Origin of the sequence: Mesorhizobium sp. M0011, assembly GCF_040324155.1 — a bacterium.
GTDB lineage: Bacteria > Pseudomonadota > Alphaproteobacteria > Rhizobiales > Rhizobiaceae > Mesorhizobium.
This window is the reverse complement of record NZ_JAMYVQ010000003.1, coordinates 1-110,016: the sequence shown is the minus strand read 5'-3', so window position 1 is coordinate 110,016 and position 110,016 is coordinate 1. Positions and strand designations below refer to the sequence as shown.

116 protein-coding genes, 1 tRNA gene and 4 pseudogenes (1 of these 121 only partly in view) are annotated in these 110,016 nt (G+C 63.8%); 65 read left to right on the top strand and 56 right to left on the bottom strand.

The genetic code is table 11. The annotated features are described in order from the left end of the window. Window positions 1-389 carry the end of an acyltransferase family protein gene (locus tag NKK51_RS04540; protein ID WP_352551459.1) on the top strand. 763 nt of this gene lie to the left of the window's left edge, so 389 of the gene's 1,152 nt are visible here — the last part of the coding sequence; its start codon lies off the left edge, out of view; the stop codon is at window positions 387-389. Here NKK51_RS04540 and NKK51_RS04535 read toward each other — a convergent pair. The 5 genes from NKK51_RS04535 to NKK51_RS04515 all read right to left on the bottom strand — a co-directional run bounded on the left by NKK51_RS04535 (window position 376) and on the right by NKK51_RS04515 (window position 6,690). Beyond that, the gene (locus NKK51_RS04535; RefSeq protein WP_352551457.1) at window positions 376-2,355 is read right to left on the bottom strand and encodes a glycoside hydrolase family 127 protein; all 1,980 of its coding nucleotides are present in this window, start codon (window positions 2,353-2,355) and stop codon (window positions 376-378) included. The genes NKK51_RS04540 and NKK51_RS04535 overlap by 14 nt on opposite strands. Before the next feature lie 23 nt (window positions 2,356-2,378). Continuing rightward, on the bottom strand, window positions 2,379-3,236 hold the full coding sequence (locus tag NKK51_RS04530) for a carbohydrate ABC transporter permease (RefSeq protein ID WP_127326524.1): 858 nt from the start codon (window positions 3,234-3,236) through the stop codon (window positions 2,379-2,381). Further along, on the bottom strand, window positions 3,236-4,159 hold the full coding sequence (locus NKK51_RS04525; RefSeq protein ID WP_352551455.1) for a carbohydrate ABC transporter permease: 924 nt from the start codon (window positions 4,157-4,159) through the stop codon (window positions 3,236-3,238). The genes NKK51_RS04530 and NKK51_RS04525 overlap by 1 nt, the downstream gene beginning before the upstream one ends. 176 nt (window positions 4,160-4,335) lie before the next feature. Continuing rightward, complete coding sequence (locus tag NKK51_RS04520; protein WP_352551453.1) at window positions 4,336-5,583, bottom strand: ABC transporter substrate-binding protein; 1,248 nt, start codon at window positions 5,581-5,583, stop codon at window positions 4,336-4,338. Between the two features lie 63 nt (window positions 5,584-5,646). Further along, window positions 5,647-6,690 carry a LacI family DNA-binding transcriptional regulator gene (locus NKK51_RS04515; protein ID WP_352551451.1) on the bottom strand — a complete coding sequence of 348 codons (1,044 nt, stop codon included), beginning with the start codon at window positions 6,688-6,690 and terminating at the stop codon, window positions 5,647-5,649. A 422-nt stretch (window positions 6,691-7,112) separates the two neighbouring features. Between NKK51_RS04515 and NKK51_RS04510 the strand changes: the two genes are divergently transcribed. From NKK51_RS04510 to NKK51_RS04500, 3 genes are all read left to right on the top strand, one after another. Beyond that, window positions 7,113-7,188, top strand: a tRNA-Cys gene (locus NKK51_RS04510). Window positions 7,189-7,376: 188 nt separating this feature from the next. Then, entirely contained in the window at window positions 7,377-7,580 is a 204-nt protein-coding gene (locus tag NKK51_RS04505) for a hypothetical protein (RefSeq protein WP_352551450.1), read from the top strand. A 5-nt stretch (window positions 7,581-7,585) separates the two neighbouring features. After that, on the top strand, window positions 7,586-7,777 hold the full coding sequence (locus tag NKK51_RS04500) for a hypothetical protein (RefSeq protein WP_023809342.1): 192 nt from the start codon (window positions 7,586-7,588) through the stop codon (window positions 7,775-7,777). 28 nt (window positions 7,778-7,805) lie between these two features. Here NKK51_RS04500 and NKK51_RS04495 read toward each other — a convergent pair whose 3' ends face one another. Both NKK51_RS04495 and NKK51_RS04490 read right to left on the bottom strand, forming a co-directional pair. Continuing rightward, window positions 7,806-8,072, bottom strand: a complete 267-nt coding sequence (locus NKK51_RS04495; protein WP_023809341.1) for a DUF1488 family protein — start codon at window positions 8,070-8,072, stop codon at window positions 7,806-7,808. Next, the gene (locus NKK51_RS04490) at window positions 8,069-8,317 is read right to left on the bottom strand and encodes a hypothetical protein (protein ID WP_023760015.1); all 249 of its coding nucleotides are present in this window, start codon (window positions 8,315-8,317) and stop codon (window positions 8,069-8,071) included. The genes NKK51_RS04495 and NKK51_RS04490 overlap by 4 nt, the downstream gene beginning before the upstream one ends. A 251-nt stretch (window positions 8,318-8,568) precedes the next feature. Here NKK51_RS04490 and NKK51_RS04485 point away from each other — a divergent pair, with 251 nt between their 5' ends. From NKK51_RS04485 to msrC, 3 genes and pseudogenes are all read left to right on the top strand, one after another. Then, window positions 8,569-8,925: a co-chaperone GroES gene (locus tag NKK51_RS04485; protein WP_352551448.1), complete on the top strand. Its 357-nt coding sequence runs from the start codon at window positions 8,569-8,571 to the stop codon at window positions 8,923-8,925. A 33-nt stretch (window positions 8,926-8,958) separates the two neighbouring features. Then, entirely contained in the window at window positions 8,959-10,584 is a 1,626-nt protein-coding gene (groL, locus tag NKK51_RS04480; RefSeq protein WP_023809339.1) for a chaperonin GroEL, read from the top strand. A gap of 261 nt (window positions 10,585-10,845) precedes the next feature. Next, a pseudogene (gene msrC, locus NKK51_RS04475) lies at window positions 10,846-11,340 on the top strand (free L-methionine (R)-S-oxide reductase MsrC); the annotation flags it as partial. 15 nt (window positions 11,341-11,355) lie between these two features. Here msrC and NKK51_RS04470 read toward each other — a convergent pair. The 3 genes and pseudogenes from NKK51_RS04470 to NKK51_RS04460 form a co-directional block, all read right to left on the bottom strand. Further along, window positions 11,356-12,411 (bottom strand): YeiH family protein, encoded by a 1,056-nt coding sequence (locus NKK51_RS04470; protein ID WP_023809336.1) that lies wholly within the window; start codon window positions 12,409-12,411, stop codon window positions 11,356-11,358. Between the two features lie 139 nt (window positions 12,412-12,550). Next, window positions 12,551-12,928, bottom strand: a complete 378-nt coding sequence (locus NKK51_RS04465; RefSeq protein WP_023809335.1) for an ester cyclase — start codon at window positions 12,926-12,928, stop codon at window positions 12,551-12,553. 380 nt (window positions 12,929-13,308) lie between these two features. Beyond that, window positions 13,309-13,425: pseudogene (locus NKK51_RS04460) on the bottom strand (cation transporter); the annotation flags it as partial. A gap of 196 nt (window positions 13,426-13,621) precedes the next feature. Here NKK51_RS04460 and NKK51_RS04455 point away from each other — a divergent pair. The 14 genes from NKK51_RS04455 to NKK51_RS04390 all read left to right on the top strand — a co-directional run bounded on the left by NKK51_RS04455 (window position 13,622) and on the right by NKK51_RS04390 (window position 24,347). After that, entirely contained in the window at window positions 13,622-14,101 is a 480-nt protein-coding gene (locus tag NKK51_RS04455) for a GNAT family N-acetyltransferase (protein WP_352551446.1), read from the top strand. A gap of 15 nt (window positions 14,102-14,116) precedes the next feature. Next, a complete protein-coding gene (locus NKK51_RS04450; RefSeq protein ID WP_023809332.1) occupies window positions 14,117-14,500 on the top strand; it encodes an ACT domain-containing protein in 384 nt (127 codons plus the stop codon). A 159-nt stretch (window positions 14,501-14,659) separates the two neighbouring features. Then, a complete protein-coding gene (locus NKK51_RS04445) occupies window positions 14,660-16,093 on the top strand; it encodes an aldehyde dehydrogenase family protein (protein ID WP_352551444.1) in 1,434 nt (477 codons plus the stop codon). Window positions 16,094-16,238: 145 nt separating this feature from the next. Continuing rightward, a complete protein-coding gene (locus tag NKK51_RS04440) occupies window positions 16,239-16,661 on the top strand; it encodes an antitoxin Xre/MbcA/ParS toxin-binding domain-containing protein (RefSeq protein ID WP_352551442.1) in 423 nt (140 codons plus the stop codon). Continuing rightward, complete coding sequence (locus tag NKK51_RS04435; protein ID WP_352551441.1) at window positions 16,655-17,356, top strand: RES family NAD+ phosphorylase; 702 nt, start codon at window positions 16,655-16,657, stop codon at window positions 17,354-17,356. The genes NKK51_RS04440 and NKK51_RS04435 overlap by 7 nt, the downstream gene beginning before the upstream one ends. A 70-nt stretch (window positions 17,357-17,426) precedes the next feature. Continuing rightward, complete coding sequence (locus NKK51_RS04430; RefSeq protein WP_352551439.1) at window positions 17,427-17,759, top strand: ArsR/SmtB family transcription factor; 333 nt, start codon at window positions 17,427-17,429, stop codon at window positions 17,757-17,759. 11 nt (window positions 17,760-17,770) lie between these two features. Beyond that, entirely contained in the window at window positions 17,771-18,280 is a 510-nt protein-coding gene (locus NKK51_RS04425) for an arsenate reductase ArsC (RefSeq protein ID WP_352551437.1), read from the top strand. Between the two features lie 15 nt (window positions 18,281-18,295). Then, window positions 18,296-19,405, top strand: a complete 1,110-nt coding sequence (gene arsB / locus NKK51_RS04420; RefSeq protein WP_502902442.1) for an ACR3 family arsenite efflux transporter — start codon at window positions 18,296-18,298, stop codon at window positions 19,403-19,405. Further along, window positions 19,402-19,824 carry an arsenate reductase (glutaredoxin) gene (arsC, locus tag NKK51_RS04415; protein WP_352551435.1) on the top strand — a complete coding sequence of 141 codons (423 nt, stop codon included), beginning with the start codon at window positions 19,402-19,404 and terminating at the stop codon, window positions 19,822-19,824. The genes arsB and arsC overlap by 4 nt, the downstream gene beginning before the upstream one ends. Continuing rightward, window positions 19,817-20,551 (top strand): arsenical resistance protein ArsH, encoded by a 735-nt coding sequence (arsH, locus tag NKK51_RS04410; RefSeq protein WP_352551432.1) that lies wholly within the window; start codon window positions 19,817-19,819, stop codon window positions 20,549-20,551. Before arsC ends, arsH begins: the two co-directional genes overlap by 8 nt. Window positions 20,552-20,615: 64 nt before the next feature. After that, the gene (locus NKK51_RS04405; protein WP_352551431.1) at window positions 20,616-20,936 is read left to right on the top strand and encodes an ArsR/SmtB family transcription factor; all 321 of its coding nucleotides are present in this window, start codon (window positions 20,616-20,618) and stop codon (window positions 20,934-20,936) included. 44 nt (window positions 20,937-20,980) lie between these two features. Beyond that, window positions 20,981-22,408 (top strand): NAD(P)-binding domain-containing protein, encoded by a 1,428-nt coding sequence (locus NKK51_RS04400; RefSeq protein WP_352551429.1) that lies wholly within the window; start codon window positions 20,981-20,983, stop codon window positions 22,406-22,408. After that, window positions 22,401-23,630: an arsenite efflux MFS transporter ArsK gene (arsK, locus tag NKK51_RS04395; RefSeq protein ID WP_352551427.1), complete on the top strand. Its 1,230-nt coding sequence runs from the start codon at window positions 22,401-22,403 to the stop codon at window positions 23,628-23,630. Before NKK51_RS04400 ends, arsK begins: the two co-directional genes overlap by 8 nt. Before the next feature lie 204 nt (window positions 23,631-23,834). Further along, window positions 23,835-24,347 carry a hypothetical protein gene (locus NKK51_RS04390; RefSeq protein WP_352551425.1) on the top strand — a complete coding sequence of 171 codons (513 nt, stop codon included), beginning with the start codon at window positions 23,835-23,837 and terminating at the stop codon, window positions 24,345-24,347. A gap of 9 nt (window positions 24,348-24,356) precedes the next feature. Here NKK51_RS04390 and NKK51_RS04385 read toward each other — a convergent pair whose 3' ends face one another. The 7 genes from NKK51_RS04385 to NKK51_RS04355 form a co-directional block, all read right to left on the bottom strand. Next, window positions 24,357-25,115 (bottom strand): amino acid ABC transporter ATP-binding protein, encoded by a 759-nt coding sequence (locus tag NKK51_RS04385; RefSeq protein ID WP_023813258.1) that lies wholly within the window; start codon window positions 25,113-25,115, stop codon window positions 24,357-24,359. Window positions 25,116-25,141: 26 nt separating this feature from the next. After that, entirely contained in the window at window positions 25,142-25,816 is a 675-nt protein-coding gene (locus tag NKK51_RS04380) for an amino acid ABC transporter permease (protein ID WP_023813259.1), read from the bottom strand. Next, window positions 25,813-26,484: an amino acid ABC transporter permease gene (locus NKK51_RS04375; protein WP_023813260.1), complete on the bottom strand. Its 672-nt coding sequence runs from the start codon at window positions 26,482-26,484 to the stop codon at window positions 25,813-25,815. The genes NKK51_RS04380 and NKK51_RS04375 overlap by 4 nt, the downstream gene beginning before the upstream one ends. 105 nt (window positions 26,485-26,589) lie before the next feature. Next, window positions 26,590-27,378, bottom strand: coding sequence for an ABC transporter substrate-binding protein (locus tag NKK51_RS04370; protein ID WP_023813261.1), 789 nt, complete (start codon window positions 27,376-27,378; stop codon window positions 26,590-26,592). Window positions 27,379-27,487: 109 nt separating this feature from the next. Next, window positions 27,488-28,651, bottom strand: a complete 1,164-nt coding sequence (locus tag NKK51_RS04365; RefSeq protein WP_352551422.1) for a saccharopine dehydrogenase family protein — start codon at window positions 28,649-28,651, stop codon at window positions 27,488-27,490. After that, a complete protein-coding gene (locus NKK51_RS04360) occupies window positions 28,648-29,148 on the bottom strand; it encodes an Lrp/AsnC family transcriptional regulator (protein ID WP_023813263.1) in 501 nt (166 codons plus the stop codon). The genes NKK51_RS04365 and NKK51_RS04360 overlap by 4 nt, the downstream gene beginning before the upstream one ends. A gap of 132 nt (window positions 29,149-29,280) precedes the next feature. Further along, complete coding sequence (locus NKK51_RS04355; RefSeq protein WP_352551420.1) at window positions 29,281-30,144, bottom strand: LysR substrate-binding domain-containing protein; 864 nt, start codon at window positions 30,142-30,144, stop codon at window positions 29,281-29,283. A gap of 138 nt (window positions 30,145-30,282) precedes the next feature. On the opposite strand from NKK51_RS04355, the gene NKK51_RS04350 reads away from it, so the two are divergent. Both NKK51_RS04350 and NKK51_RS04345 read left to right on the top strand, forming a co-directional pair. Then, window positions 30,283-30,489, top strand: coding sequence for a hypothetical protein (locus tag NKK51_RS04350; RefSeq protein WP_023813266.1), 207 nt, complete (start codon window positions 30,283-30,285; stop codon window positions 30,487-30,489). A gap of 21 nt (window positions 30,490-30,510) precedes the next feature. After that, window positions 30,511-31,260 (top strand): sulfite exporter TauE/SafE family protein, encoded by a 750-nt coding sequence (locus NKK51_RS04345; RefSeq protein ID WP_023813267.1) that lies wholly within the window; start codon window positions 30,511-30,513, stop codon window positions 31,258-31,260. Window positions 31,261-31,274: 14 nt separating this feature from the next. Here NKK51_RS04345 and NKK51_RS04340 read toward each other — a convergent pair whose 3' ends face one another. The 3 genes from NKK51_RS04340 to NKK51_RS04330 all read right to left on the bottom strand — a co-directional run bounded on the left by NKK51_RS04340 (window position 31,275) and on the right by NKK51_RS04330 (window position 32,622). After that, window positions 31,275-31,793 (bottom strand): acetyltransferase, encoded by a 519-nt coding sequence (locus NKK51_RS04340; protein ID WP_023813268.1) that lies wholly within the window; start codon window positions 31,791-31,793, stop codon window positions 31,275-31,277. Further along, entirely contained in the window at window positions 31,790-32,065 is a 276-nt protein-coding gene (locus NKK51_RS04335) for a type II toxin-antitoxin system TacA family antitoxin (protein ID WP_023813269.1), read from the bottom strand. Before NKK51_RS04335 ends, NKK51_RS04340 begins: the two co-directional genes overlap by 4 nt. Window positions 32,066-32,172: 107 nt before the next feature. Further along, window positions 32,173-32,622, bottom strand: a complete 450-nt coding sequence (locus tag NKK51_RS04330) for a universal stress protein (protein ID WP_023813270.1) — start codon at window positions 32,620-32,622, stop codon at window positions 32,173-32,175. A gap of 207 nt (window positions 32,623-32,829) precedes the next feature. On the opposite strand from NKK51_RS04330, the gene NKK51_RS04325 reads away from it, so the two are divergent. After that, window positions 32,830-33,411: a histidine phosphatase family protein gene (locus NKK51_RS04325; protein WP_128305600.1), complete on the top strand. Its 582-nt coding sequence runs from the start codon at window positions 32,830-32,832 to the stop codon at window positions 33,409-33,411. Window positions 33,412-33,441: 30 nt separating this feature from the next. On the opposite strand, the gene NKK51_RS04320 is transcribed toward NKK51_RS04325, so the two are convergent. Both NKK51_RS04320 and NKK51_RS04315 read right to left on the bottom strand, forming a co-directional pair. Then, window positions 33,442-33,843: a VOC family protein gene (locus tag NKK51_RS04320; protein WP_127296300.1), complete on the bottom strand. Its 402-nt coding sequence runs from the start codon at window positions 33,841-33,843 to the stop codon at window positions 33,442-33,444. A 127-nt stretch (window positions 33,844-33,970) separates the two neighbouring features. Continuing rightward, window positions 33,971-34,723, bottom strand: a complete 753-nt coding sequence (locus NKK51_RS04315; protein ID WP_031213612.1) for a pseudouridine synthase — start codon at window positions 34,721-34,723, stop codon at window positions 33,971-33,973. Between the two features lie 161 nt (window positions 34,724-34,884). On the opposite strand from NKK51_RS04315, the gene NKK51_RS04310 reads away from it, so the two are divergent. Then, the gene (locus NKK51_RS04310) at window positions 34,885-35,337 is read left to right on the top strand and encodes an SRPBCC family protein (protein ID WP_128305611.1); all 453 of its coding nucleotides are present in this window, start codon (window positions 34,885-34,887) and stop codon (window positions 35,335-35,337) included. A 37-nt stretch (window positions 35,338-35,374) separates the two neighbouring features. Here the strand turns inward: NKK51_RS04310 and NKK51_RS04305 are convergent, their stop codons facing one another. Continuing rightward, window positions 35,375-36,208 (bottom strand): helix-turn-helix transcriptional regulator, encoded by an 834-nt coding sequence (locus NKK51_RS04305; protein WP_164893074.1) that lies wholly within the window; start codon window positions 36,206-36,208, stop codon window positions 35,375-35,377. 92 nt (window positions 36,209-36,300) lie between these two features. Between NKK51_RS04305 and NKK51_RS04300 the strand changes: the two genes are divergently transcribed. Next, complete coding sequence (locus NKK51_RS04300; RefSeq protein ID WP_352551416.1) at window positions 36,301-37,191, top strand: SDR family oxidoreductase; 891 nt, start codon at window positions 36,301-36,303, stop codon at window positions 37,189-37,191. A gap of 90 nt (window positions 37,192-37,281) precedes the next feature. Here the strand turns inward: NKK51_RS04300 and NKK51_RS04295 are convergent, their stop codons facing one another. Next, a complete protein-coding gene (locus tag NKK51_RS04295; protein WP_352551414.1) occupies window positions 37,282-37,980 on the bottom strand; it encodes a RibD family protein in 699 nt (232 codons plus the stop codon). A gap of 344 nt (window positions 37,981-38,324) precedes the next feature. Here NKK51_RS04295 and NKK51_RS04290 point away from each other — a divergent pair, with 344 nt between their 5' ends. From NKK51_RS04290 to NKK51_RS04275, 4 genes are all read left to right on the top strand, one after another. Next, the gene (locus NKK51_RS04290; RefSeq protein ID WP_013530574.1) at window positions 38,325-39,272 is read left to right on the top strand and encodes a substrate-binding domain-containing protein; all 948 of its coding nucleotides are present in this window, start codon (window positions 38,325-38,327) and stop codon (window positions 39,270-39,272) included. Window positions 39,273-39,519: 247 nt separating this feature from the next. Then, window positions 39,520-41,082 carry a sugar ABC transporter ATP-binding protein gene (locus NKK51_RS04285; protein ID WP_352551411.1) on the top strand — a complete coding sequence of 521 codons (1,563 nt, stop codon included), beginning with the start codon at window positions 39,520-39,522 and terminating at the stop codon, window positions 41,080-41,082. Continuing rightward, window positions 41,079-42,095 carry an ABC transporter permease gene (locus NKK51_RS04280; protein ID WP_027035281.1) on the top strand — a complete coding sequence of 339 codons (1,017 nt, stop codon included), beginning with the start codon at window positions 41,079-41,081 and terminating at the stop codon, window positions 42,093-42,095. Before NKK51_RS04285 ends, NKK51_RS04280 begins: the two co-directional genes overlap by 4 nt. A 286-nt stretch (window positions 42,096-42,381) precedes the next feature. Beyond that, the gene (locus tag NKK51_RS04275; RefSeq protein ID WP_352551409.1) at window positions 42,382-42,726 is read left to right on the top strand and encodes a hypothetical protein; all 345 of its coding nucleotides are present in this window, start codon (window positions 42,382-42,384) and stop codon (window positions 42,724-42,726) included. Between the two features lie 36 nt (window positions 42,727-42,762). Here the strand turns inward: NKK51_RS04275 and NKK51_RS04270 are convergent, their stop codons facing one another. Both NKK51_RS04270 and NKK51_RS04265 read right to left on the bottom strand, forming a co-directional pair. Further along, window positions 42,763-42,972, bottom strand: a complete 210-nt coding sequence (locus NKK51_RS04270) for a hypothetical protein (protein WP_352551407.1) — start codon at window positions 42,970-42,972, stop codon at window positions 42,763-42,765. Continuing rightward, window positions 42,969-43,337 carry a hypothetical protein gene (locus tag NKK51_RS04265; protein ID WP_023813287.1) on the bottom strand — a complete coding sequence of 123 codons (369 nt, stop codon included), beginning with the start codon at window positions 43,335-43,337 and terminating at the stop codon, window positions 42,969-42,971. The genes NKK51_RS04270 and NKK51_RS04265 overlap by 4 nt, the downstream gene beginning before the upstream one ends. Before the next feature lie 189 nt (window positions 43,338-43,526). Here NKK51_RS04265 and NKK51_RS04260 point away from each other — a divergent pair, with 189 nt between their 5' ends. Then, window positions 43,527-43,829 carry a hypothetical protein gene (locus NKK51_RS04260; protein WP_031213614.1) on the top strand — a complete coding sequence of 101 codons (303 nt, stop codon included), beginning with the start codon at window positions 43,527-43,529 and terminating at the stop codon, window positions 43,827-43,829. 241 nt (window positions 43,830-44,070) lie between these two features. On the opposite strand, the gene NKK51_RS04255 is transcribed toward NKK51_RS04260, so the two are convergent. Then, window positions 44,071-44,775 (bottom strand): XRE family transcriptional regulator, encoded by a 705-nt coding sequence (locus tag NKK51_RS04255; protein WP_023813289.1) that lies wholly within the window; start codon window positions 44,773-44,775, stop codon window positions 44,071-44,073. 593 nt (window positions 44,776-45,368) lie between these two features. On the opposite strand from NKK51_RS04255, the gene NKK51_RS04250 reads away from it, so the two are divergent. Then, entirely contained in the window at window positions 45,369-46,019 is a 651-nt protein-coding gene (locus NKK51_RS04250) for a GcrA cell cycle regulator (RefSeq protein ID WP_352551405.1), read from the top strand. A gap of 249 nt (window positions 46,020-46,268) precedes the next feature. Here NKK51_RS04250 and NKK51_RS04245 read toward each other — a convergent pair whose 3' ends face one another. Both NKK51_RS04245 and NKK51_RS04240 read right to left on the bottom strand, forming a co-directional pair. Beyond that, window positions 46,269-46,577, bottom strand: a complete 309-nt coding sequence (locus NKK51_RS04245) for a DUF982 domain-containing protein (protein WP_023813292.1) — start codon at window positions 46,575-46,577, stop codon at window positions 46,269-46,271. 108 nt (window positions 46,578-46,685) lie between these two features. Next, entirely contained in the window at window positions 46,686-46,967 is a 282-nt protein-coding gene (locus tag NKK51_RS04240) for a DUF982 domain-containing protein (protein WP_352551403.1), read from the bottom strand. A gap of 262 nt (window positions 46,968-47,229) precedes the next feature. Here NKK51_RS04240 and NKK51_RS04235 point away from each other — a divergent pair, with 262 nt between their 5' ends. Both NKK51_RS04235 and NKK51_RS04230 read left to right on the top strand, forming a co-directional pair. After that, window positions 47,230-47,808 carry a DUF6456 domain-containing protein gene (locus NKK51_RS04235; RefSeq protein WP_352551401.1) on the top strand — a complete coding sequence of 193 codons (579 nt, stop codon included), beginning with the start codon at window positions 47,230-47,232 and terminating at the stop codon, window positions 47,806-47,808. A 26-nt stretch (window positions 47,809-47,834) separates the two neighbouring features. Further along, complete coding sequence (locus NKK51_RS04230; protein ID WP_023813295.1) at window positions 47,835-48,770, top strand: HNH endonuclease; 936 nt, start codon at window positions 47,835-47,837, stop codon at window positions 48,768-48,770. A 72-nt stretch (window positions 48,771-48,842) separates the two neighbouring features. Here the strand turns inward: NKK51_RS04230 and NKK51_RS04225 are convergent, their stop codons facing one another. The 3 genes from NKK51_RS04225 to NKK51_RS04215 all read right to left on the bottom strand — a co-directional run bounded on the left by NKK51_RS04225 (window position 48,843) and on the right by NKK51_RS04215 (window position 52,327). Next, on the bottom strand, window positions 48,843-50,867 hold the full coding sequence (locus NKK51_RS04225) for an acyltransferase family protein (RefSeq protein ID WP_352551399.1): 2,025 nt from the start codon (window positions 50,865-50,867) through the stop codon (window positions 48,843-48,845). Window positions 50,868-51,111: 244 nt separating this feature from the next. Beyond that, window positions 51,112-51,417 carry a hypothetical protein gene (locus NKK51_RS04220; RefSeq protein WP_023813297.1) on the bottom strand — a complete coding sequence of 102 codons (306 nt, stop codon included), beginning with the start codon at window positions 51,415-51,417 and terminating at the stop codon, window positions 51,112-51,114. 163 nt (window positions 51,418-51,580) lie between these two features. Then, window positions 51,581-52,327, bottom strand: a complete 747-nt coding sequence (locus NKK51_RS04215) for a helix-turn-helix domain-containing protein (RefSeq protein ID WP_352551397.1) — start codon at window positions 52,325-52,327, stop codon at window positions 51,581-51,583. Window positions 52,328-52,556: 229 nt separating this feature from the next. On the opposite strand from NKK51_RS04215, the gene NKK51_RS04210 reads away from it, so the two are divergent. After that, entirely contained in the window at window positions 52,557-52,841 is a 285-nt protein-coding gene (locus NKK51_RS04210; protein ID WP_352551395.1) for a hypothetical protein, read from the top strand. Here NKK51_RS04210 and NKK51_RS04205 read toward each other — a convergent pair whose 3' ends face one another. The 5 genes from NKK51_RS04205 to NKK51_RS04185 form a co-directional block, all read right to left on the bottom strand. Further along, window positions 52,842-53,567, bottom strand: a complete 726-nt coding sequence (locus NKK51_RS04205) for a Crp/Fnr family transcriptional regulator (RefSeq protein ID WP_352551393.1) — start codon at window positions 53,565-53,567, stop codon at window positions 52,842-52,844. A 940-nt stretch (window positions 53,568-54,507) separates the two neighbouring features. Further along, window positions 54,508-54,624, bottom strand: a complete 117-nt coding sequence (locus tag NKK51_RS04200) for a putative RiPP precursor (RefSeq protein WP_352551391.1) — start codon at window positions 54,622-54,624, stop codon at window positions 54,508-54,510. 103 nt (window positions 54,625-54,727) lie between these two features. After that, window positions 54,728-55,759 carry a hydroxyacid dehydrogenase gene (locus NKK51_RS04195; RefSeq protein WP_352551389.1) on the bottom strand — a complete coding sequence of 344 codons (1,032 nt, stop codon included), beginning with the start codon at window positions 55,757-55,759 and terminating at the stop codon, window positions 54,728-54,730. Window positions 55,760-56,006: 247 nt separating this feature from the next. Continuing rightward, the gene (locus NKK51_RS04190) at window positions 56,007-57,191 is read right to left on the bottom strand and encodes an FAD-dependent oxidoreductase (protein WP_128305550.1); all 1,185 of its coding nucleotides are present in this window, start codon (window positions 57,189-57,191) and stop codon (window positions 56,007-56,009) included. Window positions 57,192-57,308: 117 nt separating this feature from the next. Then, window positions 57,309-58,805, bottom strand: a complete 1,497-nt coding sequence (locus tag NKK51_RS04185) for a glucosamine inositolphosphorylceramide transferase family protein (protein ID WP_352551387.1) — start codon at window positions 58,803-58,805, stop codon at window positions 57,309-57,311. Between the two features lie 249 nt (window positions 58,806-59,054). On the opposite strand from NKK51_RS04185, the gene NKK51_RS04180 reads away from it, so the two are divergent. Then, a complete protein-coding gene (locus NKK51_RS04180; protein WP_352551385.1) occupies window positions 59,055-61,157 on the top strand; it encodes a GumC family protein in 2,103 nt (700 codons plus the stop codon). 1 nt (window position 61,158) lies between these two features. Then, window positions 61,159-62,490 (top strand): VpsF family polysaccharide biosynthesis protein, encoded by a 1,332-nt coding sequence (locus NKK51_RS04175; protein ID WP_352551383.1) that lies wholly within the window; start codon window positions 61,159-61,161, stop codon window positions 62,488-62,490. Here NKK51_RS04175 and NKK51_RS04170 read toward each other — a convergent pair. Together NKK51_RS04170 and NKK51_RS04165 are read right to left on the bottom strand one after the other, a co-directional pair. Next, entirely contained in the window at window positions 62,453-63,715 is a 1,263-nt protein-coding gene (locus NKK51_RS04170; protein ID WP_352551381.1) for a glycoside hydrolase family 5 protein, read from the bottom strand. The two genes, NKK51_RS04175 and NKK51_RS04170, sit on opposite strands and share 38 nt — an antisense overlap. After that, window positions 63,712-64,881, bottom strand: coding sequence for a DUF1972 domain-containing protein (locus NKK51_RS04165; protein WP_352551379.1), 1,170 nt, complete (start codon window positions 64,879-64,881; stop codon window positions 63,712-63,714). Before NKK51_RS04165 ends, NKK51_RS04170 begins: the two co-directional genes overlap by 4 nt. Window positions 64,882-65,236: 355 nt before the next feature. On the opposite strand from NKK51_RS04165, the gene NKK51_RS04160 reads away from it, so the two are divergent. The 12 genes from NKK51_RS04160 (at window position 65,237) to NKK51_RS04105 (ending at window position 79,726) form a co-directional block, all read left to right on the top strand. Continuing rightward, the gene (locus NKK51_RS04160) at window positions 65,237-66,406 is read left to right on the top strand and encodes a glycosyltransferase (protein ID WP_023813311.1); all 1,170 of its coding nucleotides are present in this window, start codon (window positions 65,237-65,239) and stop codon (window positions 66,404-66,406) included. Further along, a complete protein-coding gene (locus tag NKK51_RS04155; protein WP_352551377.1) occupies window positions 66,403-67,710 on the top strand; it encodes an MATE family efflux transporter in 1,308 nt (435 codons plus the stop codon). Before NKK51_RS04160 ends, NKK51_RS04155 begins: the two co-directional genes overlap by 4 nt. Before the next feature lie 8 nt (window positions 67,711-67,718). Then, window positions 67,719-68,948: a GNAT family N-acetyltransferase gene (locus tag NKK51_RS04150; protein WP_352551375.1), complete on the top strand. Its 1,230-nt coding sequence runs from the start codon at window positions 67,719-67,721 to the stop codon at window positions 68,946-68,948. Window positions 68,949-68,960: 12 nt separating this feature from the next. Next, the gene (locus NKK51_RS04145) at window positions 68,961-70,184 is read left to right on the top strand and encodes a GNAT family N-acetyltransferase (RefSeq protein WP_352551373.1); all 1,224 of its coding nucleotides are present in this window, start codon (window positions 68,961-68,963) and stop codon (window positions 70,182-70,184) included. Window positions 70,185-70,341: 157 nt separating this feature from the next. Further along, complete coding sequence (locus NKK51_RS04140) at window positions 70,342-71,457, top strand: glycosyltransferase family 9 protein (protein WP_352551372.1); 1,116 nt, start codon at window positions 70,342-70,344, stop codon at window positions 71,455-71,457. A 243-nt stretch (window positions 71,458-71,700) separates the two neighbouring features. Beyond that, a complete protein-coding gene (locus tag NKK51_RS04135) occupies window positions 71,701-71,925 on the top strand; it encodes a hypothetical protein (protein WP_023813316.1) in 225 nt (74 codons plus the stop codon). Window positions 71,926-71,970: 45 nt separating this feature from the next. Then, window positions 71,971-74,454, top strand: a complete 2,484-nt coding sequence (gene ligD, locus NKK51_RS04130; RefSeq protein WP_352551370.1) for a DNA ligase D — start codon at window positions 71,971-71,973, stop codon at window positions 74,452-74,454. Between the two features lie 237 nt (window positions 74,455-74,691). Further along, entirely contained in the window at window positions 74,692-75,597 is a 906-nt protein-coding gene (ku, locus tag NKK51_RS04125) for a non-homologous end joining protein Ku (RefSeq protein WP_024501732.1), read from the top strand. Continuing rightward, on the top strand, window positions 75,594-76,709 hold the full coding sequence (locus NKK51_RS04120) for a tetratricopeptide repeat protein (RefSeq protein WP_352551368.1): 1,116 nt from the start codon (window positions 75,594-75,596) through the stop codon (window positions 76,707-76,709). Before ku ends, NKK51_RS04120 begins: the two co-directional genes overlap by 4 nt. A gap of 209 nt (window positions 76,710-76,918) precedes the next feature. After that, window positions 76,919-77,563 carry an alpha/beta hydrolase family protein gene (locus NKK51_RS04115; RefSeq protein WP_352551366.1) on the top strand — a complete coding sequence of 215 codons (645 nt, stop codon included), beginning with the start codon at window positions 76,919-76,921 and terminating at the stop codon, window positions 77,561-77,563. A 4-nt stretch (window positions 77,564-77,567) separates the two neighbouring features. Further along, window positions 77,568-78,338 (top strand): exodeoxyribonuclease III, encoded by a 771-nt coding sequence (locus NKK51_RS04110; RefSeq protein ID WP_352551364.1) that lies wholly within the window; start codon window positions 77,568-77,570, stop codon window positions 78,336-78,338. Between the two features lie 191 nt (window positions 78,339-78,529). After that, the gene (locus NKK51_RS04105; RefSeq protein ID WP_352551362.1) at window positions 78,530-79,726 is read left to right on the top strand and encodes a hypothetical protein; all 1,197 of its coding nucleotides are present in this window, start codon (window positions 78,530-78,532) and stop codon (window positions 79,724-79,726) included. Between the two features lie 34 nt (window positions 79,727-79,760). Here the strand turns inward: NKK51_RS04105 and NKK51_RS04100 are convergent, their stop codons facing one another. Continuing rightward, on the bottom strand, window positions 79,761-79,856 hold the full coding sequence (locus NKK51_RS04100) for a hypothetical protein (protein WP_023813324.1): 96 nt from the start codon (window positions 79,854-79,856) through the stop codon (window positions 79,761-79,763). A gap of 144 nt (window positions 79,857-80,000) precedes the next feature. Between NKK51_RS04100 and NKK51_RS04095 the strand changes: the two genes are divergently transcribed. Together NKK51_RS04095 and NKK51_RS04090 are read left to right on the top strand one after the other, a co-directional pair. After that, complete coding sequence (locus NKK51_RS04095; protein ID WP_245486366.1) at window positions 80,001-80,180, top strand: WD40 repeat domain-containing protein; 180 nt, start codon at window positions 80,001-80,003, stop codon at window positions 80,178-80,180. A 6-nt stretch (window positions 80,181-80,186) separates the two neighbouring features. Beyond that, entirely contained in the window at window positions 80,187-80,738 is a 552-nt protein-coding gene (locus NKK51_RS04090) for an isochorismatase family protein (protein ID WP_352551360.1), read from the top strand. Window positions 80,739-81,037: 299 nt separating this feature from the next. Here NKK51_RS04090 and NKK51_RS04085 read toward each other — a convergent pair whose 3' ends face one another. Together NKK51_RS04085 and NKK51_RS04080 are read right to left on the bottom strand one after the other, a co-directional pair. Beyond that, window positions 81,038-81,250 carry a hypothetical protein gene (locus tag NKK51_RS04085; protein ID WP_352551657.1) on the bottom strand — a complete coding sequence of 71 codons (213 nt, stop codon included), beginning with the start codon at window positions 81,248-81,250 and terminating at the stop codon, window positions 81,038-81,040. 70 nt (window positions 81,251-81,320) lie between these two features. After that, complete coding sequence (locus tag NKK51_RS04080) at window positions 81,321-81,620, bottom strand: DUF1236 domain-containing protein (protein WP_031213630.1); 300 nt, start codon at window positions 81,618-81,620, stop codon at window positions 81,321-81,323. 1,132 nt (window positions 81,621-82,752) lie between these two features. On the opposite strand from NKK51_RS04080, the gene NKK51_RS04075 reads away from it, so the two are divergent. Continuing rightward, entirely contained in the window at window positions 82,753-82,932 is a 180-nt protein-coding gene (locus NKK51_RS04075) for a hypothetical protein (RefSeq protein WP_352551358.1), read from the top strand. 473 nt (window positions 82,933-83,405) lie between these two features. Here NKK51_RS04075 and NKK51_RS04070 read toward each other — a convergent pair whose 3' ends face one another. Continuing rightward, on the bottom strand, window positions 83,406-83,693 hold the full coding sequence (locus NKK51_RS04070; RefSeq protein ID WP_127296256.1) for a hypothetical protein: 288 nt from the start codon (window positions 83,691-83,693) through the stop codon (window positions 83,406-83,408). 15 nt (window positions 83,694-83,708) lie between these two features. Between NKK51_RS04070 and NKK51_RS04065 the strand changes: the two genes are divergently transcribed. The 3 genes from NKK51_RS04065 (at window position 83,709) to NKK51_RS04055 (ending at window position 85,144) form a co-directional block, all read left to right on the top strand. Continuing rightward, complete coding sequence (locus tag NKK51_RS04065; RefSeq protein ID WP_352551356.1) at window positions 83,709-83,924, top strand: hypothetical protein; 216 nt, start codon at window positions 83,709-83,711, stop codon at window positions 83,922-83,924. Between the two features lie 105 nt (window positions 83,925-84,029). Continuing rightward, window positions 84,030-84,248: an exopolysaccharide production repressor protein gene (locus NKK51_RS04060; RefSeq protein WP_352551354.1), complete on the top strand. Its 219-nt coding sequence runs from the start codon at window positions 84,030-84,032 to the stop codon at window positions 84,246-84,248. Window positions 84,249-84,841: 593 nt separating this feature from the next. Further along, on the top strand, window positions 84,842-85,144 hold the full coding sequence (locus NKK51_RS04055) for a DUF1236 domain-containing protein (protein ID WP_352551353.1): 303 nt from the start codon (window positions 84,842-84,844) through the stop codon (window positions 85,142-85,144). Between the two features lie 86 nt (window positions 85,145-85,230). Here the strand turns inward: NKK51_RS04055 and yghU are convergent, their stop codons facing one another. After that, complete coding sequence (gene yghU / locus NKK51_RS04050) at window positions 85,231-86,097, bottom strand: glutathione-dependent disulfide-bond oxidoreductase (protein ID WP_352551351.1); 867 nt, start codon at window positions 86,095-86,097, stop codon at window positions 85,231-85,233. A gap of 195 nt (window positions 86,098-86,292) precedes the next feature. On the opposite strand from yghU, the gene NKK51_RS04045 reads away from it, so the two are divergent. Further along, on the top strand, window positions 86,293-87,198 hold the full coding sequence (locus NKK51_RS04045) for a S1C family serine protease (protein ID WP_013530631.1): 906 nt from the start codon (window positions 86,293-86,295) through the stop codon (window positions 87,196-87,198). A gap of 16 nt (window positions 87,199-87,214) precedes the next feature. Then, window positions 87,215-88,187, top strand: a pseudogene (locus NKK51_RS04040) (LysR family transcriptional regulator). 16 nt (window positions 88,188-88,203) lie between these two features. Here NKK51_RS04040 and NKK51_RS04035 read toward each other — a convergent pair. Further along, a complete protein-coding gene (locus NKK51_RS04035; RefSeq protein WP_352551349.1) occupies window positions 88,204-88,932 on the bottom strand; it encodes an SDR family oxidoreductase in 729 nt (242 codons plus the stop codon). Between the two features lie 112 nt (window positions 88,933-89,044). Beyond that, the gene (locus NKK51_RS04030) at window positions 89,045-89,656 is read right to left on the bottom strand and encodes a hypothetical protein (RefSeq protein ID WP_352551347.1); all 612 of its coding nucleotides are present in this window, start codon (window positions 89,654-89,656) and stop codon (window positions 89,045-89,047) included. A gap of 250 nt (window positions 89,657-89,906) precedes the next feature. Between NKK51_RS04030 and NKK51_RS04025 the strand changes: the two are divergent. Then, a pseudogene (locus NKK51_RS04025) lies at window positions 89,907-90,505 on the top strand (YdeI/OmpD-associated family protein). Between the two features lie 255 nt (window positions 90,506-90,760). After that, entirely contained in the window at window positions 90,761-91,894 is a 1,134-nt protein-coding gene (locus tag NKK51_RS04020) for a transporter substrate-binding domain-containing protein (RefSeq protein ID WP_352551345.1), read from the top strand. 92 nt (window positions 91,895-91,986) lie between these two features. Here the strand turns inward: NKK51_RS04020 and NKK51_RS04015 are convergent, their stop codons facing one another. Continuing rightward, complete coding sequence (locus NKK51_RS04015) at window positions 91,987-92,298, bottom strand: hypothetical protein (RefSeq protein WP_352551343.1); 312 nt, start codon at window positions 92,296-92,298, stop codon at window positions 91,987-91,989. 368 nt (window positions 92,299-92,666) lie between these two features. Between NKK51_RS04015 and NKK51_RS04010 the strand changes: the two genes are divergently transcribed. Next, window positions 92,667-94,289, top strand: coding sequence for an ABC-F family ATP-binding cassette domain-containing protein (locus tag NKK51_RS04010; protein WP_013530640.1), 1,623 nt, complete (start codon window positions 92,667-92,669; stop codon window positions 94,287-94,289). 4 nt (window positions 94,290-94,293) lie between these two features. Here NKK51_RS04010 and NKK51_RS04005 read toward each other — a convergent pair whose 3' ends face one another. After that, on the bottom strand, window positions 94,294-94,734 hold the full coding sequence (locus NKK51_RS04005; protein WP_023813342.1) for a lipid-binding SYLF domain-containing protein: 441 nt from the start codon (window positions 94,732-94,734) through the stop codon (window positions 94,294-94,296). Window positions 94,735-94,986: 252 nt separating this feature from the next. Here NKK51_RS04005 and NKK51_RS04000 point away from each other — a divergent pair, with 252 nt between their 5' ends. Further along, window positions 94,987-95,343, top strand: a complete 357-nt coding sequence (locus NKK51_RS04000) for a hypothetical protein (protein WP_352551341.1) — start codon at window positions 94,987-94,989, stop codon at window positions 95,341-95,343. Between the two features lie 120 nt (window positions 95,344-95,463). On the opposite strand, the gene NKK51_RS03995 is transcribed toward NKK51_RS04000, so the two are convergent. The 6 genes from NKK51_RS03995 to NKK51_RS03970 all read right to left on the bottom strand — a co-directional run bounded on the left by NKK51_RS03995 (window position 95,464) and on the right by NKK51_RS03970 (window position 106,133). Then, on the bottom strand, window positions 95,464-99,993 hold the full coding sequence (locus tag NKK51_RS03995) for an autotransporter outer membrane beta-barrel domain-containing protein (RefSeq protein WP_352551339.1): 4,530 nt from the start codon (window positions 99,991-99,993) through the stop codon (window positions 95,464-95,466). A gap of 1,021 nt (window positions 99,994-101,014) precedes the next feature. Further along, complete coding sequence (locus NKK51_RS03990; RefSeq protein WP_027035223.1) at window positions 101,015-101,260, bottom strand: MoaD/ThiS family protein; 246 nt, start codon at window positions 101,258-101,260, stop codon at window positions 101,015-101,017. 64 nt (window positions 101,261-101,324) lie between these two features. Then, window positions 101,325-103,586 carry a xanthine dehydrogenase family protein molybdopterin-binding subunit gene (locus NKK51_RS03985; protein WP_352551337.1) on the bottom strand — a complete coding sequence of 754 codons (2,262 nt, stop codon included), beginning with the start codon at window positions 103,584-103,586 and terminating at the stop codon, window positions 101,325-101,327. A 1-nt stretch (window position 103,587) separates the two neighbouring features. Then, on the bottom strand, window positions 103,588-104,064 hold the full coding sequence (locus NKK51_RS03980; protein WP_352551335.1) for a (2Fe-2S)-binding protein: 477 nt from the start codon (window positions 104,062-104,064) through the stop codon (window positions 103,588-103,590). After that, entirely contained in the window at window positions 104,064-104,924 is an 861-nt protein-coding gene (locus NKK51_RS03975) for an FAD binding domain-containing protein (protein ID WP_352551333.1), read from the bottom strand. Before NKK51_RS03975 ends, NKK51_RS03980 begins: the two co-directional genes overlap by 1 nt. Before the next feature lie 204 nt (window positions 104,925-105,128). Beyond that, on the bottom strand, window positions 105,129-106,133 hold the full coding sequence (locus tag NKK51_RS03970; RefSeq protein WP_023813350.1) for a GlxA family transcriptional regulator: 1,005 nt from the start codon (window positions 106,131-106,133) through the stop codon (window positions 105,129-105,131). Window positions 106,134-106,217: 84 nt separating this feature from the next. Here NKK51_RS03970 and NKK51_RS03965 point away from each other — a divergent pair, with 84 nt between their 5' ends. Continuing rightward, window positions 106,218-106,394, top strand: a complete 177-nt coding sequence (locus NKK51_RS03965; RefSeq protein WP_023813351.1) for a hypothetical protein — start codon at window positions 106,218-106,220, stop codon at window positions 106,392-106,394. Between the two features lie 75 nt (window positions 106,395-106,469). Next, window positions 106,470-107,702 carry a flavin-dependent oxidoreductase gene (locus NKK51_RS03960; protein WP_352551330.1) on the top strand — a complete coding sequence of 411 codons (1,233 nt, stop codon included), beginning with the start codon at window positions 106,470-106,472 and terminating at the stop codon, window positions 107,700-107,702. 23 nt (window positions 107,703-107,725) lie between these two features. On the opposite strand, the gene NKK51_RS03955 is transcribed toward NKK51_RS03960, so the two are convergent. Beyond that, window positions 107,726-108,619 (bottom strand): LysR family transcriptional regulator, encoded by an 894-nt coding sequence (locus NKK51_RS03955; protein ID WP_352551329.1) that lies wholly within the window; start codon window positions 108,617-108,619, stop codon window positions 107,726-107,728. Window positions 108,620-108,720: 101 nt separating this feature from the next. Here NKK51_RS03955 and NKK51_RS03950 point away from each other — a divergent pair, with 101 nt between their 5' ends. After that, complete coding sequence (locus NKK51_RS03950; RefSeq protein WP_352551327.1) at window positions 108,721-109,479, top strand: SDR family oxidoreductase; 759 nt, start codon at window positions 108,721-108,723, stop codon at window positions 109,477-109,479. A 54-nt stretch (window positions 109,480-109,533) separates the two neighbouring features. Then, entirely contained in the window at window positions 109,534-109,746 is a 213-nt protein-coding gene (locus NKK51_RS03945) for a tautomerase family protein (protein ID WP_023813355.1), read from the top strand. Window positions 109,747-109,804: 58 nt separating this feature from the next. Here the strand turns inward: NKK51_RS03945 and NKK51_RS03940 are convergent. Further along, window positions 109,805-110,016, bottom strand: a 212-nt coding sequence (locus tag NKK51_RS03940) for a transposase (RefSeq protein ID WP_352551325.1), incomplete at its 5' end; no start/stop codon positions are given.

Sequence of the window (110,016 nt, the reverse complement as noted above, 5' to 3'; positions counted from 1 at the left end):
TGGAGGCGGCAGCCTATTCATTCGGCATCGCCTACTACGACACGAGCTTTTCGAAAAAGCGAACAAGCCCGCCGTTCAGGATACTGGAGAAGGCGGGGGCCTACAGCTATTCGATCTATCTTCTGCACCTGTTCTTCGTCATGCAATTGGCGGCGTTCATAGACACGAATGTCATGAGCATCAGCAATTTCTACGTCGCATGCCTCTGGTCCGCATTGTGCTTCGTGGCGACGATCCCGATCGGCTATCTCAGCTACACCTGCGTCGAGGCGCCATTCCTGCGCCTGCGTCTGCGCTATATGGACCAAAAGCCCGAAACTGCGGCATCGACCGCGGCTGAGCTTGGATCGGTCATTGCCCATAGACCGACCTCGTTCAGCCGTCCCTGAGCCACACCAGCATTTCGCCGGGCTCGCGGTTGTCCCAGGCGAAATAGGGAATGGCGGTCAGGCGCGTCTCGGCGGTGGTCGGCGGCTCGGGCCTGTAGAGCCCGTCCTGCCAGCCGTCGGGGACATCGGCAAGTGCCGCGGTCGACAGCGTCACCACGCCGCCGAGAAGTTCCGGCCGCTGCTGCGCTTCGATGGTGGCCGTTCGCGGCAGCGTCAGGCGATGCGGCTGGCTGTCATTGTCTGATGCCTCGACGCAATAAATCAGCGGACCGCGCGACAGCGCGACGCGGCCCGCATCCTGGCGCACCTGCGGGTTGGCATAGAGCCGCTCGATCGGCATTTCGAGATCGAGCCGGACATTGTCGCCCTTTTTCCATGTCCGCTTGATCGCGGCGTAGCCGTCGCTGGTGATTTCAGCCAGCTTGATGGCTTCGCGGTTCACCTTCAACTGGGCACTGGCGCTCCAGGCGGGAATGCGCAGGTGCAAGGTGAATTCGACCGGCGCCTGCGGTTCGAGCGCGATCTCGACGGCGCCGTCCCAGGGATACCTGCTCGTCTGCGTCAGACTGACCGGGACGCCCGATATGTCGAAACGGGCGGTCGAGTCGCCATAGAGGTGGATGGCCAACGCATCGTCGGCCAGGCTGTAGAAATAGCTGCCGATCGAGGCGACCATGCGCCCGATATTGGGTGGGCAGCACGGGCAGCGGTGCCATTTCCACCTGTTGTGCTTGCCCCGGCTTTCCAATGGATTCTCGTAGAAAAACAGCGAGCCGTCGAGCGACAGGCCCGAGATCGAACCGTTGTAGAGGGCGCGTTCCATCATGTCGGCGTAGCGCGCGTTCGGCCCCATGCCAAGCATGCGGCTGGCCCAGAACACCAGGCCCACCGCTGCACAGGTCTCGGCATAGGCGCTCTCGTTGGGCAGGTCGTAGTCGCTGGTGAACCCCTCATTGTGCGCCGATGGTCCCAGTCCGCCAGTGATATAGAGGCTCTTGGTGGTGAGATCGTCCCACAGAAGGTCGAGTGCCGACCGCAGCGTGTCGTCGCCATATTCAGTGGCGATGTCGGCCATGCCCGAATAGAGGTACATCGCTCTGACCGCATGGCCGACGACCTTGTGCTGTTCGCGCACCGGGATGTGCGACTGGCTGTATTCATAGGTCTTGAAATGATAGGCCTTCGGGTCGGCGCCGCGGGCGCGGGCCTCCTCGTCGAAATAATGTGGCTGCTGCCCGCGCTGGTCGATGAAGTATTTGGCCAGCTCCATGTATTTCCGCTCGCCGGTCACCCGCGCCAGCTTGACCAGTGCCAGCTCGATCTCCTCATGACCGCAATAGCCCTTCTTCTTGCCGGGCTCGGGGCCGAGCACGGACGCGATATGATCTGCATAGCGGCACATGATATCGAGCAGCTTGCGTTTTCCCGTCGCCTGGTAGTAGGCGACCGCGCCTTCGATCAGGTGGCCGGCGCAATAGAGTTCGTGGCAGTCGCGCAGATTGGTCCAGCGCTTGCCGGGCTGGATGCGCTGATACCAGCTCGAGAGATAGCCGTCCTCCTGCTGCAGCTTGCCATACATGTCGATGACGGCATCGATCTTCTTCTCCAGTTCGGGGTTCTTGCGCCGGTAAAGCGAATAGGCCGCGGTCTCGATCGTCTTGCCGAGATCGGAATCCCAGAACATCTGCGTGGTCACCGTCGATCCGGTGAATTCCGCGCCCTGGCGATCGGCTTCGTCGGGAGAGGGCGAGTGAAAGGGGATGACTATGCCGGGCGAGGGGCGGTCCGGATCGATCTGCTCCAGCATGCGGGCCTCGACGCAGCGCTCGTAGAGGATGTCGGCGGTGCGTGTGGCGACAGCGTCGGCGCGGTCGCCCCAGAAGCCGTGCACGTCGACCTGCGGCACCGGCAGCGGGCGGAAGGCGAGCTTCGGTTTTCCGGTTTTTGCGGATGGCGATGCGGTCATGAAACTTACTCCATTCGGTCTGTCTATTTGACGGCCCCGGCCATCAGGCCGCGGATGTAGAAGCGCTGCAGCGCCAGGAACAGGATCAGGCACGGCACCATCATCACGGTGACGCCAGCCTGCACCGCGCCCCAGTCGATGGCGCCGAAGCGGCCCGACTGCAGTGCGGTCATCATCACCGGCAGCGTGAACTTGGATTGGTCGGTCATCAGCACGAGGGCGGCGAGGAATTCGTTCCAGGCGCCGAGGAAGGCAAACAGGGCGATGGTGACGACGCCCGGCCAGACCAGCGGCAGCATCACCTTCAAAAGCATTGTGAGATTGCTGGCACCGTCCATGCGGGCGGCCTCCTCGATTTCGCGCGGCACGGCGTCGAAGGCGTTGCGCATCATGAAGATCGAGAACGGCAGTTGCAGCGTCACATAGACGCCGACCAGGCCGGTCAGGGTGTTGTGCAGGCCAAGCTTGGTCAGCACCAGGAAGATCGGCGTCAGGATCGACTGGAACGGGATCATGATCGTCGACAGGATGAGGATAAAGAACAGGTCCTTGAACGGAAACCGGAACCGCGAAAAGCCGTAGCCGGCCAGCACGCTGACGGCGACCGAGAGCACGACGGTCATCACCGAGACATAGATGCTGTTTTGCGCCGAAGCCCACAGCCCGTCGCCGAAGCTGTTGAGCGTGGCATAGTTCTCCAGCGAGAACCCCGACGTCGGCCAGGGAGGCAGCGGCGGCAGGCGTGCTTCGGCCGCCGGCTTGAACGCCGACAGCACCGCCCAAACAATCGGCGCGGCAAACAGCACCGAGGCGACGATGCCGGTCGAATGCTCTGCGACGCGGCTCAGGAGCCGGCGGCTACGGGAGGCGGCCTGCGCCATCAGTCGAGACCCTCCGGCTTGCGCAACAACCATAGCTGGACGAGGCTGAGCGCCACCAGGATAACCAGCAGCACCATGGAAAGTGCCGCGCCATAGCCGAGCTTGAACGACACGAAGGACTGGTTGAAGATCCAGTAGACCGCCGTCAGCGTCTGGTTGCGCGGGCCGCCGCGCAGGATGATGTAGAATTGGTCGAAGGCGAGGATCGAGCCGGCGACCGACAGGATCAGCGCCAGTGCCAGCGTGCGGCGCATCAGCGGCAGGGTGATCGCCCTGAACCGGGCGAACGGCCCGGCACCGTCGATGACGGCCGCCTCCTGCAGATCCTGCGGGATCGATTGCAGGCCGGCCATCAGGATGATCATGGTGAAGCCGGCGACCTTCCAGACGACCATGGCGATGATCGACCAGAAGGCTGGCTGGAAGGTGGCCAAGAGGTTGAATTTCCTATCGATCAGGCCAAGGTCGTAGGCGGCCGGGCTGAACAGGCCGGAATCGACGTTCAAGAGCCATGACCAGAGCAGGCTGGCCGAGGCGAAGCCGACAACCGCCGGCATGAAGAACATGGTGCGGTAGAGATTGGTCAGCGGCCGCGGCCTTTCGACGAACAGCGCCAGCGGAAACGCCACCACGAAGATCGCGATGGTGACGATCACCGTGTAGTAGGCGGTGAAGCGCAGCGCGTTCCAGAACCTGGTATCGCGCAGGATGGCGACATAGTTGCCGAGGCCGATATAGCTGTGCTCGCCCATCAGCGGCCAGTTGTGCAGTGACATCCACGCCGTCATGCCAAGCGGGATGAGGAAGAAAACGACGACAAGCGCGACGGCCGGCGCGACATAGAGCAGGCCGATCCACTGCCGGCGGCTGGCGCGTTTGCGGGCGCTGGGCGGCGCTGTGGTTGCTGCTGTGATGATAGCCATGGCTGCTCTTCCGCTAGCGCTGCGTCCCCCTCCCCTCGAGGGGAGGGTCCGGCCGTAGGCCGGGGGTGGGGTCCTCCGCGGAGCGCGCCGACCAAAAAGGAACGTCGAGCACTGCCGAGGCGACCCCACCCGGACCTGCGGTCCGACCTCCCCTCGAGGGGGAGGTGGGGTTGGCGCTACTTCTGCGGCGCCTGGTCGATGATCGACTGCATCGTCTCCTGCGCATTGGCGATGGCGCCATCGACATCGTCGCCGAAGAAGACCTCGTTGATCATCTGCGTCCACGGCCCGTTGGCGGAGTTGATCAGGTCGTTGAACACCACCGAATAGGGCGTCTTGCCCTTGGCCATGGCCTCGGCGGCGATCTGGTAGCGCGGATCGAGATCCTTCAGCGCTTCCTTGGCGATGTCGCCGCGCACCGGCAGGCTGCCGTATTTGGCAAGGATCGTCTGGCCTTCGAGCGAATAGGCGAAGTCGAGGAATTCCTTCACCACGGGCAGTTTCGTGGTGCCCTTGGTGACGACGAAATTGTCGCCGCCGGCAAAGGACGACCAGCCGCTGTCCTTGCCCGGCAGGAAGGTGACGCCGTAGTCGATATCGGGATACTGGGTGTTGAGCGCGCCGATGGCGAAGGCGCCGGACGGCGAGATGCCGATATTGCCGGCGGCAAATGCCGCAAAGAAGTTGGCGCCGGTATCGGTCTGCGCGCCCGCCGGCACCAGATCCTTCTTGACCATCGAGCGGTAGAGATCGATGGCGCCGCGCAGCTGCGGGCTGTCCAGCGTCGCCTTCGAGCCGTCTTCGCTCAGGATGTCGCCGCCCGACGCCCAGATCAGGGGTGTGAAAGTGAAGATGTTGCAGCCGCCGCAATTGCCGGAGAAGTAGAAGCCCTTGATGTTGCCGCCGAGCGCGTTGACCTTCTCGGCATCGGCCGCGATCTCGGCCCAGTTGGCCGGACCTTTTTCGGGGTCGAGGCCGGCCTGCTTGAACAGCTTCTTGTTCCAGATCAGCACCGAGGCGTCGGCGGAGAAGGGCAGGCCATAGATGTGATCCTTGTAGGTGCCGGTCTTCACATGCGCCGGCGACAGGCTCGAGAAATAGGGCAGGGACTTGGCCCAGTCGGTGATGTCCTCCAATTGGCCGGCTGCGGCGAAGGACGGCGTGTAGATCAGGTCGAGCGACAGGGCGTCGGGCGCCGTGCCGCCGGCGGCCGCGGCACCGTATTTCGGGATGATCTCGGCATTGGGAATGATGTCGAGCTTGACCTGGTTGGTGTGCGCCTTGTTGTAGGCATCGACGATCCTCGGCATGAAATTCGAGCCGTCGGCGCGCACCCAAATGTTGGCCGTCTCGGCGGCGGCAGTGCCGAGACCGCCACCCAAAACGGCAGCGGCCAGAGTCAGTTTGGCAATCAGGTTCCTCATGTTCTCCTCCTCCAAGGTTGGCCGCGGTCCGCGGCTCGGCGCCGATTGCGCGGCGCTTCGTTTTCAGCCACCCGGCGGATGGCCGCATGACTGCCGCACCACCAGCCGGCACGGCAGTTTTCGAATGCCTGGCGCGGCGGGCTTGCCGCCGACCAGCGAAAGCAGGGTCAACCCGGCCTCGCGCCCGAGCGCGACCAGGTTCATGTCGACAGAGGTCAGCGGCGGGCGCGTCGCCTCGGCCACGATCTCCCAATTGTCGAAACCGATGACGCCGACATCACTGGGGACGTCGAGCCCGCGTTCGCGCAGAGCATCGATGACGCCGCGCGCGATCTGGTCGTTGCCGCAGAAGACCGCGTCCGACCTTTCGCTTTTGCCGTCGAACAGTTGCGCAACCGCCTGGTGACCCCAGGCTTCCGACCAGGAGCCGAGCAGCGGCTCGCTGACCGTCAGGCCGTTTTCGACGAGCACGTCGCGGTAAGCCTGGACGCGCGCGTGCACCACGGCAAAGCTCGCCGGCCCGGTGACGTGGGCGATGCGCTTGCGGCCCAGCCGGCAGAAATGCTCGACGGCCAGCCGGGCGCCGCCAACATCGTCCGAGACGAAAGCGACGGCGTCGGGATCTGGCTGCGTGAAGGCATAGATCACCGGGACGCGCAGATTGGAGAGGTCGACGGGCAGATGGCGATCGATGCGCTTGCCGGTAGCGATGATGCCGTCCACGCGCTTGTCGAGCATGGCGTCGACATGCATCTGGCCCAGCCGCGGATCCTCCTCGACATTGCACAGGAACACCGAGACGCCATTGTCGACCAGCGCGTCCGAAATGCCCGACATCAGCGGCAGCGAGAAGCGGCCATAGGTATCGTTGGTGAGCAGGCCGACGGTGAAGCTGCGGCGCCGGAGCAGGCTTTGCGCCAGGCTGTTGGGCCGGAAGCCGAGCCGCCGGGCGGTCTCGCGAATGCGTTCGCGCGTCTCGGCTGTCATCCGGCCCTGGCTGTTGAGCGCCTTGGATGCGGTGGCGACGCTGACTCCGGCCTGGGCGGCCACGTCACGCAAGGTGACTGGCTTGGAAAAGACCGGAACAGGCAGATCGTCCGATGGCATCGCGCCGAGATCCTTGGTTGGGAAAAGGTTTTCTCTTACCGAGCCGGGTAAGGCCCGGCAGGTGGCCGAGCCCGACGACGATTGTTTGGGAAAACCTTTTCTCAGATGAAGCTAAGCCAGATCGAATCGCTGTTCAAGGGGAAAGTTGGTTGGCCTCCGCTCCTCTCCTCCGAAATGCAACGCGGGGTAAAAGCAGCCTCGGAAGCGCGTAGCTCAGGGGAAGAACGTCAGTCGCAGTGCTGGAGGCCCTCGGTCGAGACGGGGCGGGCTGCCGCTTGGGGCGTGAAGGATCTCAACTCTGCGCCGGAAGCGAGACCCGGCAAGGTTGGCTGGCGAACGCTCTGAAGCTCGACCCCGAAAATTCTGAACAATCCCTCGGGATTAACCTTTCCGTAAATATTTGGCCGCTACTTCACAGCCATGGCCTCGTGGCGGAGCGGCTACGCTGGAGACGGCAAATCTCTGAAGCCTCGGTTCGATCCCGAGGCGAGGCCTCCAAATTTGGCGTCCCAATCTGCCCCGGGCGCAGTCAGTTCCCACGAATAGATTGTGTGTTGCGAAGGCAGTACGGACTGGCCGTCAAAGCAGTCCTGTCTTGAATTTGGCATGCAGGCGCTCGCGAAAAAGTGCTATGGAAGGGGCGCGAGCGTTCTTGCTTCGCTTTTCCCTGACATTCGAGGCCTTTCGTGCGTGAACCGTCGCTGCTGCCCGTCTTTGGAAAACTTGGCCTCAAGGCCCCTGTCGCCTTGGCGGCGGCACCGGTCTCGTCGGCAGGTGTGCCGCACCTGCGGAAGCTTCTGGCCGTGCGTGGCGGCATGATGCTGAAACTGTCGGTCGTCGCCTGGACGGTGCTGATCCTGGGCGCCGTGTTTTTCACGATGCAAGGCTGACCGCCATGGCCAACCGCTACACGCTGCGCATGGAGCTTCCCCAGAGCTGGAGCATCATCGATGTCTTCACCGGCCAGCCTGCGGTTGTCCGGCAAAAGGTGATGGTCGGGATGGGGCCGCGCGAGGCCGAGGACATGGTCGTGCAGATGAATGTCCGCGACGTCAGACGCCGCGAAAGGGCCGAGCGCAAGACCTGATCGCGGTCAGCGCCAACTCGCCGCCATTTCAGCCGAAATCGGCCGCCGTCAGCACATACATGCTCTTGCGGGTGCGGTCATAGGCCTTCGACGCCACCTCGCGGATGGCGCTGCTCTCGGTGTCGAATGTCTGGAGATAACCGGCTTCGTCGGCAGCTGTGCCCGGCCGCATCTTGGCCATGGCGTCGGCAGCGACGGAAAACGAGATCTGGAACATGCCGTCATGGCCAACGAAACGAATGCGCTGGCCCGCTTCGTCATAGCTGCGGCTGCGGTTGGGAAAGGTGAGGCTCATGTCTTGGCCTCCGTGGCTTTCTTGGTCACCCGCTTCTTCTTCGGCGTCGGATTGAGGGCCTCGGCGACACGATCGGCCTCTTCCTTGGCCAGCCGAAGCTCCCTCAGCCTTGCCGTCTTGATTTCCCTGGCTCTTGCCTCGGACATATATTCGGCGGTCGCCTTGTTTTTCTCCGCTGTCTTCTTCTGCTTGTCGACAAAGCGGGCTTCAGCTTTTTCCATGATCGTCTGATTGCCTTCGGCCATCGAAGAAATCTCCCTTGTGCCTGAAATCGTGAAAGTGAACTTGTCCGATAAATAGGCACTCGATCGGCAAAATTCAATCTTTTGAATTATTTGACATTCTGCGGATAACACGAAACGGCCAGCTGAAATAATACTTTTGAATATTTTAATGTGGTCCGCGAATAATTTTTGGCACTCCTATCTATCGAGTGCCAACGCGTCTATAGAGGAGGGGCGTGGCCGCCTGTGCCGGCCCCAGAAAGAAAGTTCCCATGAAATTTCGGCCACTCCACGACCGCGTCGTCATTCGTCGCGCCGAAGGCGATATCAAATCCAAGGGCGGGATCATCATCCCCGACACTGCCAAGGAAAAGCCGCAGGAGGGCGAAGTCATCGCCGTCGGGCCTGGCGCACGCGACGAAAACGGCGCGCTTGTTCCGCTCGACGTCAAGGCCGGCGACTTCATCCTGTTCGGCAAATGGTCGGGCACCGAGGTCAAGATCGACGGCGAGGACCTTCTGATCATGAAGGAAGCCGACATCATGGGCGTCATCGACAAGAGCGAGACTGGCATTATCGACAAGGGCGCTGCAACCGACAAGACCGTGGCCGCCAAGAAAGCTGCCTGACCTCATTTTCTCCGAACGAACTGGATAAAAATCATGTCTGCCAAGGAAATCAAATTCTCCACCGACGCGCGCGACCGCATGCTGCGCGGCGTCGAGATCCTCACCAATGCGGTGAAGGTCACGCTCGGCCCTAAGGGCCGCAATGTCATCATCGACAAGGCCTATGGCGCGCCGCGCATCACCAAGGACGGCGTCACCGTCGCCAAGGAAATCGAGCTTGCCGACAAGTTCGAGAACATGGGCGCCCAGATGGTGCGCGAAGTGGCCTCGAAGACCAACGACCTCGCCGGTGACGGCACCACCACCGCCACGGTGCTGGCCGCCTCGATCCTGCGCGAAGGCGCCAAGCTGGTCGCCGCCGGCATGAATCCCATGGATCTGAAGCGCGGCATCGACCAGGCGGTTTCCGCCGTGGTCAAGGAAATCCAGGCGCGCGCCAAGAAGGTCAAGTCGTCGGCCGAGATCGCACAGGTCGGCACCATCGCCGCCAATGGCGATGCCAGCGTCGGCGAGATGATCGCCAAGGCGATGGACAAGGTCGGCAATGACGGCGTCATCACCGTCGAGGAAGCCAAGACCGCAGAGACCGAACTCGATGTCGTCGAAGGCATGCAGTTCGACCGCGGCTATCTCTCGCCCTATTTCGTCACCAATGCCGACAAGATGCGCGTCGAGCTGGAAGAGCCCTACATCCTTATCCACGAGAAGAAGCTCGGCAATCTGCAGGCGATGCTGCCGATCCTCGAAGCGGTGGTGCAGAGCGGCAGGCCGCTGCTGATCATCTCCGAGGACGTCGAGGGCGAGGCTCTGGCGACGCTGGTCGTCAACAAGCTGCGCGGCGGCCTCAAGGTCGCGGCCGTCAAGGCGCCGGGCTTCGGCGATCGCCGCAAGGCGATGCTGGAAGACATCGCCGTGCTGACATCAGGCCAGATGATCTCCGAGGACCTCGGCATCAAGCTTGAAAACGTCACCATCGAGATGCTCGGCCGCGCCAAGCGTGTGCTGATCGAGAAAGACACCACCACGATCATCGACGGTGCCGGCACCAAGGCGACGATCCAGGCGCGCGTCGCCCAGATCAAGGGCCAGATCGAGGAGACGACCTCCGACTACGACAAGGAGAAGCTGCAGGAGCGGCTGGCCAAGCTCGCCGGCGGGGTAGCCGTCATCCGCGTCGGCGGCGTCACCGAGTCGGAAGTCAAGGAAAAGAAGGACCGCATCGACGATGCGCTGAACGCCACCCGCGCGGCGGTCGAGGAAGGCATCGTGCCCGGCGGCGGCGTGGCTCTGCTGCGTGCCCGCTCGGTGCTTGGCGGCCTGACCGGCGCCAATGCCGATGTCACGGCCGGCATCACGATCGTGCTGCGGGCGCTCGAAGCGCCGATCCGCCAGATAGCCGAGAATTCCGGCGTCGAGGGCTCCATCGTCGTCGGCAAGCTCACCGACAGCAAGGACCACAATCAGGGTTTTGACGCCCAGAACGAGGTCTATGTTGACATGATCAAGGCAGGCATCGTCGATCCGGCGAAAGTGGTGCGCACCGCACTGCAGGATGCCGGTTCGATCGCGGCCCTTTTGATCACCGCCGAAGCGATGATCACCGACATCCCGCCGAAAGACGCTGCCCCGGCGGGCGGCGGTGGCATGGGCGGCTACTAAAACGCAGGACTTGTCCGATCTGTTTGAGATGTGAATGGCGGCCCCCGATCGGGGCCGTCATGATTCTCAAGACGATCCATCGCAAAGTTTACGCATGGCTGCCTTGCCGTCCGGCCCAGCGCCGGGCGGCACCCCTGATCTTGCGGCTTTCGGAGGGGACGCAATCCACGCTAGACTGTCCAGGCGGCCCTTGGTCGCGGAGCTCGCCCGACTTTGGCAAGCGATCGGACGAACCGCCATCCCCTATACGGAGACACGTTCATGTTTGCGGCTAAGGCCATCGACACCTCAGACAAGGCCGCGTTCTACCGCGACCTCGCCACTCAGCTTAAGGCGCTGCTCGACGGCGAGCGCGATTCGATCGCCAATGCGGCCAACACCGCAGCACTCATCTTCCAGATGGTGCCGGACCTCAACTGGGCCGGGTTCTATTTCCTGCAATCGGACGAGGAAATGGTGCTCGGGCCGTTCCAGGGCAAGCCGGCCTGTGTGCGCATCGCCGTCGGCAAAGGCGTGTGCGGAACGGCGGTCGAACTCGGCACCTCGATGCTGATCAAGGACGTGCATGATTTTCCCGGCCACATCGCCTGCGATGCCGACTCGCGCTCGGAACTGGTGGTGCTGCTCGAGGACGATGAAGGCGTCTTCGGCGTGCTCGATCTCGACAGCCCGCTGCCCGGCCGCTTCGACAAGGCCGACCAGGCCGGCATCGAGACGCTGGCGGCGATCTATGCCGCGGCGAGTTCGTTCGAGGACTATGCCCGGTTTAGACTAGGCGAATTTCACCAGCAGCAGGCTGAAGCAGCCGATGAACAGGAAGGCCGAGAAGGCGAGCGCCAAGGGGCGCAGGCCGCGTGAGCGCAACTGCGAGATGTCGGCCTGCAGGCCCATGGCGGCCAGCCCCATGGTCAGCATGATGGTGGTGGCGAGCGCCATTGCCGATTTCACCTCGGCCGGCACGGTGACGAGGCTGTTCAGCGCCACGATGGCGACGAAGGCGGCGACGAACCACGGCATGGGCGGCCGCGCCGCCACCTCACTGCTGCTCCTGCGGCGCGCCATCAGGCCGAGCGCGACGACCATCGGCGCCAGCATGGCGACGCGGGTCAGCTTGGCGACGGTGGCGATCTCGCCGGACTGGGTGCCGTTCTGGAAGCCGGCGCCGATGACTTGCGCCACTTCATGGATCGAGGCGCCTGCCCACAGGCCGAAAGCGTGCTGGTCGAGGCCGAGCATGGGCGCCATGAGCGGGAAGCCGAGCATGGCGACGGTGCCGAACAAGGTGATCGAGGCGACGGCGTAGGTGACGTCCTCGTCGCGCGCATCGGTGACGATGTTGGTGGCGACGATAGCCGAGGCGCCGCAGATCGAGGTGCCGGCGGCGATCAGCTGCGCCAGCTTGGCGTCGACGCCGATCAGCCGACCGAGCGTGATGGTGAAAACGAAGGTGGCACCAAGCGTGGCCGCGACAATGCCGACGCCGCCGGCGCCGATCGAGACGACTTGGCCGAGCGTCAGCTGGAAGCCGAGCAGCACGATGGCGAAGCGCAACAGGCGCTTTTGCGAGAATGCGATACCGGCTTTGGCGTGCACCGGTGTGCCGAGCACGTTGGAGTGGATCATGCCGGCAACGACGGCCAGGATCATCGGGCTGAACAAGGCGACGCCGGAGACATTGCGGGCCGAGAAGGCAACAGCCGTGATCATCGTGACAAGGACGACGCCGGGGACGATGCCATTCCAGTTGAGGGATTTCCGCCTTGGTGTCAGATCAGCAGGAAAAGCGCTTTTCGGAATATCGTTCGCGAAGTGGGAAACGGAAGACAATGCAATGCTCCAGGCGAGTACGCGGGGAGAATGTCATTCCTCAAATAATCTTTCCAACGAATTATTTTCGTCATAATGATCGGTTTTTACGAACGATCGGTGGGGCATTGGCTGTGCGTCATCTTCTGGCCGACCTGGATTAAAGCTGCGCTTCGATCGCCGCCTTGTCGATCACCGACCAGACGTTCCTGATTGTGTCGTCGAGGAATTCATAGAAGACGTTCTCACTGAAGGAGATCTTCCGGCCGTTGATGGGCAGGCCGAAGAAGGTTCCCTTCGGCGTGCAGTTGAACTGGAGCCGGCTGGCTATGAACGGCGGTTCGGCGATTTGCAGTTGGATGTCGAAATAGAGGTCTGGGATCTCCCGAAAATCGCGCTCCAGCATTTCGCGGTACCCCGCCAGCCTGACGCGGTCGCCATTGTAGTGGACCTCGTCATGGACGAAGCGATGCAGATTTTGCCAATCCTGATTGTTGAGGCAGGCGATGTAGCCTCGATAGAGGTCGGTAACGGTCACGGCGATGGCTCCGGTGCTTGGTCTGGGTCGAGCAAAAAGATAGAACGACTGCGGGTGCAGTCCAGATGCGACATCGCCTGCCGGCGCGCCGCCTAGAACATGCCGCGGTCGTTGCTCCGCTGGTCGTCGTCCACCAGATGCGGCTGATAGATTCCCGTCCGCGCCGTCCGTCGCCAAGGCCGGGCCGGGTCCGCCGGATTTGTGTGGATATCGGCGACGGCGATGGAGGGTGTTCCATTGGCCGGGCATTGCGCCGCCACCGGCCGCCGGGGGCAACGATTCCCGAAGGCGCGGTCAGGCTGTGTTGCGCGGGGAGGGAGAAACTGGCCCAGTAATTGTTGCTTGCCGCGCGTCCCTGCATCTCGACGGCGGCGGCGGTGATTGTCGGATGCGTCCTCCAGAAAATCGATGCTGTCCGCGAACAGCGATGCCGATCCGATCCAGACGGCTACGGCAAACTCGATCCCGAAATAGGCCAGGTTCAGGATGGCAACCATCCGCACCCTTGTTCAGCGTTCCGGTCATATTTTGTCCATCGATCAATTGCCGTTTATCGCAAGGCCCGCAGCGATTCAGTGCGGAGCGGCAGACTGATTGCGCGACGACAAAGACCGGCAGGATAGATCCGGTTCGTTCGTTTCCAGCCCCGCCCGCGACACCGCCGGCGGGGTTTTTCATATCTGGAGCACTTTGATGACCAACAATTCTTCTATCCGGCTTCGGCCGGCCGAGCCCGCTGACGCCGCCGCGATCCGGGATATCGTTCGCGCCGCCTATGCCAAATGGGTGCCGGTGATCGGCCGCGAGCCGCTGCCTATGCGCGCCGACTACGACAAGGCTGTTGCCGAGGATCCGTTCGATCTCGCCGTCGAGGATGGCGGCATTGTCGGGATGATTGAAACCATCCTGGCCGCAGATCACCTCTGGATCGAGAATGTCTGCGTGGCACCGGATGCGCAGGGGAGAGGGATTGGCCGGCTGTTGCTGGAGCTGGCCGAGCGCAAGGCAATCGAAGCAGGACGTGCCGAGCTTCGCCTGCTGACCAATGGCGCCTTCGAGGCGAATGTGTCGCTCTACAAGAGGCAGGGCTATGTCATCGATCGGGAAGAGCCGTTCATGGGCGGCATGACGGTCTATATGAGCAAGAGGCTCGCGGGATTACCGGCAATCTGACGAAGGAGTTCGATAATGGCTGCCAGGGTCAGGCTTAAGCAACTCCTAGGGCTTTACGCGGTTTCCCGGCTGGAGGCGGGCGAGATCATTCCCGGTTGGGCGGACGGGCCAGGCTTCGTCAGCATCACAAGGACTGACGACGAGCTTTCGATCGTTTGCTTGCAGGACCGCGTGCCGCATGCCGTCAAGCAGGATATCGACTGGGTGGCCTTCAAACTCGAGGGCCCGTTTGCCTTCGATGAAACCGGTATCGTGCTGTCGGTTATCAGGCCGTTGTCGGAAAACGGGTTGGGCATCTTCCTGGTGTCCACTTTCGATGGTGACCATCTGTTGGTGAAAGCGACGGATCAGGCCGCCGCGAGGCGGTTTCTGGTCGAGGCCGGGCATATCTTGCTGTAGTCCATCCCCACCACTACTCGCTGGCCCAACCGCTCTGGCTCAATCACTGCCGCACTGGCTCAACGACTTCGGGGGTTGCGTTTGACAGCGGCGTTTGTGCATCGTTATCTCCAGCCAGATATGACGGCCCGGCGCGGCCATGCGGCCAAGGAGAAAACCATGTCACACAATCTGCAATTCTATATCGAAGGCGCGTGGGTCGATCCTGTTGTGCCCAATACATTGGACGTCATCGATCCCTCGAATGAGGACGCCTTTGCGCAGATTTCGCTCGGCTCCAAGGCCGATGTCGACAAGGCGGTGGCTGCCGCCAAGCGCGCCTTCAACAGCTTTGGTTTTACAGAGGTTGGTGAGCGGCTCGACCTGCTGAACCGCATCATCGCGGTCTACAAGAAGCGCAGTGGCGATCTTGCCGTCGCTGTGTCACGCGAGATGGGCGCGCCGCGCCAGATGGCGTTGGACAGCCAGGTCGGCATTGGGCTGGCGCATCTGACCAAAATGGCCGAGACGCTGAAGACTTTCGAATTCCGCCACGTCAAGGGCAACCATCTGGTGGTCAAGGAGCCGATCGGCGTCGTCGGGCTGATCACGCCGTGGAACTGGCCGCTCAACCAGATCACCTGCAAGGTCGGTCCGGCGCTGGCCGCCGGCTGCACGATGGTGCTGAAGCCCTCCGAGATCGCGCCGCTCGACGCCATCATCTTCGCCGAAATCCTGGACGAGGCCGGCGTGCCGAAGGGCGTCTTCAACCTCGTCAATGGCGACGGTCCCGGCGTCGGCCAGGCGCTGTCCAGCCATCCCGACATCGACATGATGTCGTTCACCGGTTCAACCCGTGCCGGTATCCTGGTGGCCAAGGCCGCCGCCGACACCGTCAAGCGCGTGCACCAGGAGCTTGGCGGCAAGTCTGCCAACATCCTGTTCGGGGATGTCGACCTCGCAAGCGCCGTCAGCAAGGGCGTCGCCGGCTGCTTCAGCAACAGTGGCCAGTCCTGCAACGCACCGACGCGCATGTTCGTGCCGCGCGACCGCCATGACGAGGCGGCCGGCTATGCCAAGGCGGCCGCGGAAAAGTTCACCGTCGGCCCCGCCGACGCAGCCGGCACCAAGCTCGGCCCGGTCGTCAGCCAGGTCCAGTTCGACAAGATCCAGGACCTGATCCAGGCAGGCATCGACGAGGGTGCGACGCTGGTTGCCGGCGGCCCCGGCCGTCCGGCCGAACTCAACCGCGGCTATTATGTCAGGCCGACGGTGTTCGCCGACGTCACCCACGACATGCGCATCGCGCGCGAGGAGATCTTTGGGCCGGTGCTGGCGATCATGCCCTACGACAGCGTCGACGAGGTGGTCGAGACCGCCAACGCCACCGTCTATGGCCTTGCCTCCTACATCCAGGCCAAGGACATGAAGAAGGCGCGCGAAGTCGCGGCGCGCATGCGCACCGGCAATGTCTACATCAACTATCCCCAGTGGGACGCCGGCCTGCCGTTCGGTGGCTACAAGCAGTCGGGCAATGGCCGCGAATATGCCGAATACGGGCTCGAGGATTTCCTCGAGATCAAATGCATCGCGGGCTATGAGGCGGCGGAATAGGCACGTCACAGTGTGATGCAATGAAGGGCGCGCCCTGCGGTGTGGGCCGCGCCCTTTTCATTTGCAGCCAAGCCTTGCCACTTCCCGCACTCTTGCCAATTGGCAAACTCATGCTATATATCTGCCAATCAGCAAGGCGAGCGTAATGCAGCTTCAGTCCATAATCACCACGCCGGCCACGTTCGGAGCCGCTATCTCGGATGAAGAAGCGGGCGCTCTGGCGCGCACCACGGTCAATCTGTTCAAGGCCTGGAACCTCACCGACCTGGAGGCCTGCATCCTGCTCGGCGGCATGTCGGCGCGGACCTGGGCGCGTTGGAAGACTGGGGCGAAGGAAGGCGGCGTCGGCAGGATCGACCGCGATCTGCGCACCCGCATGGCGCATCTGATGGGCATCCACAAGGGCCTGCGCTATCTGTTCACGGAGCCGGCGCGCGGCTACGCCTGGATCCGCAAGCCCAATGCCACCTTCGGCGGCCAGTCGGCGCTCGACCTGATGTTGCGCGGCGAAATCTCCGATCTCTCGGCGATGCGCGAATGGCTCGATGCGGAGCGTGGTGCATGGTGAGTGGGCTTGCGGTCCGGCGCGGCGTCCATTGGCACCAGACGTTCCGCATCATCCGCTCTATCCACCCGCCGATCGACCTGTTCGAGGACATTGCCGATCCGCGCGACTGGGAGGCGCTTGCTGCCGTCGAGGCGAAGACAAACCCGCGCATAAGGTTCGAGATCGGCGATCTCGGCAAGGTTTCGGCCGCAAGGCGGGTTTCCGGCCCCGGCGCCAGCTTCGTGATGGCGCCTTTCGTGCACTGTTCGACGCTGCGGCCAGGCCGCTTCTCGGATGGCAGCTACGGCATCTACTATGCCGGCGACAGCGAGGACGTCGCGCTCGCCGAGACCATCCACCACCATCAGAAATTCATGCGTGCCACCAATGAGGGGCCGGGCTGGACGGCTGACTTTCGTGTGCTGATCGGCGGCGTCGACCGCGACCTTGATGATGTCAACGCCGTGCCCGGCGTGCTCGACCCGGACGACTATTCCGCCTCGCAGGCGGAAGGGCGGGCGCTGCGGGCAGCAGGCAGCGACGGGCTGGTGTGGAACAGCGTGCGCATGCCGGGCGGCGGCTGCATCGGCATCTTCTGGCCCGATGTCATTACCATTCCAGTGCAGGGTCGCCACTACAGCTACCACTGGGACGGCGCCCGTGTGGACTTCGTGCGCCAGCACGATACGGGAAAGGTGCTGGCCGTCACATCATAGCGGCGGAAAGGCTTTACAGATGGCGGGGAAGTCGATATGCAGGTATCCATAAATCCAAGGATTCAGATATATGGATAAGAAGGACACTTTGAACGCGCTGGCCGCACTTGGCCAGGAGACGCGGCTGGATGTCTTCCGGCTGCTCGTGCGTGCCGGCCCGGAAGGCATTCCGGCGGGCGAGATCGCAACGAGGCTCGACACGGTCCAGAACACCATGTCGGCGCATCTGAAGGTGCTCGCCCATGCCGGGCTGGTTCGCCCCGAACGCGAGGGAAGGATCGTGCGCTACGTCGCCGACATGACCGGCTTGCGCGACCTGCTGGCGTATCTGATGGAAGATTGCTGCAACGGCGCGCCGGAACTGTGTCAGCCAGTTATCCAGGCCGTGACCTGCAAATGTTGAGAGAGGAAGCCATGGGTGATCAAATCTATAATGTCTTGTTTCTCTGCACGGGGAATTCGGCCCGATCGATCCTCGCAGAAGCAATCCTGAACCGTGTCGGGGCCGGCAAGTTCAAGGCATTTTCAGCTGGATCGCAGCCGAAGGGTGAGGTTCATCCTTTCGCGCTCCAGCTTTTGAAGACCTTGAACTACGACACGTCTTTTGCTCGCTCGAAGAGCTGGGAAGAATTCGCGGCTCCCGGCGCGCCGGAGATGAACTTCGTCTTCACCGTCTGTGACAACGCCGCCAATGAATCCTGCCCGATCTGGCCGGGCCAGCCCATGACGGCACATTGGGGCATTCCCGATCCCGCTGCCATGGAAGGCACCGACGCCGAAAAACATCTCGCCTTCGCCGAAGCCTACCGCATGCTTAACAACCGCGTCTCGATCTTCGTCAGCCTGCCCATGAACATGGTCGACAAGCTCGCACTACAGAAGCGCCTGGACGAGATCGGCCGCAACCTGCCGAAGGCCGGCTGAACCAAGGACCCCATCATGACCGATCACGCTCTGAACGCGGACAATGCGGCGCGGCCCGGCATCGGCTTCGTCGAAAAATATCTAACCGTATGGGTGGCGCTATGCATCGTCGCAGGCATCACGCTTGGCCACCTATTGCCGGGCGTGTTCGGCGCCATCGCGTCGGCCGAGATCGCCAGGGTCAACATTCCTGTCGCCGTGCTGATCTGGCTGATGATCGTGCCGATGCTTTTGCGCGTCGATTTCGCCTCGCTGGCCAGGGTCGGTACCTACTGGCGCGGCATCGGCGTGACGCTGTTCATCAATTGGGCGGTGAAGCCGTTCTCGATGGCGCTGCTGGGCTGGCTCTTCATCGGCTGGCTGTTCCGGCCGTGGCTGCCGGCCGCGCAGATCGATTCCTACATAGCCGGGCTGATCATCCTTGCCGCGGCGCCCTGCACGGCGATGGTGTTCGTCTGGTCGAACCTGACGCGCGGCGAGCCGAATTTCACGCTGTCGCAGGTGGCGCTCAACGATGCGATCATGATCGTCGCTTTCGCGCCCATCGTCGGCCTGCTGCTCGGCCTGTCGGCGATCACCGTGCCATGGGGCACGCTGATGCTGTCGGTCGCACTCTACATCGTCGCGCCGGTGATCGTCGCGCAGGTGGTTCGTGGCCGGCTGCTGGTAGCGAGGGGACAGGCCGGGCTCGATGCCCTGCTTGCCACGCTGCAGCCCTTGTCGCTGATTGCCTTGCTGGCGACGCTGGTGCTGCTGTTCGGCTTCCAGGGCGAGCAGATCATCGCACAGCCGTTGGTGATCGTGCTGCTGGCGGTGCCGATCCTGATCCAGGTCTATTTCAACTCCGGTCTTGCCTATCTGCTTAACCGCCTCAGCGGCGAACGGCACTGCGTGGCTGGACCATCGGCGCTGATCGGCGCGTCGAACTTCTTCGAGCTGGCGGTGGCCGCAGCGATCGCGCTGTTCGGGCTGAATTCCGGCGCGGCCCTTGCCACCGTGGTCGGCGTTCTCATCGAGGTTCCGGTTATGCTCTCGGTGGTGTGGATCGTGAACCGCAGCAAGGGTTGGTACGAAGAGGGCGGCGCCGTGCGCAACACCATGTCCAACGAGAGGGCAGCACAATGACCGTCACCATCTACCACAATCCTGACTGCGGCACGTCGCGAAACACGCTGGCCATCATCCGGCAGTCGGGCGAGGAGCCGGAGGTGATCGAGTATCTGAAGACACCGCCGTCGCGTGAGAGGCTGGTCGAACTGATCGCCGGGATGGGCAAGAAACCACGCGACTTGCTGCGCGAAAAGGGCACGCCTTACGCGGAACTCGACCTGGGCAATCCCAAGTGGACCGACGACGAGATCCTTGATTTCATGATGGCGCATCCGATCCTGATCAATCGGCCGATCGTGGTCACGCGTCTCGGCGTCGTTCTCGCGCGACCTTCGGAAGCGGTTCTCGACATCCTGCCCAACCCCAATATCGGGCCGTTCGTTAAGGAGGACGGCGAAGTCGTCGTCGACACCGAGGACAAGCGCATTGGCTGAGCAGAACCACGTTGCCGATGACGCGCTGCCGAACGTCGACGAAGAGCAGTTTCGACCAATCGATATGCAGGTTCTGCTGGACACGCCCAGGTCCATTCACAAGCCCCGCGTGCTGATGCTCTACGGATCGCTGCGGGAGCGGTCCTATTCCCGCCTCGTCACCGAGGAGGCCGCGCGGATCCTTCGCCGTTTCGGCGCCGAGGTTCGCATCTTCAATCCTTCGGGCCTGCCGCTGCCGGATTCGACGTCCGCCGACCATCCCAAGGTCGGGGAATTGCGGGACCTGTCCATCTGGTCGGAGGCCCAGGTATGGTGCTCTCCGGAACGGCACGGTTCCATGACGGGGGTGATGAAGGCGCAGATTGACTGGCTGCCGCTGTCGATGGGCGGAGTACGACCGACGCAGGGCAGGACGCTCGCCGTCATGCAGGTCTCCGGCGGCTCCCAGAGTTTTAACGCCGTCAACCAGCTCCGCATCCTTGGCCGCTGGATGCGAATGGTCACCATCCCCAACCAATCGCCGGTCGCCAAGGCTTTCGCCGAGTTCGACGAAGCCGGCCGCATGAAGCCGTCATCGTATTACAACCGGATCGTCGACGTGATGGAGGAGCTGATGAAGTTCACCCTGCTCCTGCGCGACCGCTCCAACTACCTGACGGACCGCTATTCCGAGCGGGTCGAGAGTGCGGAAGAGGTCGCCAAGCGGGTCAACCAGCGGTCGATCTGACGCTATTTCGACAATAGTCGAATTATTATTGACCTTGGTTCATAGGTCGGATATGGTTATTTCCATGAAACTCGAAAAAGCAGCCGCCCAGCTTGAAGCGCTCGGCAATCCGACGCGGCTTCAGCTCTATCGCATCCTGGTGCGCGCCGGTGAGGACGGGCTTGCCGTCGGCAGCGTCCAGGGCAAGCTCGACATTCCGTCATCGACGCTGTCGCATCACCTCAAACGGCTGGTCGACACCGGGCTTGTCACGCAGGAGCGGCAAGCGACGACGCTGATCTGCCGCGCCAACTATCCCGGCATGAATGCGCTGATCGGCTATCTCGCCGACGAGTGCTGCGCCGACGCCGTCTGCGCGCCCGCCGTCGGCAAAGCGCTGGCTTGATTTTTTTGCACTTATAATTCGAACATACCGGAAGGATCGAACCTATGGACATGATGACAAACCTTCCCGTCGCGGTGATCGGCGCCGGCCCGGTCGGGCTGGCAGCCGCGGCGCATCTGGTCGAGCGCGGCATTCGTCCGCTGATCCTGGAGCGCGGCGAAAGCGTGGGTGCGGCGCTGCTCGATTGGGGCCATGTGCGGGTGTTTTCGCCATGGAAATACAACATCGATGCGGCGGCGCGGGCGCTGCTCGACCGCTCCGGCTGGACGGCGCCGGACAGCCAGGGCCTGCCGACCGGCGGCGAGATCGTGCGCGATTATCTGGCGCCGCTTGGCCGGCTTCCCGCGATGGCCGCCAATTTGAAGCTCGGCGCCGAGGTCACCGCGATCACCCGTCAGGGACACGACAAGGTCGCCAATGATGGCCGCAAGGACGCGCCCTTCGTCATCCGCTATCGCGATGCCGGCGGCGAACACCGCGTTCTCGCGCGCGCCGTCATCGACGCGTCCGGAACATGGTGGCAGCCAAATCCGATCGGCGTCGACGGGCTGCCGGTTTCCGGCGAAGGCGAGGCATCGGCACGCATCGCCTATGGCATTCCCGACGTGCTCGGCAAGGCGAGAGAAGACTATGCGGGCAAGCGCATCCTGGTCATAGGCGGCGGGCACTCGGCCATCAACGTCGCGCTGGCGCTGATGGAGCTGCAGGATGCGGCGCCTGACACCGAAATCTTCTGGGCGCTGCGCCACGCCAGCATCGAGAGATTGCTCGGCGGCGGGCTGAACGACCAGTTGCCGGAACGCGGCGCGCTTGGATTGGCGGCCAGGCAGGCGATGGCGGATGGCAGGCTGAACATGCTGGCGCCCTTCGCCGTCAACGGCATCAAGACGCAGGGCGAGGGGCTTGTTGTCGATGCCAACCTAGGTGGCAAGCCGTTCAACCTGGCCATCGACCGCATCGTCGTCACCACCGGCTTCAGGCCAGACCTGTCGTTCCTGAGCGAAATCCGCATCGCGCTTGATCCCGCCGTCGAGGCGCCGCCGGCACTGGCGCCGCTGATCGATCCAAACTTCCACTCATGCGGCACGGTTCCCGCGCATGGCATTGCAGAGCTCGCCCATCCCGAACCGGGCTTCACCATCGTCGGCTCGAAATCCTACGGCCGTGCCCCGACCTTCCTGATGGCGACCGGCTACGAGCAGGTCCGCTCGGTGGTGGCCGATATTGCCGGAGACCATGCCGCGGCCCGCGAGGTGCGGCTGGTGCTGCCGGAGACCGGCGTGTGCAGCGCCGTCGGTGTCGTGACGGTAGCGGCAAGCGCCGGCTGCTGTGGCGGGCCCGCGCCCGCCGCTGTAGATGCCTGCTGCGTCAGGGATGCGGACGCCAAGGCCACGGGCGCATCGGGTTGCGGCTGCGCAACCGCGCTGGCCACCGAGACGCGAGAGAATATGGCGGCCGGCGCCGATGCCTGAACGATCCGTCCTGCGCAAGGCGATCTGTGCGCTTGGGCTGACCCAGATCATCGGCTACGGCACGCTCTATTACAGCTTCTCGATCTTGGCGCCGGCAATGGCTGGGGAGTTCGGGCTCGGGGAAGGTTGGGTATTCGGCGCGCTGTCGGCCTCGCTGTTTGCCGGCAGCCTGTTCGCGCCGACTTCCGGGCGGTGGGCCGACCGCTTCGGCGCCGGCCGCATCATGACCGTCGGCTCGGTGGCGGCAGCCGTGGCGCTGGCGCTGTGCGCCGTCGCGCCCGACCGCGTGAGCTTCGTTGTGGCCTTGCTGGCGATGGAACTGGCCTCCAGCTTCGTTCTCTACAGCGCCGCCTTCGTTGCGATCGTGCAGATCGGGGTTCCCCGACCGCAGCGCAGCATCACCCATCTGACGCTTATCGCCGGGTTCGCCTCGACCCTGTTCTGGCCGCTGACTTCGGCGCTGCATGCGCATCTGACATGGCGCGAGGTCTATCTTTTGTTCGCCGCTCTCAATCTCAGCCTATGCCTGCCGATCCACGCGTGGCTGATGCGCCTGTCGCGCCGCCATGCAACAGTCATGCCGGAAGAGCGCGGGTCCGCCCCCGATGAAGCGGGCACGCGGCTCGATGCGCGGCGCGGCCGGACCGCCTTCCTGCTCATGCTGGCGGGGTTCGCCACCGAGGGCTTCGTGCTGTCGGCGATCCTCATCCACATGGTGCCGCTGACGGCGGCGCTGGGGCTCGGAACCGCAGGCCTCTTCGTCTCGACCCTGTTCGGGCCGGCGCAGGTCGCCAGCCGGTTGATCAACATGCTGTTTGGCGGCCGCCTGCAGCAGACGCACCTTGCCGTCGTCGCCGCATCGCTGATCACAGCAGGGCTGTGCGCACTGCTCCTGACGACGCCATGGCTGCCAGGCGCTTTCCTGTTCGTGTTGCTGTTCGGCCTCGGTTCCGGCCTCACCAGCATCGTCGGCGGCACCTTGCCGCTCGAACTCTTCGGCCGCGAGGGCTATGGTGCGCGGCTCGGATGGGCGAGCGCTGCCCGTCAGTTCACCTCGGCCTTCGCGCCGTTCGCGCTCGCCTTCATGATGGCGCGGACATCCGTCGCCAATTCGCTGTGGGTGCTGGTGGTCGTCGCCGCGAGCGGCGTGATCGCCTTCCTCGCCATCGTGCTGCTCAGACGGCGGGGCGGCCTGCCAGCGTTCGTGACCCATCTCGCGTGACTTGGCACCTGGCGCCGATCATGATGGTCTGCAAAAGGGTCCGGAACGCTGAGAGTGGGGATCGACCGCAATCCCTTTTGCATCTACCGCAGTGTACTGCCGACGGAAACCTGGCTCTTAAGGAGCGCCGGGAAGACCGGCTCAACATCCAATGCGTCGCGGGGTTCCCGCTACCCGCGGTCACAGTGAACCAGGTGGAATCTTATGCAGAATGATTTTGTATTCAAGACCGGGTCAGCAAAACGAACGTTGGGATGGTTGGTCTGTCTGGGTGCCGCGGGCGCATTGGCAGCCATGATCTATGGTATTTTCACGCATCCCGAAGCGCAGACCCCGGCCGAGCTTTGGTCCGGAGTGGTCATCGGTGTTTTCCTTGTCGGTCTCATGGTGGCCGGGATTGCTGTCCAATACGCACGTTGGAGCATCGAAGGCGAAAACATCATCTACCGTCGTCTCTTCAGAAACAAAACGATCCCACTCTCCGAGTTGGCAGGCTTTGGACAAGTCATTGTCGTTGTCGTCGTCATTCCTTTCGTCCATGTGGATCTTTACGATCGCGAACTGAAGCTCATCGCGCGGCTTCCGGTAAGTCTCAAGGATTGGCCTGAAGCGGAAGCACGGCTTGCAGCGCGTTTGCGCTATGTCGTCAATGACGGAAGCCCCGCATTGCCCAAACGGAGGTTCGTCGATACACCGAAAAAGAAGCATGTCTTATAAGGCGTGACATCAATGCCTGAGAATCTTGCTCAGGAAAGCGCGGCTGCGGTCGGTCTTGGGGTGTGAAAAGAACTCGTCCGGCGTGCCGCTTTCGACGATGGCGCCGGCGTCCATGAACACCACGCGCTGGGCGACCTTGCGGGCAAAGCCCATCTCGTGCGTCACCACCATCATGGTCATGCCTTCCTCGGCGACCGCCACCATGACGTCGAGCACTTCGGAAATCATCTCGGGATCGAGCGCCGAGGTCGGCTCGTCGAACAGCATGATCTTGGGCCGCATGCCGAGGCAACGCGCGATCGCCACGCGCTGCTGCTGGCCGCCGGAGAGCTGTGCGGGATAGGCATTGACCTTGTCGGCGAGGCCAACCTTGGCCAACAATTCACGGCCTGCTTTTTCAGCCTCGGCACGCGGGATCTTGCGGACATGGATGGGGGCTAGCGTGACGTTCTCGAGTGCCGTCTTATGCGGGTAGAGGTTGAACGACTGGAAGACGAAGCCGATCTCGGTGCGCAGCTGCGTCATGTTGGTGGCGGGGTCGCCCAGGCGTTGGCCGTCGACGACGAGGTCGCCGTTCTTGATCGCCTCCAGGCCGTTGACGCAGCGGATCAGAGTGCTTTTGCCCGAGCCGCTCGGGCCGCAGACGACGACCACTTCGCGCGGCTCGACGCTGAGCGTGATGTCCTTGAGCACGTTGAGCGAGCCGAACCATTTGTTGACGCCGCGAAAGTCGATCATACCGGTCTTGGCAAGGCCCGTTGTGGTCATGTTTTCTGGACCTTTGGGGTTGGAAGTCACAACTGCACCTCGCCATGTGCCGCGCCCATGCGCTGCTCCAGCCGACGGGCCAGCATGATCAGCGGATAGCATACGATGAAATAGCCGACGCCGACGAGGAAGAAGACCAAGAGGCCGTTGGGCACACGCTGCACCACCAGCCAGCCGACGCGGGTGAGGTCGGTGAGACCGATGGCGGAGACGACCGAAGAATCCTTGATCAGCAGCACATATTGCCCGACCAGCGGCGGCAGCACGATGCGCATCGCCTGCGGCAGCACCACCTGGCGCATGCGCTGCCAGCGCGACAGGCCGGACGCCAGCGCCGCCTCGACCTGGCCGGTCGGCACCGAGCGGATGCCGGCGACGACGATCTCGCAGATGAAGCAGGCGGCCAGATTGGTCAGCGCGATGATGCCGGCGGTGAAGGCGTCAAGCTCGATGCCGAACTCCGGCAGGATGAAGAAGATCAGGAAGATCTGCACGAGGAACGGCGTGCCGCGGATCAGGTCGACCCAGGCCCCGATCAAGCCCGAGATCAGCTGGTTGCCGCCGGTGCGCAGGATGCCGAGGCCGAAGCCGAGCAAGGTGCCGAGCACAAGGCTGATCAGCGACAGCATCACGGTCATGCCGAGGCCGCGCAGGGCCAGCGGATAGGAGCCGGCGAGGCTTTGCAGTTGTTGCCAGATCATGTCCGCGCCCCCGCCGTGCCGAGCCAGCGGCTGGAGACGCCAGCCAGTCCCTTCAGTCCGTAATAGAGCAGCAGATAGAAGGCGGCGATGGTGAGGAAACCTTCGGCCGGCATGAAGCGGTCGGAGGCGAGCAACTGGCCGGCGCGCGTCAGTTCGGCAACCGAGATCAGCGACAGAAGGGCGGAATCCTTGACCAGCACGATGGCTTGGCCAAGCAGAGGCGGGATCGTCACCTTGAAGGCTTGCGGCAGGACGACAAGGCGCATGCGCTGGACATAGGTCATGCCCGAGGCGACGCTGGCCTCGACCTGGCCGCGCGGGATCGACAAGATACCGGCGCGAATGATTTCAGCGATATAGGCACCGCTGTTCAACGACAGCGCGAGGATGCCGACGACGAGTTCCGGCAGGACGAAGCCGAGCCGGGGCAGGCCGAAATAGAGAAAATAGAGCTGCGCCAGCAAGGGCGTGGCGCGCACCGCATCGATATAGGCCTTGGCCGGCACACGAAACAGCCAGCCGCGCTGCAGATTCATGGCGCACAGCACGATGCCGACGATGAGCGCCCCTACAAAGGACAGCGCCGACAGCCAGACGGTCGTGATCAGGCCCTGTCCGAACAGCGGCAGGTATTCGACGATGGTGCGGAAACTGAAATTTTCGAGCATCGTTGGGTGCAATCCCCAGAGTGCAGGAAACGACGGATGAAGCGAAATTCCAGGCGGTTCGCGGCGCTTGAGACGCGCGCGAAACCGCCTGGGTTTTATCGCTGCTTAGTGGTCTTTCTTCCAGGCGTCGGAATTGACCCAGTAGTCGAGGTTCTTCTGCAGGCGACCGTCGATGGTGACCTGGTTGAGGAACAGGTTCATCCAGACCAGCAGGTCCGGCTCGTCATAGCGGGTGGCGAAGGCAAGCGGCTCCTTCGACAGAAGGTCCGGCATGATGGTGAAGCTGCCGGCCGGATAGGCGGTCGACTGGCCCTTGACCGCCGAGACGTCGTTGACGCCGCAATCGGCCTGGCCGTTGTTGACGGCGTCGAGCAGCAGCGGACCGCCACCCTTGTAGCTCTTGATGTCGGCGTCGGGGAAGGCTTTCTTGGCTTCCTTCTCGCCGGTGGCGCCGAGCAGCACGGCGATCTTGGTGCCCTTGGCCTTGCAGTCTTCGGTGGTCTTGAACTTGCTGTCGGCCTTGGTGAAGACGGTGCTGCCGGTGTACATGTAAGGCGTGGTGAAGGCGACCTTCATGCCGCGCGCCAGCGTCGGCGTCATGTCGGCGACCAAGAGGTCGGCCTTGCCCGACAGCAGTGCGGGGATCAGGCCGTCCCAGTCGAAGTCGAGGAAGGTGATTTTGACTCCCATTTCCTTGGCCATCAGTTCGGCCAGTTCGACCGAACTGCCGGTGCGTTCGCCATTGGCGCCAACCAGCGAGAAAGGGGGTCCCTGGGTCTGCACGGCGACACGCAGTTCGCCGCGCTTGGTGATGTCGTCCAGTGTTCCGGCTGAGGCAGCAGTGGTAAGGCCGGCGAGCGCAAGTCCGGCGATGAAAAGCTTGGCAATCTTCATTTGGTAGTCCTCCTTGTTTTATTGTTCCATGTCTTCGTTGTTTTTCACCCTTTGGGGTGCTTTTTGAGCGGCAGCGCCGTTGCCGGCGGCGGCCACCGTTCGAAAATCCTCAGTCCCAGGCCACCGTCTCGGTGACCTTGATGCCGCGTCTGGCAAGCTCGTCGAAGAAGGGTTCGTCAGGCACATCGAGCAGCGGGTTGAGCAGGCCGGGCTTGGTGATCTCGCCACGCGCCAGCATCTGCGCCACGATGCTGGCGGGATAGCCGACGCCGAGACTCATGCCGAACAGGCCGGAAACGAGATCGCGTTCGATGATCAGGTCCGACGTCACCGTCTTGGCGCGGCCGTCTTCGAGGCCGGAAAAGACATTGCGCATCACGCACAGGTCCTTCTCGCCGGGACCATATTGCAGTTGCGGGCCGAGCAGCCGGCCGAGGAATTCGCGCGGGCTGTTGGAGGTGCCGGGCACCTTGTCCTCAGAGAGGAAACCAAGCTCCTTCAACGGCGCCCAGAAGGCCGACCATCCCGGCCAGCGCAGCGTGTAGCGACCGGAGCGGCGTAGCCCCTTGGCGGCATCCAGCATCTCGACATAATGCAGCGCATCGCCATTTGGGAACGCTTCCAGCCTGCCCAGGCCCGCGACCTCGATCTCATGGATGAAAGGGTTGTCGTGCTGCTGGCCGGCCGGCACCGCGACGCGCTTTCCGCCCTCGATCATGACGCTGTCGCGGTTCTGGCTGACCAGGACCATGTCGAAATTCCAGCTCACCTTGTAGCACAGCGGCTTGGCCATCGCCTTCGGCTCGGGGATGCCGCCGCAATAGGAATCGATCGCGGTGATCGAAGAGAACTGCCTGGCGGCGCGCGCGTAGAGTACGAGGTCGATGCCGGGGTCGAGCCCGCATTCGGTCATGATCGAGACGCCGGCTTGTTCGGCGGCCGGCGCCAGATCGGCGATCGACTTGGCGTAGTTGGTGGTGACCAGCGGCGTGCGCGTGGCGATCGCGGCCTGCACCGCCTCGCGCATCAATGGCTGCGGCAACAGGTCGATGACGGCGTCGACATCATCAAGCACATTGGCCTGCGCCGGGCCGATCGCGCCTTCAGGCACGACGAAGCGCACACGGGCAAGATCGGTCAGGCCGGCAAGCCGAGCCGGGCCATCCGCTGCCGTGTCGACGCAGACGATTTCCTCGACGCCGTCGCTGGCAACAAGGTCGGCGATTGCCGCCCGGCCTTGCAGGCCGAGGCCGCCGAGTACCGCGATCTTCATGCCGGCTCCTTGCGGTCGTCTGACCAGCAGCCTTCCGGCAGGCTGACCCATTTGTTGCAGGACGCCATGACCACGAAGGTCTCGCTGCGCACGACTTCGCCGGGCTCGCCGGCGCCGGGGATCAACTCGCTGGTGACGCGGTAGAGGTCGGCGACGTCGCCGGCCACCGTCACGTCGACGATGATGTCGAAGCGCCCGGTGACCACCGAGGCCGAGTTGACGAAGGGCAGTTCGGCAATGCGCTGCGCCAGTTCGCGAGCCCGGCCGCGCCCTTGGGCATTGATGCCGACAATGGCCGAGATCAGCTCGGGGCGCTCGGTCAGATTCAGCAGGCCGACGATCTTGAGCAGGTTGCGGTCGAGCAGGTTGCGCAACCGCGTGCGCACCGTCGGCACCGAAATCGCCAATATCTCCGCGATGCGGTTGATGCCCGGCTGTGCATCCTGCGACAGCTGTTTGACCAGCCGCCGATCGGTCAGATCGAGATGTTCTCGCAAAGTCCCCGTCTTTCACAAAAGGAAAAAACTTTGGCGGTTTTTTTGCCAATGTGCAAACAAGCTACGTCACGGATATTGGAAAAGCAAGGCAATGATTCAGCGCTACTGGTGATAGGTGGTCGCTGTCAGGGCTCAGACCAGCGCTGCCGCCAACAGTTTTGCCTGTGGCGTCAGCTCTTCGAAGCGGCGGGCGCAGAGGTTGAGCTGGCGCGTCGCCCAGTCGTCGGTCAGCCGCAGTGTGCGCACGGAACGACCCGCCGCACTTTCCGGCACGATGGCGATGCCGGCGCCTTGCGCGACCAGCCGGCAGACATTGTCGAGGCCAGGCACGCGGATGCGGACATGCAGATGGCCGCCAAGGCGGGCCGCCTGGCGCGTGATGTGCTCCTGCAGCGCATGGCCGGTGCTGAGGCCGACGAAAGATTCGCCGAGAACCTCAGTGAGGTTGACGGTGCGGCCTTCAAGGCCGGGCCGGTTCCGCGCGGCGATCACCACCAGCCGGTCGGTGAAGAACGGTTTCTGTTCGAGATGCGACAGGCCGGCCCAGGTTGCGGCGATGCCGAGATCGGCCGCACCATTGGCCACGGCTTGCGCGATCTCATGGCTGGGGCGCTCGTCGAGATCGATGTCGATCTGGGGATGGGCGACAAGGAAAGCCGGCAGGATGTCGCGCAGCAACTCGGCTGTAGCGGCGGTGTTGGCCAGCAGCCGGACGCGGGCGCGCAGGCCGGTGGCATAGGCGGCCAGATCGCCGGTCATGGCCTCGATCTGGTTCTGCACGGCGCGCGCATGATGCAGCAGCGCCTGTCCCGCCGGCGTTGGCACCACACCACGGCGGCGGCGCTCCAGGAGCGGCGCGCCGAGCCGCTCCTCCATGCCCTTGATGCGGGCGCTGGCCGACGCCAGGGCCAGGCCGGCAAGCTCGGCGCCATGGGTGATGCTGCCGCGTTCGGCCACCAGCAGGAACAGGCGGAGATCGACCAGATCGAAGCGCATTCTTTTGCTCCTGCGAATATTCAGCGCCCGGGAAGGCGATCGGCCCTCCAGCCTTCGTCCTGGCCGAAGGTTGGCAGCACAACTTCCACATTGTGATCGGCCGGGATCTTCGTCAAACAGTTTCGAAGGAGAATTGTGATGAACAAACGAACGTCAGGCCGGCTCGGCATTCTCGAAAGCACGGCGATCGTGCTGGCCATTGCCGTGGCTGGCCTTGCCATGGCGCCAGCGGGATCAGGCCTGCGGGGATGCGCGGCGACGGTCGTATCCACCAGCCGCGATGCGGCGCCGGCAAAGGCCGCCAGCCTGGATGCCGACGCAACCGATATGCTGCTGCATGACTGATCCCGCCTTGAAGATACGACCATGCTGAGCGCCGGCGTCCTCGCCTGGATCGGCGCCGTGTTCCTCGCCGCCGGTTTCGTCAAGGGCGTCGTCGGCATGGGGCTGCCGACCGTTGCGATGGGCCTGCTGGCGGTGACGATGCCGCCTGCGCAGGCCGCGGCGCTGCTGCTGATCCCGTCGTTGGTCACCAATCTCTGGCAATTGCTGACCGGCCCGTCCTTCGGCGGCCTGTGTAAGCGGCTATGGACGATGATGGCCGGCGTGATGCTCGGCACCGTTGCCGGTGCCGGGCTGCTAACCGGCACGCATACGGGCGCGGCTTCGGCCGGGCTGGGCGCCGCACTTGTGCTCTATGCGATCCTCGGCCTCGCCAAGGCCGGCTTCACCACGCCGGTGCGCCACGAAGCCTTGATGTCACCGCTGGTCGGGGTGGCGACCGGGCTGGTCACCGGCGCCACCGGCGTCTTCGTCATCCCGGCAGTGCCCTATCTGCAATCGCTGCGGCTGGAGAAAGAAGACCTGATCCAGGCGCTCGGCCTATCCTTCACCGTGTCGACGGCGGCGCTCGCCATCGGGCTGTTCAGGACCGGTGCCCTGGCGTCGCCGAGCGCGCAACTGGCGGGATCGGTCGCAGCCCTTGCGCCGGCGCTGGCCGGCATGTTCGCCGGCCAGGCATTGCGCCGGAGGATGAGCATCGAGACCTTCCGGAAAGTGTTCTTCGTCGGATTGCTGGCGCTGGGTGTCTATCTTGTGGAGGACGGTATTCTGTAGCTTGCGGCAGGCGTTCAGAATGCAGCTATCGCCTTGGCGATCGCGGCGAAAGGCAGGACCAGGGACAGCGGCGCGTCATCCAGACGGATCGCACCGTAACCTTCATACCAGTGGGCAGCCTGGTCACCTTTGGCATCGATTAGCAAGGCAACGCCGCCGAGCTCCTCCGCGACTGCCATACAGCGCTTCCCGGCGGCGAGCAGCAAACCGCCGCCAAGGCCGCGGCCTTGTATCGTACGGTCTACGGCGAGCCGACCCAGACGGTAGACCGGCACGTCATAGCGGCCAAGGCCGCGTTTGGCGACTGCCGGGGTCCTGGCAAAGTCGATCGAAGCCGGGCTGAGAGAGTAGAAGCCGAGGATGCGCAAAGGATCTTGCGCCGTCACGGCGACGAAAGTTTTTGCGCCACCGCTTTGATGACTTTGACGCGCAAAGCGCTGCAAATAGATGTTGAGGTCCGCGTCGCCACAGTCGAAGGCGGCACGGTTATGTTGTCTCCCGATCGGCACTTCTTGCCATGTGACGGAGTTCACGCGAGAGTCTGGCCGGCTTTGGCGGCGCGGATAAGGCGGTTGGTCGGGGAGGGCGGGTTTTCAAGCAGGTCGAGGACGCGCAGACTGTCCCGTTCTGACAGCGCAAGATGTTCGGCGCGTTCGATCGCAGCCTGGGCGTCACGCAGTGCGGAGCGCGTAACGAACTCGGTCAGGCCGACATTCGACAAGGCGGCCGCACGTGCGATCACGGCTTTCGCTTCGGGCGGAATCCGGAAATCGATTCGACCGTTATCACCGACGTTGCGAGGCATGGCTATCTCCTTTGTCTGCTATTATATGGTACGGATTGAATCCGTACAATATAAATCCTGTCGCTTTAGCCTCACGGGCATGTGAGGAGCGCGCTGGGCCAAATCTGTTACCGCACCACCAGCACCGCAATCTCCGTGTAGGACAGCACTTCCGCCGTCTGGCTGCCGAGAAGCAGCTTGCCCAGTCCGCGACGGCCGTGCGAGGCCATGACGATCAGGTCGCAGCGCAGGGCCTGCGACAGTTCCAGGATGGCTTCGGCGGGCCGCTTGTCCTCGACATGGACCACCTCCGCGGCCACGCCAACGGCGTCCGCCGACGCCTTGCATTTGGCGAGCACTTCCTTGGCATAGCGGCCTGCCTCTTCCTTGTAGGCGACGAGCTCATCGCCGGCGGCATAGCCGGCCATGGCGCCGCCCCAGGCGAAGATCGGGAATGGTTCCGAGACGGTAACGAAGGTGACGGAAGCGCCGAGGTCCTTGGCCAATGTCAGGCCGTGGGCAACGCCCTTGTCGGCCAGTTCCGATCCGTCCGTGGCGATGAGCAGATGTTTGTACATGATGATCTCGACTTGTTGTGCAAGGGCCCGTGCCCTTGTGGTGGCGGGAGCCTTGTAGAGGCTGGCCTTGATATAGTTGCGGCACCAGGATGATCACAGGGCCGGCCCGCCGCGGATCAAGGCCAGGCGACCACGCAGTTTTGTACCAAGCGGATTCCCCTTGCCGCATCGTCGCTTAAGGTGCCGGACCACATCGAAAGGCATCTCATGAGCAGCGTGTATCCCCAAATCCATCTGGTCCGGCATGGCGAGACGGCATGGAGCCTTTCGGGGCAGCATACCGGCCGCACCGACATGCCGTTGACCCCGGTTGGCGAGGCCGCCGCGCGGGGCGTCGCGGATAGGCTCAAGGGCCTGTCCTTTTCGGCCGTATGGTCGAGCCCGTCGCAGCGCGCCTACAACACCAGCGTATTGGCCGGCTTCGGCGCGCAGAGCGTCAAGAAAGACGATCTGCAGGAGTGGGACTATGGCGCCTATGAGGGGCTGACGACAAAACAGATCCTGGCCGAGCGCCCCGGCTGGAATGTGTTTCGCGATGGTTGTCCAAAGGGCGAGATGGCGGCCGATGTGGGCGCGCGGGCCGACAGGATCATTGACGGGTTACGCAAGGCCAATGCCGACATGTTGGTGTTTTCCAGCGCGCATTTTTTGCGCGTGCTGGCGGCGCGCTGGATCGGGCTGCCGCCCGAAGGCGGCGCGCTGTTCGTGCTCGATACGGCAAGCATCAGCGTGCTCGGCTACGAGCATGATCTGAGCGAGCCGGTCATCCGGAAATGGAACCAGAAGTAGTGCGGCATCGGCCGGCGGTACCGCTCCGCCCTACCTGTCGAATTTCCTGATCGCCTCGGCGGTTACCGGCGTGAAGAAATTCACCAGATTGCCATCGGGGTCGCGAAACAGCAGCGAGCGATTACCCCAGGGCATTGTGGTCGGCTTTTGCACCGTTACATCCCTGAGTAGGTCCGAGAGCCTGGCGAATTCAGCATCGACGTCGCCGACGCGGAATTCGAGGATGGCCGTGTGGTTGTCGGCGGGGCGGGCGATGTCGCCGCCGAACAGCATCAAGGTGCGCGTGCTGCCGATTGCCAACGTGCAGGCAGGTGTCGCGAGTTCGGCGAAGTCTTCTGTGTACATAGTCACGGGCATGCCGGTGATCTCGCCATAGAAGCGCACGAGACGCTGGACGTCCGACGTGATGATGCGGACAGAGACGAAATTCATTGTTTTGCTCCTGGATTGCTGGAGCCGCGGCCCGGCCCATGAGTCACCTATAGGCCAGGCCTCCTGACAGCTTCCTGTCAGGAGGTGGCGCGGATGCAAGGCCGCCGACATCGACGATACGCGGGGCTCACCCCGCCAGCAGCTCCAGTTCCTCCGGCGTCAAATGCCGTGCCGTACCCTTGGCGAGGTCGCCGAGCGGCAGGCGGCCGATAGCGATGCGGATGAGGCGCAGAACCTCGACGCCGTGCGCGGCGAGCAGGCGACGGATGTGGCGGTTACGGCCTTCGTCGAGCACGATCTCCAGCCAGGCGGTGCGGCCGCCGCTGCGCAAAAGTTCGATCGAACTGGCGCTCAGGGTCTCGCCATCGACGGTCACGCCGGCGCGGAATTTGTCCAGCATCGCTGCGTCCGGCACCATGCCGATCTGCACGTGATAGGTCTTGGGCAAATGCGAGGCCGGATCCATCAGCCGGTTGGCAAACCGGGTGTCGTTGGTCATCAACAGCAGGCCTTCGCTCGCCTTGTCGAGGCGACCGACCGGGGAGACGAAGGGCAGGTCGAGCCCTTCCAGGCAGGCATAGACGGTGTCGCGCTGTTGCGGGTCGTCGCGGGTGGTGACCAGCCCGCGCGGCTTGTTGAGGACGAGATAGACCTTGCGCTCGGCAACCACCGGCCTGTCGTCGACAACGATGCGGTCACGGTCGAGGTCGACGCGCAGGGCTGCATCGCGCACGACCTTGCCGCCGACACGCACGCGGCCTTCGGCGATCAGCACCTCGGCCTGCGTGCGAGAGCACAGGCCGAGCTTCGACAGCGCCCGGTTCAGGCTGACGCCGGGCGCCGCCTGCCTGCCGCTTTGTCGTGTCTGCCGTGGTGTCATGCTGCCGTCTGTGCTGGTGGAGCCGACAAATGCCACGGGCTGCAATGGCTTCGCAAGACGCGCTGCTGCAATCGTGCGCAAAGCAAGGGGGCAGTGGCGGCATCCGCAGTTCTTGGACCGGCGATATTGTCGCCGCCGCATCCGCGATAAACTTGCTTCGCATGAGTGAGTCTCTCGACATCTCGCCGATCACCAAGACCGTCGTCATCAGTGCCGAGCCGGCCAAGGTCTGGCGGATACTGACGATGCCAGAAATGATCCCGCAATGGATGTCCGACGAGGAGTTGACTGTCAGCCTGCAAGGGCATGCCGGCGGCGCGATCGTGATGCGCGGACTGCTGCACGGAATGCCGTTCGAGAACCATGGCACCATCCGCGCTTTTGAGCCGGAAAAGAGCTTCGCGTACGGCTACTGGAGCACGCTGTCGGCCTCGCGGCTGGCGGACGTGCCCGAAAACCACACCGTGGTCAGCTTCGATCTGGCGCCGATGGATGGGGGGACGAAGCTGACGCTGACGCTCAGCGACTTCGCCGAACCGGCGATCCGTCCGCATGCCAATCTCTACTGGGGGCCGACCTTGCAAATCCTGAAAGCGGTCTGCGAGCGCGCTTGAGGGCGGGCGTCATCCCCGCGGACGGGCCGTCCGGCCCTTACTCTTTGGGGTGTCGGGCGAGAGCCAGCGCGCGAATACGGTCGGCGACGGCGCTGTCGACCGGGTTGTAGACGGTCAGGCTCAGATCCGGCCGGCCGTCGACCGCGAAGCCCGAATATTCCAGTTCGATATCACCGAGTTCCGGGTGCTTCAGGCGCTTTGTCCCGTCGCCGTGGCTGAGCACGTCGTTTTCGCGCCACAGCGCGTCGAATTCCGGGCTGGCGCTGCAGAGTTCGTCGACGAGCTCGCGCACCTCGGAGACAGCGCCGGCGCGTGCCGCATCGGCACGGAACGAAGCGACCACGAAACGGGCCAGGTTTTTCCAATCGTGCTGCTTGGCGCGGATGACGGGGCGCAGGAACATGAAACGCAGGATGTTGCGCTCGCCTTCGGGCAGGGCGCTGTAGTCGGTCAGCACGACCCGCGCGGCGCGGTTCCAGGCAACGACGTCCCAGGTGGCGGTCCTGACTATGGCGGGGCTGGCATCGAGCGTGTCGATGAGGCGCTGCAGCCGGGGGCTGACGCCCTCGTCGCCTCTGTAGCGGACCTCGGGCGGGCGCCCCAGCCCGAGCATGAAAAGATGTTCGCGTTCCGCCTCGGTCAGCAGCAGCCCCTTGGCGATGCGATTGAGGACATCGGCCGAGGGTGCGCCGCCGCGGCCCTGCTCCAGCCATGTGTACCAGGTCGGGCTTATGTTGGCGCGCTGGGCGACCTCTTCCCGGCGCAGTCCCGGCGTGCGTCGGCGGCCCGAAAAGCCGAAGGAAGCCGGATCGAGCCGCGTGCGCCGGTCTTTGAGGAACGCTGCCAGCGAGCCGGCGGGATTGGAGGGCATCCTGTTAGGCATTATACCATGATAAGATCACTACTTTAATAGGATATATAGACCAGCAATATTACGCAGGCAACTAGTGCAGGAGATTTTGCATGCGTATCTTTCTCACCGGCGCGACCGGTTTCATCGGTTCGGCGCTGGTTCCCGAACTCATCAAGGCGGGCCACCAGGTGGTCGGCGTGACCCGCTCCGACGCCGGCGCCGAGGCGCTGGCTGCCGCTGGTGCCGAGGTGCACCGGGGGACCCTCGAAGATCCCGAGGGGCTGCGCGACGGCGCGGCCAAGGCGGAGGCTGTGATCCACACGGCGTTCGACCACGATTTTTCGCGGTTTGCCGAAAATTGCGAAAAGGACAAGCGCGTCATCGCCGCACTCGGCGCCGCGCTGGCCGGCTCCGACCGGCCGCTGGTGATCACCTCCGGGGTCGGCATGGGCAGCCCCGGGCATGGCGAACTGGCGATCGAGGACGTCTTCAATCCCGACCACCCCAATCCGCGCATCGCCTCGGAGCTGGCCGGCAATGCCTTGCTGGACGCCGGCATCAATGTGTCGGTGGTGCGGCTGCCGCAGGTCCACAATCCGGTCAAGCAAGGGCTTATCACGCCGCTCATCGAATTCGCGCGTGAAAAAGGCGTCTCGGCCTATGTCGGCGAAGGCCGCAACCGCTTCTCCGCGGGCCATCTCCTCGACGCCGCGCGGCTTTACCGGCTGGCCGTGGAAAAGCGGCAGCCGGGCGCGCGCTATCACGTGGTCGGCGAGGAAGGCGTCGAGGTGCGGGCCATCGCCGAGGCGCTTGGCCGGGGCCTGAAATTGCCGGTCGTTTCCATCGCGCCTGAAAGAGCGGCGGAGCATTTCGGCTGGATGGCGATGTTCGCGCCGATGGATCTGCCGGCCTCCAGCGCGCTGACACAGGCACGATTGGGCTGGCACCCGACCGGCCCGACGCTGATCGCCGATCTCGATGCCATGCGATACGCTGCTTGATCGACTGAAGCATCGGCGCTGAAGCTGACGATACAGGGGCCGGTAATCTTCAGTCAGATTGCCGGCCCTTCTGTACGAGGCGGTCAGCCCTCATCCAGGAGTAACTGCGTAACGCAGATGGACAAGTCCATGCGCCAGCGCTTCGCAGCTCTTCAGGGACAACTGCATCTTGCCCGGCAGGCCACTCTCGCCGAACTCGACGAACGCCTGGTTCGCGGCCCGTCCATCGATCGCGGGTGCGACGAGAAGGCTCAGTTCATCGACGAGCCCGGCCGCAAGGAACGAGCCGTTGATGCCGGCACCGCCCTCGAGCAGCAGCCGGCGGATGCCGAGTTCGCGTCCGAGCACCTCGACCATCGCGGCGAGATCCATATCCGCCGCTTCCGACACGATATAGGACACGCCGTCGGCGGCGAGCTCGGCCAGATGGCTGTCGGCAACGTCACGCCCAAGCAGCACCACGACATGGTCGCCGCCGATGTCGGGTTTGGAAAAATGAAGCTTGCCCGAGGCATCGAGCGCCACGGCATAACTGCCCGCATCCCTTTGCGCGAAATGATAGGGCCGGTCGACCTTGCCGGTATTGGCCGGCGGATGCGCGCCGGCCTTGCTCATCTCGGCCATGGTGACGCGGCCGACGATCCAGGCGTCAGCCGCGAGATCATTGTGGATATGCTCGTAGAGGCTCGACCACTCCGCCCGGGTCCCGTCCGGACTTGTCGTGTAGCGGCTTGGATGAAGGCTGCCGTCGAGTGATGCGAGCATATGGCAGATGATTTGCGGCTTCATACGGGTTCTCCAGATCACAAAAGCTTCGCGGGTCAATCCAAGGTAGTGCCGGGTCGAGGGAATGGAAGCCAGACGCCTCAGTGAGATGTCAGCCCGCAATCCAAAAATCCGACAATTCCGATAAATTGCCCGGCACCTCTGTTATATCGATGTTGCACAAACGGTTGGCGCTGGGTAGCATCCCTGCGCAGGCGTCGGTGGGAGGCTCTTTTTACAGCGGCGGCCAGCTGGAGCGGCATGCGTTTTCGGGCGCAGGGAGGATGCTCCACACTTTTAACCGACGCATGATCCTTCCTGAAACCGATCCGGTTTTCGGGTCGTGCGTTCTTGTGGAGGAGGATCCCATGAACAGACGTGAATTCCTGCTGTCGTCCGCGGCTTTCGGCGCCATGATGGTTGCCGCGCCCTCGGTGTTTGCGCAGGATAAGCTCACCATCCTTGGCTCGGTGCCCAGTCTCGGCTTTCCGTTCTTCGTGCACATGCTGAACGAGATCAAGGCGGAAGCCGCCACGCAAGGCGTCAATCTGACCGAAAGCGACGGCCAGAACTCGGCCACCAAGCAGACCGCCGACATCGAGGCCGCCCTGGTGCAGAAGGTCAACGCCATCGTCATCTCGCCGCTCGACGTCAATGCGCTGGCGCCGGCCATCGAGGAAGCGGTCAAGGCCGGCGTTCCCGTAGTGACGATCGACCGCCGCGTCGACGGCGTCGAGGGCATCCTCGCGCATGTCGGCGCCGACAATGTGAAGGGCGGCGAGGCGGAAGCCAACGCCGTGGTGGCGGCGTTCCCGAACGGCGCCAAGCTGTTCCATCTGCAGGGCCAGCCCGGTGCCGGCCCGGCGATCGACCGCAACAAGGGCGTGCACAATGTGCTCGATCCCTTGAAGGACAAGTATCAGATCGTCTTCGAGCAGACCGCCAACTTCGCCCGCGCCGAGGCGCTGTCGGTGACCGAGGCCGGCCTTGCCGCCAATGGCAAGCCCGACGCCATCGTCTGCGCCAATGACGACATGGCGCTGGGCGCCATGGAGGCCTGCGCCGCTCGCAACTTCACCGACGTCAAGATCTACGGCTTCGATGCACTGCCGGAAGCGCTGGTCGCGGTGCGCGACGGCAAGCTTGCGGGCACCGTCGAGCAGTTTCCCGGCGAGCAGTCGCGCACCGCGGTGCGCATCGCGGTGGCCTTTGCCAAGGACAAGACCGAGCCGAAGGAGAAGCTGGTGCTTTTGACGCCGATCGTCATCGGCAAGGACAATCTCGACAAGGCGGAGAGGATTGGCGAGACGAAGTAGGGGTTTGGCGGGGATCGGCCGATTGGCAAAGCCGGTGGGACAGCACCCCCCTCTGTCCTGCCGGACATCTCCCCCGCAAGGGGGGAGATTGGCTGTCCGTCCTGCTTTCGCCAATCTCCACACCGCAGGAAAAGCGCTACCAGCAAAGCTGCCGATCTCCCCCCTTGCGGGGGAGATGGCCGGCAGGCCAGAGGGGGGTGTTCAAGTGCTGAGCGTGCCGGCATGAACTGCATCAGAGGAGCAACCCTTGCCAGCTGAAGCCGCATCGCCCGAGCCCATCCTGCTTGCCGTCGAGGGCATCACCAAGCATTTCGCCGGCGTGACCGCGCTGAGCGATGTCTCGCTCGACATCCGCCCCGGCGAAATCCTCGGCCTGCTGGGCGAAAACGGCGCCGGCAAGTCGACGCTCTTGAAAATCCTCTCGGGCGTCATGCCGCCGTCGGGCGGCCGCATCACTTTCGACGGTGCCGATTATCATCCCTCCAGCCCGCAGGATGCCAAGCGGCTCGGCATCGTCACCATCTACCAGGAACTGAGCCTGATCCCGACGCTGACTGTGGCGGAGAATATCTTTATCGGCCGCGCGCCGATCGGTCCGCTCGGGCTGGTGAGTTGGGGGCGCATGGAGCAAGAGTCGCGCTCGATCATCGCCCGCGTCGGCCTCTCCATCGATCCGATGACGCCGGTGTCGGCGCTGTCGGTGGCCGAACAGCAACTGGTCGAGATTGCCCGCGCCCTGTCGCTGAAAAGCCGGCTGATCATCATGGACGAGCCGACCTCGGCGCTGACCGAGACCGAGGTGCAGCGGCTGCTGTCGATCATGGATCGGCTGCGCAAGGACAAGGTCGCCATCATGTTCGTCACCCACCGGCTGGAGGAAGCGTCCGCCATATGCGATCGCATGACGGTGCTGCGCGACGGGCGGCTGGCCGGGCATCTTAACCGCGAGGGCGGACCGATCGCGCTGCCCAAAATCATCGAGAAGATGGTCGGCCGCGCGGCGTCCGAGCTCTACGCCCGGCCGGCGCAGCGCGCGGTGGCCGGCGATATCGTGCTGTCGGTGCGCGGCCTGCGCACCGTTCGCGACCCCGAGGCGCCCCACGCCATCGTGCTCGACGGCGTCGACATCGACCTCAAGGCCGGTGAAATCCTCGGCGTCGCCGGGCTTGTGGGGTCCGGCCGCACGGAACTGGCGCGCGCCATCTTCGGCGCCGACCGCATCGCGGCCGGCACCATCACGCTCGACGGGAAGCCGATCACCCCGGCATCACCCGCGGACGCCATTGCGCTCGGCATCGGCCTGCTACCGGAGGACCGCAAGCACCAGGCGATCTTTGCCGCGCTGGGCATCCTGCCGAATTTCTCCATCGCTTCGCTGGGCAGCTTCAGCAACGGTTTCGGCTTCATGGCCGAGCGGCGCGAGCGCGATGCGCTGTCCGGGTTTCGCAAGATGCTGTCGATCCGCATGGCTTCGGCCGAGCAGGCGATCGAAGGCCTGTCGGGCGGCAACCAGCAGAAGGTGATCCTGGCGCGCTGGCTGGCGCGCGATCCGAAAGTGCTGATCGTCGACGAGCCGACTCGCGGCGTCGATGTCGGCGCCAAGACAGAGGTGCACCAGATCCTGGTGCAGCTTGCGGCGCGCGGCATTGCGGTGATGATGATTTCGTCCGAGCTGCCCGAGGTGCTTGCGGTGTCGGACCGCATCGTCACCATGCGCCGGGGACGCATCACCGGCCAGATGCCGGGCGTCGAGGCAAACGAGGAAAGACTGATGGAACTGATGGCACTCGACCGCAAGGAGATACTATGAGCGTGGCGGGGGAACAGGATCAGCGCGGCGGTATCAACTTCGCGCGGCTTTTGATGAGCTTCGGGCCGCTGCTGTTCCTGGTGGCGCTGATCATCGTCTTCACGGTGCTGAAGCCGAGCTTCATGGACCCGATCAATTTGTTCAACATCACAAGGCAGATCTCGATCACCGGGCTGATTGCGCTCGGCATGACCTTCGTCATCCTCACCGCCGGCATCGACCTGTCGGTCGGTTCGCTGCTCGCCTTCTGCGGTATGGTCGCCGCCGTGGTCGCCAAGGGCGGCTCCGCCAACACGCTGTCGCTGTCGACGAGCGGCACGCAAGGGTTCGGCTGGTTCGCAGCACTCTTGGCCGCCGTCGTTGTGGGCGCTGCTGCCGGCGGGGTGCAAGGGCTTGTCATCACCCGGCTAAAAGTGCCGCCCTTCGTCGTCACGCTGGGCGGGCTGACGGTGTTTCGCGGGCTGACGCTGACCATCTCAAACGGCGGCCCGATCTCGGGCTTCGACGCCTCGATGCGCTGGTTCGGAACCGGGCTGATCGGCCCCGTGCCGGTGCCGGCGCTGATCTTCGCCGCGGCCGCCATCCTGTGCCACATCGTGCTGCGCTACACGCGCTACGGGCGAGCCGTCTATGCCGTCGGCGGCAATGCCGAGGCGGCAAGGCTGTCGGGCCTGCGCGTCGACCGCATCCTGGTCTCGGTCTATGTCATCGTCGGCTTCTTTGCCGGGCTTGCCGCCTTCGTGCTGTCGGCGCGGCTGAACTCCTCCGAAGCAGTCGCCGGTATTGGTTACGAGCTGACGGTCATCTCGGCCGTCGTCATCGGCGGCACCTCGCTGTTCGGCGGCATCGGCTCTGTCGGCGGCACGGTGGTGGGCGCGGCGCTCATCGGCGTGCTGCAAAACGGGCTGCAGTTCAACAACGTCTCGTCCTACACGCAAAGCATCGTCATCGGGCTCATCCTGATCCTGGCGGTGGCGTTCGACCGGTGGCTGAAATCGCGGGTGAGAAGGTGAGGAGCAAAGGGAGCTGTTGGCGCCCAGGCACCCCCCTCTGTCCTGCCGGACATCTCCCCCGCAAGGGGGGAGATTGGCAGCTTCGTCTTCGTTGCTTCTTCTTCAACTTTGAAAATTGGCGAAAGCAGTCATGACATCCAATCTCCCCCCTTGCGGGGGAGATGTCCGGCAGGACAGAGGGGGGTGCCTCGCACCTTCGCTTGCCGGGTGAAGCTCACCCATTCCTTGCAAAACAACCATGCTTTGCTAGAAAGACTTGGGGCGGGTGGCATCGTGAGAGAACCTCATGTTTGCCGATATCATCAGACCGATCACCTTGAGTTTTTCGCTGCTGCGGCGGTTCTGGCCGCAGCTCATCGCCTTGGTGCTGGCCGGCGTGCTGGTCGGCGATCTCCTCATGCAGCTCGCGGCGAAGGTGGCGCTGGCCAATCACTTCGCCGGGCTGGCGATGCTGACGCTGGTGGCGCTGGCGCAGCTGGTGGTGACGGTGGCGATGTTCCATGTGTTGCGCCCCGGCCTGCCGCATGTGCTGGCCGCGCAGCGCAGCGCGGACAAGGCCGCAACCACCGAGGCGCAAGCCGTCAAGAGCCGGGTGCTGTGGACCGGCGCGGCTCGCGGCTGGTGCGGATGATCACCATCGCGCTGCCAACTGGATCTTCGTCGGTCTCTACGTGATCAGCCGCTGGAAGGACACGGCGCTGCAATGGCTGATGAGCCGCAATTTCTGGTCGGCCCTGCAGGCCTCAGTGGACGGGCTGCCGAGCCCGGCGCCGGTGGCCTCGGCCGCACCCATGGTGCCGGTCGAGTCGATCGCCCCTGCGCAGTCTAGAAAGAAAAAATTGCTGATGGAACCCGCAAATGGCTGGTCCAGCCTCACGCTGCTTCGCGCGCCCATAGAAGATGGCCATGGCGACGAAAATACCGCGCCACCAGCCGCTGTTGCTTGGCCCTGATCAGGTCGGGCAGGCGCCGCTCCTGGCGCCAGCGCGGTATGTTGCGCCAGCAGGCTATGAAGCGGACGGCGTCCTCGATGGCCTCCTCCGCCGAGAGGGCCGGGCCAATCGCGGCCAGGAACAGCGCCTCCGACGGTTTCAACGCGTCGATCACCGCCTTGCGCCTGACGTGATCCTGACGGGCGTGGGCGATGCCGTTGCGGCGGATGGCTTCGAAGGCTTCAAGCAGGGCCAGGCTGTCGCCGGCGTAACCGCAGGAACGGGCAAAATCGGCGGCAAGGGCGTCCATTATCGCTCCCGGGTTTGATACAATGGGCGGGTTCGTGCTCCGACTCACATTTGCATATCCAGCGTGAAAGCATAACTCAAATTACCTTAGAAGAAAAACTTCTGGGAAAGTTTGAAAACTGCGACTCGACTCCGGGCGCAAAACACAGGAATATGCGAACAAATCAGGAACAAAGACGAGGCAGGGGCGATGGCATTGCCGGGCAGGGAACCAACAATGGCGCATGTCGCCTCGATCTCGGTCGAGTGCGCGGATTGCGGCCGCAACCGTTGGTGGCGGCCCGATCAGTTGAAGCGGTTCGGCGTGACGAGGAACACGCCGCTTGCCGCTCTGTCGGGCCGCATCGTCTGCTCGGCCTGCCGTGCCGACGGACTGCCGGGGGCGACCGTTACGATCCAGGCGGCCTTCATCGACGAGCGCCAGCGCGTGCGTAGCGAAGCGCAGATGCTGAGCGATCGCGAGGTGCCGCTGGAGGGAGCGCGGCGGGCTTGAGTCTTGTCGAAAGGGTGAACGGCCGGTTCGCGTAAGCGAATTGATCGTGCCAGTGGCACGATCAAAGGCCAGCGAACGCCGGGGCGCTGCGAAGCAGCGGGGACCCGGCAGGTGGATCCTGCGCTACCCGGCCCTTCGCAAGCTCAGGGCGTTCAAGGCTCGAAAAGCCAAGCAATTGGCTTTTCGTCCGCTGTGCGGACCGCCTTTCACCCCCGCAAGGGGAGAAGGCAAGAAGCGCTCCTCAATACCCCAGCAATTCCTTCAGCGAAATCACGCGCCAGACATGTTTGATGGCGTAGCGGTTGAAGGTCAGCGTCTTCGGCGGATTGTATTGCTCGACCACCAACTCGCCCGCCGTGCGTTTGACCAGCTTCTTGATGAAGGCCTTGCCGTTGCGCTCGTTTTCTTCGGGGAAGGTCTCGATCACCACGTGGTCGCCGGGCACCGCGTCGCGGCCGCCGCAATAGATCAGGTCGCCGGGCTCGTAACGCGGCACCATGGAATCCGAGAGCACGTGCAGGGCGAACACCTTCGGCAGGTTGCGCACGCCCGGCGGGCGCTGGACGTAGCCTGCCGGCTCGCCGTTGAAGGTGAAATCGCCATCGTCGCCGCCGACGGCCGCGCCTAGCACCTCGATATCCATCGAACCGGCGGGCAGCGGACCGGCATCGGTGACGATCTCCGCGTCGGCGACCGGGCCGGCATCGTCGAGAAACACGACCTGCCCTTGGCCCAGCGCCACCGGGTCGACGCGCAGGAAGGCGGCGGTCTTCAGGAGGTTCTCGGTCTTGGGCAGATTGCGGCCGGTCTCCCAGTTGCCGACGGCGGCGACATCGGTGTCGTTGTGCTCCGCAATGTGGCGCATGACCAGGCCGCGCTGCTTGCGCGCCTTGCGGATCGCCGCCCCGACCTTGATCGACAGTTCCGTTTTTGCCATGGCGCCCATGTGAGCGATGAAAGCGGCCCTCGTCTATGAAAGAATGGCTTGCATATATTTTCGAGTTATGCTTATATCTGGTCATGCAAAACCTGTCCAGCTTTGATGGCGCCGAGTCGCCGGCCTCACGCGAGGCGCATCCGGCGGTCATAACCGCCGCCCATTCCCTTCCGCCCCGGCCGTCCTCCTCCCCGGCCGGGGTGAAGCCCGAGGCTCAGTGCTTGACTGCACCAGCCTCGGGTCCGGTCCGCCTGTTTCCGGCGACCGGAACGGCCGGAGCCGCCGCTCCCAGCGGCTCCGGTCCCCAATTCGGCCGGCATGGCGCCGGCGCTGTTTTTTCGGCTGGCCGATCCTGCATCCGCACCGAGGACGGCACCGTCATCCTGTTGGACAGGCTAACGGGCAGGGCGGTTTCCGCCCTGGACAGAAACACGGCCGAGGCGCGGCTTTTGCACCTTGCCGGCGGGAAATCGGCCCAATCCGGCTGAGGCTGGCCGGCTGACAGCCGGCTCTTGAAAAACAACCTGACTGCGGCCCGGCCACCGGGTCGAACCTTGACGCTGCCCGACGGCGCGCGGCCGAACTTTGGATGGAGCTGGTATATGGCAAGCTATAGCGACGCGGAATTGCACGAGATCGGCCGCTGGCTGAAGGACGGGCTTTCAGCCTCCAGGATTGCAGTCGCGTTCACCGCGCTGCGTGGCAGTCCGGTGTCGCGTGACGCCATCATCGGCATCGTGCATCGTAACGCCATGCTGGGCGCGATCGGCTTTGCCAATGGCAAGGGGCCGCCGCCGCGAGCCAGACAGGCCGGGGGCAAGCGCGCTGGAAGCAAGCGGGCCGATGGCATGTCGGCGAATGCGACGCCTGCCGTCGGCAAGATGCATGGCGTGCTTGCCGCCAAGGATATCCATGCGCATGAAGTGGCCCGGCCCAGGCGCGCCCATTCGTTCGTGCGCGAGGCGGGCGTGCTGATCGCCGACGGCGTAGCCTATCGCCTGGAGGTGCCGGCGCCGCCGCGCGCGGCCATCGGCCGGCAGCCGCATGGCGTGGCGATGCGCTTCGTCGATTGCCTGTTTTCACGCTGCCGCGCGCCGCTGGATCTGACGGTGGAGGAGGATTCTGAAAACGATGCGCCAGGCAGCCGGCCGGGCGCCGATATGCTGTGCTGCGGCATGCGCACCACGGCGCTGAAAAGCTATTGCACCTATCATCAGGCGCGCTTCCAGCGCCGCGTATTTGTGGCGGGATGAGCCCGCTCCCCCGTTGCTGCGCCAGCCTCCTCATCCGGCCCTTCGGGCCACCTTCTCCCCGCTGGGAGAAGAGGAGGGCACCGACGGTGCAAGTCTCCTCTCCCCTCGGGGTCCGAAGGACGGGCGAGACACGTGGCTCGCCCCGGAATGGTCAGCCGAACGAAGCGGAGGCTGGGTGAGGGGGCTGCCTCGCCGCACAGAGGTGGAGGATCTGAGATGAATCAAGCCCGGAGCAAAATCGCCAGAATCTTACTTCGGCATCTGCCGGCCCTGCTTGGGCGTGCGGCTCTGCATGCTCCTTGCGTCCATCGCCATCGCCGGGTTGCCTTCGGCGATCAATATGCCGGTCACCCGGGCAAAGCCGGTAAACACCTTCATGGCGTCGGCTTCGGAAATCTGCGCGGCGATCGCCGCGCTGCAGGCGTTAAGCGCGCTGCGGTAGACATGGCCGCGTCGCTCCAGCGGCCAGCGCTGCAGAAAATCGGCGGCTTCGCTGACGCTGTCGATCTCTTCGACCTCATCCTCCACCCGCACTTTGAGCGGCACTCCGGTTTTCATCGTACCCACCGCGTTCACCTTCGCTTTGCGCGCGGCTCTGTCTACCGCATCCTTAAACGCGCCCCGCTGGCGGGCGGTTGCATCAATTTTTCGGCTGGCTGGCGATCCTCATGGACTAGCCACCGCGTTCAGCCAGTCATGGGCGCGGCTTTTGGGCCTGGCCACCAGTATGTTCTGTTGCTTGGCCGCCCTGGTGAAGGCGTCGAATGCGATGCGCTGGCAGCAGGTGCCGTCGACGGCGAGCGTAACCAGCCGCGTCGCCTCGAGATAACCCGGTGCTGTCTTGTCGGGCCATTGGTGGCGCAGTGCCTCGGCTGCGCCGGCCACCGAACTGACCAGCATGGTTTTGTTGTCGCAAAAGCGCACGGTAACCGGCATGAAGGCTGTCATCGGCGAACCTCCCCTTGGCGTGGACGCGACATAACGTCGAAAGCTCGCGCCGGTTCCATCAGCCTGGATGCCGGGCGGCAAGGATGCTGGCGCAGCGGCGAAGAGGCGACGACCTCCGGTTCAACGGACGACCTCCGGTTCAACGAAGGCCAACCGAACGGCGGCCCTCTCCGCCCTGCCGACCATGTGGGGAGATGCCCAACAGCGCGAAGGATCGCCGCTTTGCCGTCCTCCATCATCCCAAGCCAACCAGGAGCCTTCCATGAGCAAAAAGACCATACCCGCAAAACCGCAGGCGCCGAAATTGCCGAAGGGCGAGGCCGAGCAGGTGCGCATACGCCGCCAGATCGGCCATGATTTCGCGCTCAGGGATGACGCCTTCGGCCGCAAGCGGCTGGCGGCGGGCACGCTGGAGGCTGCTCGTGTCTACGAGGTGTCGAATGACGGCCACGCCGCCGCCGGCGGCATCGTGCGGGTGCGCGCCATCGATGCGCTTATCGGCATCACCTCGCTGTCGCGCCAGCAGCGCGAGGCAGGCCTGCGCTACCGCGAGGATTTCCGCTGCAGCCAGCAGGCTGATGTCAAGCCGATGCGCTGGACCGAGCGCGTCGACGGCGGCCGCGAGGGCGGCGGCATCGCCGACAGCGTTCTCGACGCCGGCAGGGCCTATGCCGCCGCCACAAGAGCGCTAGGCCATTGGGAGGTGGCCGCCGTGGTGCGACAAGTCTGCTGCGCTGACGGTTCCCTCAAGCGCCTGTCCGAGCAGACCGGCGAGGGCCGGAATGTGGTGACAAAGCTGCTGAAGGTGGGGCTGGATCTGCGTAAAACATCGCTAGCCTAGGCGTTTGCATTCCCAGGAATAGAATCGTGAAAGCCGTTTTCGATGTGAAGCCGGGTTCTGGCTACGACGATGACATCACCCGCCGCTATCAATTCCCCGCTCGCAGCAATTATCTGGACGCTGCCCGGAACGCCATTGGCGACTGGGTGCTGTTTCGCGAACCGCAGCGCAATGGCGGCCGTCGTGCGTATATCGCCTATGCGCGTGTAACAGATGTCTTGCCGGATCCTGACCGATCCGACCGTTACTATGCCCATGTGACGGACTATCTCGAATTTCCTACACCGGTGCCTTTCGTTAAGGATGGCCGCTACGCGGAGGCGCTGTTGCGCGAGGTTCTCGACCCCAGCCACGTCGGCCAAGCCGTGCAGGGCAAGTCGATGCGCCCGATCCTGAGTGAGGATTTCGACAACATCGTGCTGGCTGGTTTGAATGAGACACTTGACCCTGCCAACGCCAGAAGGCTCAGCCCCGACATGCTGCCGCTGGATGTTCCATGGCCGATCCAGCCTGGTTTTGCCGGACAGCCCGGTTTTGCCGAGACGGTCGATCGTCGGGTCGAACAGATCTTGCTGAACCGCAAAATCCGCGACGCCACCTTCCGGTTGGAAGTCTGCCGTGCTTATGAGGATAAATGCGCAGTCACCGGCTTGCGCATTATCAATGGTGGCGGCAGGGCCGAGGTTCAGGCCGCTCATATCAAACCTGTCGCGGTCGGCGGGCCGGATGTTGTCCGGAACGGCATCGCGCTATCGGCCACCGTGCATTGGCTGTTCGATCGGCATCTGATTTCGATAGACGAAAACCATCGACTGCTGGTCGCGCACAACCGGGTGCCGAGCGAATTGAGAAATCTCTTCCGTCCGGAATCCCAGGGTTTGCATTGGCCCAAGGATGCGCGGTTGATGCCACATCCGGCGTTTCTGGCTCATCATCGCGAGCTGTTCGCGGGGGCGCATTGATTTGCCGCGCCGCGCCGCCCCTCATCCGCCTGCCGGCACCTTCTCCTCGTATAGACGGGGAGAAGGGAACCTCTAAAACAAGGCCCTCTCCAATGGCCCCGCCAGTGTCTCGGCAAAGCCCGTCGCCAAATGGTGCCTGTCACGAAACGCCAGCTTGCCTGATATGACGACGTGGCAGGTGGTCGGGCCGCAGAATTGGTTGGTGAGGTCGATGTAGCGGGTGTCGGGTACGCTGGTCACCACGGCGCGCTCGGCGGCGGCGGTGCTGTCGTTGGCGGCGTCCGCCCTTGGCGTATCGCAGTGCGGCGAGGGGGCTTCGCGCCACCACAGGGTGCGCGCCACGCAGGAGCCGGCGAAGCTGGCGTTAATCGGCGTGTCGCGGATAACAGCCGTCTCGACACCGGCCCGGCTGAAGGCCTGCAAGGTCGAGCGCAGGCCGGCCTGCCAGCGCGCTACTTCGGCGGTGCGTTCGGCGGCGGGCAGGTCGCGGGTCAGATTGCCGATGGAGAATTCGGAGATCACCACCAGGCGCGGCTTGCGGCGGATGATCTCCGATATGGCCTGCTCGCGCCAGGCGTCGCATTCGGTGTAGTCGCGCTTCAGCACGGTGTTGAAGGTGGAGAGCCGCGAGGCGCGGCACGATGATTTAAGATAGGTGATGACCTTTGTGTCGTTGCGCTTGGCCGCCTCGATCAGCGGCGTCGACCACTGGTCGGCGTGCGAATCGCCGAACAGCACGATGGTGCGGGTGGCATCGGCCGGGCCGAACATACAGGGTTTCGGCGTCACCGTTTGGAAGTCGGCCAGGCAGTTCTTGTCGACGGCCCGCGCGATGGAAGGTCTTTCGACCGCCTGCTCGATGCCGCGCTGCTCGGGGCCGATATTGCGCGTGGCCAGATGCGCGTTGGCATAGGCGACCGCCACGCCGGTGCCGGTCAGCATCAGCGCGGGAACCAGCACAAGGCCGGGAAAAGCGCGAAGCGGTTTTGCGTCTGGAATGACCCTGGGAAAGGCGCGGGCGCCCACCGCCATCCAGGCGCCGCGCCGCGCCGGGTCTTCGATCAAATGATAGGTGAGCACCGACAGCGCGAGCGCCAGCACGCCACAGCCAAGGCGCTGCGGCACGGAAAGGTCCGGCGCCAGCATCCCGGCATAGACGATGACCGGCCAATGCCAGAGATAGAGCGAATAGGAGAGCGTGCCGATCCATTGCAAGGGCGGCAGGGACAAAGCGGTAGCCGGGCCAAGGGCTTGCCAGCCGGTCCGTCTATTGGTCTGCGACCCGCCGACGCCGCTCAGCAGCACCAGCACGGTGCCCGCCACCGGCAGCAACGCGTACCAGCCGGGGAAGGGCAGGTCCTCGCTCAACAGGAGATAGGCCGTCGCGATCAGCGCCAGTCCGAGCCAGCCAAGTGCGGCCCGCAGCCAGATGCGGTGCTGCAGCAAAGCCATGGGGACCAGCGTCGCCAGGCCGCCGGCAGCGAACTCCCAAGCGCGCAGCGGCGAGAAATAGAAGGCCCAGGCCGGCGCCGCGCTGGTCAGCCACTGGCAGGCGGCGAAGGAGGCAAGGCCGGCAACGCCTATCACGGCTGCGGCCGTTCGCCGGCCCGGCCGCAGCCAGGCAGCCAGCAGAAGCAGCGCCGGCCAGGCCAGATAGAACTGCTCCTCCACCGACAACGACCAGAAGTGGATGAAGGGATTGCTGGTGGCGTCGGCGGCGAAATAGTCGAACGACCAGCGCAGCAGCCACAGATTGATGGCATAGGCGGAGGCGAACATGGCGCCGCGCGAATAGAGCGCCTGCTCCTGCGGCGCCAGGATGAAGTAGCCGGCGGCCAGCGTAACCAGGATGACGAACAAAGCTGCCGGCAGAAGCCGCCGCGCGCGCCTGGCATAGAAGCGCCAAAGGTCGAGCCGGCCGGTCTCGCCGATCTCCTGCATGAGGTGGGTTGTTATCAGCCAGCCCGAGATGACGAAGAAGATGTCGACGCCGGCAAAGCCGCCGGGGAGCGCGGTGAGGCCGAAATGGTAGGCGACGACACCGCCGACAGCGAGCGCGCGCAGTCCTTGTATGTCCGACCGGAACGATGCTGCCACGACGGCTCCTTCGTGCAAGGCCCAGCCCCTGCGCAACGTCGGCCGGGCAGGCTGATATCGCAATGCAACAAATTTATCGCAGTGCAACATAAAACAATTTTGTCGCAGTGCAACATAGCAGGAATGAAAATGGGCCGGCGCGCCGGCCGGGCTTGATCGTTGCGTGGCGGGCTTGGCCGCGCGCCCTGCGGCAGACGCAAAACAGCCCCGCGAAGGGGCTGTTTCTCATCGGTTCGCTGGATTGCTACTTGCTGCCGCCGTTCGCTTTCACGCTGCTGCAGAATTCCGGATGGCTGTTGGCCGCAGTGGCGTCCTTCGCCTCGTCCTCGCAGGCCTTCATCATCGCGGTCTGGTCGTCCGGCGTAAGGGCCTTCCAGGCTTTCACGAAGTCGTCGTTGCTGACCATCGTCTTCATGCCGCTATCGGTGTAGAAGGGCTGCATCTTGGCCGGATCGTCGAGAGCCGACGTGCCGGTGTCGCCTGCCGCAAGCGCGGAGCCGGCAACCATCGAGAGCGTCATCGCGCCGAAACAGATCATCTTGATGTTCATGGTGTACTCCTCCTGTTGCTTGGGATCGTCGAAGCAACGATCAGTTGGAAAACGACAGGTTTGGGTGAAAGTTCCGGCATTTTTTGCGCAAAAATCCCGAAACGAAGAAAAATATAGTCGAAAAACTTGAAACTTTCCCCGATTTTTCCCGTAGAAAGCGAGTTTAGCGGGTCTCGCGTGCAAGACTGACCACCAGCCGATCGACGCTGGGGTCGTCGAGACTGACGATATGGGCCATCAGCATCGCTCGCCTCATGCTGATCCTGGTGACGTCCTGCCGCATGATGACCGACACAAAGGCCGGCCCTGATCCGGTGAGGACGATCGCCCTGCCGACCAGAACTGGTTCGGAGATGGGAGCCCACTGTACGGTCATGATCGAGGGCTCGCTTGTCTGGCGGCGGTTGATGCCTGTGAAATAGATCCAGTTCAGGCGCGAGATCGCCACGCCGTAATGGTTGCCGGGCATTCTCGAACCACCCTGGCCATCGCCCGGAGCCCAGCGCGTTATCCGCCTGAAGGTGACGAGATCGGCCTCACGCCGCACGAAGGTGACCGAGCGCATCAAAAAATCGGGTCGGCCGGGGATCGAAAAATAGGTGAAATAGGTGCCTCCGGCGATGGCGGGCGACGGCGGCCGCACCATGTTCTCGTACAGTGCCTCGCGCAGCGTTGCATTGCTGTCGCCCTTGGCTGCCGCGGCGGCCGGCTCACGATACAACTCATCCTCGTCGATCTTGAAATAGTCGCAGATCAGCCTGGCGGTGGCTTTGTTGGGAACCGCCTTGCCTTGCAGATAGCGCTCGAACTGGGTGCGGTTGATGCCAAGCTCACGGCACACCGCGCTGACGGAAGCGTGGCGTTGGACCAGCCGCCTGAGATTGGCGGCGAGATTCTCGCGGATTGGCACGACATCTCCCCGACAGACGTACGGACCAGTATTCAAGCGATAGCTTATATACACTTGCATGACGTAGCGAGGGTGCGAAGATGGACCTTTGTCCAATAGGGCGAGAATCCCGTGGCGCGTAGACTGTACGATTTTGACAGTCCGGCTATGCAAGCCCCGCAAATGGGCGTATTTCGGTGGCAAGAGCGACCTCAGATCGGCCTCTCGACATCCTGCAATGGAGGGCGGTTTGGATCATACCGGCCTGGTCGAGCTTCTGGACTACACACAAGCGCAATTGACGAAGATCCGCCAGGCGGTCGCGGCAAGCGAGCACGCCGGTGCCATGTTCACCATCGACTGCCTTGTCGGAGCGGCGGCCGAGCAGACGAAGTGCAAGCTTGCAAGTCTGGAACATGCCGGCTTGCCGGTCGGCAGGGATGGGCCGATTGGCCGAGGCGCATTTGAAGGCGGTGCGGCGCCGCCCGGCAAAGCGACATCGGGCAAGCCGGATGCCGGCGGCAACCGCTCCTGATCAGGGCGCGCCGATCTCGCCGATCAGCCTTGCATATTCGGACTCGGCTTCGCCGTAACTGCCATTGGCGAGTTCCAGCAGCCCGGCGCGGTCACGAATGACGATCTCACCCCGACGCGAGCGGATCAACGCGCGGCCTTCGAGCAATTGAAGGGCAACGGTGACGCCTGGCCGCCTGACACCAAGCATGATGGCCAGGAATTCGTGCGTGATGGCGAGATGTTCGCCCGGCACGCGGTCGTCGCACATGAGCAGCCATCGCGCCAGCCGCTCCTCGAGCTTCAGCCGCGCGTTGACGAGCGCGGTGCAGCCGGCCTGGGTTTGTAGCGCGTTGATGAAGCGCAGCAGGAACATGCGCATGGTCGCACTTGCCGCCAATGCTGCCTTGAATGCGCCGGCTTCGATGCGGATCGCCTCGCCTTCGAGTTGTACATAACAGGCATGCGGCGCACGGTCGTCGCCCATCACCAGGGAGTATCCCGTCATGCCTTCGAAGCCGATGAAGCCCACTTCGGCCTCTTGGCCGCTCGCCGTGCTGGCGACCACCGAACCGATGCCCTGTTCGATGAAGTAGACGGCCTCGATCGGAATATTCGGGGTCACAAGCATCATGCGTAGCGGCAAGTCGCAGCGCTGCATGTGCGGCTCGAGCAACGCCAGATCATCCGCAGGCATGCGTCGCAGCAGTTGGTTTCGGTATTGATGATTTTTGTTGGGATCAGACATGGCGTGGCCCAATGCAGGGCAAGAGCCATCCAATCTCCCAGCCGTCCGTGCCCGTAAAAACGTGCGGACGATCGCCTATGTATAGGGGCGCAGAACGAATAAAGCTATGAATGCGATGTGAAATTCGAAGCACGGCGCCCCCCAACGCCCGTTCGCATATGAAAAGATCGGCCTGAATGTTAGTGTCGGAAACGTACCAAGCGCCACTTGGTACAAAACCGACATATATCTTGAGAGCGTCGGATCACGGTGAGGGCCAATAAAATCCGCCGGCTAATGACAAAGCGCCATGTCGCGCTGGGCCTGAGAACCGTTCGGCAGACCGGCGGGAGAATTGTACGATACTTACTGTGATGAGGCCGATGTTGACTCTTGCTCAGTCCGATTTCATTTTTTGACCGACAGCGTCAAGGAAGTGGTCGCTGCTCCGAAAGGGGCTTCTTATGCCGAGCCTTCATAAGCGCAATCCCGGTTTCCATCCTTCCGATCTGCAGCTGTGCCAGCGCGTCTTCGATCGGGTCTGCCTAGAGCGCAAACTTGACCGCGTGTCGGGGGAGTCGGACGTACAGCGGCTGGCAGCCACAGTGTTTTCGCTGTTTCAGAATGGCTGCCGCAATGAAGGCGAGTTGCTCGAAAGTTTCAGGCGGACCCGCCAATGACCAAGGCGAGGATCACGTCCGCGACACCGGCAGCCAAAAACGAACCTTACGACGCTGCGATCTTCGCCCGGAAATACGGCATGTCGCGGAAGGCCGCGGAGGTCGTGCTGTCCGCGAACGGACCGTCCAGAACGGCTTGTGACGCTGCCGCGCGCTCTTTTATGGAAGCGGTTGCCCGCAGAGCGAAGAGCAGCCATGAACACTGAAGTTGCGAGCGACTGTCGTTTCGCCGCCGACCCGCAGGCGCGTCCAATGCTGCCTTTATTGGACGCCGCGAGGCGTCAGCCTGTCGGCCCTGTCGGACCTGTCACTCCTGAAGCGGCTTGCTGCGCCGTCACGGCAGAGAGTTTCTGCCGTTTGAGCAGCATCAGTTTTTCATAGATCTTCTTCATGTTCATGGCTTCCCTCCACAAAATTCGATTGCGGGAGCGTCGTCGCCGGCCGCGCTCTTGTCAAGCCGACCTTGTCGAGGGTCGGCCGACCGGGACGAAAATCCACGCTTCAATTCCTGTCGGCCGGCTTGGAACGCATGCGCGAAACCGTCTCGCGCTCGGCGCGCTTGGAGCGCAGCGGCGGCAGGCCGCGGTCGATCAGGTCCATGTCCTCCAGCACCATATCGCCCATGCGCTTGAAGGCGATGTCGAGCGCGCCGGCACGGTGAGCCGAGCGCAGGAAGCCGGGCAGGGTGCGCACCGGATGGTCCCGCGCCAGCGGTTCTTCGGGGAAAACGTCGCTGGCGGCGACGATGTGGCCGCTCTTCACCGCCGCCATCAGCGCCGGGAAGTCGACCACGCCGGCGCGGCTGAGCAGGATGAAGGCGGCGCCCTTGCGCATGCCGGCAAAGGCGTCGGCACCGAGAAAACCCTGGTTCTCGCTGGTCACCGACGCAACGACGAAGATGAAGTCGCTGGTCGACAGCACCTCGTCGAGAGAGGCCGGCTCGACGCCATTGTCGATGAGGATGGATGGCGGCAGCCAGGGATCGAAGACTTTGGTGCGGGTGCGGAAACCCGACAGCAGCCGGTTGAGCGCCCGGCCGAGATCGCCGAAACCGATGATGCCGACATCGGCGCCGGACAAGAGCCGCGCCGTCTGGTTGCCGTCGCCGCCCCACAGTTCCTGTCCCTGGCGGAAAGCGAGATCGGCATCGACGATGTCGCGGGCGAGGTTGAGCGCCATGGCAAGGCCAAGCTCCGCGACCGGCTCGGCGAACACCAGGCCGGTGGTGACGACATGGATGCCGCGCGCGAACAAGGTCTCGTAGGGCATGTTGTTGATGAGGTTGGTCTCAACATTGAAGACGCAGCGCAGCGCCTTCATCCGGTCGAGCGTTTCGGGCGATATGGGCGGCTGGCCGATGATATAGCGCGCCTCGGCCAGCACGTCGGCCGGCAGTTTCGCGACGCCGTCAGCGGTCGTCTCGACAATGCGATAATGCGCCTTGAGCCGCGCCAGCTGCTGGGCTGTGAAGATCAGGTCGAGCGTGCGTGGTTCCGGCGCACTGATAACCAGCGGCAAGGCGCTGTTGGACATGACTATTCCCTCTGTTCCCGATGGCCAAAATACCTTGGATGAAACGATTTACAACATCGCGCGGGGAGGCGAGACGGGGCGCTGTTGCCAGCGCGTTCAGCACAGCCCTTGGGCAGGACCAAGCGGGGCCAGACGGAACACTAGCCGTCTCTAAAAGTTGATGCTTGCGGCATGTGGTGCCCTCCATCGCCTGCCGAAGATCGGGGCCTCAGATCGGCCCGCGCCTTTCTGCCGAGAGAGCGCGGGCTTACGCCATGCTGGGCGCCCGCCGCTGTCCCAGATGCCGGACCTTGCGGCCGATGATCATCAGCTGGCGCGCGGTGTTGTTGCGCAGGCGCCTTGCGCGCCATTCCAGTCCGGTGCCGGCGGTGATCGACTTGGCATAGTAACTCACCCGCATACCATCCTCATCGGCAGCCACCTTGACCGGGTCGTCATAGAAAGCGTTGATCTTGTCAGCCGCCATGCCTGGTGTTTCGAGCCATCGTGGAATGTGAACCGAATGGAGCTGATCGACGTCGGTCATCACCCGGCCGATGCCGACGCCCGGTGTTGGACACGTCGTGCAGAAGGCATCGCCGATGAAGATGACCCCGTCGCGGCGATGGCCTTGCGTGGTGCTCAGACTGATCTGTCTGACCTCGACAGGACTTGCGATTTCAAAATTTCCGCATCGCGCTGCTATTTCGGGCATCAGTTCGCAGAGCATCTTTTGCGGCTCCTGGCGAAACGCCCGCGTCCACGCTTCGGCCACATTGCGATAGAGGAACATGTTCGCCCGCATCTTGTCGCCGAGGGGAAAGATGCTGATGTAGGCGATACGGTCGGCAGCCCGCCTGCTGTAGCAGGTGACGGACTGATGACCGAAATTACGCGGCGAGATGGCGAGGTCGAATCCCATGGACAGTGAATGCGCCTTCGATTGCTCGATACGCTCGACCCCGACGGCGCGCCGCACCGCCTCGCCGTGGCCGGTTGCCACCACCAGCAGGCGGGCATCGATGACGGCGCCGTCGGCCAGCACAAGCCGCTGCCGGTCCGGTCCAGTCGAGACTTCGGTTACCTTGCCGACCGTCAGCGGCACTTGCGCAGGCAAGGCATCGCGCAGGCCATTGATCAGCGCGCCGTAGGAGAATGTGAATTCAGCCTTCTTCTCATGCGCGAAAAACTGGCCGAGGCGAAAGACATGCGTGTCGGTCGTCGAGGTGACGAGACGCTTGAGTGTCGCATCGAGGCCGAGCTTTTCGAACAGCAGCATCTGATCCATGCCGATCTTCTCGGCCCGGAACTCCTCGTGGTGGACGCGGTGCGGATCGATCAGCGCCACCTTGCGCCCGGCTTTTCCCAACAGCATGGCTAAGGTGGTCCCAGCCATTCCGGCACCGACGATCGCCACATCGACTTCGGCCGGGCAGGCCTCTGAGATACTCATTCTGCTGCCCTTTCTGGTGGCAACTGCACGTTCACAATCTCCGGTAGAAAATATCTTCCGGACCTGAATCAACCGCAAGCAACCGGAGCGCGTGCCTGGTAGTAACCAATGTTTAGGTTAATCGCGGGCCCGCTGCTTCCAGCGCGGTGCGATCGCCGAGCCATCGATGAACTCAAAGCCGCCAGCCTCGTTGAGCGTGTGAAGTTTACGCCCACTCCATAGCGCACCTGGATGCAAGATGGTTTCAACGACCTGCTCCATGCCGATCAAATCAAGGTGAGAAATGCGTGCGATGCCAAGCGCCGCGCCATAGCTCCTGCGGCAGTCCTGAACCGGGCGCAGCAGGTCGTTGCCGCGCCTGACCATGCGGCCGGCCGGCCGCGCCGAGGCGATGTCGATCAGCACGGGATTTTTGGGGTGCGGCGTCCAGAGGCCGCGAAAATCCGGCGCCGACCACAGATGCAGCGTGTCGGAGAAGGCGCCGCCGCCGTCGCGGACGGTGGCGAACAGCCACCAGGAGCCGCCATGCTCGACAAGCGTGGCGTCGCTGGCGACGACACCGGACAGAAGCGTCGCCTCCTTGACCCATCCACCGGGGAAGGCGGTGGCCCGGTAGAGATCGACGGTGCCGTTGGCGCAGCTTTCCGGCACCATCCAGACCTCGCCGTCGCGCTCGAAGACGAAGGGGTAGGAGAGATGGTAGGGCAGATCCAGCACCGGTTCAGGTCGTCCGAGCGGGCCTGCCGGGCCGAAGGGCACGGCGGAGATGATGGCTTTGCCGAGCTGGTGAATATAGTCCTCGACGAACAGGGTCAGCTGGCCCTGGTAGAGGATGGGAAACGGATCGGCGTAGAAGCGGCTGCCATCGTCCGGCAGCTCTTGCCAACCCGACGCCGGATGCGCACGCAGGTCGAACAGATCGGAACCCCCGGTTTGCCGCCAGCCGACCTTCCAATGCGGCGCGTTGTAGCAAAGGTGATAGATCTTCTGGACGATCCGCCGCGCCAGCGCCTTGCCGGCTCTGACCCCAAGCTTGCCGGCCGAGGGCATTGGCGGCGGGCTGCCTGCCTGCGCCGGCTCTGGCAGATCGGGCACCGACTTTGCCGCGCCTGACATGGCAGCGACGATCAGGCTTGCTGTGCGCGCCAACATATCCTGGAAGGACGCCAGCGCGATGCCGCCATATTCTGTGCCCAGACGCCCGGCGGCGATCGCAACGCCGTTCTCCTCGATGCGGGCAAGCGGCGTGCGGCCGGCGAGGATCAGGGCCAGCAAGGCCGCTTCCCCGCTGGCGCCGTCATAGGTGACGCGCCAGACCCGTGTGCTTTCCAGCCTGACATCGCCGCAGAGATCGACGACCAGGTCGGGCGAAGCGGGGGACCGCCGATAGGGCGCGAGCGCCGAAAGCGGCACACGCTTGGCTAGTCCATCATGGGCCAGTCCGTGTATCGCCGTTTCGAGTTGAAACAGGGCCGCGGCGCTGCGCGGAATGCCGCCGCCCGCCGGCCTGACATCGACGGACAGTTCGACGTCGCCGAGCGCGGCAAGGCGCTCCAGCAGCGTGAGATGAAAGGCGCGGACGCAGTCGCCGTCCAGGCGTAGACTTATCTGCATGGTGGAGGTCCGAAAAGGCGGTGCCCGGCCTTGCCGGCCAGGCCGGTCCGGTCAAATTGTAACCCCATCTGCATCCGTCTCCGCTCGCTGCGTAGCCAACACCTCGATATGTATATTTTTAAGCAAACCGCGTGCCAAAATTCACCTCACCTCTCAACATAATTAACAATGTTTTAACAGTTGGAGGAATAGCTAGGTTATCGCCGCAAACTGATCTTGCCGGCATATGGAGTATTGTCGGAGGCAGCCATGCAATCATCCCTGCCCATGGTTCCTCAGCAACACTCTCCGGATGCGGCACGCGCGGGACCGTACGCAGCTTCGACTGTCGAACTGGGCGACCTGAAGCGCATCCTGGTGCGCCGCCGGTTCTGGATCTTCGGTACCGTCGCGCTGCTGACGCTGGTCGCCCTTCTCTACGGTCTCTTTACGCCCGCGCTCTACAGCTCGGCGGCGGAAATCCTCATCGATCCGCAGGACCTGCAGGTGGTCACCAACGACGTCAATCCCAGCCGTATCTCACCCGATGGCGGCATCACGCAGGTCGAGAGCCAGGTCAGCGTGGTCCAGTCGACAGGCGTGCTGATGCGGGCGATCGCGGCGACAAACCTGACGCAGGATCCGGAATTCAACGGGCAGGGCTTGCTGTCGCGCCTGCTCGGTTCGGCATCGGCCGAAGGCGACAGGTCGGTGCAGACACTCGACGCGCTGCGCCGGCGCCTGGCGGTGAAGCGGGCCGACAAGGTCCTGGTCCTCGACGTCATCGTCACCGCCAAGAGCGCCGACAAGGCCGCCCTCCTGGCCAACGCCATCGCGCAGGCCTACCTGGTCGATCAGGCGAGCGCGCGTGCGAAAATGGCCAGGGACGCCTCCGAGTCGATCACCGCCCGGCTGGACGAGCAGCGCAAACGCGTCCAGCAGGCCGAGAATGCCGTCGAGGCCTACAAGTCCGCCAACAACATGGTGATGGCGGCAGGCAACCTGGTCAGCGACCAGGAACTGACCGAGATCAACACGCAGCTTGCGGCGGCGCAGAGCCGCACCGCGGCGCTGAAGGCGCAGGTCGACCAGATGCGCCGCCAGAGCGGCACGGCGGACGCCACCTCGGAAGCAATGCGCTCGGCGGTCATCTCGAGCCTGCGGGCGCAAGAGGCGACGCTGGTCGACCAGGTCTCGCAGCTCGGCACGGAGTTGGGGCCGCGTCATCCCTCGCTGATCGCAGCCCAGCAGCAGTTGCGCGACACGCGCCAGCTGATCGCGCGCGAACTCGGCCGCATCGCCACCGCCACCGAGACCGACTACGAACGGGCGCTGGCCAACCAGCAGGCGCTGGAAGCCAAGGTCGCCGGCATGAAGAGCAAATCGCTCGACACCGACCAGGCCTCGGTGCGGCTGCGCGAATTGCAGCGCGATCTCGAGGCGCTGCGTTCCGTCTACTCGAACTATCTCCAGCGTGCCCAGGAGACGCGCGAGCAGATCAATGTCGACAGCACCAATGCGCGCATCATCTCCAACGCCATGCCCGCCTTGAAGAAGAGCTGGCCGCCTTTGCCGTTGCTGTTGCTGGGCGCGATATTCGGCGGCCTTGGGCTCGGCACCGGTCTGGCGTTGATCGCCGAATATTCCTCGCCGACGGTGCTTTCCAGCGCGCAGATGCAGTCGGCCATCGACGCGCCGGTGCTGGGCGTGGTGCCGGCAAAGTCGGGCACTGGCCGGCGCTGGTGGCCTTTCGGCGGGGCGCGCGCCGTCGCCTCCAGCCAGAAGACCGACGCCGTCGTCGGCCTTGCACTGAGGCGCATGTTCAGTTCGGGCCAGCGTCCGGCGGACTGGCCGCTGGTGCCTTCCATCCTGGTGACATCGTCGCCGGGCGAGGGCGCGCAGCGCAGCCGGGTGGCGCGGCTGCTGGCCGATGCCGCGGCGTCCAGGGGCAGCCGTGTGCTGTTCATCGATGCCAATGCCGGCGGCGGCGAACAGAAGGATCGGCAGCCGGGAATCCTCGATGTGCTGCGCGGCGAGTATGCCTTCGAGGCCGTCAGCCATTACGCCGCCGGCAGCAATGTTGCCGTGCTGGGCAGGGGCCGCTCAAAGGCGGTCTTCCAGGAAGCGCATGGCATCTATTTTGCGCAGCAGATGCTGGCGCGGGCCAGCCGGAGCTTCGAGCTTGTCGTCATCGACGGCGGCGCGCTGGCCAACAATCTCAATGCCTCGCCGCTGGTCGCCATGGCCGACGAGATCGTACTCGTCGCCACGCTGAACGCCACCCCGATGCGCGACGTCACGACGACCGCGCAGGCGGTTTCCGTGATGGGGCGGTTGCCAACGGCCGCCTTGCTGGTCGACGAGGCCGCCTGATATGGCGGCCAGTTGGAGCGCAAGCGCTTCGAACCATGGTGTTGCCGCACCCCGCGCCGGCACGTCGCTCGATGCGCTGACGCGCTTCGGACTGATCGCGGCGGTAGCGGTGCTGTTCAGCATCTCGGGCGGCATGCTGTGGCTGGTCGGCTACAATTATGATGGCCTGTTCGGCAACCCGGCGACCAAGATCCACCCGTCCACCTATCTCATCGTGCTGCTGCTTGCCTGGCGCTCCTGCACCTTCGGCAATCCGGTCGGCTATCTAGTGCATGTCGCCGATAGGCGTCCGGCCAGCGCGCTGATGGCCGCCATATCGATCGTGCTTCTGTTCGTCGTCATCGCAAGGCAGCGGCCCGGCATGGCCGGCATGATCGATACGTTCGTGGCCGCGGCACTTCTGGTCCTGATGCTCAGCGAGGACGACGAACGGACCTTCGCCGGGCTGCAGACCGTCGTTCACGTGGTCATGACGGCGAATGCGCTGCTTGCCCTTTTCGAGTTCGCCACCAAGACGCTTATCTTCCCCTATCGCCTGGACGGCGTGGCGTTTACCACCGATCTGCGCTCGAGCGCGCTGCAGGGGCATCCGCTTGCCAATGCCATGGTGACGTCGATCTATGTGCTTGCGCTGCTCTCCGGTGCCAGATCCCTGTCGATGCCTGTGCGGATAGGGTTGATCGGCCTGCAATGCGCGGCACTCGTCGCCTTCGGCGGCCGCACGGCGATGGTGACGACGGTGGTGCTAGGCGGCTGCTACCTGCTTTTTCAGGGCACCACCAAATTGCGCCAGGGCCGCGTCAATCTCTTGGGTGCGGCACTCGGCTTCATGCTTGCCGCACTGCTGCCGGTCGTCATCATAGTGGCGGCATATCTGGGCTTTTTCGACGCGCTGCTGGAGCGCTTCGTGTCGGACAGCGGAAGCGCCAATGCCCGCGTCGAGATGTTCGAGCTTTTCAAGCACCTGGAATTGCGCGATCTGATCGTGGGGCCGGATGTCGAGCTGATCGACAGCCTGCGCCGCATCAACGGTCTCGAACAGGGCATCGAGAACCCGATCATCCGCACGGTCCTCTATCAGGGCGCCTTCTTCACCCTTTTGCTGACGTTCGGCTTCGTGCTGTTCCTGTTCGAGGTGGCGCGCCGCTGCCATGCCGGCATCTGGCTGCCGATGCTGGGCTGGGTCATCCTGATCAACACTTCGGAAAGCGTCGCGTCGAAGACGACGCTGCTGACCAAGTTCGTGGTGCTGGCATTGGTGCTTTACCGGCCGGCGCGGGCAGCTTTCAGACCGGTCAGTCCACCGGCATGGTCAGGCCAAGCGCCGCGATGATATCAGGGTCCAGCGCCCGGGTGGTGTCGTCCATCATGCCCATGCCATCGAAGAGATCCCACAGTGCCCAGGCGAAGCCGAGTTCCTCGGCGCTCCGCCTGACATCGGCGATGTAGCGCACGCGATCCGGGTTGGGCGCGGCGACATAGCGGGCGTCGGTGCGCAGCGCGCCGAACTCGCCCATGATGATGCGTTCCGGCGCAAGGCCATGCGCATCTCCCCAGTCGCGAACCTGGCGAAGATACTTGTCGACAAACCAGCGGTCGGGCTGGGCGTCGAAATAGACCTTCAGCACACGCTCGGTTTCGGCATAGGCGGCCTGCTTGGCGTCTTCAGGGGTTTCGGTGTCCTGCGCCATGCGCGCCCTGACCGATGCCAGCGTCTGTTCCAGCGAGCCGGCGGATGCCGGCCACGGCACATTGTTGAGCGACCGGTAGACGGGCTCGCGCATCCAGGGTGCCCCCTGATGGCTGAACGGATAGGGCTCATAGAAGTGGAAGGTGAACAGGATCGGCTCGAACGGGGACAGCGGTGCCGGATCGAGCGCGTTCAGTCCGCTCACCATCGAGCCGCAGCCGCCGGTGACGACCAGCGGCAGGGTCGCGGCCGAGGCTCTTGCCGCCGTCAGAAGTGAAAGCTGGATCTGCGACCAGACGTTCGACGCGCAGGCCTGCGCCGGCTCGTTGACCGGCTCGAGCGCCACCCTGCCGGGCTGGAACCGCGCCAGCCTGCCGGCAAGCTCGCCGACCAGCCCGCGGTAGAGATCGAAGGCGGGCGCCGCGGTGCTGGAGACCATGCGGTCGGGGTTCCAATAATGGGTGGCGGCATTGGCCTGGATGTTGACGATGATGCCGAGACCGGCGTGGAGGGTGGCCGTGACAGCCGCGTCCAGCATGTCCAGCAACCGGCCGCGCGTGGTGGCGTCGGCGGCCAGGAAAGGGCCGGGATCAACAGGCAGACGGATGAAATCGAGCCCGGTCCTGCGCAGCCGACGCAGGTCGTCCGGGGTCGGCACCGGCCGTTGCGACTGGAAGGGCGGCCAGTCATAGTCGGTGCGCGGAGCGGGAAATTCGCGCGTCAGCGAGAACCAGGGCCAGGCGTTGACGCCGCGCCGAAATCGCGGCCCGGCGGCTGCGCGAGCGATTGGTGCGATCGGGAGCGAGCCGAGAGCCGCCGCGGTGGACAGCGCCGTCCGCAGCACCCGCCGGCGCGACCAGCCTGTCATACGGTTCCTGGCGATGCGTGATCCATCGCGGTGGTCTTGGCGGCGGTCATGCCGAGCAAATGATAGGCCTCATTTTCATAGGCAAGCAGGACATCGTCCCAGCGAAAGGCTTCGCGGGCGCGCGCCCTGGCGGCAACGCCGCAGGCCTTGACCAGGGCATCATCGTCCAGCGCCTGCTGCATCCGCTTGGCGCAACTGTCCTTGTCGGTGAAGTAGATCGCCGCAGCCCCGGCGGTCCATCTGTTGTAGGGATTGTCGTGGGCGATCACCATGTTGCCGGCCGCCAGCGCCTCGACCAGCGAGGGGTTGGTGCCGCCGACCGTGTGGCCATGCAGATAGGCGCGGGCGTGGTATCTGAGCGCCTTGACCGTCGCCTGGTCGTAGATGGCGCCCGGCAGGACCACCGAGCCATTCGCCGCCTTGCGGATGGCGGCATGATAGGGGATGTCGTCGGACAGCGTTCCCAGCACCACCAGCTTCATGTCGCGCTTGGCGGAGCAAAAAGCTTCGACGATCGGCAGGATGTTGTTGTCGGGTTCGATGCGGGCGATCGAGATGAGATAGCGCCCGGGCTCGAGGCCGAGCGCCCGGACCGGCGCCTCGGGCGCTGATGTCACCGGATCGGCGCCATAGGCGATGGTGGCGATGGCGCTGCGCGGCCGGCGTGTCGCCAGGTGATCTGCGATGGCGGGATGATCGGCGACCAGCCGATGCGAGGCCCATGCGCCGATCCATTCGTTGAGCCAGAACCAGGTTCGCGCCGCCATTCCCCATTTTGGGCGGCGCCACTCGATGCCGTCCATGTTGGTGAAGATCTTGCGTCGTTTCAGCCTGAGCCAGGTCAGGAAGACCGCGCCATTGTAGCCGAGCACCAGGCAAACACCCGGTTGCCGGGCGGCGTTGCGGGCGCATTGCCAGTCGAATTCCAGCGTCGCGCGCGGTCCCTTGGAGGCGACCTGGATGTGAATGAGCTCGATGCCGCGCCAGGTTTCGCTGCGCACCCTCTGGTCGATCCGCTCGACCTCATCTTGGCAATAGACGCCAACTTTCCAACCGCGCCCGACAAGAAACAGCGCCAGTTTTTCGGCAAAGGTTTCAAAGCCGCCATGGGCCGCGGGTATGCCGCGGGTCCCCAGGATCAGAATGGCGGGCGTTTCTGGTTTCATGGCCGGCGGCACTTTCACATGTCTCATATATTAGATATTGCTTAATTTATAATGAGCAGATGGCAACTTCCGTGCCACCTCCCGATTTCAGTATCTTGCGAGGGATCATCGCGCGGGGTTGTAAAAAAACGGTGTTGAAGCCGATGGTTGTTTCATTCTCGGTCAACCCTTCTGTGCGTAGCTGTATCGAAACGAAGCAATGCCTGGGGCATACGGCCGGCAGTCGGGCGTATCGAACCGATAGTCGGACATATCAACCGATAGTCGGACGTATCGAACCAGGCATGATTCTTGCGGACGGGCTTCTGCCACAATCGCCCAGCGCGATGGTTGTAGCACCTGGCGGGATATAAAGATGCGGATTGCCTGCGTTCATCAGGGTTATGAACTCTATGGTTCTGACCGCAGCTTCGCGGAGAGCGTTGCCGCGTTGCGCGCCGCGTTTCCGTCGGCCGACATCGAAGTGGTTTTGCCGCGTAGCGGGCCGATCGTGCGGATTCTGGAAGCGCATGCCAGCCGGATCGTCTTCGAACCGCTCTGGGTGCTGAGGCGCCAGGCCATTGCGCGCCTTGCTACCGTCGAGATGGCGCGATTGCCGGTTGCCGTGTTCAGGGCGTGGCGGCGCCTCAAGGATTGCGACCTCGTCTATGTCAACACCTCGATCGTGGCCGACTACGCGCTGGCCGCACGCCTTCTTCCCCATAAGGCCGTCCTGCACATCCATGAAATCCCCGAAGGCGCCATGCGCAGGGTACTTGTCGGCCTGATGCGCTGGAGCCACGCGGATCTGATCTTCAATTCACACGCGACACGCGCCGCGTTTGGTGATCCCAAGGCGGCGCGTGCGTATGTCGTCTACAACGGTGTTGCCGGGCCGGCGGCGGTCGAACCGATGACATATGACGGCAAGCGTCCATTGCGGGTGCTGCTGCTTGGCCGTATCAACCGGATCAAGGGGCAGGAAATCCTGCTGGAGGCGATCGCCTCGATGCCGGCGGAACTCCAGGCGAGGATCGAGGTGCGGCTGGTCGGCGGCGCCTTCGAAAGCACCGAGCGCGAGCATGCGCTTGCCGAACTGGTCGAAACCATGGGGCTTACCGGGCGCGTCAGAGTCCTGCCTTTCATTCCCGACCCCTCTGAGCATTATCGATGGGCCGATATCGTCACCGTGCCGTCGCGGCGTCCGGAATCGCTGGGCCGCGTCGCCATCGAGGCGATGGCTTACGGCCGGCCGCCGCTTGTTTCGGCGATCGGCGGGCTGGTGGAAGTGGTCAGCGACGGGGAGACCGGCTGGCATGTCCCGCCCGGCGACGCAGCAGCCCTTGGCGCGAAATTGCAGGAGATCATCCTCGCCCCTGAGGCCTGGCGCGGGTTTGTCGCTGCCGGGCGCGCGCGCTACGAGGCGATCTTCAGCGAGCCGGTCGCGGCCGCGGCGATCACCGCGATCGCCGCCGACAAGCTGAAGACGACCATCGCGCGGCCGGGCAGGGTGCCTGCCGCCCGCGAAGCGGAGACGCGGCCGTGAAGTTAGCGTTTCCGAGCCATCTGGTTCGACGCCTCGTGCTGATGATCGGGGGCGAGGCGATGCAGAGCGGCTTTCATTTTGCCCTCAACATCATGCTGTTGCACATGCTGTCGGCGCAGGGCTACGGCCTCTTCGCCATCGGCATGGTGATGGGCGGTGTCGGCCTGTCCTATATCAGGTCGCTCACCGCCGTTCCCGCCAGCATCTGGATGAGCAAGAGCACCAACAGCGCCGGCGTCGACACCTATGACGTGGCGTTCGGAACGGCGGCGCTGATCGTGGCTTTGCTGATGGCCGTCGGCACGGCAGTCCTGATGCATGTTCTTGGCGATCCAAGCGGAATTGCCGCCGGCTGCTTCGTCGGTGCCTGGTCGTTGCGCAGCCATATGCGCACGGCTTTCTTCGCACGGCGCCAGCAAGTTGTCGTCTCCGTCAGCGATGGCGCTTTTACAGTCGCCGGCTGTGTCCTGACCGGGCTGTCGATATGGTTGGTCCAAGACCCGCTGCAGACCGTGTTCTATGCACTAGCCGCGGCAAATGTGTTCGGCATTTTCGTCCTGGTCCGGCTGGCTCGGCGCTCGCTTCGCATCAGCTTCCGCATGCCGACGCGGCGACGCTATGTCAGACTCTGGCCCCAGCTGCGCTGGTCGGCATTCAGCGCGACCACCACCAACATCCAGGGTCAATGTCTGGCGCTGCTGGTCGCCGGCATTGCTGGTCCTGCCGCCTACGCACCTCTGGCGGCGGTTCTGGTGCTGTTTGCTCCGCTGCGCATCATCAGCCTTGCGTTCGTCAACATGACGCAGCCGGATCTCGCCAGGCTGATACGGAACAATGAAACAGGCCGTGTCTGGACGCAGGCCAAGATCTGGGCGCTCGTCATGGGGCTCGGCGGCCTTGCTTATGGATGTGCGATCATGTTCGTCCTGCCGATGATAAAATCCCAGGCTCTCCAAGACGCTTCGACCTGGTTCATCGGACTTTTCGTGATCGCGAATTTTGTCCCTATCATGCTCTATATCATGCCCCGCATCGTGCTTGAAATACTCGGCGATTTTCGGATCATCGCGTTCATCACCACGGGCGGCGCGGTCGTCGGCCTGGCGCTGATCGCGGCCCTGCTGGCAATCGCGTCTCCGCCGTGGGCGTTGTTGGGTTCGGCGGTCTCCGAGATGTTCGTGCTCGTGGCATCGTGGTATTTCGCGCATCACCGCATGTGGAATATCGAGCATCCCGATGAGGCGCGCGACAGCCGGTTGGGCGCGTGGCGGCGCACGCTGCCGTTCGCTACGGCAAAGCGATAGGAAAAAACATGGCAGTCCAGGCGGTGCAAATTGCTGCGGTGGCCGGCTCGCCCGATGGCCAGTCCTCCCATCCGGCCACCGTCGTCGCCATCGATGCCTACACGGCGCGGCTCCACACCAGCCTGGAAGCGGTGAGGCCGCTCTGGCTGCGCCTCCAGACGGACGGTGTGTGCACCGCCCACCAGAATTATGCCTGGGCCGAGGGGATCGTTGCGCGGCTGATGCCGCAAGGTGCGGAACTGCTCATCGTGGAGGTAAACGATGCCGTCACGGGTGCGCCGCGAATGCTGGTGCCGCTGATACGGCGACCGGCCTTCCGCCATCGGGTGATCGAATGGCTGAGCTGTGGCGTTTGCGACTATTCGGCACCGCTGCTGGCCGATGCCAGCCCGTGGACGACGCAATCGGCGCAGGCCGCGTGGGCCGCGGTGCGTTCCGTGCTGCCGCCGGCGGACCGCATCCAGATCACGGGAATTCCGCAATCGATCAGCGGCGTCGCCAATCCGCTGGCCTTGCTCGCGGCCACGCGCGATTCCCTGCATACCAGCTTCGGTCTCGCCATCGACGGCGACCCGGAAACCGTCCTCAAGCGCCTATGCCGGCCATCCTTCGTCAAGGCCTTCAACAAGGACTGGCGCCGCCTCGAACGGCTTGGCGACGTGGAACTGGTCGAAGCCGACACGCCGGCCCTGGTGGAGGTCATCTTCGCCGGCCTGGTCCGGATGCGGCTCAGCCGCTTTCGCGAACTGGGCCGCTTCGACCTGCTGACGCAGGCGACGGTTGTCGACTTCTATCGAAACGCCGCTCTCGAGGGCCTGTCTGATGGGTCGGTGCGGCTCTTCGGGTTGCGTGTTGGTGAAGCTCTGATCGCGGTCCAATACCTGCTGATCCATCAAGTCACCGTTCATGCTCTGCTGATCTCAATCGATCAGGGCGCGGTGCCCAATGTCTCGCCGGGACTTCTGATCATGGGCAAGTTGATGAGCTGGGCGCGCGGGCGCGATTTCAATTATTTCGACCTGTCGGTAGGCAACCAGAGTTATAAGGAACATATGGGTGCCTTGGGCTCGGGCCTGCGCGAGCTTTGCCACGGGATTACGGTGCGAGGCAGCGCCGTGAGCGCAGCCATCGAGATCCGCAACCGGGCCGAGGTGTTCGTGCGCTCCAAACCTCGGCTGCTGAAGAGGCTCCAGGGACTGATGCGGGGTTTGCGGCGCCTGCGTGGGGGATCAGAATGACGGGAGAAGCATGTGGCAAGCTACGCGGCGGGAACGACTCCGATAAGGGATTTGCCCGGTGGGCCATTTTCCCCGACTGTCGCCAACGTTGATGCAACCGCGCACTTCACGGCTCGGCTGCACACCAGCTTCGACACCGTAAGGCTGCTATGGCTGCTCCTTGAAGCTCACGGCGTCTGCACTGCCCACCAGCATTATGCCTGGGTCGAAGGAATCGCCGCACGGCTGATGCCCAAAGACGCGGATATGGTCCTCGTCGAGGTGAGTGACGCCGTGACCGGCGCGCCGGCGATGCTGCTGCCGCTGATGCGGCGCCGGGCTCTCGGCCACCACGTGATCGAATGGCTGAGCTGCCGCGTGTGCGACTACGCGGTGCCGCTGCTGGCGGATGGGAGAGCGTGGACCAGGCAGAGTGCCGACGCCATGTGGGCAGCGGTCCGTGCCGTGCTGCCATCGGCGGATCGCATCCATATCGCGGGAATTCCGCGGCAGGTCCACGGCGTGGCCAATCCGCTGGCATTGCTTTCGGTGGCGCGCGACTCCATCCAGGTCACCTCCGGCCTCGTCCTGCATGGCGACCCGGAGACGCTCATCAAGCGGATCTGCAAGCCGTCCTTTGCCAAGGCCTTCCGCAAGCATTGCCGCGGCTTCGAACAGCTTGGTGGCCTCGCTCTGGTCGAGGCCGATACGCCTGACCTGACCGAGGAGCTCCTGGATGCACTGCTGGAAATGCGGCTCAAGCGTTTTCGTGAGCTCGGGCGTTTCGACCTCCTGACGCAGGCCCCGGTCGTCGATTTCTACCGCGCCGCGGCGCTGCAAGGCCTGTCCAACGGATCGGTGCGGCTCTTCGGACTACGCGTCGGTGAAGCCTGGCTTGCCTCCATCTATGTGCTGGTGAGAAAAGGCACACTTCACGCCCTCTTGCTCGGCATCGACCAGAATGCGGTCGCCAATGTCTCACCCGGCCTGACGACGATGGGCAAGCTGATGGTGTGGGGATGCGAGCGGGGCTTCGACTATTTCGACCTGTCGGTCGGCGGCCAGGGCTACAAGCAACATATCGGTGCCTCGAGCTCGGTACTGGCCGAGATCTGCGAACCGGTGACGGTGCGGGGCAGGGCTGCGAACGCAGCCATTTTGCTGCGCAGCCGGGTCGAAGGCATGACGCGGTCGCGTCCCCGGCTGCTCAAGGCCGTCCAGGGCCTGACGCGCCGCTTGCGGCGATTGAAGGACTGAGTACGAGCGTTTGCCGACGACCGATGTAAAGAGGCACCAAGGCCGGCAAGCTTGTTGACTGGGTTGGTTGGCTCTATATCTGAAAGCGCCGCTTGCCGTTCAGAAATGAGTGTCCTCGGCAGATTTTTTAAGTTGGCGTTTTCGGCAGATCATATCGATGGATGCAAGTTTAGGAGATGGGATTCGTTCCATCCTCATTATTCAAACGAAGTACATTGGAGATGTCGTTCTGACATCTGCTTTGGTTCGCAATCTGCGTCTTTCTTATCCACAAGCATCGGTGACCATGCTTTGTGCGCCGGGTCTCAAGCAGTTCATCGTCGCGCAAGGGATCGCCGATGTTGCCGTTGGCTTTGAATCCCGTGGCAGAGGAAGGACTCTGCTCAAGCGTTTGAGCGACCATCGTGGCGTCATCTCTGATCTGCGGCGTCGGAAATTCGATCTTAGCATCGACCTTACCGATTCAAAAACCTCGCGGATCATGCATCGCTTGATCGGGGCTCCACTTCGCGTCGGCTTCGATCCTTCCGAGCATCCGATGAAGTTCTGGGAAATCCAGCTTGCAAACGTGCTCGCCGCGACCTTCGGACATGGCGGACCGCATTATCTCTACAGGAACCTGTCTCCACTCAGCGCCCTCGGATTGGATTATCAGGACCCAACGCCTCGGCTGCAACCGACCAGGACTGCCCAGGAAGAGTGTGCCAGGCTTCTTGCGGAAAACGCTTTGGCGAAGAAGTCCTATGTGGCCGTGCATGCCGGCGCGAGGTTTGAAGGCCGTTGCTGGCCGCCGCAACATTTTGCTGCGGTCATCGATGAGGTATACGCCAAAACCGGGCTGCGATCCCTCCTCGTTGGTGGGCCGGATGAAGGGCTTGCCGCGCAAAGGATCCTTGAAATGGCAGCATCGCCGGTCGCAAGTGTCGTCGGAAAAGCCTCGCTTGAGGTCTTGACAGCATTGTTGGCCGAAGCGTCGATCTTTCTTGGCAATGAGAGCGGCCCGATGCACATCGCGGCCTCTGTCGGAACTCCAGCGGTGGGGCTGTACGGTCTGACGTCGCCTGAGCAATGGGGCCCGTTCGGTGTCCCCAACCGGACGCTCCAGCCGCCCATGCCTTGCCCATGCATCGCTCCAGGTTTGTGTAAAGAAAACAACGCCGGTGGGGTCTATTGCGTCCAGCGGCTCCAGGTTGCCGATGTTGCGGCGGCGACACTCGATCTCATCGGCACGGAAGTTCAAAAATCTGCTCATTCGAGCACGCCGGCCGCGTAGCAGAGCGGCAGCGACGGACGATAGTTTTGGCGGCGTGGTGGTGCACAGTTCATCTTCGTGTGCTTCACGTCTTGATTCAGGCCAAGGCCCAAGCATATTCAAAAGATTGGTAAATTTAACCGGGCCGCATCCTGCGCTGTCCGCGAAATTGACAGGACGGCGCGTCTCCGCCATCCTTGACCCCAGTCGTCAGGCTGCCGGCAGCGGCCGCGTTGTGTGTCTGGGGCGACCGAGGGCAGTGTCATGTTCAGTCCCGTCACAGGTCAGAATTCCAAGCGCGCCGCGGTGCGCAAGGCGCTCGATCGTCACAAGGTCTACATCACCGCGCAGCGTTTTTCGGCAGGCACCTACCAGGCCCGGGTTCTGGTCGACGGCGAGGCCTATTGGGTCGACGAATTCCGGCTGAGCCAGCTGCAGCAAGGACTGTCGCCGGCGGAGCTCGAGTTGACGCCGGCCGCTGACGATTGAGAGCGTGACTGGCTTGTTCCTGGCCGCCGTGCTTCGATCCTGGCGATGACGACTCCACCAAAGCTCAAAGCCTATCGAGCCAAACGCGAATTCGCCAAGACGCCGGAACCGGTTGGCGGGCTCGTCAGCAGCGACGGCAACCGCTTCGTCGTCCACAAGCACCACGCCACCGCTGACCATTATGATCTGCGCCTGCAGGTCGGCGATGTCTTGAAGAGCTGGGCGGTGCCGCGCGGGCCTTCGCTCAATCCGGCCGACAAGAGGCTGGCGGTCGAGACCGAGGATCATCCGCTCGAATATATCGACTTCGAGGGTGTCATTCCCGAGGGCGAATATGGCGGCGGGCCGATGATCGTCTGGGATACCGGCACATGGGCGCCGATGGACGACGTCGAAAAGAGCTTGCGAACCGGCGCCTTCAAGTTCCGGCTGGCCGGCGACAAGCTCAATGGCGGCTGGATGCTGACCCGGCTGAAGCCGAAACCCGGCGAAGACGAAAACAAGAAGAACTGGCTGCTGTTCAAGGAGCGCGACCTCGCCGCCGACACCGCGCTTGACATCCTCGCGGCCCGGCCGGAAAGCGTCAAATCCGGATTGCGCATCGAGGAACTGGCGGCGCCGGCGAAGCCCGCCACCAAACCCGCGCCCAGACAGGGATCGCTGAAGCCCGGCACGCTGCCGGGCGTGTTCAAGGCTCCCATGCTTGCCCGTATCGAGCCGCAACTGGCGACGCAGGTGCCAAAACCACCCGATGGCGACGACACCCAACAAGTCTGGCTGCACGAGATCAAATTCGACGGCTACCGCACCATGGCGCATCTCACTGGCGGCGTCGTCAAGCTGATCACCCGTGGCGGCATCGACTGGACGAAGCGCTATGGCGACCTGCCGCATGCGTTCGCCAAACTGCCGTGCCGCGACGCCATCATCGACGGCGAGATCGTGGTGCTCGACGCCCGGGGCATCAGCCGCTTCGCGCTGCTGCAGGATGCGCTGGCCGAGGGCGCCGGCAACAAGCTCCATTTCTACGCCTTCGATCTTCTCCACCTCGACGGCTGGGACCTGACCAAGGCGCCGCTGGTCCGGCGCAAGGCGCTGCTGGCGCAGATGCTGTCGGGCGTCGGCGCCAATTCCGCCATCCAGTTCTCCGACCATGTCGAAGGTTCGGGGCAGGGGCTCTACGACCAGGTGTCGGAACTCGGGCTGGAGGGTGTCGTCTCAAAGCGCGCCACGGCCATCTATCAGAGCGGCCGAAGCAAAAGCTGGACCAAGACCAAGGCACTGCTGTCGGACGACTTCGTCATCGCCGGCTTCACCATCTCCGATGCGGCCGAAGGGCTGGCGGCGCTCGGCATGGCAGAGTTCGAGGGTGGTGAATTGCATTATCGCGGCAAGGTCGGCACCGGTTTCGATGCCGCCACCGCCGGTGAGTTGCTCGCCAGGCTGGAGCCGCTGCGGGAAGGCGCCACCCCGCCCGAGGGTGTCCCGCGCGAAATCATGCGCGAGATGAACTGGGTGCGGCCGCTGCTGTCGGCGCGCATTCATTACGCCAACCGCACCTCAGACAATGCGCTGCGCCACGGCGTCTTCCGTGGTTTGAGGGATGTCGGCCTGTCGACGCCGGTCTCGTCCAAACGCAAGCGGCTGATCGCCGAGGCCGACCTTGCCACAATCTGGGTGACCAACCCGACGCGCCGGCTGTTCGGCAAGACCGGCCCGACCAAGCTCGACATCGCGGTCTATTACGCGCTGGTCGGCGACTTCATGCTGCCGCACATCCTCGGCCGGCCGGTGTCGCTGGTGCGCTGCCCGACCGGCCTGCCGAAGGATTGCTTCTTCCAGCGCCACGCCTTCACCGGCATGCCGCCCTCAGTGGTGACATTCGAGGCGACGAATTCCGAGGGCGAGAACAAATCCTATCTCTCGGTCGAAGGCGCGAAAGGGTATCTGGCGCTGGCGCAGTTCGGCGTCGTCGAGTTCCACACCTGGGGCACCCACCGCACCAGCCTCGACAGACCCGACCAGATCGTCCTCGACCTCGATCCGGGAGAAGGGATCACCTGGCGCGAGGTGGTCGAGGCCGCCGTGCACATCAAGGGCGAATTGGAGCGCCTGGGGCTGGTACCGTTCGCCAAGACCTCCGGCGGCAGCGGCATCCACATCACCGTGCCGGTGACGGGCGCGCAGAACTGGAAGAAGCTGCACCAGGCGACCAGCGCGATCGCCACGCATCTGGCGGCAACGGCGCCTGACACCTTCACCACCACCATGGGCAAGGACAACCGCAAGAAGCGCATCTTCATCGATTATCACCGCAATGCGCGCGGCCACACCTCGGCAGCACCTTACTCGCTGCGCGCCCGCACCAATCTGCCGGCCTCGACGCCGGTCAGTTGGAGCGACCTCGAATCCATTGATGCGCCGCAGGATCTGAACTATTCCTCCCTGCCGGGGCTGCTGGCGGCGTCGGGCGATCCGTGGGCCGAGATCGACGAGTTCGCGCGGGATTTGCCGACCTTGAAGAACTAGGTTCCTCGGCCCCCATGAAATGGGGGAGAGCGTTGCGGGGCGAGGAACCCAACGCCATCGACGCTTCCGACAATTTGAATTATTCTCTCCGCCACGACCTCAAAGACGTGGCGGAAGATTTCGTCAGGGATTTGCCTGTATTGTGCGGGGTCGGTGTAGGATTTGCGCAGCCTCGTTCGTCCTTCGGACGAAAAGCGCTGCAGCGAATGTCAGTGCATGGCCGCGTAGGAGTGTTTCATGGCGCCCAGGGCAAGTTGGAAAGGTTACCTCAAACTCAGCCTCGTCAGCTGTCCGGTGCGGTTGTATCCCGCCACCAGCGCCAGCGAGCGCATCAGCTTCAACCAGCTGCATAAGAAGACCCACAACCGCATCAACATGAAACCGGTCGACCCCGAATTGGGGCTCGTCGAGCGTGCTGATCTGGTCAAGGGCTACGAATACGAGGACAAGCAGTACATCATCATAGATGATGCCGACCTCGACGCGGTGCGCATCGAATCCAATCACACGATGAACATCGAGGCCTTCGTCGACGAGGACGAGGTCGACGTCATCTATCAGGACGCGCCCTACTACATGGCGCCTGACGGCGCGATGGCGGAGGAGACCTTCGCCGTGCTGCGCGAAGCCATGCGCAAATCCGGCAAGCTGGCGATCGCACGCCTGGTGCTGTCGAGCCGCGAGCGGGTGGTGACGATCGGCGCGCGCGAGAACGGCATGTTCGTGTGCACCTTGAGGAATCCGAACGAAGTGCGTGGCACGGCTGAATATTTCGGCAACATCCCAGCCGGCAAGCCCGATCCCGAAATGCTGCAGCTCGCCGAAGCACTGATCAAGCAGAAGGAAACCACCTTCGATCCGAAGAACTATGAGGACCGCTACGAGGCGGCACTCATGACGATGATCCGCGAGAAGCTGAAAGGCCACAAGCCGATCATCGCGGCGGCACCCGAGCGCGGTAATGTCATCAATCTGATGGATGCGCTCAAGGCGAGCCTGTCGCAATCGAAGCCGCCGGCCAAGTCGAAAAGCAAGGCCGACGAGGTTGCCAAGCCCGCCGCGAAGAAGGCGGCAGCGGGTGGTGCTGCTGAAAATCCGTTGAAGGCCAATCTGCTGAAGGCGGTCGGCAAGAGCAAGAAATGACGGCACCGACCGGCGCTGTTTTTGGCACGATAGGCGCGCTGGCGGCTTTTCCGCTCAGGCTGGCTGCGCGGGAAGTGGAACGCCGACACGGCCAGCTGCGGCGCGGTATCACCAGGCGCACGACGCATGTCGTCTTCGGCCGGACACTGTTGGCCAAAGCCGGGCTCTCCAGGAACGGCGATGCCGAGATCGAACGCCGTGTCGCCGCCGAGCGCGCGGCCGGGCGAACGCTGATCAGCGAGAACGGATTTCTGCGCCTTCTCGGACTGATGAAGACACCGGAAGCGTCTTCGCTGTCGCGGCAATCGCTGATCGATCAGTCGCGGCTATCAGGCTCCGACCTCGACCTGCTCGGCCTGTTCGATGCGTTCGAGCATGACGTTGAACCCTATTCCTTCCGCGACCTGATCCTGGCGCGCAAATATGCCGGGCTCATCGCCGGCGGCGCGACATGGGGGGCGATCGCGCGCTCCGTCCACCGCTCCGGCCCGGTGGCGTCGCTGACCGCCAAGTCGCTCAATGTCGGCTCGCAGCATGGGCGCGCCGATGCCATCTATCTCGAAGGCGGCCAGAGCGAACTCGATGGGCAGTTGCTGTTCGATCTCGGAACAGCCGGGGCAGAGGGTGACGACACGCTGGAGGAGTTGTTCGCCGAGGCGGAAGCGGCGGAGGAGCAGGGCGACCATGATAGGGCCGCCGCGCTCTACCAGCGCTGCCTGGCCATCGATCCGAGCGATGCGATTGCCGCCTTCAACCGCGCTAACTGCCTGCGCGCCGGCGGCCACGCGGCGGACGCCGCGCACGACTATATCAATGCGATAAAACTCGACCCGGCCTTCGTCGAGGCGTGGTTCAACCTGGCCGGACTGATGAGCGAGCAAGGTCGCGAAGCCTCGGCGCGAAGGCACCTGCAGAAAGCGATCGCGCTCGACAAGACCTATGCCGATCCGGTGTTCAACCTCGCCCGACTGGAATTCGACGCCGGCAATCTGCCGGAGGCGCGGGGCCTGTGGGTGCGTTATCTCGAACTCGACGCGGAGTCCGAATGGGCACGGGTTGCAGCCAAGGGCGTGCAGTTCGTGGATCTGCAGTTGGCGCGGACGGCGGGGTGAGTGATGCTGGCGCTTGAACACCCCCCTCTGGCCTGCCGGCCATCTCCTCCGCAAGGGGGGAGATCGGAAGCTTGGGCGTCCCGCTCCTTCTTGCAAAGTGGGAGATTGGCGAAAGCGGTTGAGCGCGCAATCTCCCCCCTTGCGGGGGAGATGTCCGGCAGGACAGAGGGGGGTGTGACGGAACTCGACCTCTCCAGCGAGACCGCCCCATGACCACCTTCCTCTTCGACGGCGACGATAATGCTCCCGTCACCATTCTGCTCGCCCACGGCGCCGGTGCATCGATGGATTCGCCCTCGATGGCGGCCACCGCCAAGGCGCTGGCCGCGGCCGGCTTCCAGGTCGCGCGCTTTGAATTCCACTATATGGCCGCGCGCCGCTACGGCCACCGCAAGCCACCGCCGCGGGCCGAGACGGTCAACCCGGAATATATCAAGGCGATAGCCGACCTCAGGGCAAAGGGCGTGACGGGACCGCTGATCATCGGCGGCAAGTCGATGGGCGGGCGCGTCGCCTCCATGGTCGCCGACGAGATGTTTGCCAAGGGCGAGATTTCAGGGCTGGTCTGCCTCGGCTATCCCTTCCATCCGCCGGCCAAGCCCGAGCAATTGCGCACCAGACACCTCGCCGGGTTGAAGACGCCGACGCTGATCTTCCAGGGCACGCGCGACGAGTTCGGCACCAGGGACGAGGTTGCGACTTATGGCCTTTCCGACCGCATCGAAATTATCTGGCTGGAGGATGGCGACCATGATCTCAAGCCACGCAAGAGCATCTCGGGATTTTCGGCGGCCGACCATCTGAAGACGCTGGCCGAGACGGTGAAGGCGTGGTCGGGCCGGATCGCTTCCTGAAGCGATGAAGATCGCCTCCTTTAACATCAACAACATCAACAGCCGGCTTGAAAACCTGCTGGCATGGCTGGCTGCGGCAAAGCCCGATGTCGTCTGCCTGCAGGAGCTGAAGGCGCGCGACATGCAGTTTCCGCGCTCGGCATTGGCGGCGGCCGGCTATGGCGCGGTGTGGAAGGGCGAGCCGACGTGGAACGGTGTTGCCATCCTGGCGCGGGGTGCCGAGCCAGTGCTGACCCGCGATGCCTTGCCCGGCGACGATGCCGACAGGCAGAGCCGCTATATCGAGGCAGCGGTGAACGGCATCATCGTCGCTTGTCTCTATGCGCCGAACGGCAATCCTCAGCCCGGCCCGAAATTCGCCTACAAGCTCGCCTGGCACGCGCGGCTGGAGGTGCATGCCGAACAGTTGCTCGACACCGGCCTGCCGGTGGTGCTGGCCGGCGACTACAACATCGTGCCCGAGCCGCGCGATATCTACGCCACCCGCTCCTATGACGACAACGCGCTGGTGCAGCCGGAAAGCCGGGCGTCGTTCCAGCGCCTGCTCGACCAGGGTTGGCTTGATGCCCTGCGCAAGAAGCATCCGAAGGAAACGCTTTACACATTCTGGGACTATCGCCGCAACCGATGGCCGCGCGATGCGGGCCTCCGGCTCGATCACATCCTGCTGTCGAAGAAACTGGCACGCCGCCTGACCGTTGCTGGCATCGACCGCGACGTGCGCGGCGAGGACGGCGCCAGCGACCATGCGCCGGTGTGGGTGGAATTGAAGTAAGGCGACTGCTTTCATGCGTCGCGCTTGAACGGATTCCTGCAACGCGCTTTAAGTCTTTGTCTCGATGCATGTCGCTGTCCCAAATCCGGGTTCGCTTTTGGCCGACATGCAATAACCTGTCGGCAAGTAGCCCAACGCAGCCGGATCGCCCGTGAACGCAATCCCCCATGAGATTTGTGAAGCGAGGCTCCATGCCTGACTTGGGCGCTGTCCAGATACTGGCCGCCGCCATTGTGGTGCTTGCGGCTGCTGTCGCGTCCTGGCTGCTGTGGCGGAAGCGCAGCCGTCGCAAGGGACGGCGGCTAACCAATCCGGCTGCCGACTATGCCGTCCGTACCGATTGGAACGCCCGCGGGGGTATGCTCAATTACTCGTCCTTCGTCTATTTCGATGTCGATCGCGACGGCAAATACGGCGCCGGAGACCGGCCGATGGCCGGGATCATGGTGCGGCTGTATGACGAAGCCGGCAAGCTCGCCGCGTCCGCGCGCACCAACAATGCCGGCTTTGCCAACTTTCCCATGTCGGTGAAAAGCAGAAAGGCAGTGATCCGCAAGCCGGGCAACTGGCGCTTTGTGGTTTCGGTGCCGCCCGGCTGGCAGGCGAAAAGCGAAAATGACATTCAGTCCCGACACTTCCTGCCGCTGCCGGGTTCGCCGGCCGGGATGGTATCGCAGGAGATGCTGCTGCCTGTCGGTCTGGCACCGCCGCGCCGCGTCAGCGGGCGCGTCGCCGGCGATGGACCAGCGACCCTCTCCGTGTCGGGGAATGGGTACGTCCTGGAGACGCGGGCACTGGCGCCGGGTGCCGTCTTCAGCTTCGACCTGGCTGAAGAAGCCGACACGGTCAGCGTCAGCGGCGGTGGCTTGGAGCGGCGGCTGACGCTATCGCCCTACTCGGCGGATCTCGGCCTGCTGTCGCCGCAACGCGCCGGCATCGACATTGATGCCGCCCTCGAAACGATCGATTTCGACGATGTGACGTCGCGCAGCCTCAGGAAAATTCCGGCTGGCCATGCCGGATTGGCGTGGCGCAACCTGAATGCGATGGCCCGCGACTTCACCAAGGACAGCCAGGGCTATGTCAATGGTAATGTTTCCGGCGACCATGTGCTCTACACCAGCAGCGGGCTGCCGGCCGAATTCAGCTGCGAACGGCCGTTCGGCTTTCACTCGGTCATGCTGAGCGCCGCCTGGCTGGCGTCGGAAGGGGAGGTGGCGCTGATCGAAAGCTGGCTTGGCGAGCAGCTGATAGCAAGCGACGAGGTCACGCTGTCGGCGCTAACGCCGCTGCACTACGCTCCGATGCTCAAAGCTGTAACGCGTGTTCGCCTGTCGACGAAGCACTATTGGCAAATGGTGTTGGACGACCTGATCCTGGTGCGTTGAGGTTTGGACGCGCCAGGAGCAGGTGGCGCTGAAATTATTGCGGTGTCGGCAACGAGGAGCCGTTGGCCGCAGTGACCGCAGACAACCGGCCTTTTTTCAAGAACGATGGCTTCACATAGATTTTTTTCATATCAGACTCTCCTAAAATCCCGATCCGATGATGCCAGACTGCGGCCATCTGTCAACCATGCGGGCTGAAATCGGCAAACTGCAATAAATCCGAGGAGGCGCGGCAAGGCGCCCGCCCTCCAATAGCGGCAACCGGATCGCAATGTTGGACAGCCAGACCGGCCCGATTTATGCGGTGGCCTTCGCCGCCGACGGCGCGGTGCTGACCGGCGGCAACGACCGCACCATCCGCGACTGCCGGCCACCGGCGGCGACGGCGTGGTGCTGTTTGCCGGCGCGCCGGAATGAGCGAAATCTTGATCACCCTGTCCGCCGTGCTATGTAAAAACCCATGCAAGCACCCAGCCTCCCGGACAATGCGCCGCTCATCGTCATCGATCTACAGACCGGCATGTTCGACGGTGTGCACGAGCCGCCGATCCATGATGCGCCAGGCATTGTCGAGCGCACCAAGGCGGTGATCGATTGGGCGCGGCGCGGCGGGCGCAAGGTCGCGTTTATCAGGCATGACGGACCCGAAGGCGATCCGTTGGCACCGGATGAACCGGGCTGGCCGGTTTGGCCCGCGCTTGGCCAAGCGGCGGACGAGCCAACCTTTGCCAAATCCGTGCGCGATGCTTTCAGCAATCCTGCCTTCGGCGACTGGCTTGCCGGTCAGGGTGCGGGTGCGGTCGTGCTCTTGGGTGCACAGACCGATTTTTGCGTGGCCGCGACGGTCAAGGGCGCCATCGCCAGAGGGCTCGGCGTGACCGTGGTCTCCGATGCGCACAGCACGCTGGACAATGCCAGCGAGAGTGCCGAGCAGGTCATCATCAGGCACAATGGCGAATTCGCCGAGGCCGGCGTCAATCTGGTGACCACAAAGGCGCTTGTCGGCGGCTGAAGCCCGACCGTCGCCGCAGGCCGCATTATCAGGCGGGCCGGCTTGAAGACTTCGCGAGGGAAGACAGGAGGCTGCCGTGGTCGACGCGGACGGGGGGGCGCATTGTTGGGATGGCTCGGGCGCCCGCGTCAACCAGGGCGGCTCGTACCGCCGCATTAGCAACATTGCACATTGCGGGCCGCTCGAAACTTCCGCGAAAGCGGAATAGGCCGGAGCAAAAGTGCGGATTCGGCTGAGACTTTCGGCGCGCTTTCCCGGTACGGGAGTCAAAAAGTCTACCTGGCTATTGGGGATGCCCCTCAAGGCGTCTGCCGGTCCTGGACGGCATCGGCCAGGAACGACGCCGCAATCAGGTCGTCGCCATCGATCCGCCCATGACGATCTTCCATGATGGCCGCGACCTTTTGAAAGGTTTTCATTTCGGCATCCGTCACCCGCGCATCACGCATCCTGGCTTGGAGATCGGCCAGGCGAACACCCAAAGCAGGGGATGTCACAGCTTTGCTTGTCATCTTCACTCGTCCTGATTGGAAGCTGGGCAACCCGCCGCCATGGCTGGCGGCGGGTTGGACGGTTCGAAATTCAGTCGTAGACCTTGATGATCTTGCGGGTGCCCGGATCCACCAGAACGGTGCGGTTGTCGACCACCACGTAGCGGTATTTGACATCGGGGATTTCATGAAGCTCGACCGTGTCCGGCAACGCGCTACCAATATTCAGTTCCACACCGGGAACCTTGACCGAAGCGAGAGGCTGCTTCTTCACATACTCGCGGATGACCGTGTCCTGTTCAGGCTGAATGACAACGTCCTGAGCGGCAACGGCGCCGACACCGGCCAACAGCAATAGCGCCGCTGCGGCGCCCGTTAGGTGCATTTTCATACCGTTTCTCCTTGCGAGTCAGCATGACAGGATCGTTCAACGCTGACGGCAACTGAACTTGAGCCAAATGAAAATGTTCCTCCGCTGGGGCTTCGGTCGGGTGAGACGTGCGACTTAAGTCTGGTCTGCGAGCGCATTGGTCTTACCGACGGGAACGGCTCTCTGTTCATGGCTGTTTGTCTCCCGGAATTCGGAGAGACAGATGGACAAAAGTGTTGGCCAAGCGCGCTGGTTGCTCGCACCGATTTTCGCGACAGCTGTCACCTTTCTGGTGATGGGGATAGTCCTTGGCTGACATGTCGTCGATCGGCGCAGCAACGTCCCTTCCTGCGCTGATAGGATTCGCAAGCCGCTTCGGCGGCTGGCGAATCCTCTATTTTCACCATGCGCCGGCCTGCTCATTCGGCAGCCGAGCGCTTCGTTCAGCTTATGCAACGTTGGGAGGTTACTATGGATCGGCGATCCTTCTTGACGGCGATGTTTGGCATTGCCGGGGCAGCGGCCCTTGCAGGGGCAATTCGCCCGATCGAGGCAGCGGCCGGTGTTCCAGGCGCCGGAAACGGCATTCTCGATGAAATTGAGGCAGAGGTCCTCGACGACGAAGGTGCACATGCGGAGGTGCAGCCGGTCGACCATCGACGCTGGGATCGAGGCTGGGATCGGGACTGGGATCGGGATCGGGGCTGGCGCCGGCGCCGGCACGGGCGGCGTTGGAGACGGGTCTGCCGCAGTTATTGGCGGCACGGTCGCCGTCGCGTCCGGTGCTATCGCAGACGTGGTCCTTCGGTCGTCCTTCGATTTTAGCAGCTAGCCTGCACGTCTTAGCGATTTGATCAGCGCGATCGGCTCGGCATCCGCATCTTTCCTGCGGCTGCCGAGCCGGAGGCTGTTTGTCGAGGCTGAAGCTATATGGCGAAGCGGCGCGAAGATGAATCCGCGCCACACAAAGGCGACGACGGCAAGGCGAGGACAAGAAATGGCCCGGCAGCCAGGTGCAAAGGGAGGCCGCCGGGCCAGCCGACTTCTGGCGGTCGCCGGCCACCATTATATTAGGTAAATCTAATGTTAATGCAAGCAACCCAAAACTTCGCCGGTGGACAAAACACCGTCCGAAGCTGTCCGCTACGCTGCCATGATCACCAGCACGGCCGCCGCACAGCAGGCAGCGGCAATGGCGGATCTTCCTGGCCTAAGTCTGGAGGACCTGCGCGGCGGCAATCTCGCTATCGCTCAGCAGTTGCTCGTTCAGTTTGCCGCTTTGCTATCGGCCGCGTGTATCGATCGAGCGGGCGGCGAAGACAGGGCACGTTGATCCGCAGGCTGCTCATTGAAATAGAGCGAACTGCCGAGTAGGAGGAACACGATGCCCACCGCCGTTAATCCAACCATGAGCACGGCGATCGCCGTTCCTGGGCCATGGCCTGTCTTGATGATGGTGGATCGGTGGGGCATCGCGCTGTTCTCCAGGCATGGCACCCGGCGGGGCCGCTTTCGACAAACGACGAACACGGCCCCGATGTTCCCTCGTTGGAAGCTTCAATCGGTCACGTCGGGCTTTTGCTTTTTCCTGTAGGACCAAGGTCTTATCCGTCGTGCGCAAAAGTCCAAGGGGCCTTGTTCAGTTCCGATAATGTCCCTTGGATGTTCCGCTATTTTAGGTAAATCTGATATAATGCCTAGGCGGAAAACTTAGCCGGCCAAGCACATTTGCCCGCGAACCGGGCATGGAAAATGTGGCTTTGGCAAGTTCAACAACAGGCAGTCATGTCTCGGGCGACGAATGGCTCACGTCTCGTCGAATCGGCCCTCGCGGGTCTGATCGCGCGTGATTGAGGCTTCTTCCTCATCATCGGGGAGGGCGTCGTCGCTGTCCTGGTACGCGTTATCGTCGTCCTCGTCGGGCAGATCGCCGTCTTTTTCGATGCCGTAACGCATGTCGCCGTTTTCCGGCACGGACTCCGGCAGGATCTCGCCGCCCTTGATCGCATCCCAATCCTGCTGCTCGATGGTAGGCCCATCCGCCTGTGGTGCGTCATCTTCGATGTCGGCGCTTGGTTTGTTGCGCGGTGCCATGCCGGCCTCCTTTCCTTGAAAAAACTGGAGGCGAAACTCGGCGTGCCGGCATTTGTTCCCCTGCTCAAAGTGCAAAGAGCGGGCGTGCTTCTGGATTTTCGACGGCTGGCGGGTCAGCCCAGCCCCGCCGGCACCGCCGCCGCGCGCCGGATCGCCATCGTTGCCAAGTCGCCGCGGAATGGAGAGCGCGTAGCGGCAACCGGCCGCTTACTTGCGAAGTTGCTAAAATAATGAAATGTTGTCCGCGGGAAATGGGAATGAGGCAGGGACTGATCGGAACCGCCGCGGTTTCGACGGATTTGGGAAACCATGTATTTTGGACAGTTTCTCGTAGGAATGTCAGCCACGGCCATCATCGTCGCGGTCTGGACCTATACGGTTACCGGCTCTTTCTGGGAGGCATTTGCCTGGACGATAGCGACGCTGCTTGTCCTGCAGGTCGGCTACTTCGTGCTCATCGTGAGGCTGATCTTCAGGCGATCGCACGATATCGTGCCGAGCCAGGATCCGGTAGACGCCTTCCCGCCATTGCATCGCGACGGTGTCCAGCTTTAAGACCGGGTGGCCAGGATCACTCGCGCATGTGCGCCCGGGCAAATCGGGGAACCTCGCCCCCAGCGCGATCACGGTGTTTGGTCACTGAGAGAGCATTGTCTGGGCATATCCCTGCTGGAGGTTTCGGCACAGCGTTATCGTCGGAACATTTCGGTGTCGTCGTGGGAACATGATGCATGCGCGACCCGCTTCGCATGGCCGTCAGGTCGAACAAGTGATCATGCCTCGCGTCCTCTAGCAGTACCAGTGAGGTTGCCACCTCCATCGGCACTGCCATGGCTCGCTCTGCTCCGGGCGGGGCGAGTCTTTTTCGTGCTCCCATCGTCCAGATAGAGGGACGCGAGGCTGATTTGACGCGGCGACAACAGGTGCTTCGCCAATCCGGCTGCAGAAGGAATTTTCGTTTTCTAATGTCCGTACACATTTGTGCTAGTTTTCAAGCATTCCTGCGCTGCCTGCTGCATGTTTGATCAGCAACAAATTAATATCCGAGCCGAAAACGTAACATCTTCAATTCTGAAGTTCGATGGAACCGCATGGCAACGGTGGAGTTTTTATGGAGGGCGGAATTCAATTGTCACTAGGAGACGGTCATGAAACTTTATCTTACAAGCGCGGCGGCTGCCATCGTCCTGATGGGCGGCATTGGTGCGTCGCTGGCGGAGAGCGTCGTCGTCGTCCAGCCGGAGCAGGAGACGGTCGTTCGCGAATACATCAAGAGGGAACCGCTTGCCTCGGTGAACCTTCTGGGGGTCGAACTCAAGCTCGGCTCGTCGGTACCCGACACTGTCGAACTGCGTGAGGTGCCCGACGTCAAATACCGCGTCGCGGTGATCAATGACCAGACGGTCCTCGTCGACCCGGAGACCCGCCAGATCGTTGAAGTGCTGCACTAAGGCGTTCCCGCAGCATTGGACCTTGGGAAAAACCCGCCCCGACGTCGCGTCGGTGGCGGGTTTCCTTTGTCGCGATCCGCGATGGCCTATTCGGCAGCCAGTCTATCCTGCGTCTTGGTCTCGAAATCGCTGGCGTCGTGGCGCTCATGCAGTTGCATGGCAGGCTCGCCGAAAGCGCGGTTGACCATGCGGCCGCGCTTGACCGCCGGTCGGGCGTCGATCGCCTTGGCCCAGCGTTGCACATGTGCGTATTCCTGCACGGATAGGAACTCGGCGGAATCATTGTACATGCGGCCGAGCGCCAGCCCGCCATACCAGGGCCACACAGCCATATCGGCGATGGAATAGTCCTTGCCGCCGAGATATTCAGTCTCGGCCAGCCGGCGGTCGAGCACATCCATCTGGCGTTTCACCTCCATCGAGAAGCGGTCGATGGCATATTCGAACTTTTCCGGCGCATAGGCGTAGAAATGGCCGAAGCCGCCGCCCAGATACGGCGCCGAGCCCATCTGCCAGAACAGCCAGGACAGCACCTCGGCGCGCGCCGGCTGTTCGGTAGGCAGGAATTCGCCGAACTTTTCGGCGAGATAGACCAGGATCGAACCGGATTCGAAGATGCGCACCGGCGTCTTGCCGCTGCGGTCCATCAGGGCCGGGATCTTGGAGTTTGGATTGACCTCGACGAAGCCGCTGCCGAACTGGTCGCCATCGTTGATCCGGATCAGCCAGGCATCGTATTCGGCCCCCTTGTGGCCGCGCGCCAGAAGCTCTTCCAGCATGACTGTGACCTTGACGCCGTTCGGCGTCGCCAGCGAATAGAGCTGCAACGGATGCTTGCCGACGGGCAGTTCCTTGTCATGCGTCGGCCCGGCGATCGGCCGGTTGATGCTGGCAAAGGCTCCGCCGCTCGGCTTGTTCCAGGTCCATACTTTCGGCGGTGTGTAGTCGGTCATTTCGTGGCCTCGTGTCGGGGAAGGATGGCAGGTCGCCATAAACTAGGGCTGCGGATGTGTAAGTTCAACTTGCGTTGAACTATTATCGATGCCTGCGGAGCCAACATCGGCAATTGGGCACTTCCTCACCCTTGCGCCTTCTCCTGCGTGGCATACCTATAGAAGATGTCACCAAAGCCCATCCAGGACAAAAGCATGACCATCAATCCCAATCCGCGCTCGGTCGTTGCCGTGCGGGCCACTGTCCCCGAAGATGCCTTTACGGCCGGGGCGCTCGGCACGCTCAGGGAAGGCAGTGGCGTCGTCATTCGCAATGACGGGCTGGTGCTGACCATCGGCTATCTCATCACGGAGGCGGAAGAGGTCTGGCTGACCAGCCATGACGGCCGCGTCATCCCCGCGCACGCGCTGGCCTATGACCAGGAATCGGGCTTCGGCCTGGTGCAGGCGCTGGCGCCGCTCGGCCTGCCGGCGGTGGCGCTGGGCGATGCCGGCAAGGCCAGGATCGGTGACGCCGTCGTGCTGGCCGACGGCATCGGCCAGTCTGTGCAGGCCAGGATCGTCACTAAGCAGGAATTCGCCGGCTATTGGGAATATCTGCTCGACGAGGCGATCTTCATTGCGCCGGCGCATCCCTCCTGGGGCGGTGCCGGGCTGTTCGGCGCTGACGGCTCGCTGCTCGGCATCGGTTCCCTGCGCCTGCAGATGAGCCGCAACGGCGAGGTCGCCGACATCAACATGGTGGTGCCGATCGATCTGCTGCCGCCCATTCTCGACGACCTCCTGACGCGCGGCCAGGTGGCCAAGCCGCCGCGCCCGTGGCTCGGCGCCCTGTCGGCCGAAAGCGACGGCAGGGTGGTGGTGATGAGCGTGACCGAGGGCGGCCCGGCGGCCAAGGCCGGCCTGCGCCAGGGCGACATCATCTCCGACATCCGGGACGGCGCGGTCGACGGGCTGGCCGATTTCTACCGCAAGCTGTGGGAAAGCGGCTCGGCGGGGGCCGAGATTCCGATGCGGGTGTTGCGCGACGGCCGCGAAACCTGGCTGCGCGTCAAATCGGCCGACCGCGGCAGTTTTCTGAAAAAGCCGCAACTGCAGTAGACGCGTCAGCGACGCGATGCATCCGAGATTGCTCAAGACTTTCCTTGCGGTGGCGCGGAGCCGCAACATCACGCGTGCCGCAGAAGTGGTCCACCTCGCGCAATCGAGCGTCAGCGACCAGATCCAGGCACTCGAAACGGAGCTTGGCGCGGCCCTGTTCACACGCGCGAAGTCAGGCCTTGAGCTGACGCCGGCCGGGCTGGCGCTGAAGCCGATCGCCGAGGATCCGTTGCGGCTCGATGGCGAGGCGCGCGCGGCCGTGCAGGCGGCGGCAAGTCAGACAAGCGGGCAGGTGACGATCGGCGCACTGGAGACGATTGCCTCGGCACGGCTGGCGTCCTGGCTACCTGGATTCCAGGCCGGTCATCCCGACATCATTGTGCGGATGAAGGTGGCGGGCAGCGGCGCGCTGCTGCGCCAGCTGGAGGAAGGCGACATCGATGTCGCCTTCTGTTTCGACCGCCGTGACTTCGCGAAGGACGCGTCCGATGAACGCTTCGCCAGGCGCACGATGGCGGCCGAACCGCTGGTGCTGGTCGCGGCTCCGGGGCAAGGCAGTGCAGAGCGTGATCTGGCCACCCTTGCCACACTCTCCTTCGTGGCCAACGGAGCCCGGATGCGTCTACCGACACATGTTCGACACAGCCTTTGCCGAGGCGGGCGTTGCCGCACCCATACTTGCCGCCGAGGTCGGCAGCATCGGCGCCATTGCGCGGCTGGTGGCGGCCGGCGTGGGGCCCGCCCTCGTTCCACGCCTTGCCGTCACCGATGCGCTGGCGCGTGGTGAAATCGTCGAACTGCCGTGGCCCGGTCCGATGCGAACCGCGCCGCTGACGATGATCTGGCGGCGCCGGCGCGTCCAGCCGCCGGCGCTTAGGCAATTGCTCACTGCCGCGCGCGACACGCTGGTGCCGGTTCCTTCCGCCAGGGCTGGTTCAGGACTTGAATCGGCGAACCGTTCCAAGGCCTTGTTTGCCAACAGCTTCTGACGGAGGCAGCGGCAGTTTAGATCAGGCGGTGACCGCCCTCGACATGCAGCGTCGTTCCCGTGGTAAAGCCATTGCCGATCAGGAAGGCGATGGCGTCGGCGATGTCATCGGGTTGGCCGATCCGCCCGACCGGCAGCCGCTCGGCCATCGCGGCCAGGGTCGCGTCCTTCCGGTCGCCGGCAACCTGTGCCCAGATCGTGGTGTCGACCCAGCCGGGTGACACGGCATTGACGCGGATCGGCGCGAGCTCCACGGCCAGCGCACGCACCAGCCCTTCGAGCGCCGCATTGACTGACGCGACGGCGGAGCCTCGCGCGGTCGGCCGGTAGGCGGCAATGCCGGAAACGAAGGTCATCGAACCGGTCGCTGCCAGCCGTGGCGCACCGTGCTTGGCGAGCAGTAGCGGTCCATAAAGCTTGCTCTCGACCATTTTTTGCGCCGCCTTCAGGTCAAGCGCCGGCAGCAGCTGGTAGGTGCCTTCGATGTCGGCTGCGGTGCTGACGATGTGATTGACGTCGCCGATCCCTGCGAACAGAGCCGCGACCTGATCTTCGCGCGTGATGTCGACGACGGCGGTCTCCAGCCCGGCGGGATTGCCCAGCGCCTCACGCGCCTGCCGCAGCCGGTTCTCGCCGCGCCCGGCTATGATCACCCTGGCCCCAGACTCAACGCAGCGCCGGGCCAGCGCCAGACCCATGCCAGAGCCGCCACCGACGATCAGGATTTTCTCATTTGAAATGCTCATTCGCTCTGCCTTTGCTTAGATGGAGAAGGGCAGGGAATTGGCAGTTCGGTGCGGCAAGTGAAAACGGAAGAAACCGATAGCGCTATCGGAAATGCCGATGATGCAGGGGCGATCAGTTGCCGCAAGCGGTGAAGGCAGCGCCTGGGCTCCAGTCCTTGAAGGCGATGGTCTGGCCTTCGACCGAGACGGTCTTGTGCTTGGTGCTGCCGTCCGGCTGCTTTTCGCTGCCGGTGCCTTTGCCGGTCAGCACATTGTACTCGCAGGCGCTTTCGGCATTCTCCTTCAAATAGTCATAATGGTCATAGGCGAAGCCGGCGACGATGAAGGCAGCGTTGCGCCAGGCGATGGTCAGCGTCATGTCGGTCCGTTCGCTGCCGACCGGCATCGCCGGCAGGTAGAATTTGATCGAGCCGTTGGGCAGCACCGTGAGTTCCGGCTCGGTGTCGGAGTTGTTGTAACCCGGCCGGTCGTAGCCGTTCCATTCCCCGTGGATCTGCTCGTGCACGATTTCGACGGGCTTGAGGTAATTGTGCTCCTTGTCCCTGAGGAAGAAGTGGACATCCATCGGGTGGCCGGGCTCGGTCTCCACCACCATGGCGAGATCGACGGCGCCGTCGCCGTTGAAGTCCCCGGTCACCGCCGTGATGATCTTCCGGGTTTCGATTGGCTCGGCGAGGGCGGCCGTGGGGAGAAACAACACAAAGGCGAGCAACAGAGATTTCATGGCATATTCCCCCGGGAGCGAGATGGCGTGCCCGAGCACGAGCATGGCAGGTATTCCGAGATTTCATACAGCGGGGCCGGGAGAAAAATGTTCAGGTCGAGGGGCGCGAAGGAACGCCGTACGCGCCCGCCAAGTTTGCTGCCGGAAACTGACAGCGACTCGTGCCATTCTGGTCGATGACGGGCAATGCCAGGGACGACAGAGAGGGAACTGTGATGGCGCGAGCGATACTGAACAAACAGGCCGGCTAATGGCGCCGGTCAAGGTTGATCCCGACAAGGTGCACGAGTTTCCGGATGCGGGCAGCTTCTACGCGTGGCTCGGCAAGCACCACGCCACGGAAACCGAAGTGTGGATCAAGGTTCACAAGGTGGGGTCGGGACTGAAGTCGATCACCCCAAGCAAGCCATCGACGTGGTGCTGTGCTTCGGCTGGATCGATGCGGTGCGCAAGGGGTTGGACGACAAGAGTTTCCTGCAGCGCTACACGCCGCGCGGTCGGAAGAGCATCTGGAGCCTGATCAACATCGACAATGTCGCGCGGCTGGTCGAGGAGGGCCGCATGACCGAGCATGGGCTCAAACAGGTCGAGGCGGCCAAGGCGGACGGGCGCTGGGCGCGCGCCTATGGCAGCGGCAAGGAGATGAAGATCCCCGATGATCTGCAAGCGGCAATCGACGCCGAACCCGCTGCGAAGGCGATGCTGGCAAAACTCAGTGCGCAGAACCGTTTCGCGCTCGCCTTCCGCACCCACAACATGAAGACCGAGGCCGGGCGCAAGAAGAAGATCGAGACGTTTGTGGCAATGCTGAAGCGCGGCGAGACGATCTACCCGCAAGGCAGGAAGTAAGGTTTGGGGTGGGCTGGTTTGGGCGCCAGTTCGTCTTCGGCACGGCAAGCCTGTCCGCACGGGATCCGGCGTTGCGCGAAGCGCTTCAGGATCTGAATCGTGAAATTGTTCCAACTGCTTGTTTTTGCGCAATTCGATGGTCGGCGCGTCGCGCGGCTGCTTCAGCAACGACATCGCCGGTGGACGAAGGACGGCACGGCGGCTACCCTTCGAAAGCCGCGACGATCGAGCGGCGGACGCTGGGAGTCGTTGCCGTTGAGAAGAGTTGCTTCGTGGACGATGGCGCTGGGTCTCATTGTCATCGTCGCGTGTGTGGGAGCCGGCGCCACGCTTGCCCAGACCTCGCCCGACCAGACGTCTCCCGACCTGGCTTCTCCCTCGGCCTCGCCGGCAAAAGAGATCTCGGTCGGGATCAAGGAGGCGCCGCCTTTTGCGTTCAAGCTGCAGGACGGCAGCTGGTCGGGATTGAGCATCGACCTCTGGCAGAAAATAGCCGGGCGGCTCAACCTTCGCTTCCGCTATGTCGAAGTGCCTGCCGTGCAGGACCAGATCGATGGCGTCGTCAACGGCAGGTTCGATGCGGCGATGGCCGCGATCACGGTCACGGCCGACCGCGAAAAGGCCGTCGACTTCACGCAGCCCTTCTTCACGACCGGGCTCGGCATTGCGACACCGCTCAACAATCAGCCGTCATGGCGGCCGGTGCTGCATGCCCTGACGTCGTTCGGCTTCCTGCAGGCGGTGCTGGGGCTGGTCATCATATCGGTGGTGGTCGGCGTCCTGATCTGGATGTTCGAACGTCGGCACAATGACGATTTCGGCGGCGGCGTCGCCAAGGGACTGTTTTCCAGCATGTGGTGGTCGACCATCGCCGCGACGCAAGCCAGCACCGGCGACTTCGGTCCGCGAACCGTGCCGGGGCGCGTGCTGGCCGCGCTCTGGATGATGGGATCGATCATTGCCATCGCGGTGTTCACCGCGGGCGTCACATCGGTGCTGACGGTGACGCAGATGGAAGGAATGGTGCAGGGCGAAAGCGATCTCGCCGCGGTCAGGGTCGGCGCGGTGCAGAGCTCGTCGACGGCGTCCTATCTGGATTCGACCCAGATCCGTCATCAGGACTTTGCCTCGATCCAGCAGGGCCTCAACGCGCTTCGCGCCGGCAAGATCGATGCGCTGGTGCACGACAAGCCGCTGCTTGGCTGGCTGGTCGGGCAGAATTACGCGACAAGCCTGCAGGTTCTCGATGCGACCTTCGACCAGCAGCAATATGCCATTGCGCTGCCGCTCGGCAGCCCGTTGCGCAAGTCTCTCGATGTCGCCCTCCTGCAGACCATCGAAAGCGATTGGTGGAAACAGGCCGTTTTCCAATATCTGGGCGAGAAGTAGTCCGGCAGGAACTTCCGCGGTGCGATGCGCTGGAAAAACCGCCCTCGCTCTGCGAGAGAGGCGGCCCTTCCTTCGAGAATTGATGGTTGCTGTCACTGGTTCAGGTCGACCGGTGTCACGCCAAGGAGTTTCAGGGCGTTGGCGTAGGTCCTGATGCCTTGGGCCTGTTTGCGCTCGGCACAAAACCGGTTCGCCTTGTCCTGGAGCGCGGTTGCCTCGGCGATCTGGCTTGCGCTGGTGCCTGGGGCGACTTTCGTTTGGATGGCCCCGTCGAGTTGAAGGCCGAGCTGGCTGCAATATTCGCTCCGGGTGACCGCTGCGTCCGCACCCGATTGTGCGACCGCCAGCATGGCGAGCGAAATGCCTGTCAGGGCACCGATCCATCCGGTCGAACGTCGTTGCATGTTTCGGGACCATTTCTTCGCGTTGTGCCGCAGGCCGCTTGACCGCCGCGAGGGTGGTTATGACAGGCGATGTTTTCGCGAGTTTTTCCCGGATGTTGAATGTTGTTTCCGAAGTGTGTCTGGTGGAGCGTCTTCACCCTCCCCCTTGTGGGGAGGGTCGCTCCGCGCAGCGGAGCGGGGTGGGGGTCTTTTGCAGCGCCGCGCGCCCACCCCGTCCCACCGACCTTGCTTCGCAACCCCGGTGCGCCGACCCTCCCCACAAGGGGGAGGGTGAAGCGCTGCGGCGCTTGCGCCTCTTCCTTTGCGGCCATCCTTCGCGTAAGGCGCCGGGCAAATCCTTTCATCGCAGGCTCAGCCCCGGAAACCGTATGATCAGACTTGAAAGCATCAGCAAGCAGAACGGCCGTCAGCTTGTCTTCATCGAAGCGTCGGCGTCCCTGCAGAAGGGCGAGAAGGTCGGCCTCGTTGGGCCGAACGGCGCCGGCAAGACGACGCTGTTTCGCATGATCACCGGCCAGGAGCAGCCCGACGAAGGCCAGGTGCAGGTCGATCGCGGCGTCACCATCGGCTATTTCAGCCAGGATGTCGGCGACATGGAAGGCCACAGTGCCGTGGCCGAAGTGATGAACGGCGCCGGGCCGGTGTCCGAAGTGGCGGCCGAGATGGCAGCGCTCGAGGCGGCCATGGCCGATCCCGAGCAGGCCGACCAGATGGACGAAATCATCGAAAAATATGGCGAGGCGCAGCACCGCTTCGAGGAGCTCGACGGCTACGCGCTGGATGGCCGCGCCCGCGAAGTGCTCGACGGTCTCGGCTTTTCGCAGGAGATGATGGACGGCGATGTCGGAAAGCTGTCCGGCGGCTGGAAGATGCGCGTGGCGCTGGCGCGCATCCTGCTGATGCGGCCCGACGCCATGCTGCTCGACGAGCCATCGAACCATCTCGACCTGGAGAGCCTGATCTGGCTGGAGTCCTTCCTGAAAAACTATGACGGCGCGCTGTTGATGACCTCGCACGATCGCGAGTTCATGAACCGCATCGTCAACAAGGTGGTCGAGATCGACGCCGGTTCGCTGACCGCGTATTCCGGAAACTACGAATTCTACCAGCAGCAGCGGGCGATCGCCGACAAGCAGCAGCAGGCACAGTTCGAGCGCCAGCAGGCGATGCTGGCCAAGGAGATCGCCTTCATCGAGCGCTTCAAGGCGCGCGCCTCGCATGCCGCACAGGTGCAGAGCCGGGTGAAGAAGCTGGACAAGATCGACCGCGTCGAGCCGCCCAAGCGCCGCCAGACGGTTTCGTTCGATTTCCTGCCGGCGCCGCGCTGCGGCGAGGATGTCGTGACGCTGAAGAACGTCCACAAGGGCTATGGCAGCCGCTCCATCTATGAGGGGCTCGACTTCCAGGTCCGCCGCCGCGAGCGCTGGTGCATCATGGGCGTCAACGGCGCCGGCAAGTCGACGCTCCTGAAGCTGGTCGCCGGCGCTTCCGAGCCCGACACCGGCACGGTCGCGCGCGGGCCAAGTGTCAAAATGGGTTATTTCGCCCAGCACGCGATGGAAGTGTTGGAAGGCGAGCGCACTGTGTTTCAGACACTGGAGGACGCGTTTCCGCAAGCCGGCCAGGCGCCGCTCAGGGCACTTGCCGGCTGCTTCGGCTTTTCCGGCGACGAGATCGAGAAGAAATGCCGCGTGCTGTCAGGCGGCGAGAAGGCGCGGCTGGTGATGGCGCTGATGCTGTTCGACCCGCCCAACCTTCTGGTGCTGGACGAGCCGACCAACCATCTCGACATCGCCACCAAGGAGATGCTGATCACGGCGCTTTCGCAGTACGAGGGCACCATGCTGTTCGTCTCGCACGACCGGCATTTTCTGGCGGCGCTTTCCAACCGCGTGCTGGAATTGACGCCCGAAGGCATCCACACCTATGGCGGCGGCTATACGGAATATGTCGAGCGCACCGGGCAGGAAGCGCCCGGATTGAGGAGCTAGGCCCTTACCGCAGCGAGATGCTCATGCCGCTGAGGTCGGCGTTGACCTGTAGGCCGACCTGCCTGCCCGTCAATTCGAGCCGGGCGCCCTTGTCATTGCTCATGACGATCACCTGAGCCCCTTTGCCAAGCGCGCCGCCACCGCCCGCCGCACCATAGACCCCGGTCACATCCCGTGCGCGTTTGATGTGGCGCACGGTGCCTTGGAAATAGGTCTTGGAGACGCCGAAGGCGAGACCGCCCGAGACGCCGCCGACCGAGATGGGATAGCGGCGGCCATGGAAGGTCAGCGTTCCTTCGCCTCCGGAGCCACCGACAAAGAAGGCCGCCTTGTAGACGGCGAAGCGGATCGTGCCGCTGTCGGCATGCGCGGCGCTGGCAAAGCCGATGCTCGCGGTGGCGATGGCGGCAACCGCGATGGAACGAAATCCGGATGAAATCTTCATGGTGAGAACTCCTCAATGTAGCCGCTTTGCCGGCCGCAGCGTCGGATCAAAGTTACAACTGAACAGTCTCGCCCGTGATTTGGTTCCAGGCCCCGCGATTTGGTTCCAGGCATGGGTTCGAATCCGGCGGCTGGAGGGCCGGGGAGAGGGCGGCGGGTTGCGAAGGGTGGGGAAGGCGCCCGACCGCAGCTATCGCCTTGCGGGATGAAGAGGTCTATGCAGGCCCTTCACAAGGCTCAGGAGAGGCTTCGGATGAGAATCGCAATCTGCCTCGCATTGACTGCGGCAGTGGCCGGATGCGCGACCTCCCCGGTCGACTATGAGGCGTCGCTTTCGCAGCAGGACCAGAAATGGGCTTCGCCGGCATGCCAGCAGGCGCGCAGGGCGGCTTCGGATTACGAGGCTCGCGAGAAAGAGCATCCGGGGTGGGGTTTCGGCGTCCTGCTTGGTCCATACTCGATGGGACTCGTCGCAGCCATCAAGGAGCATGAGCAGAAGCAACGAAAACTGTTCGCCCGCGAGGTGCACCTGCAATGCTCAAGCCTGCCGCTGCCGAAGGAACTGCAGGGCGATTTGAACCCTGGGGTGCCGGCGACGAAGTATCCGTAGCCCTGCGGCGCCTTCCGGGCCCCAAAGGCACCGGGGCTGCGAAGCGGCGCGAGTGGAGAGCCGCCGTTGGACCTAAGCAGTCATGGCGCAATCAACATCAGCCAGTAAGTGCCAAGCAAGTCACCACTTGACCCGCAAGCCCAGTGAACCGGTCAGCGCATGACTGTCACCGAAGTCTTTGAGGCCCCTCCGGGCGGCGGCTTCGCCGAACACCGAGAACCTGTCGTCGGCCCAGTTGATCGTGCCGCCAATACCGAGGCCGCCCCAGAGTTGCTCGTTGCGGTTCGAAAGGGTGCTGCCGGCGAGGTCGACAGATGAGCCATCGTCGAAGTCGTAATAGAGGTTGGCGATGCCGTAGAGATTCGTGTGGCCGGCGCGGCCCGTGCGGTCCTGCCACTGCGTCTGATGGTCGAGCGAGAGGCCGAGGCGGCCGAGCAGGCTGTCGTTGGTGCCTGGGGTGACCCTCGCGCCAAAGGCGTCGGCGAAGGCGTCGAGGTCGACGGATGACCAAGCCAACTGGGCTTGCGGCGTCAGCGACCAATTGGGATCGAGCATGATGCGTTTGCCCGCTTCGACGCCGAGCGCGTAGCCGACACCGTTGTTGCCGTCGACGAGCCGCTGTCCGGCGGTCGCCGAGTCGAGATTGCTGTCGTACCAGATCACCTGCGCCTGGCCGTCGAGGTAGAAGCCTTCCGCCCCGTACCAGGTCAGCGAGCCGGAAACGCCGGTGCCAGTCGTATCGATCGACCCGCTGCCGAATACCGACGAGACGTCGGCGGACACAGTGCCGTACTGGAAGGCGACGCCGCCGATGAGCTGACCGGCCGCGCTGTCGGACAAAAGCATGTCTGCACCGGTCTGCAGCCTCCAGGTCGAGGTATCATACGTCGTTCCGGTGGTGGAGCCTTCCGGATTGTAAGAGCCGCTGGTGCCTTCGATCCTGCCCCACAAGCCGATGCCGGCCTCGGCCTTCACCTCGTCGGAGACCCCGTCGGCGCCCTGCGCTTCGATGGTCCACGAGCGGTTGCCGAGCCGCTGCTGTAGCGTGCCCAGCTGGTTGAAGCTCTGTAATGTGCCCGAATAGGCCTCGTACAGCGGTGCGCCTGCCTGATAGAGCGGAGTTCCGGGTCCATCGCCATCGAGCAAGGCAGAACGCAGATACCAGTCGCCGTCGCCGGGCGTGCTGACGCCGCCTTGGTACATCCGGTAGGCATAGGCACCGCCGACCACCGCCTGATCGCCTTCGAAGGTGTAGTTGCCCTGGAGGGAAAAACTGCCATTCGATACTCCGCCGACATCGACGATCTTGATGCCTTCGACCGTCTGCGCCCCGCCGCCCCCGAGATTGACAACCTGGAGCGTGCCCGTGCCTGACGTACCCCCGGCAATGACCAGCATGTTGGTCTGTGAGTTGTCGGCACCCAGGGCGGTGCCGATGAGAATATTGCCGCCATTACCGACATAGTCGCCGCTGACGGTCAGCTTGCTTCCAAGGCTGCCGGCAATGCCCACGGTCCCGGCATTGGTCAGGCCAGCAATGGTCTGCGAAGTGCCGGTGAGATCGAGCGTGGCGCCTGAGGCGACCGAGAACTGCGAGGAGGAACTGAATGCGTTTTCTGCGCCTGCGGCAAGCGTGCCGCCGCTGACCGATGTGGCGCCGGTAAAGCCTGAGTTGTCGGACGCGAGCACCAGGGTGCCCTGGCCGTCCTTGATGAACGTGCCGGCACCCGACAGCACGCCGGCATAGCTGGCGTTGGCGATCTGGTCGAAGGTGAAGGAGTTGCCCGCGCCGATAGAGACATCGCCACCGAAGCGCTCGGCCGCCGAGACGAGGCCACCCTGGTCGATGGTCCAGTCGAGCAGCGAGGTGCCTGCAAGCGTCAGCGTGCCGGCACCGTCCTTCACCATCGTGCCGGTGCCGGAGATGTCGCCGGCGAAGCTGGCGGTTCCCGTCTGGTCGAACACGACGGTGTCGGCATTGCCGATGTCGCCGCGAATCGAAGCCGCGTTGCCGACCAGCGTGCCGGCACTCACCAGCGTGTTGCCGTCATAGCTGTTCGTTCCGGTCAGCGTCAGCGTGCCGGCGCCGGTCTTGGCAAGATTGCCGGCACCCGAGATCGCGCCGGACAAAGTGAGGTCGGCCAAGGTGTCGAAGGTACCGCCGGGCGCCGCAAGCGTGATGTCTCGCGCCGAGGAGAAGACGGCGGTGTTGCGCAGCGTACTGCCAAAGAGCGTCAGGTCGCCGGCGGCGTCGCCGAGATTGTTGTCGGCCGCAACCGAAAGCACGCCGCCCGAGACGGTCGTTCCGCCCGTGTAGGTGTTGGCGCCCGACAGCACCAGCGTGCCGGCATCGGTCTTGGTCAGGCTGCTCGCCCCGGTCAGCACGGAGGCGATGGTGGCGGTATAGCCTGCTCCGGCCAAGGTGCCGTCGCCGACCCGAATGATGCTCTCGCCGCCAGCGCCGGCAAGCGTGATGGCGTCTCCCTCGATGCGATAGCCGTCGGCGGCGAACTGCATTCCGGTGACCGCAAGCTCGCCAGCGCTGTCGTCGGCGCTGACGGTACCGCCAAGTGTCTGGAAGATGGCGAAACCGGGCTGCGGCTTCATCGCGCCTGTCACCAAGCCGGTGCTCGTCGTCCAGTTCGGGCTCGTCGCCGTCCAGGTGCCGTTGCCACCGTCGACCAGATTGTTGTTGGCATTCCAGGCCGCGTCACCGTCCCAGAACAACAGGTCATTGCCGGCGCTGCTGACCAGATTGACCTGGTTGGCGACCGAGGTCTGCACCGTCAGGTCGGCTGTCGTTACGCCGGCCGGCAGATTGCCCAACTCGAGGCCGTTGTCGGTCAGCGCGCCGCCATAATTGATCAGCCGGTAGACACCGGGGCCGAAGCCGCCGACATCGGTAATGTCGAGGCTGCCGTCCAGCGTCAGGTTTCCAGTCACCTCAATCAGGTCATTGACGCCGCCGCCGACAATGCCGGCTTGGCCAAGCTCATAATCAAGGATCGAGCCGGAGCTCAGGCTGAGCGATCCGACCGTGAGGGTGCCAGGGCTGGACCCCGGCGCCAGCATGCCGCCATCGGCGATGATGACCGCGCCGCCGATCGAGCCGGAGCCGCCCAGCGTGCCGCCGCTGTTGACCGTCGTTTCGGTGCTGCCGAGCGAGCCCTCGACGATAAGCTTGCCGCTGTCGACGGTGGTGCGGCCGGAATAGGTACTGTCGCCGTTGAGCACCAGGGTGCCGGCGCCCTCCTTGTAGACGCCGCCCGCGCCGCTCAGCTCGCCATTGGCGGTCAGCGTCGTACCCGCCGCCGCGCGGAAGTAGCCATAGGCGGAAGTGAGGTTGACATCGCGGCTCATGGCGAAGCTTGCTGTCGTGCCGAGTTCACCGCCGTCGAGTGTCAGCAGGCCCGTCGCGGCACCCAGATTCTGGTCCGACGCCACCGAGATGCTTTTGCCGGTCCCGACCTTCGTGCCGCCGCTGTGGGTGTTGGCACCGGTCAGCGTCAGCGTGCCGAAGCCTTCGATGTCGAGGCTGCCCGAGCCGGAGATGTTTCCGCCGAAGGTGTGGGGGCCGAGGTCGAGAAACGAGACAGCGCCGTTGTTCAGGATGTCGCCACGGATGGCCACGGTGTTGCCGGCAAGCGTTCCGGCATTGACGATGTTGCCGCCCGTATAGCTGTTGGAAAGATTGGTGACGTTGAGGGTGCCGGCGCCGTTCTTGATCAGCGTGCCGGTGCCGGTCACCTGACCTGACACGTCCAACTGCGTGCCCGCCACCGTGTCGAACCCGCCGGTCGAACTGATCAGGATATTGCGATTGGTGGCGAAGCTGGTGGTCGTGCGCAACGTGCCGCCGTCGAAGGTCAAGCCGCCCGAGAGGGCGCCCAGATTGCCATCGTTCGAAATCTGCAGGATCCCGCCGGACAAGGTCCAAGGCGTGACGGCAGTTGTCGTCCCCGATAGGGTCCAAGTGCTGTTTCCGGTTTTTTCGTAGAACCCAAACCCGTCATATTTGGCACCAGCGCCGATCTGCGACACATCGAAACTGGCGCTGGTATCGCCACCCAGCTTGAACGTATCCGCGGCGCTGAAAGCAACCACATTGCCCGTGATGGTCGAGCCAGCCTGAATCTCCAGCGAATTGACGCCGCCGGTGAACTGGATGGCTTTGCCGGCTACCGGCGTTCCACCACCCGCGCCGACAGCGCCTCCTGTGATCGTGCCCGCATTGATGACGGCGATATTGGCGCCCTTGATGCCCGCGCCGCCATCACCTGCCGTTCCGGTCGTGCCGGCCTGACCGCCGATACCGCCAATGATCGTCGCCCCGGTTCCGTTGATGACGGTTCCGCCCGAAAGCAGCAGAACACCGGCTCCGCCGTCGCCACCGTTGGCCGCGGCGATGGTTCTTCCACCTGTTCCCCCAAGCAGATTTCCGCTGTTCTCTATCGTACCGCCACCGGTCACGACGACAGCAGCAGCGCCGCCTCCACCGCCAGCCTGCGCCCCGCTGCGGCCGCCCGTGCCGCCCGTGACGCTGCCGCCCGCGGCAACCGTTACATTGGCCGAAGAAAACACGCCTACACCACCACCTCCGCCAGCGGCATTAGAGTTGGTGCCCCCGATGCCGCCGGTGCCCCCCGTCACCGATCCGCTGCTGTCGATGACACTGTCCGCTGTGGCACTAATGCCAACACCGCCACCACCACCGCCACCTCCTCTGACTATATTGTTCACCCCAGCGGAACCAGCGCCGCCGGTTCCACCGCTGATGCTGGTGGAGATGGTCCCACTGGTGAAAACGACCTGACCCGTTGCACCGGTCGCACCAGGAACGCCGTTGGGCGAGCCGAATGTCGACGACGTCCCTCCCGAACCTCCTGCGGCACCGTTGCCCGTTGTGAGGTCCACGGCACCACCGCCGCCACCTGCCGTGGCTCCATTGGCGGCATTCTGACCCGTGGCGCCCGCTAGTGCACCGTCCACGCCACCTTGTCCGGCGCCTACGCCGCTGCCATTGCCGCCATCGGCCCAAGCCGGCGCGGCGCTCAGTGTGAGAGTGACAGCAAGGATCGCAAGGGCGGAAGCGCTGCAGCGAAGCGACACGTCCTGCTGCAAGCGCGCGAGGCGCAAAACCCAAATCCCGTCGCGCGCCAAAATCCGCTCCGCCATGCCAAAGCTCCCTGATTCCTGAGTGCGCAGAAGGCAGCATGAAAGCTATTCGCCCGCAAGACGTTTATAGTCATGAGAGCTACCAAGAAGCTAACGGTGAGCAGTAAAATCAAGTCTGCGACGTTTGAGTGACAGATAATACGTCGATATTAGATCTAGCTTATCAAAGAGACCTTACGGAATCGCGAGAACAATCTCGCCGCATGGGTCTGCAGGGAAATTTTCGGAGCTCCTGGCCCTCAGCCGATCCCATCGAGTGAGCTCGAAGGCTGCCCAGCGCAAGCCGGGTGGACAGAGCGTCATCACTGGACCGGGATTTCCCCCTCACGCCATACCCCTGTCGCCGCGGGGGCCTCAGCGATGTCAGCTACTGGGAAGCGGCTACAGTCTGTTCGATGACCGACATGAGGCGCGAAGCAGACTTCCTCCCGGTCGGACGCAATAGCGCTTCGTAGAATTACGGTGACAGTGCACTTTTGCCCCGCCAGCTATCCGCTCACCCCCCCGCCAGCCTCGGCAACAAAAAAATCTCCGCCCCCTCCGGCAGCTTCTTCGACCACGTATCGCGATAGATCGTCCCGTCGATCGCAACCGCGATGCCCTTGTCGATCCAGGGCTCGAGGCCGGGATACTGTTCAGCCAGCTTCCTGAACAGCTCCCTTATGTCCTTGGCCTCGATCTCGACCTTGCTGTTGCCTCCGGCGGTCGCGGCGAGCGAGCCCCAGAGCGTTACTTCGACCATTCGCGAGACCCCTATTCGGGATGGAGCATGATGTTATCCGAAAACCGCTTCGCACTTTTCGGCATCATGCTCTAGCCGCCTCGATCGCCGCCAGGATGCGTGGCGGCGACATCGGGATGTGCGTCATGCGCACGCCCGCGGCGTTCGACACCGCGTTGGCGATCGCCGCCAGCGGCGGCACAATCGACGTCTCGCCGACACCGCGCACCCCGTAGGGGTGGTTGGGGTTGGGAATCTCCAAGATCTGCGTGTCGATCATAGGCAGGTCGGAGCAGACCGGGATGCGGTAGTCGAGGAAGCCCGCGTTCTGCAGCCGGCCGTCCTTGCCGTAGATATACTCCTCGTTGAGCGCCCAGCCGATGCCTTGCGCGGCACCGCCCTGGTACTGTCCCTCGACATAGGTCGGGTGCACCGCCTTGCCGGCATCCTGCACGACCGTGTAGCGCAGGACCCTTGTGGCGCCGGTCTCGGGATCGACCTCGATATCGCAGATATGGGTGGCGAAGGAGACGCCCGCGCCATCGGCGACGAGCTCGCTGTGGCCGGCGATCGGTCCGCCGGTCTTGCCCGATTCGACCGCGATCTCCTTCAGCGACAGCTTGCCGAGATTGCCGTGCTTCTCGCCCTTGGCGATCGCGTGGCCCTTTTCCCAGACCACGTCGTCGACCGCAATGTCCCACATCTGCGCGGCGCGTTCGCGCAGGATCAGAATCGCATTGCGGGCGGCCGAGATCGTCGCCATGGAGGAGGAGAAGGTGCCGCGGCTGCCGTCCGTCATGTCGTTGTAGCCGAGGCTGGAAGTGTCGGCGACGATCGCCTTGACCTGGGAATAGTCGATGCCGAGTTCCTCCGCCGCCACCAGCGACAGCGACGCGCGCGAACCACCGACATCGACCGTGCCGACGGCCAGCGAGACCGAGCCGTCCATGCCGATGTTGAGGTCGGTGCAGGTCTGGCCGCCGAAATTGAACCAGAAACCGCAAGCCATGCCGCGGCCCTGGTTCGGGCCAAGCGGCGCCTTCATGTGCGGATGGCTCTTCACCGCCTCGAGCGTCGGGCCGATGCCGATCGGGCCGTAGACCGGGCCGTAGGAGGATCTTGTGCCTTCCTGGGCTGCGTTCTTGATGCGGAAGTCGACCGGATCCATGCCGATCTTCTTGGCCAGCTCGTCGACCGCGCTTTCCACCGCAAACGCCGCCATCGGCGCCGAGGGCGCGCGATAGGCCGCGGTCTTCGGCCGGTTGACCAGCACTTCGTAGCCGACCGTCTTGACGTTATCGAGCTTGTAGCAGGCGAACGCGGTCATGGCGCCGATCTCGGCCCAGGAGCCGGCATACGGGCCGCAGCTATAGCGCAGCGTCGCTTCGGCGGCGGTGATCGTGCCGTCCTTGCGGGCGCCGATCTTCACGTCGATCGAGGTGGCGCTGGTCGGGCCCGAGGCGCGGAACACCTCGTCGCGGGTCATCACCAGCTTCACCGGCCGTCCTGCCTTGCGCGACAGCGCCAGCGCCACCGGCTCGGCCCAGACATGGGTCTTGCCGCCAAAACCGCCGCCGATCTCCGAGGAGGTGACGCGCAGTTTCGAGGCTTCCATGCCAAGCAGCTGGGCGCAGTGCTGGCGGTAGACGAAATGGCCCTGCGTGCAGACCCAGAGGTCGGCGGTGCCGTCGGAGCTGAAATTCGCCACGCAGGCATGCGGCTCGATATAGCCCTGGTGCGTCTGCTCGGTCTTGAAGGAGCGCTCGACGATGAAGTCGGCGTGGCCGAAACCCTGATGGACATCGCCATGGCCAAACTGGCTGCGCTTGGTGACGTTGGAGGGTTTTACCGGCTTTTCCTCAAGGCCCTCGGTGAAGATGGCATCATTGATCAAGGGCGCCGTGTGCTTCGCCGCCTCGTCGACATCGGTGACATGCGGCAAAAGCTCGTATTCAATCTCGATGAGCTTCAGCGCCTGCCTGGCGGTGCGGGCGTCGATCGCGGCGACCGCGGCCACCGCGTGGCCGTCATAGAGCGCTTTCGTGCGCGCCATGCAATTGTCGAGGACGTCGTACATGGCGGCATCGCCATCGGTGAGGTCCGGCAGGTCGGCCGCGGTGATCACCGCCTTCACGCCGGCGAGCTTTTCCGCCTTCGAAATGTCGATCTTGACGATCCTGGCGTGGGCGTGCGGGCTTCTCAGAACGCGCCCGACCAGCTGGCCGGCCATGTTGAAGTCGGCGCCGTAGCGCGCGCGGCCCGTCACCTTGTCCACGCCGTCGGGACGGATCGGACGCGTGCCGACGGAGGTGAATTTACGTCCGGAAAAACGTGGGTCGAAATTCATCTCAGGCTCCCTTCATCACGACGGCCGCGTCCTGGACGGCGCGCACGATCTTGTCGTAGCCGGTGCAGCGGCACAGGTTCCCGGCAAGGCCGAAGCGGATTTCCTCCTCGGTCGGGTCGGCGTTCTTGGCCAAAAGGTCCTTGGCCGCGATCAGGAAGCCCGGCGTGCAGATGCCGCATTGCAGCGCCGCATGCTCGAGGAACTTCTGCTGCAGCGGGTGCAGCGTATCGCCATGCGCCATGCCCTCGATGGTCTCGACGCGGCGGCCTTCAGCCTCGGCGCCTAACACCAGGCATGAACACACCAGCCGGTCGTCGAGGATGATGCTGCAGGCGCCGCAGTCGCCGGTGCCGCAGCCTTCCTTGGCGCCCGTCAGCCCCAGCCGATCGCGCAGGACGTCCAGCAGCGTCTCGTCCGGCTGGCACAGGAACTCGACGTTGTCGCCGTTGATTGTGGTTGAAACTGCTACACCAGCCATCATTTGCCTCCTGCACGTGCATAGGCGGTCGTTGCGGCCCGCTTGGCCAGCACGCCCGCAACTTTCCTTCTGAATTCGATGGTGCCGCGCTTGTCGTCGATGGGCCGACAGGCCCCTGCGCAGACCTTGGCAAGCCGCTCCAGCGTCGCTTCGTCCAGCTTGGAGCCGATGAGCACCTCCGCCGCCTCTTCGACCAGAAGCACCGTCGCCGCCACGGCGCCCAGCGCCACGCGGGCCGATTTGACCACACCGTGCTCATCGAGCGTCAGGTTCACGCCGGCGCTGACCACCGCGATATCCATTTCGGTGCGTGGAATGAAACGCAGATAGGCATCGCCCGAGCGCGGCGCTTGGCTGTCGAGCAGGATCGCCTCGATGATCTCGCCTTTGGCCAGCGACGTCTTGCCCGGCGCGGTCGGCACGCTCTGCACGGGGATCGTGCGCCGGCCCGCCGGCCCGACGACCACTGCCTTGGCGCCGGCGGCGACCAGCGCCGGCACGCTGTCGGCGGCCGGCGATGCGTTGCAGAGATTGCCCACGATGGTGCAGCGTCCCTGCACCTGCTTCGATCCGATCAGCTTGGCCGCCTCGACGACACCGGGCCATGCCTTCTTGAGAGCGGTGTTCTCCCCCAGGACGGCGCAGGGAACCGCCGCGCCGATGCTGAAGCCTTCAGCCGTGTCCCGGATCTCGCTCAAGCCGTCGATTGCCTTGATGTCGACGATCAGCTCTGGTTCGGCAAAGCCGCCCTTCATTCTGACCAGGAGGTCGCTGCCTCCCGCAAGGATGGCGGCCGTACCAGCCGACCCGGCCAACTGGCCAACGGCATCTTCTATTGAAAGCGGACGTATGTAGCGCATCGTCTCCCCTTGGTCATCGCGATTTCAGCGACCGTTATAAACAGTCTCCTCATAATGGCTATCCGGTTCCTCATCTGCGGCGATTAGGCCAGGCGCCGCAATATCCAGTCCAACAGACCGAAAGTGGCGCACTGAATGGCAGCAACCGGCTTTGGGATGATTTTCGTGAAACTTCGGTTATGGATCAAGTGCGCTCATTCGCTTTTACGCCTTTGGACCGGAACGGCCTTTAGGCCGGGCAGAGCCGCTGCCTGGCCGCCCCGGCTGAAGCCCCCTGTGTTCGGCAGCCGCCCGAAACGCCTGCGGCGGCTGGCCAAGGGTACGCAGGAAGGCGCGCCGCATGCGTCCGGGATCGCCAAAACCGGCGGTTTCGGCGATGCGCTCAAGCGGGAGATGGCTGATCTCGATCGCCGTTCGGGCCGTCTCAAGGCGCATGCGCTCTACGGCCTTTGCCGGCGTGACGCCGGTCTCGGCCGTGAAGGCGCGGGCGAAGTTGCGGGGACTCATGGCCGCGTGATCGGCCAGGCATTCGACGGTCAGCGGTTCGGCCAGGTTTGCCCGCACCCATTCGATCAGCGCGGCGAAGCGGCCGGTTCGCCCGCCCAGCTCGACGAAGGCCGAGAATTGCGACTGGCCGCCCGGCCGGCGCTGGTGCACGACGATCTGCTGCGCGGTGCGGCGCGCCACCTCAGCGCCAAGGTCATCTTCGACGAGGGCGAGCGCCAGGTCTATTCCGGCCGAGATGCCGGCCGACGTCCAGATGTCGCCATCCCTGATGAAAATACGCTCGGCATCGAGCCTGACCTTCGGGTAGCGGCGGTGGAAGTCGTCACTGCTGGCCCAGTGCGTGGTCGCGCGGCGGCCGTCGAGCAATCCCGCCTTTGCCAGCAGGTACGCGCCCGTGCAGACGCTGCTGATGCGCCGCGCCGAGGCGCGCCTCAACCAGGCGACGATCTCGTCCATCGCCTCCATGGAGCGGATGATTTCGCCGCCCGATACGATAACGGTGTCGAAAGGGCCGTCGCGCAGAGGCCTGGTGAGGAGCTTCAGACCCGAAGAGCTTTCAACGTCGCCGCCGCCGGGCGCCAGCAAAACCAGCTCATAGTTGTCCGGGCGGCAGCGCTCCGCAATCTCGAAGACTGTAGTCGGCCCGGCCGCATCCAGAAGCTGGAAACCGGGGTGAACGACGACGGCAACTTGCCTGCGCATGGCAGTATTCGCCCGATTTATGTCATTTCGGACGAAACGTAACGCCGATACCCTCGTCGTCAAGCCATCTGGAGATCGGACCCCATGAGTTGGCGACTTGCGTTGTGGAGCAGTGCCGGTGCCGCCGGCCTTGTCGTGGCGGAGCACGGATTGCTACGCCAACTGGCCCACAGGGCGCTTGCTAGCGCCAGCCACGGTGCCCGCACGGCCGACTTCGTCGCCATGCAACTCGAATATCCCGGGTCGGGCGCATCGCGGTGACGATGCCGTGCTGAAGCGACGGCGGGTGTGTGGCCGTCTTCCGAGCACCGATTTTTCACAGCAAGGGAGTGACTGATGAAAGCATTGATCGCCGGGGCCGGCATCGGCGGCCTCACCACTGCTCTGTTCCTGCATGAGGCAGGCATCGAGGTCGAACTGTTCGAGCGGGCCGACGACATCCGCGAACTTGGCGTCGGCATCAACATGCTCCCGCACGCTGTCAAGGAGTTGGCCGGGCTTGGGCTGATGCCGGCGCTCGACGCGGAGGGGGTGAGGACACGCGAGCTTGTCTACACCAACCGCTTCGGCCAGATCGTATGGCAGGAATTGCGCGGCATCGATGCCGGCTATGAGGTTCCGCAAATCAGCATTCATCGCGGCAGACTGCTGGGGCTGATCCACAGGGCCGTGGTGAACAGGCTTGGCGGCGACATCATCAATACGGCAAGCCTTGTCGATGCCTTCGAGCAGAGCGAAGGCGGGGTCGTGGCGCATTTCCGCCGGCATGACGGCTCGCGAGGCGAGGCGCATGGCGACCTGCTCATAGGCGCTGACGGGATCCATTCCGCCGTCCGGGCCGTGCTCTATCCCGAAGAAGGGCCGCCGATCTGGAACGGCACGATGCTGTGGCGCGGCGCCACGCCATGGCCGGTCTGGCGCGACGGGCGCACCATGGCGGTTGCCGGCGGCAATTTCGCCAAGTTCGTGTATTATCCGATCGAACCGGATCGCGAAGAGCCGGAGACCAGGCTGACAAACTGGGCGGTGATGGCCAATACCGGTGATAGCGGCACATCACCGCTGCGTCCCGGCGACTGGAGCCGCCCGGGCGTGATCGACGATGTGCTGCCCTTCGTGCGCGACCGGTTTCAGCTTGATTTTGTCGACCCTGCCTCGATCATCCAGGCAACGGATGGCTTCTACGAATATCCGAACTGCGACCGCGACCCGCTGCCGCGATGGTCGTTCGGGCGGGTGACGCTGCTCGGCGATGCGGCGCATCCCATGTATCCGGTCGGGTCGAACGGAGCCAGCCAGGCAATACTCGACGCCGGTTGCCTCGCGATGCATCTGGCCGCGGGACCAACCGTCGAAGCCGCGCTCGCGCGATATGATGGGGAGCGGCGGCCGGCCACATCGGCCATCGTGCTGGCCAATCGGCAAGGCGGGCCGGAAGCGGTCATAGACTTGGTCGAGGCCCGGGTGCCGCATGGCTTTGATGACATCGACGCCGTCGCTTCGCGCGAAGAACGCAAGAGCGTGGTACGCGGCTATGCGTCCCTGGCCGGGTTTGCAAAACCGAATTGACCGGGAGCGGGCGTTTTTGCGCCCTAGAGATCGGCCTCGGCGAAGATGCGCGAGGCCCAGTCGAGGAAGACGCGCAGGCGTGGCGAGAGCTGACGGTTCTGCGGGTAGAGCGCCGACAGCGGCGTTGGCGATGGCGGATAGTCGACCAGCACCTCGACGAGCGTCCCATCCGCCAGATCCTTTTCGAAGCGATAGCGCGGCGCCTGGATGAGGCCGAGGCCAAGCCGCGCCAGATCGGCGGCGGTGTCGGAATTGTTGGCGGCGACGCGGCCTGGCAGCCGCACCTCACGGATATTGCCGGCGACGGTGAATTCGAACGGAAGGGTCTCGCCAGTGCGCGACGAAACAAAGCCCACCGCCTGGTGACCGTCGAGCGCATCGGGGGAGGCGGGCGTGCCGTGGCGTTCGAGATAGCCAGGGCTGGCGCAGGTGATCTCGCGGATGACAGCCAGCCGCCGCATGATCATGCCGCTGTCGGGTAGCTCGCCGACGCGGATGACACAGTCGACGCCTTCACGCACGAGATCGACCAGCCGGTCGCTTTGGCCGATCTGCAGGTCGATTCTGGCATAGCGGTCGAGGAACTCCGGCAGGCGCGGCAACAGGAATGTGCGGGTGAGCAGCGTGCTGGCGTCGATGCGCAGCAGCCCGAAGGGCTCCGCATTGCGGAAGGCGGCTTCGGCATCCTCGATTTCGGCCAGGATCGACAGGCAGCGCCGATAGTAGGCTTCGCCGTCCTGGGTGGCGTTCACCTGCCGCGTCGTTCGTTCCAGAAGCCGCGCGCCGAGATGCTCTTCCAGTCGCCGGATGGCTTCCGTCGCCGTTGAACGCCGCAGGCCGAGATCGGCTGCGGCAGCGGTGAAGCTGCGCCGCTCCAGAACGCGAACGAAGAGCCGCATCGTGTCCAGTCGATCCATGGCCTTTGTTCGCAGTTTCCGAATAGTGATGTCAATAGGTGGCTGATTATCCGGAAAGCGGGCCGGGCCTATATCCGTGTCACCAACACGGAGAGACTTCCATGACATCCAATCAAACAGATACGGGTGGCCAAACCAGAACCGCGATCGTGACCGGCGCCTCCAAAGGCATCGGCGCCGCCATCGCACAGCGGCTCGCCCGCGACGGCGTCGCCGTCGTCGTCAACTATGCACGGGGCCGCGCCGAGGCCGAAGAGCTTGTGCGCAGCATCGAAGCCGGCGGCGGCAAGGCGATCGCCGTTCAGGCCGATATCGCCGATCCGAATGGGATCCCGGCGCTGTTCGACGCCGGCGAGAAGGCGTTCGGCGGCATCGACATCCTCGTCAACAATGCCGGCGTCATGAAGACGTCGCCGATGGCGCAGACCGACGATGCTTCGTTCGACACGCAGATCGCGATCAATCTCGGCGGCGTGTTCCGCGGCATGCGGGAAGGCGCGCGCCGGCTTCGCGACGGCGGCCGCATCGTCAACTTCTCCAGCAGCGTCGTTGGCCTCTACCAGCCGGGCTATGGCGTCTATGCCGCCACCAAGGCCGGCGTCGAGGCGATGACCCACATCCTGGCCAAGGAGCTTGGCGCGCGCCGTGTCACCGTCAACGCGGTGGCGCCCGGGCCGATCGAGACCGCCCTGTTCACGGACGGCAAGAGCGAGGCGCAGATCGAGGCCATCGGCAAGATGATCCCGCTCGGCCGGCTTGGCCAGCCCGACGACATTGCCGGGCTGGTCTCGTTCCTCGCCGGACCGGACAGCTTCTGGGTCAACGGACAAATCATCCGCGCCAATGGCGGCGTCGTCTGAGGCGTCGCCGACCGCTCCACCCCGAACCTGAAACTCCACAGAAAGGAAAAGATCATGCCATTCGCCAACATCAAGTTACCGCAAGCAGCGCTCTCCAGGGCGCAGAAGGAAGACCTCATCCATCGAACGACAGCCATGTTCGTCGACTTTTTCGGCGAGGGTGCGCGCCCCTTCACGATGGTGCTGGTGGAGGAGGTCGCCGACGGCGGCTATGGCCGGGCCGACGAAGTGTTCGTCGTGCCGGAAGTTTTTCGCGCAAAGGAGTAGTGCCGGGCCGACCTCCTCTCCCGACTTCGTGAGGCGAGGAACTCCAGTCTAGAGCGTTTCATATTTTGACGGAAGCGTAGCCTGCGTTTTCGAAGTAGTTCTTGCATTCGGCTGCCTCGATGGTTTCGACGAGGTGGCCGATGTGGCGCCACGTGTCCTCGACGGTGCGTTTCTGAGCTTGTCGCATCCAGTGTTTGATCTTGGCGAAGGCCTGCTCGATCGGATTGAGGTCCGGCGAGTAGGGCGGCAGATACCAAAGCCTGGCGCCGG

Excerpts from the sequence above, each read along its gene's own strand:
- NKK51_RS04080 (WP_031213630.1), bottom strand. The coding sequence starts at position 81,620 with ATGAAAATGCACCTAACGGGCGCCGCAGCGGCGCTATTGCTGTTGGCC.
- NKK51_RS04195 (WP_352551389.1), bottom strand. The coding sequence starts at position 55,759 with ATGTCCAACAGCGCCTTGCCGCTGGTTATCAGTGCGCCGGAACCACGC.
- arsK (WP_352551427.1), top strand. The coding sequence starts at position 22,401 with ATGCCTGAACGATCCGTCCTGCGCAAGGCGATCTGTGCGCTTGGGCTG.
- NKK51_RS04440 (WP_352551442.1), top strand. The coding sequence starts at position 16,239 with ATGCAGCTTCAGTCCATAATCACCACGCCGGCCACGTTCGGAGCCGCT.
- NKK51_RS04530 (WP_127326524.1), bottom strand. The coding sequence starts at position 3,236 with ATGGCGCAGGCCGCCTCCCGTAGCCGCCGGCTCCTGAGCCGCGTCGCA.
- NKK51_RS04380 (WP_023813259.1), bottom strand. The coding sequence starts at position 25,816 with ATGATCTGGCAACAACTGCAAAGCCTCGCCGGCTCCTATCCGCTGGCC.
- NKK51_RS04010 (WP_013530640.1), top strand. The coding sequence starts at position 92,667 with ATGATCAGACTTGAAAGCATCAGCAAGCAGAACGGCCGTCAGCTTGTC.
- NKK51_RS04105 (WP_352551362.1), top strand. The coding sequence starts at position 78,530 with ATGCCTGACTTGGGCGCTGTCCAGATACTGGCCGCCGCCATTGTGGTG.
- NKK51_RS04085 (WP_352551657.1), bottom strand. The coding sequence starts at position 81,250 with ATGACAAGCAAAGCTGTGACATCCCCTGCTTTGGGTGTTCGCCTGGCC.
- NKK51_RS04280 (WP_027035281.1), top strand. The coding sequence starts at position 41,079 with ATGAGCGTGGCGGGGGAACAGGATCAGCGCGGCGGTATCAACTTCGCG.
- NKK51_RS04235 (WP_352551401.1), top strand. The coding sequence starts at position 47,230 with ATGAGCAAAAAGACCATACCCGCAAAACCGCAGGCGCCGAAATTGCCG.
- NKK51_RS03975 (WP_352551333.1), bottom strand. The coding sequence starts at position 104,924 with ATGCGCTACATACGTCCGCTTTCAATAGAAGATGCCGTTGGCCAGTTG.
- NKK51_RS04495 (WP_023809341.1), bottom strand. The coding sequence starts at position 8,072 with ATGAGCCTCACCTTTCCCAACCGCAGCCGCAGCTATGACGAAGCGGGC.
- NKK51_RS04350 (WP_023813266.1), top strand. The coding sequence starts at position 30,283 with ATGAACAAACGAACGTCAGGCCGGCTCGGCATTCTCGAAAGCACGGCG.
- NKK51_RS04305 (WP_164893074.1), bottom strand. The coding sequence starts at position 36,208 with ATGCCCTCCAATCCCGCCGGCTCGCTGGCAGCGTTCCTCAAAGACCGG.
- NKK51_RS03960 (WP_352551330.1), top strand. The coding sequence starts at position 106,470 with ATGAAAGCATTGATCGCCGGGGCCGGCATCGGCGGCCTCACCACTGCT.
- NKK51_RS04115 (WP_352551366.1), top strand. The coding sequence starts at position 76,919 with ATGACCACCTTCCTCTTCGACGGCGACGATAATGCTCCCGTCACCATT.
- NKK51_RS04240 (WP_352551403.1), bottom strand. The coding sequence starts at position 46,967 with ATGACAGCCTTCATGCCGGTTACCGTGCGCTTTTGCGACAACAAAACC.
- NKK51_RS04075 (WP_352551358.1), top strand. The coding sequence starts at position 82,753 with ATGATCACCAGCACGGCCGCCGCACAGCAGGCAGCGGCAATGGCGGAT.
- NKK51_RS04045 (WP_013530631.1), top strand. The coding sequence starts at position 86,293 with ATGACCATCAATCCCAATCCGCGCTCGGTCGTTGCCGTGCGGGCCACT.
- NKK51_RS04180 (WP_352551385.1), top strand. The coding sequence starts at position 59,055 with ATGCAATCATCCCTGCCCATGGTTCCTCAGCAACACTCTCCGGATGCG.
- NKK51_RS04070 (WP_127296256.1), bottom strand. The coding sequence starts at position 83,693 with ATGGCACCGCGCAACAAACCAAGCGCCGACATCGAAGATGACGCACCA.
- NKK51_RS04535 (WP_352551457.1), bottom strand. The coding sequence starts at position 2,355 with ATGACCGCATCGCCATCCGCAAAAACCGGAAAACCGAAGCTCGCCTTC.
- NKK51_RS04330 (WP_023813270.1), bottom strand. The coding sequence starts at position 32,622 with ATGTACAAACATCTGCTCATCGCCACGGACGGATCGGAACTGGCCGAC.
- NKK51_RS04315 (WP_031213612.1), bottom strand. The coding sequence starts at position 34,723 with ATGACACCACGGCAGACACGACAAAGCGGCAGGCAGGCGGCGCCCGGC.
- NKK51_RS04365 (WP_352551422.1), bottom strand. The coding sequence starts at position 28,651 with ATGAAGATCGCGGTACTCGGCGGCCTCGGCCTGCAAGGCCGGGCGGCA.
- NKK51_RS04120 (WP_352551368.1), top strand. The coding sequence starts at position 75,594 with ATGACGGCACCGACCGGCGCTGTTTTTGGCACGATAGGCGCGCTGGCG.
- arsC (WP_352551435.1), top strand. The coding sequence starts at position 19,402 with ATGACCGTCACCATCTACCACAATCCTGACTGCGGCACGTCGCGAAAC.
- NKK51_RS04370 (WP_023813261.1), bottom strand. The coding sequence starts at position 27,378 with ATGAAGATTGCCAAGCTTTTCATCGCCGGACTTGCGCTCGCCGGCCTT.
- NKK51_RS03955 (WP_352551329.1), bottom strand. The coding sequence starts at position 108,619 with ATGGATCGACTGGACACGATGCGGCTCTTCGTTCGCGTTCTGGAGCGG.
- NKK51_RS04375 (WP_023813260.1), bottom strand. The coding sequence starts at position 26,484 with ATGCTCGAAAATTTCAGTTTCCGCACCATCGTCGAATACCTGCCGCTG.
- NKK51_RS04490 (WP_023760015.1), bottom strand. The coding sequence starts at position 8,317 with ATGGCCGAAGGCAATCAGACGATCATGGAAAAAGCTGAAGCCCGCTTT.
- NKK51_RS04015 (WP_352551343.1), bottom strand. The coding sequence starts at position 92,298 with ATGCAACGACGTTCGACCGGATGGATCGGTGCCCTGACAGGCATTTCG.
- NKK51_RS04140 (WP_352551372.1), top strand. The coding sequence starts at position 70,342 with ATGGATGCAAGTTTAGGAGATGGGATTCGTTCCATCCTCATTATTCAA.
- NKK51_RS04520 (WP_352551453.1), bottom strand. The coding sequence starts at position 5,583 with ATGAGGAACCTGATTGCCAAACTGACTCTGGCCGCTGCCGTTTTGGGT.
- NKK51_RS04325 (WP_128305600.1), top strand. The coding sequence starts at position 32,830 with ATGAGCAGCGTGTATCCCCAAATCCATCTGGTCCGGCATGGCGAGACG.
- NKK51_RS04455 (WP_352551446.1), top strand. The coding sequence starts at position 13,622 with ATGACCAACAATTCTTCTATCCGGCTTCGGCCGGCCGAGCCCGCTGAC.
- NKK51_RS04275 (WP_352551409.1), top strand. The coding sequence starts at position 42,382 with ATGTTTGCCGATATCATCAGACCGATCACCTTGAGTTTTTCGCTGCTG.
- NKK51_RS03970 (WP_023813350.1), bottom strand. The coding sequence starts at position 106,133 with ATGCGCAGGCAAGTTGCCGTCGTCGTTCACCCCGGTTTCCAGCTTCTG.
- NKK51_RS04355 (WP_352551420.1), bottom strand. The coding sequence starts at position 30,144 with ATGCGCTTCGATCTGGTCGATCTCCGCCTGTTCCTGCTGGTGGCCGAA.
- NKK51_RS03985 (WP_352551337.1), bottom strand. The coding sequence starts at position 103,586 with ATGAATTTCGACCCACGTTTTTCCGGACGTAAATTCACCTCCGTCGGC.
- NKK51_RS04450 (WP_023809332.1), top strand. The coding sequence starts at position 14,117 with ATGGCTGCCAGGGTCAGGCTTAAGCAACTCCTAGGGCTTTACGCGGTT.
- NKK51_RS04445 (WP_352551444.1), top strand. The coding sequence starts at position 14,660 with ATGTCACACAATCTGCAATTCTATATCGAAGGCGCGTGGGTCGATCCT.
- NKK51_RS04345 (WP_023813267.1), top strand. The coding sequence starts at position 30,511 with ATGCTGAGCGCCGGCGTCCTCGCCTGGATCGGCGCCGTGTTCCTCGCC.
- NKK51_RS04055 (WP_352551353.1), top strand. The coding sequence starts at position 84,842 with ATGAAACTTTATCTTACAAGCGCGGCGGCTGCCATCGTCCTGATGGGC.
- groL (WP_023809339.1), top strand. The coding sequence starts at position 8,959 with ATGTCTGCCAAGGAAATCAAATTCTCCACCGACGCGCGCGACCGCATG.
- NKK51_RS04035 (WP_352551349.1), bottom strand. The coding sequence starts at position 88,932 with ATGAGCATTTCAAATGAGAAAATCCTGATCGTCGGTGGCGGCTCTGGC.
- NKK51_RS04485 (WP_352551448.1), top strand. The coding sequence starts at position 8,569 with ATGAAATTTCGGCCACTCCACGACCGCGTCGTCATTCGTCGCGCCGAA.
- NKK51_RS04160 (WP_023813311.1), top strand. The coding sequence starts at position 65,237 with ATGCGGATTGCCTGCGTTCATCAGGGTTATGAACTCTATGGTTCTGAC.
- NKK51_RS04245 (WP_023813292.1), bottom strand. The coding sequence starts at position 46,577 with ATGAAAACCGGAGTGCCGCTCAAAGTGCGGGTGGAGGATGAGGTCGAA.
- NKK51_RS04425 (WP_352551437.1), top strand. The coding sequence starts at position 17,771 with ATGGGTGATCAAATCTATAATGTCTTGTTTCTCTGCACGGGGAATTCG.
- NKK51_RS04525 (WP_352551455.1), bottom strand. The coding sequence starts at position 4,159 with ATGGCTATCATCACAGCAGCAACCACAGCGCCGCCCAGCGCCCGCAAA.
- NKK51_RS04175 (WP_352551383.1), top strand. The coding sequence starts at position 61,159 with ATGGCGGCCAGTTGGAGCGCAAGCGCTTCGAACCATGGTGTTGCCGCA.
- NKK51_RS04090 (WP_352551360.1), top strand. The coding sequence starts at position 80,187 with ATGCAAGCACCCAGCCTCCCGGACAATGCGCCGCTCATCGTCATCGAT.
- NKK51_RS04320 (WP_127296300.1), bottom strand. The coding sequence starts at position 33,843 with ATGAATTTCGTCTCTGTCCGCATCATCACGTCGGACGTCCAGCGTCTC.
- NKK51_RS03945 (WP_023813355.1), top strand. The coding sequence starts at position 109,534 with ATGCCATTCGCCAACATCAAGTTACCGCAAGCAGCGCTCTCCAGGGCG.
- yghU (WP_352551351.1), bottom strand. The coding sequence starts at position 86,097 with ATGACCGACTACACACCGCCGAAAGTATGGACCTGGAACAAGCCGAGC.
- ku (WP_024501732.1), top strand. The coding sequence starts at position 74,692 with ATGGCGCCCAGGGCAAGTTGGAAAGGTTACCTCAAACTCAGCCTCGTC.
- NKK51_RS04290 (WP_013530574.1), top strand. The coding sequence starts at position 38,325 with ATGAACAGACGTGAATTCCTGCTGTCGTCCGCGGCTTTCGGCGCCATG.
- NKK51_RS04265 (WP_023813287.1), bottom strand. The coding sequence starts at position 43,337 with ATGGACGCCCTTGCCGCCGATTTTGCCCGTTCCTGCGGTTACGCCGGC.
- NKK51_RS04430 (WP_352551439.1), top strand. The coding sequence starts at position 17,427 with ATGGATAAGAAGGACACTTTGAACGCGCTGGCCGCACTTGGCCAGGAG.
- NKK51_RS03965 (WP_023813351.1), top strand. The coding sequence starts at position 106,218 with ATGAGTTGGCGACTTGCGTTGTGGAGCAGTGCCGGTGCCGCCGGCCTT.
- NKK51_RS04250 (WP_352551405.1), top strand. The coding sequence starts at position 45,369 with ATGGCAAGCTATAGCGACGCGGAATTGCACGAGATCGGCCGCTGGCTG.
- NKK51_RS04390 (WP_352551425.1), top strand. The coding sequence starts at position 23,835 with ATGCAGAATGATTTTGTATTCAAGACCGGGTCAGCAAAACGAACGTTG.
- NKK51_RS04170 (WP_352551381.1), bottom strand. The coding sequence starts at position 63,715 with ATGACAGGCTGGTCGCGCCGGCGGGTGCTGCGGACGGCGCTGTCCACC.
- NKK51_RS04185 (WP_352551387.1), bottom strand. The coding sequence starts at position 58,805 with ATGCAGATAAGTCTACGCCTGGACGGCGACTGCGTCCGCGCCTTTCAT.
- NKK51_RS04500 (WP_023809342.1), top strand. The coding sequence starts at position 7,586 with ATGGCCAACCGCTACACGCTGCGCATGGAGCTTCCCCAGAGCTGGAGC.
- ligD (WP_352551370.1), top strand. The coding sequence starts at position 71,971 with ATGACGACTCCACCAAAGCTCAAAGCCTATCGAGCCAAACGCGAATTC.
- NKK51_RS04400 (WP_352551429.1), top strand. The coding sequence starts at position 20,981 with ATGGACATGATGACAAACCTTCCCGTCGCGGTGATCGGCGCCGGCCCG.
- NKK51_RS04100 (WP_023813324.1), bottom strand. The coding sequence starts at position 79,856 with ATGAAAAAAATCTATGTGAAGCCATCGTTCTTGAAAAAAGGCCGGTTG.
- NKK51_RS04060 (WP_352551354.1), top strand. The coding sequence starts at position 84,030 with ATGTCAGCCACGGCCATCATCGTCGCGGTCTGGACCTATACGGTTACC.
- NKK51_RS04405 (WP_352551431.1), top strand. The coding sequence starts at position 20,616 with ATGAAACTCGAAAAAGCAGCCGCCCAGCTTGAAGCGCTCGGCAATCCG.
- NKK51_RS04435 (WP_352551441.1), top strand. The coding sequence starts at position 16,655 with ATGGTGAGTGGGCTTGCGGTCCGGCGCGGCGTCCATTGGCACCAGACG.
- NKK51_RS04255 (WP_023813289.1), bottom strand. The coding sequence starts at position 44,775 with ATGGGCGCCATGGCAAAAACGGAACTGTCGATCAAGGTCGGGGCGGCG.
- NKK51_RS04190 (WP_128305550.1), bottom strand. The coding sequence starts at position 57,191 with ATGAGTATCTCAGAGGCCTGCCCGGCCGAAGTCGATGTGGCGATCGTC.
- NKK51_RS04135 (WP_023813316.1), top strand. The coding sequence starts at position 71,701 with ATGTTCAGTCCCGTCACAGGTCAGAATTCCAAGCGCGCCGCGGTGCGC.
- NKK51_RS04515 (WP_352551451.1), bottom strand. The coding sequence starts at position 6,690 with ATGCCATCGGACGATCTGCCTGTTCCGGTCTTTTCCAAGCCAGTCACC.
- NKK51_RS04335 (WP_023813269.1), bottom strand. The coding sequence starts at position 32,065 with ATGCCTCGCAACGTCGGTGATAACGGTCGAATCGATTTCCGGATTCCG.
- NKK51_RS04300 (WP_352551416.1), top strand. The coding sequence starts at position 36,301 with ATGCGTATCTTTCTCACCGGCGCGACCGGTTTCATCGGTTCGGCGCTG.
- NKK51_RS04310 (WP_128305611.1), top strand. The coding sequence starts at position 34,885 with ATGAGTGAGTCTCTCGACATCTCGCCGATCACCAAGACCGTCGTCATC.
- arsB (WP_502902442.1), top strand. The coding sequence starts at position 18,296 with ATGACCGATCACGCTCTGAACGCGGACAATGCGGCGCGGCCCGGCATC.
- NKK51_RS04205 (WP_352551393.1), bottom strand. The coding sequence starts at position 53,567 with ATGTCTGATCCCAACAAAAATCATCAATACCGAAACCAACTGCTGCGA.
- NKK51_RS04220 (WP_023813297.1), bottom strand. The coding sequence starts at position 51,417 with ATGAACATCAAGATGATCTGTTTCGGCGCGATGACGCTCTCGATGGTT.
- NKK51_RS04385 (WP_023813258.1), bottom strand. The coding sequence starts at position 25,115 with ATGACCACAACGGGCCTTGCCAAGACCGGTATGATCGACTTTCGCGGC.
- NKK51_RS04030 (WP_352551347.1), bottom strand. The coding sequence starts at position 89,656 with ATGAAATCTCTGTTGCTCGCCTTTGTGTTGTTTCTCCCCACGGCCGCC.
- NKK51_RS04000 (WP_352551341.1), top strand. The coding sequence starts at position 94,987 with ATGAGAATCGCAATCTGCCTCGCATTGACTGCGGCAGTGGCCGGATGC.
- NKK51_RS04260 (WP_031213614.1), top strand. The coding sequence starts at position 43,527 with ATGGCATTGCCGGGCAGGGAACCAACAATGGCGCATGTCGCCTCGATC.
- NKK51_RS04200 (WP_352551391.1), bottom strand. The coding sequence starts at position 54,624 with ATGAACATGAAGAAGATCTATGAAAAACTGATGCTGCTCAAACGGCAG.
- NKK51_RS04005 (WP_023813342.1), bottom strand. The coding sequence starts at position 94,734 with ATGAAGATTTCATCCGGATTTCGTTCCATCGCGGTTGCCGCCATCGCC.
- NKK51_RS04295 (WP_352551414.1), bottom strand. The coding sequence starts at position 37,980 with ATGAAGCCGCAAATCATCTGCCATATGCTCGCATCACTCGACGGCAGC.
- NKK51_RS03990 (WP_027035223.1), bottom strand. The coding sequence starts at position 101,260 with ATGGTCGAAGTAACGCTCTGGGGCTCGCTCGCCGCGACCGCCGGAGGC.
- NKK51_RS03950 (WP_352551327.1), top strand. The coding sequence starts at position 108,721 with ATGACATCCAATCAAACAGATACGGGTGGCCAAACCAGAACCGCGATC.
- NKK51_RS04110 (WP_352551364.1), top strand. The coding sequence starts at position 77,568 with ATGAAGATCGCCTCCTTTAACATCAACAACATCAACAGCCGGCTTGAA.
- NKK51_RS03980 (WP_352551335.1), bottom strand. The coding sequence starts at position 104,064 with ATGGCTGGTGTAGCAGTTTCAACCACAATCAACGGCGACAACGTCGAG.
- NKK51_RS04150 (WP_352551375.1), top strand. The coding sequence starts at position 67,719 with ATGGCAGTCCAGGCGGTGCAAATTGCTGCGGTGGCCGGCTCGCCCGAT.
- NKK51_RS04165 (WP_352551379.1), bottom strand. The coding sequence starts at position 64,881 with ATGAAACCAGAAACGCCCGCCATTCTGATCCTGGGGACCCGCGGCATA.